At 57.9% G+C, this 115343-nt stretch carries 90 protein-coding genes and 1 other RNA gene (2 of these 91 running past the window's edge); 50 read left to right on the top strand and 41 right to left on the bottom strand.

The window, feature by feature from the left end; translation table 11 throughout:
• Positions 1 to 1771: the 5' portion of a transketolase-like TK C-terminal-containing protein gene (locus ASN_RS06860; RefSeq protein WP_006557569.1), read on the bottom strand. Its footprint begins 200 nt before the window's first position; the window shows 1771 of its 1971 coding nt (coding positions 1-1771); its start codon is at positions 1769 to 1771; the stop codon falls past the left edge of the window.
• 269 nt (positions 1772 to 2040) lie between these two features.
• Between ASN_RS06860 and ASN_RS06855 the strand changes: the two genes are divergently transcribed.
• Positions 2041 to 2517, top strand: a complete 477-nt coding sequence (locus ASN_RS06855; RefSeq protein ID WP_039903443.1) for a hypothetical protein — start codon at positions 2041 to 2043, stop codon at positions 2515 to 2517.
• 108 nt (positions 2518 to 2625) lie between these two features.
• A complete protein-coding gene (hemA, locus tag ASN_RS06850) occupies positions 2626 to 3903 on the top strand; it encodes a 5-aminolevulinate synthase (RefSeq protein ID WP_035378905.1) in 1278 nt (425 codons plus the stop codon).
• Between the two features lie 135 nt (positions 3904 to 4038).
• Here hemA and ASN_RS06845 read toward each other — a convergent pair whose 3' ends face one another.
• Positions 4039 to 4815, bottom strand: coding sequence for a DsbA family protein (locus ASN_RS06845; RefSeq protein ID WP_006557572.1), 777 nt, complete (start codon positions 4813 to 4815; stop codon positions 4039 to 4041).
• A 234-nt stretch (positions 4816 to 5049) separates the two neighbouring features.
• Here ASN_RS06845 and ASN_RS06840 point away from each other — a divergent pair, with 234 nt between their 5' ends.
• Positions 5050 to 6429 (top strand): gamma-glutamyltransferase, encoded by a 1380-nt coding sequence (locus tag ASN_RS06840; protein ID WP_407922303.1) that lies wholly within the window; start codon positions 5050 to 5052, stop codon positions 6427 to 6429.
• A 275-nt stretch (positions 6430 to 6704) separates the two neighbouring features.
• A complete protein-coding gene (gene recA, locus ASN_RS06835) occupies positions 6705 to 7727 on the top strand; it encodes a recombinase RecA (RefSeq protein ID WP_006557575.1) in 1023 nt (340 codons plus the stop codon).
• A gap of 63 nt (positions 7728 to 7790) precedes the next feature.
• Here recA and ASN_RS06830 read toward each other — a convergent pair whose 3' ends face one another.
• On the bottom strand, positions 7791 to 8309 hold the full coding sequence (locus ASN_RS06830) for a GNAT family N-acetyltransferase (protein WP_058987694.1): 519 nt from the start codon (positions 8307 to 8309) through the stop codon (positions 7791 to 7793).
• A 92-nt stretch (positions 8310 to 8401) separates the two neighbouring features.
• On the opposite strand from ASN_RS06830, the gene ASN_RS06825 reads away from it, so the two are divergent.
• The 4 genes from ASN_RS06825 (at position 8402) to ypfJ (ending at position 13613) form a co-directional block, all read left to right on the top strand.
• Positions 8402 to 8761, top strand: a complete 360-nt coding sequence (locus ASN_RS06825) for a winged helix-turn-helix domain-containing protein (protein WP_006557577.1) — start codon at positions 8402 to 8404, stop codon at positions 8759 to 8761.
• Positions 8762 to 8839: 78 nt separating this feature from the next.
• The gene (locus ASN_RS06820; RefSeq protein WP_039903444.1) at positions 8840 to 10384 is read left to right on the top strand and encodes a glucan biosynthesis protein; all 1545 of its coding nucleotides are present in this window, start codon (positions 8840 to 8842) and stop codon (positions 10382 to 10384) included.
• Positions 10360 to 12525: a glucans biosynthesis glucosyltransferase MdoH gene (mdoH, locus tag ASN_RS06815; RefSeq protein WP_058987693.1), complete on the top strand. Its 2166-nt coding sequence runs from the start codon at positions 10360 to 10362 to the stop codon at positions 12523 to 12525. The genes ASN_RS06820 and mdoH overlap by 25 nt, the downstream gene beginning before the upstream one ends.
• Before the next feature lie 218 nt (positions 12526 to 12743).
• Complete coding sequence (gene ypfJ, locus ASN_RS06810; RefSeq protein WP_058987692.1) at positions 12744 to 13613, top strand: KPN_02809 family neutral zinc metallopeptidase; 870 nt, start codon at positions 12744 to 12746, stop codon at positions 13611 to 13613.
• An 88-nt stretch (positions 13614 to 13701) separates the two neighbouring features.
• Here ypfJ and ASN_RS06805 read toward each other — a convergent pair whose 3' ends face one another.
• From ASN_RS06805 to ASN_RS06780, 5 genes are all read right to left on the bottom strand, one after another.
• Complete coding sequence (locus ASN_RS06805; protein WP_058987690.1) at positions 13702 to 14655, bottom strand: aldo/keto reductase; 954 nt, start codon at positions 14653 to 14655, stop codon at positions 13702 to 13704.
• 320 nt (positions 14656 to 14975) lie between these two features.
• Positions 14976 to 16079 carry an N-acetylglucosamine-6-phosphate deacetylase gene (gene nagA / locus ASN_RS06800; protein ID WP_058987688.1) on the bottom strand — a complete coding sequence of 368 codons (1104 nt, stop codon included), beginning with the start codon at positions 16077 to 16079 and terminating at the stop codon, positions 14976 to 14978.
• Positions 16080 to 16116: 37 nt separating this feature from the next.
• On the bottom strand, positions 16117 to 17421 hold the full coding sequence (gluP, locus tag ASN_RS06795) for a glucose/galactose MFS transporter (RefSeq protein WP_058987687.1): 1305 nt from the start codon (positions 17419 to 17421) through the stop codon (positions 16117 to 16119).
• Positions 17421 to 18482 (bottom strand): N-acetylglucosamine kinase, encoded by a 1062-nt coding sequence (locus tag ASN_RS06790; RefSeq protein ID WP_082666607.1) that lies wholly within the window; start codon positions 18480 to 18482, stop codon positions 17421 to 17423. The genes gluP and ASN_RS06790 overlap by 1 nt, the downstream gene beginning before the upstream one ends.
• A gap of 535 nt (positions 18483 to 19017) precedes the next feature.
• Positions 19018 to 19509, bottom strand: coding sequence for a hypothetical protein (locus ASN_RS06780; protein ID WP_006557588.1), 492 nt, complete (start codon positions 19507 to 19509; stop codon positions 19018 to 19020).
• 112 nt (positions 19510 to 19621) lie between these two features.
• Here ASN_RS06780 and ffs point away from each other — a divergent pair.
• The 7 genes from ffs to ASN_RS06740 all read left to right on the top strand — a co-directional run bounded on the left by ffs (position 19622) and on the right by ASN_RS06740 (position 26105).
• An RNA gene (gene ffs, locus ASN_RS18635) (signal recognition particle sRNA small type) lies at positions 19622 to 19719 on the top strand.
• A gap of 57 nt (positions 19720 to 19776) precedes the next feature.
• A complete protein-coding gene (locus tag ASN_RS06770) occupies positions 19777 to 21945 on the top strand; it encodes a DNA polymerase III subunit gamma/tau (protein WP_058987680.1) in 2169 nt (722 codons plus the stop codon).
• A gap of 95 nt (positions 21946 to 22040) precedes the next feature.
• Complete coding sequence (locus ASN_RS06765; RefSeq protein ID WP_006557590.1) at positions 22041 to 22364, top strand: YbaB/EbfC family nucleoid-associated protein; 324 nt, start codon at positions 22041 to 22043, stop codon at positions 22362 to 22364.
• Between the two features lie 76 nt (positions 22365 to 22440).
• On the top strand, positions 22441 to 23037 hold the full coding sequence (gene recR, locus ASN_RS06760) for a recombination mediator RecR (RefSeq protein WP_006557591.1): 597 nt from the start codon (positions 22441 to 22443) through the stop codon (positions 23035 to 23037).
• Between the two features lie 36 nt (positions 23038 to 23073).
• Positions 23074 to 23874, top strand: a complete 801-nt coding sequence (locus tag ASN_RS06755; RefSeq protein WP_006557592.1) for an SDR family oxidoreductase — start codon at positions 23074 to 23076, stop codon at positions 23872 to 23874.
• Positions 23875 to 23881: 7 nt separating this feature from the next.
• A complete protein-coding gene (folB, locus tag ASN_RS06750; RefSeq protein ID WP_035378878.1) occupies positions 23882 to 24286 on the top strand; it encodes a dihydroneopterin aldolase in 405 nt (134 codons plus the stop codon).
• 484 nt (positions 24287 to 24770) lie between these two features.
• Entirely contained in the window at positions 24771 to 26105 is a 1335-nt protein-coding gene (locus ASN_RS06740) for a radical SAM protein (RefSeq protein WP_157765131.1), read from the top strand.
• A gap of 108 nt (positions 26106 to 26213) precedes the next feature.
• Here ASN_RS06740 and ASN_RS06735 read toward each other — a convergent pair whose 3' ends face one another.
• Positions 26214 to 26546 (bottom strand): TIGR02300 family protein, encoded by a 333-nt coding sequence (locus ASN_RS06735; RefSeq protein ID WP_058987674.1) that lies wholly within the window; start codon positions 26544 to 26546, stop codon positions 26214 to 26216.
• 236 nt (positions 26547 to 26782) lie between these two features.
• Here ASN_RS06735 and aroA point away from each other — a divergent pair, with 236 nt between their 5' ends.
• The 4 genes from aroA (at position 26783) to ASN_RS06715 (ending at position 32469) form a co-directional block, all read left to right on the top strand.
• A complete protein-coding gene (gene aroA, locus ASN_RS06730; protein WP_058987672.1) occupies positions 26783 to 28135 on the top strand; it encodes a 3-phosphoshikimate 1-carboxyvinyltransferase in 1353 nt (450 codons plus the stop codon).
• Positions 28132 to 28776, top strand: a complete 645-nt coding sequence (locus tag ASN_RS06725; protein ID WP_058987671.1) for a (d)CMP kinase — start codon at positions 28132 to 28134, stop codon at positions 28774 to 28776. The genes aroA and ASN_RS06725 overlap by 4 nt, the downstream gene beginning before the upstream one ends.
• Positions 28777 to 29055: 279 nt before the next feature.
• Positions 29056 to 30768 (top strand): 30S ribosomal protein S1, encoded by a 1713-nt coding sequence (gene rpsA, locus ASN_RS06720; RefSeq protein ID WP_035378973.1) that lies wholly within the window; start codon positions 29056 to 29058, stop codon positions 30766 to 30768.
• A 492-nt stretch (positions 30769 to 31260) separates the two neighbouring features.
• Positions 31261 to 32469 carry an L-dopachrome tautomerase-related protein gene (locus ASN_RS06715; protein WP_058987669.1) on the top strand — a complete coding sequence of 403 codons (1209 nt, stop codon included), beginning with the start codon at positions 31261 to 31263 and terminating at the stop codon, positions 32467 to 32469.
• 132 nt (positions 32470 to 32601) lie between these two features.
• Here the strand turns inward: ASN_RS06715 and acs are convergent, their stop codons facing one another.
• From acs to rph, 4 genes are all read right to left on the bottom strand, one after another.
• Positions 32602 to 34563, bottom strand: coding sequence for an acetate--CoA ligase (gene acs, locus ASN_RS06710; protein ID WP_058987667.1), 1962 nt, complete (start codon positions 34561 to 34563; stop codon positions 32602 to 32604).
• A 631-nt stretch (positions 34564 to 35194) separates the two neighbouring features.
• Positions 35195 to 36424, bottom strand: a complete 1230-nt coding sequence (mtnK, locus tag ASN_RS06705) for an S-methyl-5-thioribose kinase (protein WP_058987666.1) — start codon at positions 36422 to 36424, stop codon at positions 35195 to 35197.
• 96 nt (positions 36425 to 36520) lie between these two features.
• On the bottom strand, positions 36521 to 37120 hold the full coding sequence (rdgB, locus tag ASN_RS06700) for an RdgB/HAM1 family non-canonical purine NTP pyrophosphatase (protein ID WP_058987663.1): 600 nt from the start codon (positions 37118 to 37120) through the stop codon (positions 36521 to 36523).
• A 4-nt stretch (positions 37121 to 37124) separates the two neighbouring features.
• Positions 37125 to 37853 carry a ribonuclease PH gene (rph, locus tag ASN_RS06695; protein ID WP_058987662.1) on the bottom strand — a complete coding sequence of 243 codons (729 nt, stop codon included), beginning with the start codon at positions 37851 to 37853 and terminating at the stop codon, positions 37125 to 37127.
• Positions 37854 to 38123: 270 nt separating this feature from the next.
• Here rph and hrcA point away from each other — a divergent pair, with 270 nt between their 5' ends.
• The 9 genes from hrcA to ASN_RS06650 all read left to right on the top strand — a co-directional run bounded on the left by hrcA (position 38124) and on the right by ASN_RS06650 (position 48499).
• Positions 38124 to 39197: a heat-inducible transcriptional repressor HrcA gene (gene hrcA / locus ASN_RS06690; RefSeq protein ID WP_006559767.1), complete on the top strand. Its 1074-nt coding sequence runs from the start codon at positions 38124 to 38126 to the stop codon at positions 39195 to 39197.
• Positions 39198 to 39351: 154 nt separating this feature from the next.
• Positions 39352 to 42126, top strand: a complete 2775-nt coding sequence (locus tag ASN_RS06685) for a penicillin-binding protein 1A (protein WP_058987660.1) — start codon at positions 39352 to 39354, stop codon at positions 42124 to 42126.
• Between the two features lie 76 nt (positions 42127 to 42202).
• A protein-coding gene (gene prfB, locus ASN_RS06680; protein ID WP_097802352.1) for a peptide chain release factor 2 occupies positions 42203 to 43334 on the top strand; the annotation gives its coding sequence in 2 pieces (ribosomal slippage) (positions 42203 to 42271 and positions 42273 to 43334; 1131 coding nt in all).
• A gap of 475 nt (positions 43335 to 43809) precedes the next feature.
• Complete coding sequence (locus tag ASN_RS06675) at positions 43810 to 44517, top strand: energy transducer TonB (protein WP_099048295.1); 708 nt, start codon at positions 43810 to 43812, stop codon at positions 44515 to 44517.
• Positions 44518 to 44607: 90 nt separating this feature from the next.
• A complete protein-coding gene (locus tag ASN_RS06670; RefSeq protein ID WP_081473658.1) occupies positions 44608 to 45660 on the top strand; it encodes a MotA/TolQ/ExbB proton channel family protein in 1053 nt (350 codons plus the stop codon).
• Positions 45661 to 45662: 2 nt separating this feature from the next.
• Complete coding sequence (locus tag ASN_RS06665) at positions 45663 to 46088, top strand: ExbD/TolR family protein (protein WP_039905872.1); 426 nt, start codon at positions 45663 to 45665, stop codon at positions 46086 to 46088.
• A 122-nt stretch (positions 46089 to 46210) separates the two neighbouring features.
• Positions 46211 to 46651 carry an ExbD/TolR family protein gene (locus ASN_RS06660; protein WP_006560220.1) on the top strand — a complete coding sequence of 147 codons (441 nt, stop codon included), beginning with the start codon at positions 46211 to 46213 and terminating at the stop codon, positions 46649 to 46651.
• 4 nt (positions 46652 to 46655) lie between these two features.
• Positions 46656 to 47891, top strand: a complete 1236-nt coding sequence (locus ASN_RS06655; RefSeq protein ID WP_058987655.1) for a tetratricopeptide repeat protein — start codon at positions 46656 to 46658, stop codon at positions 47889 to 47891.
• Between the two features lie 83 nt (positions 47892 to 47974).
• Entirely contained in the window at positions 47975 to 48499 is a 525-nt protein-coding gene (locus ASN_RS06650) for a GNAT family N-acetyltransferase (protein WP_058987653.1), read from the top strand.
• Between the two features lie 276 nt (positions 48500 to 48775).
• Here the strand turns inward: ASN_RS06650 and ASN_RS06645 are convergent, their stop codons facing one another.
• The 12 genes from ASN_RS06645 to ASN_RS06585 form a co-directional block, all read right to left on the bottom strand.
• Complete coding sequence (locus tag ASN_RS06645) at positions 48776 to 50320, bottom strand: efflux transporter outer membrane subunit (RefSeq protein WP_045543623.1); 1545 nt, start codon at positions 50318 to 50320, stop codon at positions 48776 to 48778.
• Positions 50321 to 50324: 4 nt separating this feature from the next.
• Complete coding sequence (locus tag ASN_RS06640; RefSeq protein WP_058987651.1) at positions 50325 to 53480, bottom strand: efflux RND transporter permease subunit; 3156 nt, start codon at positions 53478 to 53480, stop codon at positions 50325 to 50327.
• Between the two features lie 5 nt (positions 53481 to 53485).
• Entirely contained in the window at positions 53486 to 54667 is a 1182-nt protein-coding gene (locus ASN_RS06635; RefSeq protein ID WP_058989201.1) for an efflux RND transporter periplasmic adaptor subunit, read from the bottom strand.
• 263 nt (positions 54668 to 54930) lie between these two features.
• Complete coding sequence (locus tag ASN_RS06630; RefSeq protein ID WP_058987649.1) at positions 54931 to 56328, bottom strand: sugar porter family MFS transporter; 1398 nt, start codon at positions 56326 to 56328, stop codon at positions 54931 to 54933.
• Positions 56329 to 56620: 292 nt separating this feature from the next.
• A complete protein-coding gene (gene rodA / locus ASN_RS06620; RefSeq protein ID WP_006558697.1) occupies positions 56621 to 57778 on the bottom strand; it encodes a rod shape-determining protein RodA in 1158 nt (385 codons plus the stop codon).
• Positions 57779 to 57781: 3 nt separating this feature from the next.
• Positions 57782 to 59701, bottom strand: a complete 1920-nt coding sequence (gene mrdA, locus ASN_RS06615; RefSeq protein ID WP_058987645.1) for a penicillin-binding protein 2 — start codon at positions 59699 to 59701, stop codon at positions 57782 to 57784.
• 19 nt (positions 59702 to 59720) lie between these two features.
• Positions 59721 to 60287 carry a rod shape-determining protein MreD gene (locus tag ASN_RS06610; protein ID WP_006558699.1) on the bottom strand — a complete coding sequence of 189 codons (567 nt, stop codon included), beginning with the start codon at positions 60285 to 60287 and terminating at the stop codon, positions 59721 to 59723.
• Between the two features lie 14 nt (positions 60288 to 60301).
• Entirely contained in the window at positions 60302 to 61207 is a 906-nt protein-coding gene (mreC, locus tag ASN_RS06605) for a rod shape-determining protein MreC (protein WP_058987643.1), read from the bottom strand.
• Positions 61208 to 61379: 172 nt separating this feature from the next.
• A complete protein-coding gene (locus ASN_RS06600; RefSeq protein ID WP_006558701.1) occupies positions 61380 to 62426 on the bottom strand; it encodes a rod shape-determining protein in 1047 nt (348 codons plus the stop codon).
• 140 nt (positions 62427 to 62566) lie between these two features.
• Positions 62567 to 62797 carry a hypothetical protein gene (locus ASN_RS06595; RefSeq protein WP_058987641.1) on the bottom strand — a complete coding sequence of 77 codons (231 nt, stop codon included), beginning with the start codon at positions 62795 to 62797 and terminating at the stop codon, positions 62567 to 62569.
• A 51-nt stretch (positions 62798 to 62848) separates the two neighbouring features.
• Positions 62849 to 64435, bottom strand: coding sequence for a 2-isopropylmalate synthase (locus ASN_RS06590; RefSeq protein WP_039904420.1), 1587 nt, complete (start codon positions 64433 to 64435; stop codon positions 62849 to 62851).
• Between the two features lie 320 nt (positions 64436 to 64755).
• Positions 64756 to 65802: a COX15/CtaA family protein gene (locus ASN_RS06585; RefSeq protein ID WP_086641884.1), complete on the bottom strand. Its 1047-nt coding sequence runs from the start codon at positions 65800 to 65802 to the stop codon at positions 64756 to 64758.
• 39 nt (positions 65803 to 65841) lie between these two features.
• On the opposite strand from ASN_RS06585, the gene ASN_RS06580 reads away from it, so the two are divergent.
• The 8 genes from ASN_RS06580 to ASN_RS06545 all read left to right on the top strand — a co-directional run bounded on the left by ASN_RS06580 (position 65842) and on the right by ASN_RS06545 (position 77152).
• Entirely contained in the window at positions 65842 to 66636 is a 795-nt protein-coding gene (locus ASN_RS06580) for a TVP38/TMEM64 family protein (protein ID WP_231948415.1), read from the top strand.
• Between the two features lie 133 nt (positions 66637 to 66769).
• The gene (locus tag ASN_RS06575) at positions 66770 to 68059 is read left to right on the top strand and encodes a multidrug effflux MFS transporter (RefSeq protein ID WP_006558707.1); all 1290 of its coding nucleotides are present in this window, start codon (positions 66770 to 66772) and stop codon (positions 68057 to 68059) included.
• A 112-nt stretch (positions 68060 to 68171) separates the two neighbouring features.
• Complete coding sequence (locus ASN_RS06570) at positions 68172 to 70421, top strand: ATP-binding protein (RefSeq protein ID WP_006558708.1); 2250 nt, start codon at positions 68172 to 68174, stop codon at positions 70419 to 70421.
• Positions 70422 to 70588: 167 nt separating this feature from the next.
• Positions 70589 to 71122, top strand: a complete 534-nt coding sequence (locus ASN_RS06565) for an adenine phosphoribosyltransferase (RefSeq protein WP_035380661.1) — start codon at positions 70589 to 70591, stop codon at positions 71120 to 71122.
• A 138-nt stretch (positions 71123 to 71260) separates the two neighbouring features.
• The gene (locus ASN_RS06560; protein ID WP_006558710.1) at positions 71261 to 73516 is read left to right on the top strand and encodes an FUSC family protein; all 2256 of its coding nucleotides are present in this window, start codon (positions 71261 to 71263) and stop codon (positions 73514 to 73516) included.
• A gap of 206 nt (positions 73517 to 73722) precedes the next feature.
• Positions 73723 to 74715, top strand: a complete 993-nt coding sequence (nadA, locus tag ASN_RS06555; protein WP_006558712.1) for a quinolinate synthase NadA — start codon at positions 73723 to 73725, stop codon at positions 74713 to 74715.
• A gap of 32 nt (positions 74716 to 74747) precedes the next feature.
• Positions 74748 to 75605, top strand: coding sequence for a carboxylating nicotinate-nucleotide diphosphorylase (gene nadC, locus ASN_RS06550; RefSeq protein WP_058987639.1), 858 nt, complete (start codon positions 74748 to 74750; stop codon positions 75603 to 75605).
• A gap of 296 nt (positions 75606 to 75901) precedes the next feature.
• Positions 75902 to 77152 carry a glycerate kinase type-2 family protein gene (locus ASN_RS06545; protein WP_099048361.1) on the top strand — a complete coding sequence of 417 codons (1251 nt, stop codon included), beginning with the start codon at positions 75902 to 75904 and terminating at the stop codon, positions 77150 to 77152.
• Between the two features lie 9 nt (positions 77153 to 77161).
• On the opposite strand, the gene ASN_RS06540 is transcribed toward ASN_RS06545, so the two are convergent.
• From ASN_RS06540 to ASN_RS06520, 5 genes are all read right to left on the bottom strand, one after another.
• Positions 77162 to 77728, bottom strand: coding sequence for a uracil-DNA glycosylase family protein (locus ASN_RS06540; RefSeq protein ID WP_227004933.1), 567 nt, complete (start codon positions 77726 to 77728; stop codon positions 77162 to 77164).
• Positions 77729 to 77784: 56 nt separating this feature from the next.
• A complete protein-coding gene (locus ASN_RS06535) occupies positions 77785 to 78528 on the bottom strand; it encodes an NAD-dependent deacylase (RefSeq protein WP_058987636.1) in 744 nt (247 codons plus the stop codon).
• Between the two features lie 198 nt (positions 78529 to 78726).
• Positions 78727 to 80142 (bottom strand): c-type cytochrome, encoded by a 1416-nt coding sequence (locus ASN_RS06530; protein ID WP_006559610.1) that lies wholly within the window; start codon positions 80140 to 80142, stop codon positions 78727 to 78729.
• A 56-nt stretch (positions 80143 to 80198) separates the two neighbouring features.
• Positions 80199 to 82427 (bottom strand): PQQ-dependent dehydrogenase, methanol/ethanol family, encoded by a 2229-nt coding sequence (locus tag ASN_RS06525; RefSeq protein WP_006559609.1) that lies wholly within the window; start codon positions 82425 to 82427, stop codon positions 80199 to 80201.
• Positions 82428 to 82653: 226 nt separating this feature from the next.
• Positions 82654 to 83205 (bottom strand): 2'-5' RNA ligase family protein, encoded by a 552-nt coding sequence (locus ASN_RS06520; protein ID WP_006559608.1) that lies wholly within the window; start codon positions 83203 to 83205, stop codon positions 82654 to 82656.
• Between the two features lie 185 nt (positions 83206 to 83390).
• On the opposite strand from ASN_RS06520, the gene ASN_RS06515 reads away from it, so the two are divergent.
• From ASN_RS06515 to cyoD, 5 genes are all read left to right on the top strand, one after another.
• Complete coding sequence (locus ASN_RS06515; protein WP_006559607.1) at positions 83391 to 84167, top strand: Bax inhibitor-1/YccA family protein; 777 nt, start codon at positions 83391 to 83393, stop codon at positions 84165 to 84167.
• 618 nt (positions 84168 to 84785) lie between these two features.
• Positions 84786 to 85709, top strand: coding sequence for a ubiquinol oxidase subunit II (gene cyoA, locus ASN_RS06510; RefSeq protein ID WP_006559606.1), 924 nt, complete (start codon positions 84786 to 84788; stop codon positions 85707 to 85709).
• Between the two features lie 5 nt (positions 85710 to 85714).
• Positions 85715 to 87706: a cytochrome o ubiquinol oxidase subunit I gene (gene cyoB / locus ASN_RS06505; RefSeq protein ID WP_035380648.1), complete on the top strand. Its 1992-nt coding sequence runs from the start codon at positions 85715 to 85717 to the stop codon at positions 87704 to 87706.
• Complete coding sequence (gene cyoC / locus ASN_RS06500) at positions 87706 to 88311, top strand: cytochrome o ubiquinol oxidase subunit III (RefSeq protein WP_035380646.1); 606 nt, start codon at positions 87706 to 87708, stop codon at positions 88309 to 88311. Before cyoB ends, cyoC begins: the two co-directional genes overlap by 1 nt.
• Positions 88311 to 88643, top strand: a complete 333-nt coding sequence (gene cyoD / locus ASN_RS06495) for a cytochrome o ubiquinol oxidase subunit IV (RefSeq protein ID WP_006557382.1) — start codon at positions 88311 to 88313, stop codon at positions 88641 to 88643. The genes cyoC and cyoD overlap by 1 nt, the downstream gene beginning before the upstream one ends.
• A gap of 649 nt (positions 88644 to 89292) precedes the next feature.
• Here cyoD and fdxA read toward each other — a convergent pair.
• Positions 89293 to 89625: a ferredoxin FdxA gene (gene fdxA / locus ASN_RS06490; protein ID WP_039903344.1), complete on the bottom strand. Its 333-nt coding sequence runs from the start codon at positions 89623 to 89625 to the stop codon at positions 89293 to 89295.
• A gap of 168 nt (positions 89626 to 89793) precedes the next feature.
• Entirely contained in the window at positions 89794 to 92382 is a 2589-nt protein-coding gene (locus ASN_RS06485) for a helicase-related protein (RefSeq protein WP_058989197.1), read from the bottom strand.
• 107 nt (positions 92383 to 92489) lie between these two features.
• Here ASN_RS06485 and ASN_RS06480 point away from each other — a divergent pair, with 107 nt between their 5' ends.
• The 3 genes from ASN_RS06480 (at position 92490) to ASN_RS06470 (ending at position 95128) form a co-directional block, all read left to right on the top strand.
• Positions 92490 to 93929: a leucyl aminopeptidase family protein gene (locus ASN_RS06480; RefSeq protein ID WP_058987635.1), complete on the top strand. Its 1440-nt coding sequence runs from the start codon at positions 92490 to 92492 to the stop codon at positions 93927 to 93929.
• 159 nt (positions 93930 to 94088) lie between these two features.
• Positions 94089 to 94508, top strand: a complete 420-nt coding sequence (locus tag ASN_RS06475; RefSeq protein WP_006557388.1) for a MarR family transcriptional regulator — start codon at positions 94089 to 94091, stop codon at positions 94506 to 94508.
• Between the two features lie 170 nt (positions 94509 to 94678).
• A complete protein-coding gene (locus tag ASN_RS06470) occupies positions 94679 to 95128 on the top strand; it encodes a hypothetical protein (protein ID WP_006557389.1) in 450 nt (149 codons plus the stop codon).
• 32 nt (positions 95129 to 95160) lie between these two features.
• Here ASN_RS06470 and ASN_RS06465 read toward each other — a convergent pair whose 3' ends face one another.
• Positions 95161 to 96258, bottom strand: coding sequence for an MraY family glycosyltransferase (locus ASN_RS06465; RefSeq protein WP_050942253.1), 1098 nt, complete (start codon positions 96256 to 96258; stop codon positions 95161 to 95163).
• Between ASN_RS06465 and ASN_RS06460 the strand changes: the two genes are divergently transcribed.
• The 4 genes from ASN_RS06460 (at position 96252) to ASN_RS06445 (ending at position 102326) form a co-directional block, all read left to right on the top strand.
• Positions 96252 to 98261 carry a polysaccharide biosynthesis protein gene (locus ASN_RS06460; RefSeq protein WP_058987633.1) on the top strand — a complete coding sequence of 670 codons (2010 nt, stop codon included), beginning with the start codon at positions 96252 to 96254 and terminating at the stop codon, positions 98259 to 98261. The genes ASN_RS06465 and ASN_RS06460 overlap by 7 nt on opposite strands.
• A complete protein-coding gene (locus ASN_RS06455) occupies positions 98261 to 99397 on the top strand; it encodes a DegT/DnrJ/EryC1/StrS family aminotransferase (RefSeq protein WP_039903348.1) in 1137 nt (378 codons plus the stop codon). Before ASN_RS06460 ends, ASN_RS06455 begins: the two co-directional genes overlap by 1 nt.
• Positions 99398 to 99410: 13 nt before the next feature.
• Positions 99411 to 99875, top strand: coding sequence for a hypothetical protein (locus ASN_RS06450; protein ID WP_035380638.1), 465 nt, complete (start codon positions 99411 to 99413; stop codon positions 99873 to 99875).
• A 294-nt stretch (positions 99876 to 100169) separates the two neighbouring features.
• Entirely contained in the window at positions 100170 to 102326 is a 2157-nt protein-coding gene (locus ASN_RS06445; protein WP_231948502.1) for a TonB-dependent siderophore receptor, read from the top strand.
• A 158-nt stretch (positions 102327 to 102484) separates the two neighbouring features.
• Here ASN_RS06445 and ASN_RS06440 read toward each other — a convergent pair whose 3' ends face one another.
• The 5 genes from ASN_RS06440 to ASN_RS06420 form a co-directional block, all read right to left on the bottom strand.
• On the bottom strand, positions 102485 to 103639 hold the full coding sequence (locus ASN_RS06440; protein ID WP_058987629.1) for an alpha-hydroxy acid oxidase: 1155 nt from the start codon (positions 103637 to 103639) through the stop codon (positions 102485 to 102487).
• A 244-nt stretch (positions 103640 to 103883) separates the two neighbouring features.
• Positions 103884 to 105248, bottom strand: coding sequence for an Hsp70 family protein (locus tag ASN_RS06435; RefSeq protein ID WP_231948414.1), 1365 nt, complete (start codon positions 105246 to 105248; stop codon positions 103884 to 103886).
• A 20-nt stretch (positions 105249 to 105268) separates the two neighbouring features.
• Complete coding sequence (locus tag ASN_RS06430) at positions 105269 to 106645, bottom strand: dihydroorotase (RefSeq protein ID WP_045541266.1); 1377 nt, start codon at positions 106643 to 106645, stop codon at positions 105269 to 105271.
• Between the two features lie 165 nt (positions 106646 to 106810).
• Positions 106811 to 108208, bottom strand: a complete 1398-nt coding sequence (gorA, locus tag ASN_RS06425; protein ID WP_006557400.1) for a glutathione-disulfide reductase — start codon at positions 108206 to 108208, stop codon at positions 106811 to 106813.
• 50 nt (positions 108209 to 108258) lie between these two features.
• Positions 108259 to 109116, bottom strand: a complete 858-nt coding sequence (locus ASN_RS06420) for a ferredoxin--NADP reductase (RefSeq protein WP_373317145.1) — start codon at positions 109114 to 109116, stop codon at positions 108259 to 108261.
• Positions 109117 to 109612: 496 nt separating this feature from the next.
• On the opposite strand from ASN_RS06420, the gene ASN_RS06415 reads away from it, so the two are divergent.
• On the top strand, positions 109613 to 111973 hold the full coding sequence (locus ASN_RS06415) for a helicase-related protein (protein ID WP_058987627.1): 2361 nt from the start codon (positions 109613 to 109615) through the stop codon (positions 111971 to 111973).
• A gap of 48 nt (positions 111974 to 112021) precedes the next feature.
• Here the strand turns inward: ASN_RS06415 and ASN_RS06410 are convergent, their stop codons facing one another.
• From ASN_RS06410 to ASN_RS19575, 3 genes are read right to left on the bottom strand one after another with little or no spacing between them, the layout of a single operon-like run.
• Positions 112022 to 112972 (bottom strand): SDR family oxidoreductase, encoded by a 951-nt coding sequence (locus ASN_RS06410; RefSeq protein WP_006557405.1) that lies wholly within the window; start codon positions 112970 to 112972, stop codon positions 112022 to 112024.
• A complete protein-coding gene (locus tag ASN_RS06405; protein ID WP_082666796.1) occupies positions 112972 to 113553 on the bottom strand; it encodes a DedA family protein in 582 nt (193 codons plus the stop codon). The genes ASN_RS06410 and ASN_RS06405 overlap by 1 nt, the downstream gene beginning before the upstream one ends.
• Complete coding sequence (locus ASN_RS19575; protein ID WP_140385776.1) at positions 113553 to 113741, bottom strand: hypothetical protein; 189 nt, start codon at positions 113739 to 113741, stop codon at positions 113553 to 113555. Before ASN_RS19575 ends, ASN_RS06405 begins: the two co-directional genes overlap by 1 nt.
• Positions 113742 to 113858: 117 nt before the next feature.
• Here ASN_RS19575 and ASN_RS06400 point away from each other — a divergent pair, with 117 nt between their 5' ends.
• On the top strand, positions 113859 to 115343 hold the 5' portion of the coding sequence (locus ASN_RS06400) for a S9 family peptidase (protein WP_231948413.1). It continues 537 nt past the right edge of the window; 1485 of the gene's 2022 nt are visible here — the first part of the coding sequence; the start codon lies at positions 113859 to 113861; its stop codon lies beyond the right edge, outside the window.

The following is a 115343-nucleotide window of genomic DNA, read 5'->3' as shown; positions in this document are numbered from 1 at the left end:
CTTCCGGGCCAAGCCAGCGTTCCCAGCCAAAGCCGGATGCGGCCTCAATCCCTATCCGTAATCCCGCTCCTCCCAGAACTGCGCGGCGGTACGTGCCGGGCTGGGCGGCAAACAGTTCCCAACATGGGATGGATACCACCGCAGCGCGGATGTTCCGCTGCGCCAGATGGTGCGATGCTTCAAGCGCAATGGCAACCTCTGGGCCGGAGGCAATCAGCGTGACCTGCCGTTTTTCCGGACTGCGGATAACGTATCCGCCACGGGTTGCGCCCCCCAAGACTGCGGCCGGAAAACGGAGGGGCGTGTTCTGGTGGGGACACAGTACCAGAACAGCCGGGCCACCCTGCCAGTGGAGAGCGGCCTCCCAGCATTTGAAGGTTTCCTCTGCGCTGCCGGGGCGGAAAACGGCCAGATTAGGGGTGGCGCGCAGGCTGGCCAACTGTTCAACCGGCTGCCACGCGCCGCCGCCATCCCCAAGGGCCAGACCGTCTCCGGTAAGAAGATACAGCACTTTCTGGCGCATGAAGGCGGCCATGCGTAGCGCGGAACGCATGCGGTCCACGGTCATCATGCTGGCGGCGGCGCAGGCCAGCACACCACCATGCAAGGCAAGACCGTTGAGCATACCAGCCATGCCGTGTTCCTGAATACCGCATTCCCGACCTTTGGCCAGTGCCACGGGCCTTTGCCATCCGGCAGTATTCTGGTCAGAGGGAGGCGCGTTCTTGGCGGAGGCTGCGGTAAGGCAGGTCAGTTCCGGCAGGATATCCGATAGAGCATCCAGCCCAGCCAGCCCGGATTCCTGAGTGGAGGTTTCCAAGGCGGTGCGCATCCGCCATTCCCACGCGCGCTGCCAGTCTTCATGGAACAGTGTGGGCGGGCGTGCCGTCTGTTCGCGTTCAAAGGCGGTGCGCTGGCGGTGCCGGGCAAAGCGGCGCAACCAGGAGCGACGGGTGGAAGCGCCACGCCTTGCCGTGGGGCTCCACGGGCCGGTCAGTTCTTCTTCTGGCGGAAGGTCTGGGCCAAGGGGAGAGAGTGGAGCGGCGGAGGGCAGGCAGGCAATCAACGTTGGTTTGCGGGCCCGTAATGTTGCGGCCAGAGCGGAGGTGATGGCGGGAAGATTATCGGCCTCCACCTTGCGCACCGTCCAGCCAGAGGCACTGAACCGTGTGAGCGAATCGACAAAATCAGCAGTATCGGGTTCTGAAGGGGGTGCGACCAGCACGGCCAGACGGTCCAGCCCGAAGCGGCCCGCCAGTTGGGCGGCTTCCATCGCAACACCTGTGGCAAGGTCCGTATCCTGCGCCAGAACCCAAGTTCGGTGATTGACCAGAGAGCGGCCAAACCGGCGGCAAAGAGCCTGTTCAGCCAGAGCCATACCGGCAGCAGCGGCCACCCCCTGCCCTGCCGGGCCGGGGGCCACTTCCACCGCAGGATGACGACCATATTCAAGAGGAACAGCAGCGTGTTTTTTCTCGCCTGTCAGGCGCAACATGGCGCGGAGCAAGGGCTGCATGGTGGTGGAGGGCACCACAAAACGGTCCCGGTCCGGCCAGTCTGGTGCTGCAGGATCAAACCGGAGCACCCGGCACCACAGGGCTGTTACGGGCAGGCACATCAGTTCCAGCACTGCGCGGATATGGGCTGGCAGGGTTTCCGTGCGGAGTAACTGGCGCGCAGCGTGGCTCATCCGCACAACGCTGATCTGTTGAGCGGAGAGGCCTCCTTCCTCATTGGAAAGGAGATGGTCTGTCGAAAGGGCTGTTGCCATTCGCCTGCCTCAGGTGACGGGCCTGTCATGACGACCGGTCTTCTCATCACTGCGTTTTGGTCAATAAAGGGGTGTGGAGATTTGAGCAAGGGCTCATCCACATAACCGAATGTACACAAGCAAAGGCCAGAAAAACGACAACAAAACGGCAGACGGGCGTGATTTTGGCCTGTCTTTATGAGGGTGTTGCCTTGCGTTGGGCGCAAAGGAGCGCGAAAGAGAGAGAAAGACCACTCTACTTTTTCAGCCTGCTCGGAGATCTGCCCCTCATGCCCTCTGTTTCCTGTTTTGCAGAAAGGCGGCCTGTTGTGCGGATCATGCTGCTGGCAGGCGTTGCGCTGTGCCTGAACGGGTGCAAACTGGTGGACCAGAAAACCTTTAATCCGCAGGCAGGCACACCGCCCAAACCCTATATTCCGCCGCCGCCGCCCGGCCCGCCCCCTGTGCCGCCGCTGGTGGAACTGGTGGGGGGCACACCTTCTGAAGAATGGGCAGCCCCAGTTGACCGGATGGTGCATGAGGCATTGGCACGGAAGCCAAACATTCTGTTTGTGGTAAAATGTCTGGTGCCGGCGTCTGGAAAAAGCGAACTTGATCAACTGACACTGGTGCAACTGGTGCAGGGAGATGGGCAGGCCGTGACAAAAGAAATTGTCAAGGCAGGAGCGGCTCCTGAACAAGTGGAAATAACCGCTATGCCAGATTCGACCGTGACGAAGCCGGTCATCAGGGTGTATGTGCAGTAAAGCTTACACCATTATGTGAAGTCATACTGTAAAAAGACACCGGCCAGACGGCCGACGGGCCATGCGCCGTGCCCCGACCGTTTCTGACGACGCGAGGAGAGTAGTAGCGTGGGATTGATCAAGAACGCCCGGCATCCGTTTTATGAACATTGCCATTCGGCGTTGAACGAGATCAGGCAGCAAGGACGGTACCGCACATTTACACCGCTGGCGCGATTGGCTGAGCGTTTTCCCCTGTATGAGGAAGAAGTTGCCGCCGTGCCGGAAGGGCGTGAAGTGGTGGTGTGGTCAACCAATGACTATCTGGGCATGGGCGTGGTGCCGGAAGTGCAGGAAGCAGCCATTGCGGCTATCCGTGAGCACGGCGCTGGCGCAGGTGGCACCCGCAATATTGCCGGAACCAGCCCGCTGCATACGCAGCTTGAGGCGGAACTGGCATCGCTGCATGGCAAGGAAGCGGGCCTGCTGTTTGTTTCCGGTTATGTGTCCAACCAGGCCAGCCTGCAAACCATCCTGACCTCCATGCCGGGCTGGATCTGCTTTTCAGACCGCATGAACCATGCGTCCATGATCGCCGGTATCAAAGGGGCCCGCGGCTCTCAGACCGTTATTTTTGAACATAATGATCTGGCTGATCTGGAAGCCAAGCTGGCGGAAGCCCCAGCGGAAGCCCCCAAGTTGATCGCGTTTGAAAGCGTGTATTCAATGGATGGGGATATGGCGGATATTGCCGGTATCTGTGCGCTGGCGCGCAAATACAATGCTATCACCTATCTGGATGAAGTACACGCCGTTGGCCTGTATGGTGAAGAAGGCGGTGGTGTTTCCCAGCGTGATGGCGTGGCGGATCAGGTTGATATTATTGAAGGCACGCTGGCCAAGGGATTTGGCGTGCATGGCGGGTACATCACGGCTTCAGCCGAGATTGTCGATTTCCTGCGCTCCACGGCATCTGGCTTCATTTTCACAACAGCACTCCCTCCGGCTGTTGTGGGTGCGGCACTGACCAGTGTGCGCAAGGTGCGTGCTGAAGGCTGGCGGCGTGAGAAGATGTTTGAGCGGGTGAATACCTTCCGCCAGCGTCTGCGTGCGGCGGGTATTCCCTTCACCATGACGCCCAGCCACATTGTGCCGGTGCCGATCGGGGATGCAGAAACCTGCAAGCGCATCAGCCGCCGCTTGCTGACGGAATATGGTCAGTATGCTACCCCCATCAATTATCCCACGGTTGCCAAAGGCACGGAACGTCTGCGGCTTACGCCGGGGCCATTCCACACTGATGAGATGATGGACGAGATGGTGCGGGCGCTTTCTGTCCTGCTGCGGGAAGAAGGGGTTATTCCCGGCCGTTCAGCAGCGGAACGTCAGACAGAAAAAGCAGCCTGAGTTTTACGTAAGAAAAAGCCGGAAAGCAGGCGGCAAAAGCCGGGTGGAGGAAACACCCCCGGCCCGCTGGAACGGACTTTTCAATCAGCTCATAAAAAAGGCCTCATCCCACACGGGGCGAGGCCTTTTTTGCTATCAGCCGGCTTTGCGCAGGCGGCCAAGAGCTGCTCTCAGTTCATCATAGGAGACAGCGCCGGGAATGATTTCCTTGTCTCCGATAATGAAGGTGGGGGTGCCTTCAAGATCTATGGAGCGGGCGAGTTCCAGATTGTGGCTGGCTGCGGCAATGACCTTGGGGTTTTTCATGTCAGAAAGCAGGCGATCCGGGTCTAGCCCGACATGGAGCGCAATGCGGCGAATCCGGTCTGTGGAGGCGCTGGCGGGGTCTGCCATCAGAGCTTTCTGGAACGGCACATAGGCGTTCTGTAATCCGGCAGCCAGAATGGCCTGCGTATCCATCACGCTGTTGGGGCCCAGCACAGGGATGACCTTTTCAACCAGCTTCAGGTCAGGCTCGGCGGCCACCAGCTTGTCCAGATCGGCCAGAACCTTGCGGCAGTAAGGGCAGCGGGGGTCATAAAATTCCACCACCTTCAGCTTGCCGTGTGGGTTGCCCAGCACAACGTCTGTCGTGCTGTCTCCAAACTGGGCAGGATTCTTGTGCACGGCTTCAAGGGCTGACGTGGCTTTCTGCGCAGAAGCCTTGGCTTGTAAGGCCGTGATGGCGTCTGACAGGATGGAAGGGTCCGTCTTCAACGCATTGCGCATGATCTCAACAATTTCAGCGCGTTGCGTGGGAGTGAAGCCACTGTCAGCCGCGCGCGCTGGGGCTGCGGTGCTGCCAAGCAGAAGAAAACAGGCGGCCCCGGCAAGGGCGAGTGGCCTGAAAGAGGAGGAGATCAGCTTTTTCATGGTTTTTCACCTGTAAAGCAGAACTGGTGGGATGGGAATGCAGCGTTCGCATGCTAACAGAGAGCAGGAAATGACACGGATGTGTTGCTGCCTGTGCGGAACAGGGTTATCGGAAGAGAACCATGCGCCCCTTTGCGGGCAGACCAGATGAAGTGGAGACATCAAGGCGTGCCCGAGCGTTTCAGAAAGACCCGTTCAGCCCGGCTTGCGCCGTTATTTTCAGGTCAGGCCCGCATGGCGGCGCTTATGATGACCTGTTCCCTATCGGCTTGTGGCCTTATTGGGGGGCACAAGGATTCAGGCGCCCCTGTGGTCACAGGCTTTGTGGGCGAAGTGGCGGCGGACGAACCCCAGGCCGCCCTTGTTGCCCGTGATGTGTTAGCCAAAGGGGGCAATGCGGCAGATGCTGCGGCTGCCCTTGGCATGGCGTTGTCTGTCACCCTGCCCTCCCGTGCGTCTCTGGGTGCTGGCGGGGCATGTCTGGCCTGGAAGCCGGGGCAGGAACAGGGGCAGGCTTTTGTATTCCTGCCAAAAGCCGGACAGGCTGATGCCAAGGCTGATCGGCCTGCCGCAGTGCCCATGCTGGCGCGTGGCCTGTATCTGATGCAACTGCGGTACGGCAGTGCGGATTTTGCCGATATTCTGGTGCCGGCGCGCAATCTGGCCACGGATGGTGTGCCTGTCAGTGGGCTTCTGGCGTCTGATCTTGCGGCTGTGCAGTCTCCCTTGCTGGCGGATGAAAAGGCCCGCGCCATTTTCAGTAATGGCAACGGCAGTGTGCTGAAGGTGAGTGACCTGATGGTGCAGCCGCGCCTTGCCGGGGCGCTTGAGCGGATGCGGATTGCCGGTGTGGGCGATCTGTATGGAGGCTCACTGGGGCAGACATTTGTGCAGGCCTCTCAGGCTTCGGGGGGCGGTTTGACCTCGTCTGATCTGCGCGACAGTCTGGCAACGGCTGAACAGCCGCTCATGCTGAGCGCCGATGGCGTTCAGATCAGCTTCCTGCCGCCTCCGGCAGATGGTGGGTTAGGAACTGCCGCGGCTTTTGCCGGTGGTCAGGGTCATGCCACGGTACGGGGCGAAACTGTTGTATCCGGCTGGCGTGCACGGCAGGCCGGTAAGGGCGGCAGCGCGAGTGTTGCGGATGCGCAGGCTCTGCTTACTTCCGGCAGCTTGCCCAGCGGGTCCGCTCTGCCTCCTCTGCCTGCCTCAACCTCCTTTGTGGTGACGGACCGACAGGGAGAAACGGTAAGCTGTGCGCTGACCATGAATAACCTGTTCGGCACCGGGCGTGTGGCTGGTTCCACCGGGATTGTGCTGGGGGCTTCTCCACTCCGGCGGCCCCAGCCATTGCTGACGGCTGCCATTGCGCATCAGGGTGCGGCACAATTCCGCGCTGCTGCAACGGCATCCGGGCAGAATGTGGCCGCTGATACCGCTGCGGTTGCCTTGCAGGCCGCATTGGCCGGAGGGCGGCCGGAAGTGACATCAGGGCCTGGGCGGGCCAATTTTGTATCCTGCCCTGCTGGTTTGCCGGGGGATTCCGGCAAATGCTTTGGCTGGACAGACCCGCGCGGTTCTGGTCTGGCCATATCGTCTGACCGGCAGAAATAATATTTTCTGGCTATGGTGAGACAGGCGGCTTCGGCCGCCTGTTTTTGGCTTGAATTGTTCTTATTTTGTTCTAAATAAAATGGAACAGAACCAGAGGTCTGACACTGTGGAGTCTTTCTCGCGTGATGCTCGTCATTGCGGGGGGCGGCGTTTTTATGGCAGGTCTTGAGAAAAGCGCGTTGGAATAAAAGCTTCAGTCTGAGGCTTCTTGTCCCCAGCGTGAGATGCGCCTTTGGCCGGAGCCGGAGCCGGAGGCAACAGGGAAAAGGTGAAGCATGGATAAGGCAAAAGCCCTTGAAGGTGCACTGGGGCAGATTGAACGCGCTTTTGGCAAGGGCTCCGTTATGCGTTTGGGCCAGCGCCCGCGTGAACAGGCGGATGTAATTCCTACCGGTTCTCTGGGGCTGGATATTGCTCTGGGTATTGGTGGCCTGCCGCGTGGCCGCGTGATTGAAATCTATGGGCCGGAAAGTTCCGGTAAAACCACGTTGGCGCTGCATGCCATTGCAGAAGCGCAGAAGCGCGGCGGCACCTGCGCCTTCATTGACGCCGAACACGCGCTGGACCCCGGCTATGCCAAGAAGCTGGGCGTGGATGTTGATAACCTGCTGATCAGCCAGCCCGACGCCGGAGAACAGGCGCTGGAGATTGCTGATACGCTGGTGCGTTCCGGCGCCATTGATGTTCTGGTGGTGGATAGTGTGGCTGCTCTGGTTCCGCGTGCGGAACTGGAAGGCGATATGGGTGACAGCCACGTGGGGTTGCATGCCCGGCTGATGAGCCAGGCGCTGCGTAAGCTGACCGGTTCCGTTTCGCGCTCCAACACCATGATGATCTTTCTGAATCAGATTCGTCTGAAAATTGGTGTCATGTTCGGCAACCCGGAAACCACAACCGGCGGCAATGCCTTGAAGTTCTATGCGTCCGTTCGGCTTGATATCCGCCGTGTGGGTTCCATCAAGGATAAGGACGAGGTCGTGGGTAACCAGACCCGCGTGAAGGTGGTCAAGAACAAGATGGCCCCGCCGTTCCGGCAGGTGGAATTTGACATCATGTACGGTGAAGGCATCAGCAAGGTCGGGGAACTGATCGATCTTGGGGTCAAGGCCGGTGTGGTGGAAAAATCCGGCGCTTGGTTCTCTTATGATAGCCAGCGCATCGGACAGGGGCGTGAGAACTCCAAGCAGTTCCTGCGTGATCACCCTGAAATGGCGGCGGATATTGAACGCAAGGTGCGTGAGCACGCTGGCGTTGTGGCAGAAGCCATGATGACCGCGCCGGAACAGGAAGAAGAGTAAAACCTGCCTGAAACCTCAACACGAAACGTGTGAGAGGTTTTTGGAGGCTGGTAAGCCAGCCTCTCAGGGGGAAACCGGGCGGCTGAGAAGGCTGGCTTCTGCATCATAAGAGGCCAGTACTGTCCGTTCTGCTTCTGAAACTGCTTCTGGCGCAAAACCCTGTTTGCGCCAGAATGTCTGGGCATGCCGAGTAGATGTCAGGCTTAGCAGCGGTACACCGAGCCTGCGGGCCGCGTCTTCTGCCAGCGCAATGGCCTTTTGGGCGGCTCCCTGCCCTCTGGCGCTTTCTGCCAGAACCAGATCGTGAATATACCAGCGGTCTGCCGGAACAGGCAGGCTTCCCAGCAGCGTGTTGAGCGGTGGGCTTATGCTGCCCCGCCACGGATGGCTGAGCATATAGCCCATTACTCCCTCAGAACCGGAAAGCACCCAACATCCCTGGGGTGCAAGTGCCAGTCGCTCTGTGAAAATTTCGTTATCTTCCGGGTAATCCGTATGCACGGTAGCCGCCAGGGCGACTGTAGCCGCAAGATCGGCTGGCATCATGGGGCACCAGATGGTATTTGCGGAAAACAGTGTCATGACAGGTTTGCCACAGCTCCGGCCTGAGTAAGAGAGAACATGAGTCCTCACATTATCATGCAAAATACCATCCAGCCAAAGCAGGTCGCCTGATGCCTGATCGGGTAAGACTGACCTTGCGGGTAGACGCGGATGGCAAGGCCGCTTTGGGGCACGGAAAAATTCGTTTGCTGGAAATGTTGGCGGAAACCGGGTCCATTTCTGCGGCAGGCCGGGCCATGGGGATGTCTTATCGGCGGACCTGGTTGCTGGTGGACAGTCTCAATCAGTTATTCAAAGCGCCTCTTGTCGCCACCCGGCCAGGTGGTGGGGGTGGTGCTTTTCTGACAGAAGAGGGCGAGACCGTTGTCCGGCTTTATCGGGAAATAGAGCAGGAAGCGGCGCAGGCTTCAGCCCAGAATCTGGCCAGAATCGAGCAGCTTCTTGCGCCGGGGCAGGCCGAATGCCCTTAAAAAGCCGTAACGAAGCAACAAACCTGTCAAAAAAGTAAAACGGTTATGCCGTCCATTAACGCAATGCGGGAGATTGGTGTGTCATCATCCATTCAGCGACGTGACTTGATAAAGGTTGGGGCCGGGGCCACCCTGGCCTCTCTGGCCAGCGGTGTTGTGAGCAAGGCCAGAGCCGAAGGGCTGAATGGTGCAGTCGGCGCGTTTGATGATGGTACGGTACGTCAGATTGCCAAGCAGCTTGCCAGTGCGCCTTATAAGGCGCCGGATCAGTCTTTGCCCAAGGCCATTGATAATCTGAATTTTGATCAGTTCCGCAGCATTGCCTACCGTGAGGAAAAGGCACTGTGGCACGGCGAGAATCTGGCCTTTGATGCTGAATTTTTCCCGCGTGGCTTTCTCTACCGTCCCCGGATTGAAATTTATGAAGTGAAGGATGGCCAGTCCGCCGTTGTTCCTTACACGCCGGACCTGTTCTCCTACGGTGATCCTTCCCTTGAGGTCACGGATGATCTCGGGTTTGCGGGGCTGCGTCTGCGCACGGCTATCAATACGCCGGGTGTGATGGAAGAATTCTGCGTATTTCTGGGGGCCTCCTACTTCCGGGCTGTCGGCAAAGGGCAGAATTACGGTCTTTCCGCTCGCGGCTTTGCTGATGGCACGGGTGACCCAAAAGGCGAGGAGTTCGCGCTGTTCCGTGCCTTCTGGCTGGAAAAGCCGCAGCCCAATGTGCAGTCCATTGTGATCCATGCGTTGCTGGACAGTCCTTCTCTGGCCGGAGCGTTCCGTTTCACCATCCGTCCGGGTGACACCACGGTGTTTGATGTGCAGTCCGCCATTTTCCCGCGCACCAAAATCAGCCAGTCCGGCATCGCCCCTCTGACGGGCATGTTCTATTTTGACGCCAATGACCACAACCACGTGGATGACTGGCGCCCCGCCGCGCATGACAGTGAAGCCCTGCAAATGTGGACCGGCAGCGGTCAGCAGTTGTTCCGTCCCCTGCGCAACCCGCTGGATTTGCAGTTTTCTGCGTTTAATGATGTCTCCCCTCGCGGGTTCGGGCTGATGCAGCGGCGCAGGAACTTCCATGATTTTGAAGATCTGGCACTGAATTATGAAAAGCGCCCCTCCCTGTGGATTGAGCCCATTGGAGATTGGGGTGAAGGCTGGGTGGATCTGGTGGAAATCCCGACGCCCAACGAAGTGAATGACAATATTGTTTCCTTCTGGCGGCCCAAGGTGCCGTTGGCAGCGGGCAAGGAATACAGTTTCACGTACCGCATGTACTGGGGGTGGGATAACCCCTTCCCCACGTCTCTGGCGCGGATCGGGGCCACGCGGGTCGGCTCCGTAACAGATGACAAGAACGCCCGTTTCTTCGCCATTGATTTCATGGGCTCTCCGTTCGATCATCTACCCAAGGATGCGCACTTCCATTTGGTGCCGCAGGCATCGGTTGGCACCATCCGCAATGTGGTGGTGGAACCCAATCCCAACATCAATGGCTGGCGCACTACGTTCGAATTTGTGCCGGGGGATGAAAAACTGGCGGAGCTCCGCTGTGTTCTGGCCTCTGATACCGGACCCATTTCAGAAGAATGGTTGTACCGGTGGACGCCCTGAGCATGCAGGCAACGCAGGGAACCACACCGTTTCAGGCTTTGCCGCCAGAATCGCCGCTCAACATGCCCGTGCAGGATCTGCACGCGGCCCCTGATTTTGAGGGGCGGCCACGGATACCCGTTACATCACCCCGCACCGTCGCCTTGCGGCGGCTGGCCGTTCTGGGCTCAGCCATAGCCCTGACGGCCTACGGTGCATGGCGCACGCACAAGGTTCTGGACGCCAATGGCGTTTCCATCCTTGGGATGATCATGCTGGTGCTGTTTGTGGCACTGTTCATGTGGATTGCACTGGCGTTTACCTCTGCTCTGGCGGGTTTTGTCTCCCTTGTGACACGCGGCGGGCTTGGGCTTGGCATTACGCGGTCAGGACCATTGCCGGAGCTCCGCAGCCGCACGGCCTTGTTGCTGCCGACCTATAATGAGCCACCCCACCGCGTTATGGCCGGCCTGAAAGCGATTTATCAGAGCCTGCGGGAAACCGGGCAGATGGGAGCGTTTGATCTCTTCATCCTGTCCGACACCACAAACCCGGATGTATGGGTTGAAGAGGAAGCCGCCTTTCTGGCCCTGCGGGAGCAGACAGGCGGGCATGAGAACATTTTCTACCGTCGCCGCCATAACAATGTGGAACGCAAGGCTGGGAATGTGGGCGAATGGGTGCGCCGCTTTGGCGGAGCCTATGAGCAGATGGTCACGCTTGATGCGGATTCCGTCATGTCCGGGGACACACTGGTGCGGATGGCGGGAGCCATGGAGCGGCACCCCACCGTTGGCCTGATCCAGACCCTGCCGGTTATTGTGGGGGGCACCACGCTGTTTGCCCGGATGCAGCAGTTTGCCGGGCGTGTTTATGGTCCGATTATTGCGCATGGTATTGCGTGGTGGCATGGCTCTGAAGGCAATTACTGGGGCCATAACGCCATTATCCGCACCCGTGCTTTTGCCGGGCAGGCTGGGCTCCCGCATGTTCCGGGGCGGCCACCTTTTGGCGGGCATATCCTCAGCCATGACTTTGTTGAGGCCGCATTGATGCGGCGTGGGGGCTGGGCCATTCATATGGTGCCTGCTCTCGATGGATCGTATGAGGAAAGCCCGCCTTCTCTGACAGATGTGGCCATTCGTGACCGCCGCTGGTGCCAGGGGAACTTGCAGCATGTGAAGGTTCTGCCCACCAAGGGCCTGCACTGGATCAGCCGCATGCACATGATTGTGGGGATCGGGGCTTATGTTACCTCCCCGCTGTGGCTGGTGTTTTTGCTGACAGGTATCCTGATTTCCTTGCAGGCTCACTTTGAGCGGCCCGAATATTTTGGCGATACAAAAACCCTTTACCCTCACTGGCCGCATGTTGACCCGGTACAGGCGAAATATGTGTTTATCGGCACCATGGCCATTCTGCTGGCCCCTAAACTGCTGGCGTATGTTGCCCTGCTGTTTGACAGGGTGACCTGCAAAGGGTGTGGCGGCGCTATCAGAGCCGCTGGGTCAGTTCTGGTGGAAACGCTGATTGGCGGTCTGATCGCACCGATCGCCATGCTGATCCAGACATCCGGGGTGATGTCCATTCTTTCCGGGCATGATTCCGGCTGGAATACGCAGCGCCGCGATGATGGCGGTTTTCCGCTGATGGTGGTGGTGCAGCAATATGCCAAATTCACCCTGTTCGGGCTGGTTCTGGGTATTGGCGCGTGGGTGGTTTCTCCCTCCCTGTTTTTCTGGATGACGCCTGTTCTGTTGGGACTGGTATTTTCCATTCCCTTGGTGGCGCTGACCAGTAGCCGCGCGGTGGGGCAGAATTTCCGCAAGGCCGGGCTGCTGCTGGTGCCGGAAGAAACATATCCGCCGGATGTGCTGAAAAAACTGGAACATGCGCAGGAAAGCGATGAAGCGCCCCAACTGCCGGATGATGCCCTGCGTGCCCTGCGTGCAGATACGAGTCTGCTGGCCGCGCACCGTGCCATGTTGCCCCCGGCCCGCAAGGCGGGTGATCCCATCAATGCGGAAAGGCTGGTGGGACTGGTGAAGGTGGAAGAGGCTCCCACGCTGGCTGCGGCAGAGCGCGCTCTGTCTCCCAAGGAAAAGGCGGCTGTTCTTGGGTGTAGTGAAGGCGTGGACGCTATTTTGCGTTTGCCAGAGTAAAAGCCAGAGCAGCGTAACAAAACAGGTTACGTGACGTTGAAAAGGCGGGATGAGCGGATCAAGGCGGAAGCATTGTCATAACAGTCAATGCCGAGAGCCGCTTATCCCGCCTGGCATATTGGCTTGGTAAATTTTTTATACCGCACACACATTGCAGACACAGTAGACTGAAAAGCAGACCGCGCAGGTCAGGCTGCGACAGAACAGGACAGAAAATCATGCGTCTGGATGATGAACGCCAAAGCAGCAATATCGAGGACAGGCGCGGTTCAGGCGGCGGAGGGCGTGCGCCCATCCGTATCGGCAGCATAGGCGGGCTTGTTCTGGTTCTGGGCGCGCTCTATTTTGGAGTCGATCCCCGATTGGTGCTTAATCTGCTGGAGGACGGTGCGCCGTCTGCAGGGTCTGGGTCAATGGTGGCACAGCAGGGGCCTGCTCCCGGGAATGACGCACAAAAGCGGTTCATCTCCAGCGTTCTGGCCTCCACGGAAGATGTATGGACCACCTATTTTCAGCAGATGGGCCGCACATATCACGAACCGCATCTGGTGCTGTTTAGCGGCGGAGAGCCGTCAGGGTGTGGATATGCGCAGACCTCAGTCGGGCCGTTTTATTGCCCGGCGGATCATAAAGTATATCTCGACCTCGCCTTTTTTCAGGAATTGCAGGGCCGGCTTGGGGCTGGCGGAGATTTTGCCAAAGCCTATGTCGTTGCTCATGAAATCGGGCATCATGTTCAAAACGAACTTGGCATCATGCAGCAGGCACAGACCCAGAGAAGCAGTTTGTCTGAAACGGGTGAAGGCGGTGTGTCTGTCAGGATAGAATTGCAGGCGGATTGCTTTGCTGGCGTGTGGGCCAAGCGCGCGAATGACGCGAAACAGATATTGCAGACGGGCGATGTTGAACAGGGCATGAACGCCGCCGCCGCCGTGGGTGATGATCGGTTGCAGAAAATGGCGCGGGGTTACGCCGTGCCGGATAGCTTTACCCACGGAACGTCCGCGCAGCGGGTGCAGTGGTTCCGCCGGGGGCTTAATTCGGGTGATATCCGCCAGTGTAATACTTTTGGCAGCCCCTCTCTATAACGGGGCTGCCTTTTAAAAGTCCTTTCGGGCCTGGCCCTTTTGCTGCTGGTGTCTTTTCAAACAGCTTTCAAAGGCTGAAAAGCCGTTTTCAGGCGCTGGCGGTATCAAGCTCCTTGATGTCGTCCGCACTGAGTTCCAGTTGCGCTGCTTTTGCAAAACTGGCCACGTGTTCGCGGCGGGTGGCGCTGGCAATGGGGGCAGTCACCCCCTTACGGGCAATCAGCCATGCCAGCGCAATTTCTGCCTGCTTGGCATTATGGCGGGCTGCCACGGTATCAAGCGCCTGTAGAATGGCGGTGCCGCGCGGCGTGAGATATTTCTCAATGCCTTCTCCCCGTGTGCTTTGGGCAAGGTCAGCCTTGCTGCGGTATTTGCCACTTAGAAAGCCGGAAGCAAGGCTGTAGTACGTCACCACGCCAAGCTCTTCCTTGATGCACAGATCACGCAATGAGCCATCGTAGGAGGAGCGCTCATACAGATTGTATTCCGGTTGCAGCACATCGTAGCGCGGCAGTGCATGGGTTCTGGCGGCATCCACAGAGGCCTGTAATTGCTCGGCGTTCAGGTTGGAGGCACCTATGGCGCGGATTTTTCCGGCCTTGAGCAGTTTTTCATAGGCGCCAAGTGTTTCTTCGTAAGGTGTTTCGGGATCTGGCCAATGGGAGAAATAAAGGTCAATTCTCTCAATTCCCAGCCGCTTGAGGGAGCCTTCAACAGCCTGCATGATCCAGCGTTCGGAAAGGCCTTTTTCGTCGGGTTTGCCCAGGTCTGATCCAACCTTGGTGAATATCAGCACCTGATCCCGCTTGCCGGGGTTGGCCTTCAGCCAGTTCCCGATAATGGTTTCAGATTCTCCACCCTCATTGCCGGGGCTCCAGCGGGAATAGACATCTGCCGTATCAATGGCGTTGAACCCGTAATCCAGAAAGGCGTCCAGAATGGAAAAACTGGTTTTTTCATCAATGGTCCAGCCAAATACATTTCCACCAAATACGATGGGGGCAATATTCAGGTCTGTTTTGCCAAGAGGGCGAAATTCCATGATATTTTCCTTCATTTAGCAGGCTTTGTTAGCTCAAGTGCAGGGGCGGGACCGTGTAGCGCGCTGGTTGGTGTCCGTCTGCACACGGCGGGAAAACCATCTTACGGACCAGTGCTCCACAAGAGGACGTTCTTCTGGGAAAACTGGCCACAAACAGGCATCAAAACGCATGAAGCGCGCGCCTGTTCCCCAGAAGAGGCAGGCATGCGCTCCCGTGATCCGAAATGTGACAGCAAATGAAGCTCTGTCAGGTCAGTTTTCCTGTTGCCTGACAGGGAGGTTTTCGATGCTGCGACCAAACACAGCGCCTGCAAAGCGGTTTAGTGGATGCGCTGGCCGCCCACCCAGACCTCCTGCACCATAAAGCTGCTATCCATCACCACGTAATCTGCGCGCTTGTCTGCTTCCAATGTGCCGCGATCGGTCAGGCCAAGATAGCGTGCAGGATTACTGCTGAGTAGCGCAGATGCTTTTACAAGAGGGGTTCCGGTTTTCAGGGCGTTACGCAAGGCGACATCCAGTGTCAGCACACTGCCTGCCAGGCTGCCGTCGGGCAAACGCACGGCGCCGTCTTTTACAATGACATCCTGCCCGCCTAACTGGCTGGGGCCCTCGGGCAGACCCGTGGCCCGCATGGCGTCTGTTACAAACAGCAGTCTATCTTCCATCACCTTATGTGCCAGCCGGAAGGTGGCCGGGTGAACATGATGGGCGTCAAAAATCATTTCCGCATAAGCATCGCTACACATCAGGGCTGTTACCGGGCCGGGTTTGCGGCTGGTAATGGGTGCCATGGCGTTGAACAGATGCGTGGCCCCCACAACGCCTCCGGCGGAGCAGACGTGGCAGATGGCTTTTTCCGTTTGCTCGTAAGTTGCAACCGTATGCCCCATGCTGACGCGCACGCCCGCAGCGACAAACTGCTCCATGGCTTGCTCGGCATGCGGAAGTTCTGGAGCCAACGTCACCACTTTTACGCAGTCGGTTGCCAGGGCTTCCGTTACGCGGTCTTCCGTAGGAGCAATGGCGTACGGGGGTTGCGCCCCCAGTTTATGAGGGCTGACAAACGGGCCCTCCAGATGCGCGCCATGGATTACGGGGCCACCTGCACACTGGGTACGCACACTTTCCGCCACAGCGCGTAGAGCGTCCATCACATCCGCCCATGGCCGGGTGATGGTGGTGGGCAGAATGGTGGTGGTGCCATGCGTGGCATGAAAGCGGGCAAGCGTATGAATGGCCTCTACACCATCCATGGTGTCCGCGCCGTTGCCACCATGAACGTGTCCATCAATAAAGCCCGGCAGAATGTAGCGGTCTGGAACGGACGTATTTTCAGAAACAGTCAGAATTTTTTCTGAAAACGTGACTGTTCCGGGAAGAATCTGGTCAGGAAGAACAAGGTGTCCGCTTAAGGTCTGCATGGTAGAACTCTTTGAATGGCAAAAGGGCTGTAAGATATCAGGTGGCTGAGCGGCGCATGTAAAGGGCGATCAGTGCATAGCCGCAGAGTGTCAGACTGGTAAAAACGCCCTGAAATCCAAACAGGGTTTTCAGCCAGACAAAAAGCTGGGGCAGAATGCCGCCGCCACAATAAGCCATGACCAGAAAAGCTGAAACAAGGGGTGCTGCTTTGCCGGTATTCTTCAGAACTGTTGGAAAAAGGCCCGGAAAAATCATGGCATTTGCGACACCAAGCAGGGCGATGCACAGAACGGAACCATAACCATGCCCCACGAAAGCCAACAGGCTGAGAATGCTTCCGGCGAGACAGGAATACAGGGTGTAGCGTTCCTGTGAACAGAACCGGGGCGTGCAGACCATGCCCAGACAATATCCCACCAACATGCCAGTAAGTGTCAATGCCGTGAAAAACCGTGTCTGGCTAAGGGGAAGGCCAAACCCTTGTGCGTAGGTGCCAATGGCGTCTCCCGCCATGACTTCCACACCCACATAAAGAAACATGGCGGCTATCCCGCACAGAACATGTGAGGAAAGCAGTGTGCAGCGTGTGTCTGAGGCGTGGGAAAGTTCGCTTGAAGAAATGGCTTTTTCTGGCGGCTGAAGATCAGGCAGGCTTGAAAGTGCAACCCCGCCTGCAGCCAGAAGCATCAGCAGGGCCATGCCCAGATAAGGCCAGTAAATAGCCTGAACAAACTGGCTCAGCAGGGCAGACCGGGCGACGGCATCCGTCATACCTGCGGCACGGCGCGCCACGTTTTCAATATCGCCCATGACCAATGTTGCCAGCACGATGGGAGCCAAAATTCCGGCAAATTTGTTGCATATTCCCATAATGGCAATACGCTGCGCTGCTTTTTGAGGCGGCCCCAGAAAACTGACATACGGGTTCACGGCCACTTGCAACAGCGCCAGCCCTCCGCCCAGAATCAGCAGCCCTACCAGAGCGGCTTCATAGACCCCGGCAGCAATAAACTGGCCCGTGCAGGCCATGCCCATGGCCATGACTGTCAGCGCAAGGGAAAGACCACGTTTCAGGCCTGTGCGGGCGATAACCCAGGAGGCCGGGATGGCAAAAAAGAAATAGGAAAAATAGAAAACAAGCGGGATGAGAAATGCACTGATATCATCAAGGGAAAAAGAAACCCTGACAAAAGAGATCAGCGGCCCGTTAAGCCATGTGACAAACCCGATCAGGAAAAACAGCATTGCGGTCAGGCAGAGCGGTGTCCAGCCATAAGACCCTGCCGGACAAAAATTGTTCTCAGTGGGGGATGGGGCCGGGGCTGAGGTGGCTTCGGGCATCAGGAGCCGGCCTTTTCTGAAAGGGGAGCCAGAAGAGAGTGAAGGGGCGTTGTCAGGGACTGGGCGGCGGGAAGAGCCTCAAGATTTCTTGCCAGTACAGAAATCCAGTCTGCATCAATGCTCCACCCGGCTTGTCGGGCTGCGCGTAAAATACCGCCCCCCAATGGCGGTAGCCGGGGTGGTTGGGGCGCACCGCAGAGTGCTGTCAGTTCCGCACGGATCAGGCGGCTGTTGAACACGCTGCCTGCGTAGCTCCATGGCAGAGGATCGGCACCAACGCTGTCTGCACCAAAATGGGCACGCGCGGTCTGCACGCAGCGGGCCAGTTCAGCTGCGGCTGCTTTCAGGAGGGTAAGAGCCTGCGGGCAGCCTTCTTCTGCAAGTGTGTCCACAAGGCGCGCGCATTGCGCCACTGCCGAACGCGGACGGTCCTGACCGGCGTGCCAGCCCAGCAGGGCGTCCATGGCAGCAGGGTTTGTGTCCGGCCAACCCATGCCAGCGCACAGCTTGCGGGTAAAAGGAACGGCGTCCGGTTCGCGGCCATCAAGCGCCTGACAGAGCAGTTGAAGCGCCGTGCGGCCAATCCAGTAGGCGCTTCCCTCGTCTCCAAAGGTACTGCCCCAGCCGCCAACGCGGGTGGTCTGGCCCTGTGCATTGCGCGCCCATGCAATGGACCCCGTGCCGGAGAGCAACAGGACACCCGCTCCTTCCGCGAAAGCTCCGTTGCAGGCCATATCCACATCATTGCTCAGGCTAAATGCGCCATTGGGGCACAGGCTATGCAGATGGGTGCGGATGGTTTCACCAAAAGCACGATTTTCTCCATACCCGGCTAGACCAAAGGCAGATGCCTGCACACCTGTGCTTATGGGCGTGACCAGATCAGTCAGCACGTCGCGCCATGCAGGTTGGTCAAACGGGTTGCTGCCAGACGTGGTCTGATAAGCCTGCACGCCAGCATCCTGCCCGATACGCACTGCGGCTGTTTTGGTGCCTCCGCCATCAACGGCCAGAATGGCGGGAACAGAGGAAGCAGGAGCAGAAAAGGCGGAATCATGCATGGGCCGGAACTTCGGTTGCCTTGGGAAAAACCGTGCCATGTGGCGTTGGTTTGTTTCGCAAAGCCTATAACCTTTTCAGGTCTCTCACCAGTTGCCGTGTGAATAAGAGCTCTTAACCCAAGGGTAAGAGGCAGGATGAAGCGCGCGGTGAGTGAATAGGGATGAGGGAGCACACCTGCAAGGCAGGCCCGGCGGATTTCTATCTTGGTACGCTTCGGCCTTTCCGTGCCAGCGTCTTAAACGCATTGCCGGTTTTTTGGCCCTTTGTTCTCGCTGGATGCCAGTTTTCGCATGTCAGCAAGAAGAATCCACGCCTTCCGGCACAACCATGGGGCTGCGTGCTGGCGGGGCACGTGGTCCAATGTGTTGGTGAGGGAACAGAAGCCCATTTTCCTCTGTGGGGCCGCTGTTTCAAAAATCTTTTCGGAGTGTTCTTATGGGCCTTGCCGGTCGCTTTTCAGCCCAACACAGCCCTGTCCGCCCTCACCTCAATCTTGTTGAAGCGACCTTAAAAGGGGCCTGATATGGGCCGGGGTCAGTCTTCCTGCCCGGCGCCGTCTCCATCGGGAAGGCTGCCCAACTGTTCACAGGCCCGCGCCAGCCGTACTTCGGGGTTCTGTGTTTCACAGAGTTTGCGCACATCCGGAGAGCAGAGTTCTATGGAGTTTTCAAAATCTGACTCAAGCACGTCCTGCGCAATGGCCACATCCTGATCGTGGGTGCGGGTCTGTTCTTCCGCAAGTTGCGCCTGCGTTTTGTGCAGCTCCTTCAGGGAGTCGATGCAGGCTTCACTGGCAGCTTCCGGTTTGAACTGGAGTACGGCCAGTTCCTTCTGCAACTGCATGTTGGGCACTTTGCTGCGAACTTCGCTGTTCTCACCGTTGCTATTGCTATCGTCTTCTTCTGCGTGGCCCATCACCGGGACAGAAAAACAAGCAAGTATCAGGGCTGCAACAAGAAAGGGCTGGCTGAATCTGGGCACGCTCACACTCTCTGCACTTGAGGAACCGGGGCTGGATGCTCCCATGATTTCTGTCCTAGCGTGCTCATTGCCTCAAGGCCAAGAGGGAAACGCCCCAAAGTGGTTCCGCGATGTGCAGGGTTGGCATGTGCCAGCGTTTGGTGCTATCTACCGAAGTGGAAAGTCGGCGGTGGACGGGCACCTTGTTGACCAGGTCAGGTCCGGAAGGAAGCAGCCACAGTAAGTTTCGTCCGGGTCATTGTCCGGCTTTCCACCGTTTTCCGCCCTGTTGACCAGTTCTTGCGGGCGTGACTCTTACTCTTCGGAACTGTCATGACCGATAAGACCGATGCGCAGCTTTCTCAGGATGAGGGGCTTCCCGATCCTGTTATGGAAGGCCCCGGTCTGTTTGGAGATGCTCCTTCTCCAGCCCCCGTTCCTGCCCCGGTCGCGCCTTCTGGCTCACCCTATCGTGTTCTGGCCCGCAAATATCGCCCCACTACGTTTGATGACCTGATTGGTCAGGAAGCCATGGTGCGCACGCTGCGTAATGCGTTTGCGCTGGGGCGTGTGGCTCATGCTTTCATGCTGACTGGTGTGCGCGGTGTGGGTAAAACCACCACGGCCCGCATTATCGCCCGTGCGCTCAACTGTATCGGGCCGGATGGCAAGGGTGGCCCCACGCCAGATCCGTGTGGTGTGTGCGCCAATTGCGTCGCCATTCTGAATGACCGCCACCCCGATGTGCTGGAAATGGATGCTGCCTCCCGCACGGGGGTGGATGATGTGCGTGAGATTATAGAAGCCACGCGCTTCCGGCCCATGCAGGGGCGGATGAAGGTCTTCATTATTGACGAAGTGCACATGCTCTCCCGCAACGCGTTCAATGCGTTGCTGAAAACGCTGGAAGAGCCGCCTGCACAGGTCACGTTCATTTTTGCCACGACGGAATTGCGCAAGGTGCCGGTAACGGTGCTGTCCCGCTGCCAGCGGTTTGATCTGCGCCGTGTGCCGCAGGCAGATCTGGCCGCCCTGTTTGCCCGCATTGCGGAAAAGGAACAGGTGCACCTCTCCCCCGAGGCTCTGTCACTGATTGCCCGCGCGGCGGATGGCTCGGTGCGTGATGGTCTTTCCCTGCTTGATCAGGCCATTGCCCAGGGCACGGGGCCGGATGGGGCATCAGAAGAAATTGGGGCCGCTCTTGTCAGTGACATGCTGGGGCTGGCGGATCGGCAGGTGGTTTTTGATCTGCTGGAAGCCACGTTTACCGGCAAACCGGACAAGGCGCTGGCTCTGGCTGATGCTGCCCATGCGCGGGGTGCTGATCCCGGCCTGATGCTGGGGGACATGCTGGAACTGGTGCACACCATTTCCCGCCTGCGGGCTGTTCCTTCCCTGCGGGATTCGGCCGATCTGCCAGAGGCTGAGCGGGTACGCGGCACGGAAATGGCAGAAAAACTGCCCGTGCCCGTGCTGATGCGTGCCTGGCAGATGCTGGTGAAAGGCGTGCAGGAAGTTGAGTCCGCACCGGATAGACGCGCCGCCGCAGATATGGTGCTGATCCGCCTCTGTTACGTGGCGGACCTTCCCTTCCCGGCTGATCTGATCAAACGTCTGTCCGGGCAAGAAAACACTCCAGCCCCACCTTCGGCTGGCGGTGCACAGACTTCTTCTTCTTCTGGGATGAGTGGGCAGAATGGGTCACTTCCTTCTGCGCGCACCCAGACGTCAGACGTTCATCCCCCATGGGAGGATGCGCCTGCCCAGCGTCCTGCGCCACAGACAGGAACCGGGTGGGATGGGGATGGCAGTCCTTCCGCCTCATCAGCGTCTTCAGCGCGGCCAGACACCTCCGCTCATCAACCGGAAGAACCTCCGCCCGCTTTGAGAATGGTCGGTGGCACCTCTGTCATGGCTGTGCAGCCCGATATTGCCCGAGAGCCTGCTCAGGGTGAAGAGTTGGCGCCTCAGGTTGCGGCTGAGCCAGCGGTAGAACCTTCCGAACCTGCACAGCCAAGCATTGCCCCCATGCCCCGCACGTGGCGTGAGGCCGTGGCCTTGGTCAAGGACCGGAGGGAAGCCCTGCTGCATGGGCATTTGCGGAATGCAGTTCATCTGGTTTCCTTCGCGCCGGGTGACATTGTGGTGCGGCCGGAGGTTGGTGTTCCGTCTGATCTGGGGCGGCAGCTTCAGCGTGTGCTTGAGCACGCCACTCATCAGCAATGGCGGGTCAAGATCTCGGATGAGGCCGGGGAGCCCACTTTGGATGAACAGGGTGCGGAGATCATCCAGTTCCAACGCCGCACTGCCAAGGCACATCCGCTGGTTAAAGCCATTCTGGCCACTTTTCCGGATGCCGAGCTGGGTGAAGTGCGTGACCACGGGCTGGATGATTACGGCCTGCCCCCTGAGGAGGTGCCAGACCTTGTATTTGCACCGCTTGACGCCGAACTGCTGGACGAGGATGAACGACCATTCGATCCCGGTTCATCCATGGATTGAGCCGGATATCGGCCGGAACCTCCGGCTTTAACGACAGGGTGGAAGACCACCCCAGACCAGACCGCTGCACTGCGGTCAGACAGGGAGAGTAAACCATGAAAAATCTTGCCGGACTGATGAAGCAGGCGACCCAGATGCAGGCGAAGATGGAAGCCATGCAGGCCACGCTGGAAGCGATGAACATTGAAGGCGCTGCTGGTGCTGGCATGGTCAAGGTCGTGCTGAGCGGCAAGGGTGACATGCGTTCCATCACCATCGACCCCAAACTGGCAGACCCAGCAGAAATGGAAATGTTGCAGGATCTGATCGTGGCGGCCTGTGCCGATGCCCGCACCAAGCTGGATGCCAAGGCAGCGGAAGAAATGCAGAAAGTCACCGGTGGGCTGAACCTGCCCGCAGGTATGAAGCTGCCGTTCTGATCCATCACGCAATGCGTGCCCGCATGACATGGCGGGCGCGATGCAGAGCGGATGGAGAAGGCAGGCGGAGTGCAGGATGCGCGGGCAGGAAATAGAGCAGCTTATCAAGCTTCTGGGGCGGTTGCCGGGCTTTGGCCCGCGTTCGGCCCGGCGCATTGCCCTGTTTCTGCTGCGTGATCCTCAGGCGCGCCTGGTGCCGCTGGCCCGCGCGCTGGAACATGCCGGCAATGCTGTCAAAACCTGTTCCACCTGCGGCAATCTGGACACGGTTGATCCCTGCCACATTTGCACGGACCCGGTAAGAGACCGCAGCGTGGTGTGTGTGGTGGAAACGGTGGGTGATCTGTGGGCGCTGGAGCGTGCTGGCGTGCATAGAGGGGTCTATCTGGTGCTGGGCGGAACGCTTTCTCCGCTGGCGGGGATAGGGCCGGAAGACCTGAATATAGCCCCCCTGCTGGACAGACTGGAATGTGGCAGTGTGCGTGAAGTCATTCTGGCACTGGGGGCCACTGTTGAAGGGGCCACCACCATGCACTGGCTGATGGACAGGTTGGCGATTTATGAGGGCGTAGCCGTCAGCCGGGTTGCGCAGGGCGTGCCTGTGGGCGGCGCACTGGATGTGCTGGATGATGGCACACTGGCGGCGGCTCTGGGCGCCCGACGGCCTGCCTGAAGAGCAGCGTATACTAACCCGGAGACGGAGAATAACGTGGCGATAAATGCTTTTCCAATTTCTTCACGCATTCCGCGTCGGGCATTGGTAACGGGGGGCAAGGCGCGGCTGGGCAAGGCTATTGTTCTTGCGTTGGCTGAAGCCGGGTTTGATGTGGCCATTCATTACCGTGGAGACACGGAAGCAGCGGAAGAAACGCGGAAAGAAGTTGTGGCGCTGGGCCGTAAGGCGTGTCTGCTCAAGGCGGATCTTGCACGGGAAGAATTTGTTTCGCCACTGGTGGAACAGGCAAGTGCCGCGCTGGGCGGTCCGCTTGGGGTGCTGGTCAACAATGCCTCAACCTTTGAGCGCGATGAATGGGATGACGCGACAAAGGAAAGTTGGGTCGGGCATATGAAGCCCAACCTGCGTGCGCCATTTGTGCTGATGCAGGCTTTTGCCAAGGCGCTCCCCAAGGATGCGGAGGGGATGGTGCTGAACATGCTGGATCAGCGCGTGTGGTCCCTTACCCCTCATTTTATCAGTTACACGGTGTCCAAAAGTGCTTTGTGGACCCTGACACAGACCATGGCGCTTGCGCTTGCACCTCATGGCATTCGGGTGAACGCCATAGGCCCCGGCCCTGCTCTGGCCAGTGTGCGGCAGAGTGAGGAACAATTTGCCCGGCAATGCGCTTCCGTACCGTTGGGGCATGGTACATCGCCAGAGGAAGTGGCGCGGGCTGCCCTGGCTCTTCTGGCGTTACCCTCAGTTACGGGGCAGATGCTGGCGCTGGATGGCGGGCAACATTTGCAGTGGTCTCCGGCTGCGGCAGCCGGTTCTGTTTTGGAAGAATAACCCTCGTATGACAGTTTTTGCTCCGTGGGCGGATGAACCGCCTTTGCGTTGCCTGTTCCTCAACAACATGGTGCTGGATGCGCATATTGGCGTTTTCCCGCATGAGCAGGGTGTCACCCAGCGTATCCGTGTTTCCGTGGCGTTTGGTGTGCTGGATCGGGATGATCTGGAAGTGGGCGCAGATGATCTGAGCCGCACGGTCTCTTACGAGCATGTGGTGCTTCTGGTGCGCCGTATTGTAAGTGAAGGGCATGTAAGGCTGGTGGAAACATTGGCGGAACGCATTGCCGCCGGTGTTCTGGCAGATGCCCGCGTGCGTGTCGTGCGCATAAAAATTGAAAAACTGGATGTTTTTGAAGAAATTGAATCCGTAGGCGTAGAAATAGAACGCCGTGCTATCCCGCAGGACTGAGGACAAAAGAGCGTTTATTTTCCAGCATCGGCATGTTGAAAATAAACGCAACACTTCAGAAAAATAAGGTGTCTCTATGCTGTGTTATACGGACACATTGATTTTATGGAGACGCATGTATCGGGCGTCAGAGAACGCGACAGCTTTTCAAATCTACAAAATATGATTTGATTTTTCGAGATAAGGCTTGAGAGATGTCTGGCCGTGGTAGATCGAAGCCTTCCGCTTTGAAAGTCCTATCCGGAGGGCTGGTCTATGTCCGGCTTTGCAGCGTGTTCTCACGGTCCGCTAATGGTTGCCGTGCTTCTGAAAGACAGAATTATCATATGCACGAAATGAGAGTTCAGTAGGCATTTTTTTTCGTCATATGGACAGATAATCAGTCAATCAGCATCTGATTATTCCTGAAAATGTTGCGCTCTTTTCTCAGATATAATCTTATGGTGCGGGCAGAAAATAATGTGATGAACAGCATGGTGCGCATGTGAGCAGGGTTAAAAGAGCGGGCAGAAAAATACTGGGGTTCTTCACGCGTCCGTCTCCCCCGGAAGGGGGTGCGGAGCATGTGCAGACTACCGCAGGGAAACCTCTGCTCGGTTTTGTAGATCAGATCGGCCTACGTCACATTCACGGGTGGATCATGGATCCGGATGATCCAGTTCAGCGCCTGCTGGTAGAAGCCTTTCTTCCAGACACAGGCGAGAGTCTTGGCACCGTTTTAGCAGACCAGTTTCATCATGGTATTGCCGGTGTAGGAGACAATAGTCGCGCGTATGGGTTTTGGTTTCACCTGAAGCGGGAGCTTTCTCCTGCTGAACGAGAGCGCTTGCGGGTGCGGGTCCCGGGCCGAGATGAGATTACGCATTCCCCGCAGCTTGCTTCATGGCAGCCCCTTCTGCATGTGGCTATGGATATCGTAAATAACTGCAATTTACGGTGTCCCTTCTGCCTTTATGACTATAGCGGCGTGCGCCGGACAAACGTCATGACACGGGAGACACTGGAGGCTGCACTCCGGTTGATGCCTTATACGAAAGATGGTGAATTCTGGTTTTCCTGCCTGCATGAACCATCGCTTCATCCAGATTTTCTTTCTTTTTTGGATTTAATACCGAACGAGATGCGCAATAAGGTGTTTTTCACATCCAATATTGCGCGGCGTATGCCAGCCTCTTACTTTCAGGGTTTGGCCCGGAGTGGAATTGACCATATTAATATTTCAATAGAATCTCGCACGCCAGAGATATACGAGCGGATGCGCAAGGGGGCCCGTTTTCCAATCTTCATGGAAAACTGGGACAAACTTCTAAATGCTTTCAACGAGGTAAATTCCTCAGTTGCACTGCGCTATATCATTATGGCCTATAAATCCAATCTCCACGAACTGCCAGATCTGGCGCGTTATCTGATAGAAGAACGGCGAGCCGCACAGGTCGAGATTCGTTATACTTATGATGTTCCCTTTATTGATCCAGCCTTTCGTGAGCAGGAGTTTCTGACGCAAACGGATTGGGACTGGCTCCAAGCCAATCTCCCGACACTTGAGCCAGGTCAGATCCTTCTCGACAGGCCTCCGGTTCCATCAGGAGATGAGCCATCGCCTGCTCCCGTTCCCGCTCCCACGCCGGAGACGGGCTTTTTGCCCGGTCGTTATCTCGCGCGCCTTTCTTGGGATGGAACGCTGGAACTGCGGGGCATCAGCGTGGCCAGTACAGGGAATACGATGATCGAAGTGCCTATCCTGACAAAAAATGTGCGTGATATTGGCGACCCGGAAACGTTTTTTAACACGCTTGATCGGTCGGAAATTCCAGCCTGATAGACAAAGCGTATTTTCTGGCTGTGCGGGAAACATAAAAAAGCCCGCTGCGAGAGCGGGCTTTAATGTGATCAGCACACCGGGAAAAACCCGGTGCAGTGTGCCAGATCAGGAATCGTGTTCATCCGAATCTGTGCTGACATCAATGTCGGAGCTGATGTCATCGTCGTCGTCATCCAGATCGGATGTATCTTCCATCACATCATCGGCATCGGTGTCGGAGTCGGTGTCGAGATCCAGATCATCATCGTCTTTGGGCTTGGCCGCCGGGGTATCAGCCGGGGTGGGGGTCAGGCTGTCCGTGCTGCGGCGCAGACGGGGAACCAGTTCAGGCTGTTCTGTCCCGCATTTGGGGCATACGGCCGGGTTACGGTTCAAATCATAGAAGCGGGCACCACAGGACACGCAGACGCGTTTGGTGCCGAGATCGGGCTGGGACATCTTGCTACCTGTCGATCCTGAGCAGACATGGGACGAGGGATCGCCCCGGAAACGGGCGATTCCCTGCTCAGATAGCCTGAGGTGGGAATCGACCACACTATTAAGGCGAGGCCAAATGCCATTGCACAGCACGCCTGTCAAACCCTGCGTGGAAAAAGAGGTAATAATTTTCCATGCAGAAGAGACAGATTCCAGCCTCTGGCGGATTGACTTACGGCGGGACAAGCCGGAATGAAATGGGCATGACACAGGCACCCTCTTCTTCCCGTCCTTTGCGCGTTACCCGCGCGCCTGCCCCTCTTGCCGGTACGGTGGCCGTGCCGGGAGATAAATCCATCAGCCACAGGGCGCTGATGTTTTCTGCGCTTGCTGAAGGCGAGACCCGCATTATCGGTCTGCTGGAAGGGGAGGACGTGCTGCGCACGGCAGACGCCATGCGGGCGCTGGGTGCGCATATCACCCGTGATGAAAATGGCCGCTGGCATGTGCGGGGCCGTGGCCTTGGGGCGCTGACAGAGCCCTCTGATGTGCTGGATATGGGCAATTCCGGCACGGCGGCCCGTCTGCTTTCCGGCATTCTGGCCAGCCACGGCATGATGTCCGTCATGACCGGTGATGCCAGCCTGCGCCGCCGCCCCATGAAACGGGTGACAGACCCGCTGGCGGGCACGGGGGCTACCTTCCTTGCGCGGGAAGGCGGGCGTCTGCCACTGGCCATTCAGGGCAATGCAACGCCTGCTCCGCTTGATTACCGCCTGCCTGTGGCGTCTGCTCAGGTTAAATCCGCCGTTCTGCTGGCGGGCCTGAATGCCGCTGGCGAAACACGGGTGGAAGAACCTGTGCCCACGCGGGATCATACGGAAAACATGCTGCGTCACTTTGGGGCGCAGGTGGCTGTGGAAGAAACGCCGGAAGGCGGTCGGATTATCCGCCTGCAAGGCAAACCGCACCTGATAGCGCGGGATGTGACTGTGCCGGGGGACCCGTCATCTGCAGCCTTTGTGCTGGTGGCGGCTTTGCTGGTGGCGGGGTCTGATGTTGTGATTTCCAATGTGGGCCTTAACCCGCTGCGCACGGGATTGTTCACCACCCTGCGTGAAATGGGTGCCCGGCTGGATATTACCAACGAGCGGACGGAAGGTGGCGAACCGGTAGGGGATCTGCACGTGCAGGCTTCCTCACTTCAGGCCGTGGATGTGCCTGCCGAGCGTGCGCCGTCCATGATTGATGAATACCCCATTCTGGCTGTGGCGGCGGGGTTTGCTACGGGCATTTCGCGTTTTCGCGGGGTGGAGGAATTGCGCGTTAAGGAAAGTGATCGTCTGGCGTCTACCGTAGCGTTGCTGGAAAAGAACGGCGTGCGCACCAAAGTGGATGGTGATGATCTGATTATTTATGGCACCCAGGGCGCTATTCCGGGCGGTGGCACCGTGGAAACCCATATGGATCATCGTCTGGCCATGAGCGCTTCCATTCTGGGGCTGGTGGCAGAGAACCCGGTGGAAATTGATGATACCGCGTTTATTGACACAAGTTTCCCGGGTTACTTCCCGCTTCTGAACAGCCTTGGCGCAGGGTTTGCGGCATGAAGCGTGGCGGTCCGGTTATAGCGGTTGATGGTCCTGCTGCGGCGGGAAAAGGGACTCTGGCCAAACGGTTGGCGCAGGCGCTCTCGCTTCCTTATCTGGATACGGGGTTGCTCTATCGGGCCGTAGGGCGGCTGGCGCTGGATGCCGGGCAGGACCCTGCTGCTCCGGCAGAGGCGTTTGCCCAGAAATTAAGCCCGGAAGATCTGGCCCGCACGGACCTGCGTGCGCCAGAGGTGGCGCAGGCCGCCAGCAAGGTGGCTGCCCAGCCAGCCGTGCGGCAGGCCCTTGTCGAAACCCAGCGCCGTTTTGCGGGTGAGTGCGGTGCTGTGCTGGACGGGCGTGATATCGGCACCGTGATTTTTCCCGATGCGGACGTCAAACTGTTCATCACAGCCTCTCCCGCCACGCGAGCCTTGCGGCGTTTCCTGCAACTGGGAGGGGACCAGAGCGCCCCCAACGCGCAGGCGCAGGTGGCTGAAATGGAAGAGGCGCTGAAGGTGAGGGATGCGGCGGATTCTGGCCGGAAAACAGCCCCCTTGCAGGTAGCGGCAGATGCTCAGGTTATTGAAACGGATACCCTGAGCGCGGAAGACGTTCTGGCGCAGGCTCTCGCGTTCGCGCGCAGGCGACTCGGCCAGTAAAGGCAGGTTTGCGTGTCATGGATGGCACGCAACTGCTTATTTTCATTATATCTCACGTTATTTTCCACTCCTTTGTGTTGACAAAGCGCGGGTGGAAGGTGTCTCTGCGATACAGATGCCTGTTGTTTGCAGCGGGTTTTCAATTTTCTTTTCTCTGGGCTGCCGGAACATAGATCAGGTTTTCCTGATATCTCCGCCAGCAAGTCGTGCCGCACAATGTGGTGCGCAGGAATGGCCGGCTTCTTCATTGGCAAGTCGGCGCAGGATTTACAGTTACACATGGCTTCAGCCGCAACCCCGACCGCGGATCACTTCCGTGGTGAAGATTTTGCTACCCTTCTCGACGAGACCCTTGGCCGTGATACCGGCTTTGACGGGTCCGTTGTGCGCGGGCGTATTGTTCGCCTGACTGACGAATTTGCCATTGTTGATGTTGGCCTGAAGAGCGAAGGTCGCGTGTCCCTGCGTGAATTTGCTCCTCCGGGCGTGACGCCGGATATCAAGCCGGGCGACGTGGTGGAACTGTATGTTGAACGGTACGAAGACCGTGACGGCAGCATTGTTCTCTCCCGCGAAAAAGCACGCCGTGAAGAAGCCTGGACGAACCTTGAAAAGGCGTTCGAAGCAAACCAGCGCGTCAATGGCACCATCTATGGCCGCGTCAAGGGTGGCTTCACGGTTGATCTGGGTGGCGCCATGGCGTTCCTGCCCGGCAGCCAGGTTGATATCCGCCCCGTGCGTGACGTCAGCCCGCTGATGGGTGTTCCTCAGCCGTTCCAGATTCTGAAGATGGACCGTGCGCGTGGCAACATTGTTGTCTCTCGTCGTGCCGTTCTGGAAGAAACCCGTGCAGAACAGCGCAGCGAACTGATCCAGGGCCTGACCGAAGGCATGATCCTGGACGGCGTTGTGAAGAACATCACCGATTACGGTGCGTTCGTTGATCTGGGCGGCGTTGACGGCCTGCTGCACGTGACCGACATTGCGTGGAAGCGTATCAACCACCCGTCTGAAGCTCTGCAGATCGGCCAGCCGGTGCGCGTGCAGGTTATCCGCTTCAACTCCGATACGCAGCGTATCTCCCTGGGTATGAAGCAGCTTGAAGCTGATCCGTGGGAAAATGTTGCCCTGAAGTACCCGCCGGGTGCGCGTTACACGGGCCGCGTGACCAACATCACCGATTACGGCGCATTTGTTGAGCTGGAACCGGGCGTTGAAGGTCTGGTGCACGTTTCTGAAATGTCCTGGACGAAGAAGAACGTCCATCCGGGCAAGATCGTCGCTACTTCTCAGGAAGTCGATGTGATGGTTCTGGATGTGGACAGCGCGAAGCGCCGCATCTCCCTGGGCCTGAAGCAGGTTCAGCGCAATCCTTGGGAACAGTTCGCGGAAGAGCACAAGATCGGCTCCACCGTGGAAGGCGAAATCCGCAACATCACCGAATTCGGTCTGTTTGTTGGTCTCTCCGCAGACATCGACGGCATGGTTCACATGTCCGACCTGTCTTGGGACGAAACTGGCGAAGAAGCCATGAAGCACTACGAAAAGGGCCAGGTTGTCAAAGCCAAGGTTCTGGACGTGGATGTGGAAAAAGAACGCATCTCTCTGGGCATCAAACAGCTTCAGGAAGATCCGGCAGCTGATGTGCTGACCAGCGTTCAGAAGGGCGCCATTGTAACCTGCACCGTGACCGCAGTTCAGTCCAACGGGATTGAAGTGAAGGTTGACGATGTTCTGACCGGCTTCATCCGTCGTGCGGAACTGGCTCGTGACAAGGCGGAACAGCGTCCGGAACGCTTCGCTGTTGGCGAACGTGTGGATGCGAAAGTGGTCTCCGTTGACCGCGCAGCCCGCAAGCTGGCTCTGACCATCAAGGGCCGTGAAGTGGAAGAAGACAAGCAGGCTATCAACGAATACGGCTCATCCGACAGCGGTGCGTCTCTCGGTGATATTCTGGGTGCTGCCATCCGTCGTCGTAACACCGACGCCTGATCAGTCACTGGAATACCGGATGTGTGGGGTTCGCCTCACACCCCCGGAACGCCTCGGCAGTGATGCCGGAAAAAGCGGTGCTGGAAACAGCGCCGCTTTTTTTATGTCTCATATCCCGCTCATACTGGCTTGTGTGTGGGCATAAAAGGGCATTGCTCCCGCTTCCCGCGGTCTGTGGCGGATGGAATGTCTGTAGGGGAGGGGGCATGCGCACCCTACCAACGTGTGATGGCCGTATAGACGGTTCAGGGGTTGTGAGATCACGGCCCGCGTGAAACCCTTGGGACGATAACCAACAGGAATGACAGGGCGTGGTCCGGGCAATACCCGGCCAGAACGGCCTGCAAGTCAGACTGGCACCGCGCTTTGAGGCATCGGGGTTTCTTCCCTGATGTCTAAAGTGGGGCAGGGAAGAGGGAGATGAGGATGACGGATCGCCATTTACCAGATTTGCCTAAGGGGTCTTCTTCCTGGCGACATGTTCAGGCGTGCATGTCACGTAGGCGGCTTGTTGCCGGGGCGGCTGTGGCCCCTCTGGTGGGGGGCATGGTGTCTCTCGGCGGGGCGTTGCCCGCACGGGCGCAGGGCACGCCCACAACCGGCGTAAATGGCGATCAGGGTTATGAACCTGCCGGGTCATTCGATATTGTTGCTGAGTTTTACGGGCCCGGTCCTTCCGGTATTGTTGTGGCGGAGAATGGACGGATTTTTGTCGGTTTTCCCCGGCACGCCATCAACCATAAAGGCGCAACATTAGGGGAACTGGTGAACGGGCGTGTGGTGCCTTGGCCCAGTGCAGCGCTTAGTCTGCCGTCTTCTGCCGCACCTGCGGACAGGTTGATGTCTATCCATGGCATGACGATGGATACCCAGGGCAGGCTGTGGGCTATTGATGACGGCAAGCTGGCGGGGCAGTCGCTTCAACCCGGTGCCGCTAAAATTGTGTGTTTTGATATTGCGGCCAACAGATTGCTGCACAGCATTATCCTCAAAAGCCCGACGCTGCTGCCTGACAGCCATATGAATGATCTGCGCGTGGATCTGACACACGGGCAGGCAGGCACTGTGTATGTTAGCGATAGTTCGTTTGGGCACAGTCCGGGGCTGGTCGTTGTGGACGTTGCCAGCGGGAAGCAGCGCCGCGTTCTGGCAACCCATCCTTCCACGCAGGCGGAGGCAGGCTTCATGGCCGTGGTGGAGGGGGTGCCACTGGTGTATGACCCCGCCCAGAAGCCCCGTTTTGTGGTGGGCGGCGTAGATGGTGTTACCCTGAGTGCATCAAGTGATCGGCTCTATTACGCGCCTCTGACCAGCCGCAGGTTGTACAGTCTGCCAACGGCGCTGCTGTCCGATTTTTCTGTTTCCGATGCGGATCTTGCAAAAGCGGTGCGGGATGAAGGAGAAAAAGGAACAGCAGACGGGCTGGCGACAGATGCTCAAGGCCGTATCTATACAACCAATTTCGAGCACGATTGTATTTTGCGGCGCAATACGGATGGATCATTTGATCTGATGGTGCATGATCCGCGCATTCTTTCGCCTGATGGCATTTTCTGCACGCGCACGCATGTCTATTGCACACTGGGGCAGTGGAACCGGCTGGCCAGCTTCAATAATGGACAGGATAAGCGGCGTCCGCCTTATCATCTTATCCGTTTTCCCATTGAGCCTGTGCCGACATACAGCGCGGAGCCCACATAGGGAGCTAAAGAAACCCTTTTGAAAACAGGAAGCCCTGCCAGGAGCATCTGGCAGGGCTGAGAGACCAAAAAAGCGGAACGACATTTAAATTTGAACGGCAAAATATGATTCTAAAATGTTTTTTGCGAAAACTCAGGCAACATTCAAGGTTTGTTCCTCCTTCCACACGGTGTTGATCAACATGTCCACGCTGTCTGCATCGCTCAGCATGGACAGATCCCCCAGCGTATCCAGCTCTCCTGAAGCAATCTTGCGCAGCAGACGCCGCACAATCTTGCCAGAGCGCGTACGGGGCAGATCTGGCACAATGAAAACCTCATCCGGCGCAGCGTAGCGCCCGATGGCCAGACTGACCTGCCGGGTGATATCTTCGGGCGTTATGCTGGTCTGTTCATCCCGCGCAATGGCGAACACAACCAACGCATGTCCCTTGACGGAATGTGGCACACCAACGGCAGCACATTCTGTAATACGCCTGTCTGTACCAACAGCTTCCTCAATTTCGGCGGTGCCGATCCGATGGCCGGAAATGTTGATGACATCATCCATACGGCCCGTAATCCAGTAATACCCGTCTGCATCGCGGCGTGCGCCATCCCCCGTGAAATACAGACCAGGGCTGAAAGAGAAGTAGGTCTGCTGGAAACGGGCATGGTCTTTCCAGAGGGTGCGTGCCTGTCCGGGCCAGGAGCGGGTGACACACAGGCATCCTTCGCCTGCGCCTTCAATCACGTCTCCCTTGGTGTCGGTCAGCACCATGGAAACACCCGGAAGCGGCATGGTGGCTGATCCTGGCTTCAGTTTTTGTGCGCCGGGAATTGGGCCAAGCATGATGCCTGCGGTTTCCGTCTGCCACCATGTATCCACAACCGGGCAACTGCCTTTGCCGACAACATCATGGTACCACATCCACGCATCCGGGCTGATGGGTTCTCCGGCAGTGCCCAGAAGCCGCAGGCTGCTCAGGTCATACCGGTTTACCAGATCATCGCCTTCGCGCATCAGGGAGCGGATGGCGGTGGGGGCGGTAAACAGCATGGTTACCTTGTGGCGTTCTATCAGCTCCCACCAGCGGCCCGGTTGCGGGTAGGAAGGCAGGCCATCAAACATCATGGTGGTGCTGCCGTTGGCCAGCGGCCCATAGACAACCGAGGTATGGCCGGTAATCCATGCCACATCCGCTGTGCACCACAGAACATCATTCGGGCGGTGGGTGTAGACCATGCCCATGGTGTAGGCCGCCCATACCATGTAGCCGCCCGTGGTGTGCACCACGGCCTTGGGCTTGCCGGTACTGCCAGAGGTGTAGAGCAGGAAAAGGGGATCTTCCGCATTCATGATCTCCGGAATGCAGTCTGGTTCAAACCAGTCCACAAAATCGTGAAAATCAAGGTCACGTTCGGGAAGCATGGCAACGGGCGCATCTGTTGTGCGGAGCACCAGAACGGTTTCAACCGCACTCTCTGCCCCCGCTTTTTTCAACGCCTCATCCATAATATGCTTGAGCGGGATACGCTTTGCACCGCGTGCAATCTCGTTGGCGGTAATCACAACGCGTGCGCCACTATCTACCAGCCGCTCGGCAATGGCTTCTGCTGAAAGACCGCCAAACAGCACCACATGCACAGCCCCAATACGGGCACATGCCAGCATGGCAATAGGGGCTTCGGATACCATGGGCAAGGAGATGGCAACACGATCCCCCCGCGAAACACCCAGATGCTGCAACGCATTTGCCAGACGGCAGACGCGCTCGTGCAGCATACGGTATGTCAGTTTTTCTGCTTCATCCGTGCCGTCGCGGTGGCTGATCAGGGCAACCTGGTCTGCCCTGTCTCCCAGATGGCTGTCTATGCAGGAGACGGAGGCGTTCAGCGTGCCATCATGATACCAGTTGATTTCAACATCATCCTGAAAGGAGCCACAAAAGGCGCGGGTCGGGTTGCTGTGCCAGTGGATACGCTCCGCCTGATCCAGCCAGAACCCATCCGGATCACGCTCGGCACGGCGTGTCATCGCCTGCAGTTGTGACGGTGTCAGCAAGGAGTATTCTGCTGACTGAGGATGCACGGGAATAATGGTATGTTCAGACATCTTCTTTGTCCCCCGGTCTTTTTGTTTTTGTCGGTGTCTCAGAAGAAATACGGTGTCATGTTCTGCAAGGCATCTGCTGCAAGTTCAGTAATCAGATGCCGTGGGCCAAAAGCCCTATAGAAACGCTTCTGGTGGGAAGCGCTTCTGACAGAACAGGCAAGCGGTTCAGTGCGTTGCCCTGATTAAGGGCTGCACTATTTAAGATCGTGAGACGACATGGCTTTGGCCTCTGTGTATGTCCATAAGCCGAAGTGTGCCTGAGGAGGTCTGCCGAGCGCTACCCGAATAAAAGTGAAAAGAAGCGAAGATTTTTTCGGGTTTTGCAATGTTTGCAAAGCTGGGGCAGGGAAAGGGAAAATTGCGGCATCGCAGCAACGCACTTTCCTGCGGTGACGCTAGCAGACAGAAAAATGACGCTAAAAGCAAGAGGCGTCTTGCATCTTCAGGTAAAAGAGCTGTTACAACACGATGCAGGTGCCACTTGGGATCGTGGGGGGGCACGCAGAGGGAACAGTGTCATCCTAAGAGGTGGGAAGAGAGGGCATTAGGGGAAAGGTCCACATTCAGCCCGGAGCAGGAGGCTAAAGGCTGCCCAGCCTATCAAAGTGCTGGGCAGTTCAGAGCACAGAGATCAGTCTGCGGAAAGCGAAGTAAGAAAATCAGAAACGTTTTTAAAAAGATGTTTCTGATCAAGACATTTTTTTGCGAACAGAAGAGCCTGTTTTTTGCGGGCTTCCCGGCTTTCCGTATTGGGCAGAACAGAGAAATCGGCAACGTGTGCATAGCCGATAATGCGGCGGATGATTTCCGCACCACAGTATCCAACCATGTCCTGAAAAATACTTTCCAGGAAAAGAGTTTTTTCTCGTTCTGAAATGCCGCCTTGGGTGGGGGCGTAATACAGGGCCGCCGGGTCGGAAGGGGTAGGCTGTGTGTTCCACAAATGAAGGAAGTGCTCTGTAAAGCTGCCCCAGAACAAGGTGATCATCTGTTTATGAAGGTGTGTGGCCGCAGTGTCCGGCGTGGCAAATAAACTGAGCACGAGATTTGCGACAAACAGTCCGGCATCAAAGCCAATAGGACCGTAGATCGCAAATTCGCCGTCTATGACACGTGTATCGTCTTCCGTGGTCATGATGGAGCCCGTGTGGAGGTCTCCATGCAGAAGGGCCTGTGGGCAGGAAAGAAAGCGCAGACGCAGTGAATCGATCCGGGCCAGCACATTCTCGTCAGCACGAATGGCGTCCACCACAGGTGTCAGGCCCGGTTCTGCCCAGTGGTTACGGGGGTGATTATGGTACGGGTCTGTCAGCACCAGATCAACCGTAATACGGGTGAGTGTCTGGTTGCGGGCAAAACAGATGCGGCGGTCCATAACGGGTTCAAAAGGGGCTGCCAGCAGGGACGTGGCAAATGTGCTGTGGGCCACAAAGCGCCCAATCCGAGCAGCTATTTCCGGGATAACCGGCCCGTTCATAAGGGCTGTGCGTAAAACGGTATGGCCAGAAAGGCTTTTGACAATCAGGATAAACTGTTCCGGGTCAAAATGCAGGCATTCTGTTGTAAGGTCTGGCACGTGGGGAAACACGTTGCGCAGATAGGCGGCTTCAAAAAAAGTGCGATCCAGCGGCATTTTCCAGGATGGATCAACCCGAACGTGCGGAAGCGCCTGTTTCAGGCAAACCCCTCCGTTCGAGCCTTCAGCCAGAAACACCATATTCAGGTTGCCATCACTCACTTCCCGGATGGTCCATGTTTCCGGCGCGCTGCCAAGGCGCGCGGCAATGGTGGGAAGAGAGGCCACATAGGATCTTACACCCTCAGCATCCAGTGTGCGGTAAGCGGTGTTCTGTGTGGTCATGGAGTCCTTGTCCTGAACAGCTGATAGAAAAACAGCCGGGGAATTCCCCGGCTGGCGCACCGTATCAGACAAAAACTCTGTTTTCCAATAGTGGTATCAATCAAGGCACGATTCACGGAAGGATTTAAAGGCGCGAGCACGGTGGCTGATGGCATTTTTCTCGGCGTCCGCCATTTCCGCAAAGGTGCGGGTTTCCCCTTCCGGCGTGAAAATGGGGTCATATCCGTGGCCTTTATCTCCCCGTGGGGGCCACGTGATCTGCCCATTGATACGCCCTTCAAAACTGCGGGTGGTGCCGTCCGGAAAAGCAAGGCACAGCACGCAGATAAACCACGCATCGCGTTCGTCTTCGCCAATTCCCTCGTGAATGCGGGCCATGGCAGCGGGAAAGTCTTTATCCGGCCCGGCCCAGCGTGCGGAATAAATGCCGGGTGCTCCCCCAAGGGCGGAAACACACAGGCCGGAATCATCGGCCAGCGCGGGCAGGCCCGTGGCTTTGGATGCGGCGACAGCCTTGAGGGCGGCGTTGCCTGCAAACGTGGTTTCCGTCTCGTCCGGTTCAGGAAGGTCAAGATCCCCGGCAGAGAGCACGGTAATGCCGAAATCAGCAAGGAGAGAGGAAAATTCAGCAAGTTTGCCTTTGTTGTGGCTGGCCAGAACCAGTTTGTCGCCAGATTTCAAAATGGGGTTTGTCATGGGGTCAGTGGCCTTCTGCTGCGTTCACTGCGGCTGTCTGGGCATCAAACAGCACGGAAACACCCTGCCGGGCGAGGCCGAACATGGCGGTGAAAGAGTCTTCCATAAAGGGAGCGTCTTCGGCTGTGGCCTGAATTTCCACAATGCGCCGGTCTGCGGTCAGTACAAAATTGGTGTCGGCTGCTGCGGCGCTGTCTTCCGCATAGTCCAGATCCAGCACAGGGCCGGCTTCCGTCAACCCGCAGGAGACAGCCGCAACCTGTCCGCGCAGGGGCAACTGGCGCAGCACATGCGCGGCCACCAATTTACCCAGAGCCAACCGTAGCGCCACCCATGCACCGGTAATGGCGGCGCAACGGGTGCCACCATCTGCATTCAGAACGTCGCAATCCAGCGTGATGCTGATTTCACCTAGCGCGGGCAGGTCCACCACAGAACGCAGGGAGCGACCAATCAACCGCTGGATTTCCTGTGTCCGACCGGATTGTTTGCCCTTGGCGGCCTCTCGCAGGCCGCGCGAATGGGTGGCACGGGGCAGCATGCCATATTCGGCTGTTACCCATCCTGAACCCTTTCCGCGCAGAAAGGCTGGAACACGGTTTTCCACACTGGCCGTACAGAGCACTTCCGTGCCGCCCACGCGGATAAGGGCGGAGCCTTCCGCATGGTGGGCAAAACCGGTTTCAATTGTAACGGGGCGCATCTGGTCTGGCTGACGGCCGGAAGGGCGCATGAGGAAGGGCTCCTGACAAAAAAACGAGGGGTCCCTGCACATAAAGGGATTTGCGCCAGAGCGGAACCGCGTGACGGTCTCCGGTTACACAGGTGCGTCGGTGCCGCGAGACGTGCGTTATGTCTGCCTGAAAGGGTCAGGGACTGCTCACTCTTGCGTTGAAGGGACTTGCTCTCTTGTCAGACGCACGCCAGATGCGCAGAAGATCAGGATATGTCTGTTTGGCCTGATTTACCGGCTGGATCATTTTGAAGGAGGAGGCCTGTCATCATGAAGCGTGGTCTGCTGCCCGTAAAATCGCCCCTGCCGCCGGAACTGGATGGCAGATCCGCCGCGATTTTGCGCGAAATTGTGGAAGAATACGTGGCAAGCGGTGAACCCGTAGGTTCCCGTACGCTCTCACGCCGGTTGGGGTTGCCACTTTCTCCGGCGACCATTCGGAATGTCATGGCCTCATTGACGGAAGCGGGGTTGCTGTTTTCTCCCCACACCTCCGCCGGGCGTCTGCCTACGGAAAAAGGGCTGCGGCTGTTTGTGGATGGCCTGCTGCAATTTGGCAGCCTTTCAGAAGAGGAGCAGGCCGGTATTGGTCGGTCTCTGGAAGCGCGTGGGCGCTCCTTGCAGGAGACGTTGACGGAGGCTTCGGCTCTGCTCTCTGGCATGTCCGATGCAGCCGGGTTGGTGGTGGCTCCCAAGGGGGAGGGCGGCATCAAGCATATTGAGTTTGTCGCACTTGGCGGCAATCGGGCGCTGGTTGTCCTTGTCGGCACTGATGGCCATGTGGAGAATCGGGTGATGGAAACCCCGGTGGGCATGCCTCCCTCGGCTCTGGTGGAAGCAGCCAATTACCTGAATGCCCGTGTTTTAGGCACAACCCTGCATGATCTGCGTGACAGGGTTGGTGCTGAAATGACGGAGAATCAGAACGCGCTGGACCAGTTGACGGCCGAGGTGGTGGAAAGTGGTCTGGCTGTGTGGGGCGGTGGTGCGGATGAACGCGGCGGCACCCTGATTATTCGCGGTCAAGGCAAGCTGCTGGCGGATGTGGATGGGCAGGAACGCCTGTTAGCTATTCAGACCCTGTTTGACCGGCTGGAAACGCAGGAAACCATGATGCGCCTGCTGGAACTGGCGGAAAATTCGGCAGGGGTGAGGATTTTCATCGGGGCGGAAAGTGGATTGTTCGGGGCCTCCGGCATGTCCATGGTCGTGGCCCCAGCCCGGAACGAGGCCAACCGGATTGTAGGGGCCATTGGCGTGATTGGCCCCACGCGCATCAATTACGGTCGCATTATTCCGGTGGTGGATTATACGGCCCGTTTTCTGGGTGAAATGCTGGGCTAGATGGGGTGTTCCGGTAAAACGGAACAGTGACATTAAAGGCAAACTCCGTTGGAAAAGGCTGGTCCGGCGGGGAGAGGTGTCTTTTTGCCATCATGTGGTCAATATGGCGCATGAGAAGGAAGACGGCAGCGCATGGGAATGATAAAGGACCTGCATGACACGAACTCCGTCTTCTGGTGACTCTGGGTCTTCTTCTGACAAGAAAGAAGAAAACGCTTCTTCCCGGCAGGGTGTAACGCTGCGCAGGCCACGTTTCCGCCAATGGCGGGGGCTTCTGGGCACAGTGGCTGCCGTGGGGCTTGTTGGCGTAACGGGGGCGTCCCTGCTGGTCTGGCACCAGTATGAAGGTATTGTGGCGGATCTGCCGACGGTGGAAGGGCTACGGACCTACCAGCCGCCTGTAATGAGCCGCCTTTATGCATCAGATGACAAGGTGATTGCCGAACTGGCAGATGAACGCCGGGTGTTTGTGCCGTACAGCGCTATTCCGGACCGGGTGAAAAACGCCTTTATTGCAGCGGAAGACCAGAAATTCTGGACCCATAAAGGGGTGGACCCGGTCGCCATTATACGCGCAGGTCTGACCGATCTTACTCGCGGCAAGGGGCGCAGGCCTATTGGTGCGTCCACCATCACGCAGCAGGTGGCGCGCGTCATGCTGCTGGGCAGTAATGCTGTCTCCATGAAGCGCAAGGCCAAGGAAGCGTTTCTGGCCATGCGCATTGAGCAGGTGCTGCCCAAGGAGAAGATTCTCGAAATCTATCTGAACGAAATTTACATGGGCAGCGGCGCCTATGGCATTGCCGCCGCCGCGCAGACATATTTCAACAAGCCGCTTGATCAGCTTGATGATGCCGAGGCAGCTTTCCTTGGCGCGTTGCCCAAATCTCCGACCAATTACAACCCGATCCGGTTTCCGGATGCCGCGCGTGGGCGACGGAACTGGGTGCTGGAGCGGATGGCCGAAACAGGCGCCATTACGCATGAGGCTGCCCGGTCAGCAGAAGCCGAGCCTCTGATCCCGCACGCCTTTGTGCGCCCCGGTCCGGCTCCCGGGTCTGAATGGTTTGCTGAGGAAGTGCGGCGCGAACTGTTGGAACGGTACGGGCAGGACACGACGCTACAGGGCGGGCTGGAAGTGCACACCAGTCTGGACCCCGCATTGCAGCTTACGGCGCAGACCACCCTGCGACAGGGCCTGATGGCGTATGACCGGGCACATGGCGGCTGGCGTGGCCCTATCAAACATCTGGCAGAGGTCACGTCCTCTTCTTCTCAGGAGGACTGGGTGGCGGCCCTGCAGGCCGTGCCGGTGCCGCTGGGAATGCTGGATCAATGGCGGTTGGCTGTGGTGCTTGACCCTTCTCGCGGCCGGGTGGGCTGGCTTGAAGGGGGCATCATGCGGCGGGGCGCTGCCACGCAGGGCGGAACACCACAAACCGCGCAGGTGCTGGAACGTGATCTGGCATGGACGCGCCGGTTCCGCCTGTTGAGAGCGGGCGATGTGGTGATGATTGAACCTCAGGCCCAAGGGGAGCGTGTGGCGCTGATGCAAGTGCCGCATGTTGAAGGCGCTGTGGTGACCCTCAATGTGCATACTGGGCGCGTGATGGCGTTGGTGGGGGGCTGGTCTTTCCAGACATCACAGTTTGACCGCGCAACGCAGGCGCTGCGTCAGCCCGGCTCATCCTTCAAGCCGTTTGTGTATCTACAGGCCATGGAGCAGGGCATTTCTCCCTCTCAGGCCTTTGACGATTCTCCAGTTTCTTACGGGGCGTGGCACCCCAACAACTATGAAAAGGATTTCTGGGGGCCAACGTCCCTGCATGATGCGTTGCGGGAATCCCGCAACCTCGTGACCATCCGGTTGGCTGCGCATATCGGCATCAAGAATGTGGCTGATCTGGCAACGCGAATCGGGCTTGTGGACTCCATGCCGCACGTGCTGCCTGCGGCTCTGGGGGCCGTGGAAACCACGGTGCTGAAAGAAGCGGGAGCCTACGCCACGTTGGCTGCCGGGGGCCGGAAAGTAACCCCGACCCTGATAGATGATGTGCAGGACCGGCAGGGTAAGGTGATCTGGCGGCCGGAAGGGCTTTCTCTGGTTTCTGTCGCTGCTCAGACTGCCGCAGAGCAACAGGCTGCGGGTCATGAGAATGAACCAGACGCCATCTTCCCTGATGGCAAGCCGGATGCCGCGCAGCCGCAGCCGCCAGCACCCGCGCCAGTAACCACCCCGGCACCGTCTGCCTCCGTGCAGAACAGCGCAGATCTTCCCGGTGTGGATGATCAGCCTGCCGTCAAGGATGATCGGCCGAGAGTGGCGTCAGAACAAAGCACGTTCCAGATCACCACCATGTTGCAGGATGTCATCCGTCGCGGCACCGGGGTGCAGGCTGGCAAAGGGATTGATCGCCCTGTAGCGGGCAAAACCGGCACCAGCCAGAATTTCAATGATGCGTGGTTTGCCGGTTACTCACCCGATCTGGTGACGGTCGTGTGGATCGGGTTCGATTCGCCTCAATCTCTGGGCAAGAATGAGACCGGGGGGGCCATTGCTGGTCCTATCTGGAACAAGATCATGAAGACTGCCTTTGAGGGGTACCCCAAGCTTGATTTCCCCGTGCCGGAGGGTGTTACGCTGGTGCGGTATGATACGGGCCGTGGCGTTGCGATTGATGCGTTCAAGCCTGATCAGATTCCGGGTGTAAGCGTCAGTCTGGCTGATAATGGCGCGTCTCAGGAACTGACGGCAGCCGATACTGGCGCTGAAAACATGCCCGATTCGGAAAGTGATATGGCCGCCGGTGGCGGGCAGCCCGGCGCGGGTGGGACTGCTGCGGGCAATAGCGCTACGCCAGCACCCGGTACACCACACCCTGCGCAGGAGCCTTCCGGGGGTGACATTGGCATGGGCGGCCTTTATTGAGGCCGCTTACAAGAGGCTGTCTGAACAGTCTCTCTGCAATTCAAGCAAGTCTTAGAAGTGATGGAGAAACGGCCTGATGTCTGCCGAGACGGAAGCCCTTAACGACCAGATCAAGCAGTCAGTGGCGCTGCTGAGGAGGCATCTTTAACTGGGATGTCGCACAGGCCAGACTGGCCGAACTGAACAACCAGGCAGAAGATCCTGATTTATGGAATGACCCGGAAGCCGCCCAGAAGCTGATGCGTGAACGCACGCTGCTGGCTGGACAGGTAGAAGGGGTTCTGGCGCTTGAAAACAGCGTGCAGGATACTTGTGAGCTTGTTGAGCTGGCCGAGGCTGAAGGGGACGCCGAAGTGGTTCAGGAAGCCATTTCAACCCTGAAGCAACTGGCGGAAGAAGCCAAGCGGCGTGAGACGGAAAGCCTGCTTTCTGGCGAGGCCGACAGCAATGACTGCTATCTGGAAGTCAATGCTGGCGCTGGCGGCACCGAGGCGCAGGACTGGGCGGAAATGATGCTGCGCATGTACACCCGCTGGGCAGAAGCGCATGGCTACAAGGTCACGCTGATGGAAAGCTCGGAAGGGGAACAGGCGGGGCTGAAATCGGCCACCATTCTGGTCTCTGGCCCCAATGCCTATGGTTGGCTGAAAACCGAAGCTGGCGTGCATCGGCTTGTGCGGATTTCTCCGTTTGATGCGGCAGCCCGACGGCAGACGTCCTTTGCCTCTGTCTGGGTCTATCCGGTTATTGATGATTCGATCGAGATTGAAGTCAATGATTCTGACCTGAAGGTGGATACGTTCCGGGCATCCGGTGCGGGCGGGCAGCACGTTAACAAAACGGATTCTGCCATCCGTATCACCCATATTCCCACCGGGATTGTGGTGGCCTGTCAGACAGACCGTTCACAGCATCGGAACCGTGCCACTGCCATGCAGATGCTGCGTGCGCGCCTGTATGAAGCCGAACTTCAGAAGCGTGAAGCCGCAGCGGCTGCCACGGAAGCTGCCAAGACCGATATTGGTTGGGGGCATCAGATTCGGTCCTACGTTCTGGCGCCGTATCAGATGGTCAAGGATCTGCGTACAGGCGTGGAAACCGGGAATCCGGATGCGGTGCTGGATGGCGCGCTGGATGACTTCATGGCGGCGGCCTTGGCCGCGCGTGTGGGGGCTACACGTTCTGAGGCCAGTGCCTCCGCCCAGTAAGGCTGCGTTCAAAATAAGAAGGTTTTGTTACAAAGCGGGCTGCCTCTGGCAGGCCCGCTTTTTTATAATCCGTTTTATATTTCGTGGCAGACCGAAACTCTTTCTTCATGCTGCGCGTTTAGACGCTATTTTTTTTCAAAATGACAATGAAATGAAAAGAAGCATAACCAGACAGCATTTAGTGATTTTTGGCTGAAATATGGCGTTTTTCTGCGGGGTGCAGTTGCGTGCTCAAATTTTAGGCAGAACGCTTTGTGTGGGGCAGCATTATTTTCGATCAAGAACATTCTTGACAGAACTGTTCTCAAATTGCCCAATCAGGATCAGGAAGATGGCAGCTATGCAGCTCTGTCAGTCTATCCAGTGCTGAGGCACGAAATGTTGGTTTGTAACCGCCACTTTCAGCGCCCGAGTATCGGGGGTGGATGCAGACCGGCGTTTTATGGCTGGCGTGGAAGAAGGAGGATGTAGAAATATGAAGGACCGCACGCAACAGCAACGGAGACCGATGCATTACGTCGTCGGGACAGGAGCTGTTGTCGGTGTTGTTGCTCTGCTGGTAGTCATTCTGCTGCATGTATTGGCGGTTATGGGCCTAGTGCTGGGTATGGGAACGTCCACCAGCGTCCCGGTGCCCAAACCACCGATCAAGACCAGAATTCTACCACCACCACCACCACCGCCCCCCCCACCACCACCGCCGCCGCCGCCGCCGACATGGCGGTTCCGCCGCCGCCCGTATATTCCGCCGCCGAAGATTCAGCTGCCGCCGCCGCCGAACCCGCCGATCAAGCATGTTTCGCGTACGCCGCCCAAGCATCCTTCGCCGCCGCAGACCACTACGTCGCCGGCTCCGCCTGTAACCGAACCTGCATCTAAGGCGGCACCGTCTGATTCACCGGATACGACGGCAGGTACGTCGCCGTTGAACAATGCCCGGCCGGTTTATCCGCCGGATATGGAAGAAGAGAACATTGAAGGCCGTGTGACCGTTGCGTGTGATGTGGAAACTACGGGTATGACAAGCAACTGTTCCGTTCAGTCCGTGCAGGGAGGCCAGTCTTTTGCTCAGGCCGCTCTCGATTACGTGCACAAGGCGCGTTATCGCCCGGCAACAAAGAACGGCCAGCCCGTCAAGGAGCTTCACAAGGTGTATGTGATCAGGTTCAGACTGGATGACTGATCCCGGCATTTAGCCGAATTACTGGAGATAACTGCCTGGCGCCGGAAGGGTGCCGACGCCAGGCCGCATAAGATAAGGATTTTAAGGTACATGATCAGACTGTCTCGTCTTCCAGTGTCGGGTCTCGCAGTTCCGGCTCTTGCGATCATGCTGGGCACGGCGACACCGGTTCTGGCGCTGGCTCAGGATGCTTCTGCTCCTTCCGCAACAGATTCCACGACAACCCCTGCTGCACCTGCTCCGGAAGCGGCTTCTCCTGCCGCCCCGACCGACAGTGCGGCTCCTGCTGCTCCTACGCCTGATGCCTCTGCGCCTGCAGAAGGTCCTGCTGCGCCGTCAGCTGAGGCACCGGCTCCGGCCCCAGCAACAGATACGCCTGCTGCGCCGCCGGCGGCTGACACCAAAGAAGAAGCCAACCCCTACGGGCTGGGTGCTCTTTGGTCCAACGGTGACATCATTGCCCGTGGCGTTCTGCTGATCATGCTGTTCATGTCCCTGGGCACCTGGTTCATCATGATCACCAAGTTCATCGAACAGGCTCGTCTGTTTGGCGCTGCCAAGGAAGCTACCAAAAACTTCTGGACCAAAAGCTCCATTCAGGAAGGTGCTGCCGCCCTGAGTGCAACGTCTCCGTTCCGCTACATTGCTGACACCGGCATTGTTGCTGCTGAACACCATGAAGGGACGATGCAGGAATCCATCGATCTGAACAGCTGGACCTCCATGTCCATCCAGCGTTCCGTGAACAACATCCAGAACAGCCTGCAGAAAGGCCTTGCCTTCCTGGGGACGGTTGGTTCCACCTCTCCGTTCATTGGTCTGTTTGGTACGGTTTGGGGTATCTATCACGCTCTGACAGCCATCGGTATTGCCGGTCAGGCTTCCATCGACAAGGTTGCTGGTCCGGTTGGTGAATCCCTGATCATGACGGCTATCGGTCTGGCTACCGCTGTTCCGGCCGTGCTGGGTTACAACCTTCTGGTGCGTCGTAACAAAGGGGCCATGGACAGCGTGCGTGACTTCGCGGCTGATCTTCAGTCCATCCTCATCGGCGGTGTGCGTCATGGCTCCGCAGTAGAACCGATTGCTGTGCGTCCTGATAATTCCCCCACGACTTCCACCGTCTCTAACCGGGTAGGCTAATCATGGGTATGTCTGTCGGAGACAGCGGGGGCGAAGACGACGTCGTATCTGCGATCAACACGACGCCCCTCGTTGATGTCATGCTGGTGTTGCTGATCATCTTTCTGATCACAATTCCGGTTGCAACCCACACGGTAAAAGTCAATTTGCCGAAGGATCTTAACCAGCCGACACAGACCAAAAACGGGAATGTCGTGCTTGCAGTGACGGATAACGGACAGGCATACTGGGACGAAACGCCACTTAAAGGACGGGCCGATCTTATGGCCCGTCTGGAAAAGATTGCCGTCATGCAGCCCCAGCCGCAGATCCAGATCCGTGGGGATATGAAGTCCCGTTACGAATCTGTGGGCAAGCTGATAGCTGCCTGTCAGGAAGCCGGTATTGCGCATATCGACTTTATTACCGAGAAGCCGAAAGACGGCTGATCACACCAGAAAATTCCGTTACCTCTTTATTGGGAGGTAACGGAGCATCTGCCCTTTTATTCTGCGTCCGTCTGGGTTCGGACCGTGTCGCGGAACCAGAGTTTGTAAGAGAGTGACAGCCCATGGGCATGAATGTCGGATCGGAAAGCACGACGGAAGACGAAGGCATTGTCGATATCAACACCACGCCGTTGATCGACGTGATGCTGGTTCTGCTGATCATGCTTATCATTACAATCCCGTTGCAGACCCAGGCCGTTTCCATCGATCTGCCGCAAGGTAACCCGCCGCCTTCAACGCAGGAAACGCCGGTGGTGACGCTTGCCGTTGATTTCGACAACACGATTACATGGAATGGCCAGCCCCTTTCCGGGGAAGATGATCTTCAGGCCCATCTGCGTGAAGCCGCAAGTGGTCCAGCTGATCAGCAGCCAGAAGTCCATCTGCAGCCAAACCGTCTGGCGGATTACAAAACGGTGGTGCATGTTATGGCTGATGCCCAGCGGCTTGGCGTAACCAAGCTTGGTATTGTCGGGCAAGAGCAGTTTGCAGAAGGACAGTAATTTAATGTCTTCCCATCTTTTACGCATCTCGCTGTTTGCCAGCGTGGCATTCGCGTTTGCCCAGCCCTTGGCTCATGCAGCCGACACACTGGGACCGGATGTAGGCAAGGCACTCATGCAGGCGCAAAGCGCGCTTGCGGCCCATAACTACCCCAAGGCCATGGCGGCGGTAGATGCGGCGGATGCTGTAAAAAGCAAGAGTGACTATGACTCCTACACCATTAACCAGATGCGGGCCGCAGTGGCCACGCAGGCTGGGAATGTGGATGCCGCAACGGCAGCGTATGACAAGCTGATTGCCTCCCCCCGCACGCCCAAGGACACCAAGCATCAGATGCTGATGTCTGAGGCCACCATGGCGTATAATGCCAAGGATTACCCGCGTGCGGTAAAGGCCATTGAACGCTACCAGAAGGAAGCTGGCCCCAACGCCACCATGGGCACGCTTCTGGCACAGTCCTATTACCTTCAGAAAGATTACCCGAACACGGTACGGGTGCTGAAGGAACAGATTGATGCGGAAGTCAAAGCCAAGAAGGCCCCGGCTGAATCCCAGTTGCAGATGCTGGCTGCCAGTGCCTCTGTCATGAAGGATTCCACCACCAGCACGCATGCTTATGTTTTGCTGGCTACGTATTACCCCAAAAAGGAATACTGGGATCTTCTGCTGCACGAACTGATCGTGAATGCAAAAATTCCGCCCACTCTTCAGCTTGATGTGTATCGCATCCGTCTGGCCGCAGGGAATGTTACCCAGTCCCGTGATTTCATGGAAATGACGGAAATTGCCATGCAGAATGGCATGCCGCAGTTGGCGCTGGACCTGATGAATGATGGTTACAAAGCCAATGTTCTGGGGCAGGGTGCAGAAGCACCGCGTCAGGCTCGCCTGAAAGCTCTGGTTGAAAAGACGGTAGCGGACAAGAAAGCCTCCATCGCTACGGATGAAGCCGCGGCCCTCAAGGCCAAGACCGGTGATGATCTGCTGAACGTTGGATACAACTACGTCACCTTCGGGCAGGCCGATAAAGGCTTGGATCTGATGCAGCAGGCTATTACCAAAGGTGTTTCGGATGTGAATATTGCACGTCTGCACCTTGGTCTGGCTCAGATGCAGGCTGGCAAGAAAGACGCTGCGATTGCCACATTGAAAACCGTGGAGGGTGAAACCGGTGCCCATGATATTGCGCAGCTTTGGGTGCTGAAACTTTCTCCGGCTCCGGTTGCCGCTAAAAAGTAAAAGCGCAGGTGCATAAGTTGCAGGAAAAGGTCGTCTCAGACGGCCTTTTTTTGTGCCTGCATTTTCTCGGGACTTAGAAAAATATGGGGGTTACTGTTTTTACGGTTAGGCTGGCTCGGCAGGATGATGCGCCGAAATTACCCGCTATTGAACGGTCCGCAGCGCAGGTTTTTCGGCGTATCCCGGCCCTCGCTTTTCTGGCGGAAGATGAGCCGAGCCTGTCAGAAGCTGACCATCGGGCCTGTATTGAACAAGAGCTTTGTTGGGTTGCGGTAGATAGCGCAGATACACCCTGTGGCTTTTTAAGCGCAGAACTGAATGGGCGGGACCTTCATATTGTTGAGGTGTCGGTAGAAGCGCGGGCACAGGGGGCCGGGCTTGGGCGCTCCTTACTTCGGCAAGCGTGTGATTACGCACGGGCGCATGGCATGGCTCGCGTTACGCTCACCACATTTCGCTCTGTTCCGTGGAACGCACCATTTTATGAGAGGCTTGGGTTTAGAGAAGTGCTGCCCGAGCATGAAAGCCATCTGGCCGGAAAAATGCGGCAGGAAGAAGCCTCTGGCCTCCCTCCCGGTTCACGGTGCGCAATGGTCATGGTGCTGTAAAAATAGCCGAAAAAGGTTTCGCCGCCCGTTGTTTCGGCTGTTTCCGGGTTGTTTTGGCAGACAGGCACGAGCACTTTATCCACGGCTCCACGGCTCCACGGCTCCACGGCTCCACGGCTCCACGGCTCCACGGCTCCACGGCTCCACGGCTCCACAGGACCTGCAGAACTGACATTTTAACAGGGCTTCACGATGCCGCCTGATTTTCCGTTCCTCCCATGATCCTTGAACGGGATCACTGATGAGAGGAACGGGTTACGTCCTCAGTGTAGATACTCAGCCTGTCTGAGAGACAGGCTGGCGCGCAACGGGAACGGGGGATTTTGGAGGAAGGGTGTGCTCCTTCCATCCTCCACCCAACGCCCGGTAGATGGTAATCAGATTCTGGTAGTTGGAGACGGCAACCATGATCTGGACCTGCTGGGCCTGCAGGTAGGAACGCTGAGAGTCCAGTGTGGTGAGGTAGGAGTCCGTTCCCGCATCATAGCGCATCTTGGCCAGCCGGAAGGCATCAGCGGAGGATGTGACCAGATCATCCACCTGTTTTTTCTCATCCAGATAGGCTTCTCGGGCAGCGAGCGCATCTGCCACTTCCCTGAAGGCAGACTGTACGGTTTTCTCATAGGAGGCGATTTTCCCATCCCGCCGTGCCTTGGACGCTTTCAGGTTTCCGCTGTTCATGCCCCATGTCCAGAGCGGGATCTGAAGTTGCGGATTAAGGCCCCATGTTGTGGCGGCGGATGTGAAAAGCTGATGGAACTGAAGGCTGGAAATGCCATCATTGGCGGTAAGCGTCAGGCGCGGGAAGAAGGCAGCCCGTGCTGCGCCAATATCCGCCTGCGCCGCCAGCAGATCGTGCTCTGCTCCTACAATGTCCGGCCGACGAGTCAGCAGATCAGACGGCACACCTGCGGGCAGATCGGCCAGAATGGTTTGCTGGCCCAAAGGTTGTGGAGGTGGCAGGTTGGCAGGAATAGGGGCGCCAATCAGTAGCGTGATCAGGTTTTCATCCTGCGCCACCTTGCGGCGGGAATCAGCGCGCAGCGCAGCGCTCTGCTGCACCTGTGTTTCCGCTTGCCGCACGGTCAGCAGGTTGGCTTCCCCATGGTTGTATTTTTCGCGCGTCAGGTTGAGCGTTTCCTGCTGCGTGGTCAGCGTATTGTCCGCCACGGCCAGCGTTTCCTTGTCCCCCAGCCAGGTGACATAGGCTGTTGCCACCTGCGAGACGATACTGATCAACATGCCCCGCAGGTTGGCCTGTTCGGACAATGCTTTTTCAGCAGATTCCCGCGTCAGGCTGCGGATACGGCCAAACAGGTCAATCTCGTAGGAAGAAAACCCGATTCCGCCCTGATAATAACGGAACGGATCACGCGCCAGACTCATGCCGGATTTTTCAGAACTTTCTGACCCCAGCCCCGGCGCAAAGCTCAGCCCTGCGGCATCGGATGGAGCCTGATACATCGGCCCGCCGGATGCGCTGATGGTGGGGAACAGGCCAGCGTGCTGAACATCGTACTGGCCCTGTGCTTCGGCGATATTAGCGGCAGCTACACGCAGATCGCGGTTTTCACGAATGGCGATTGCAATGAGCGCCTTCAGGCGTGGGTCGGTGAAGAAATCATTCCAACCGATATCGTAAGCCGCCTGTTGCAGCTTGGGGTTGCCCGTATTCTGGTAGGCAGGCCAGGTGGTGGCCAGCGGGGGAGCTGGCCGTTTGTATTTGGGGATCATGGTGCACCCCGAAAGCACGCCTGTCGCCAAAGCGAGGGACAGGGCGCGGAAGCGGAGCGGACGCGGAGAGGAAGAAAATGCGGACATGCGTTTATTCGCTTCCGATAGCGTTGGAGGCGGGTGAGGGCTGTTCCTGTCGTTCGCTGATGCGTCTGACACGGAAGAGGCGCAGAACCCCGACAAAAAAGACCGGCACAAAATAGACGGCCAGCAGGGTTGCCGTGCCCATACCGCCCACCACGGCCGTGCCGATGGCAATACGGGAGGCCGAGCCAGCGCCAGAGGCAATGGCCAGCGGGAACACACCCACCACAAAGGCGATGGAGGTCATCAGAATGGGACGCAGGCGTTCCCGTGCGGCGGTCAGAACAGCTTCTTCAAGGGTATGACCCTGTTCAAAGCCAGCCTTTGCAAATTCCACAATCAGGATGGCGTTTTTCACGGCCAGCCCCACAGTGGTCAGCAGCCCGACCTGGAAGTAGACGTCGTTATCCATACCGCGCAGCAGGGTGGCGGCAATGGCCCCCAGCACGCCCAGAGGCACCACCAGAATAACCGCCAGCGGAATGGCCCAGCTTTCATACAGGGCCGCAAGGCACAGCAGAATGACCACGGCCGCCAGAGCATAGAGCGGGCCGGTGGAGGAACCGGACGCAATCTGTTCAAAAGAAAGGCCGGTCCATTCATACCCGATGCCGGTGGGCAGCTTTTTCAGGATGTCCTGAATGGCTGCGATGGAATCCCCTGAACTGTAACCGGCAGCGGGCTGGCCGAGAATTTCAAAGGCGTTCAGCCCGTTGTAGTTCTCAACCTTCTGAGGCCCCACAATCCAGTGGCCGCTGATAAAGGCGTTCAGCGGGGTAAGCGTGTTCAGCGCGTTACGAATGTACCATTTATTCAGGTCATCAGGCAGCATGCGGGCTTCGGGCACGCCCTGAATATAGACCTGCTTTACACGGTCATTCCGCGTGAACTGGTTGACGTAGATGGACCCCAGAGCCCCTTCAATGGTGCTGTTGATATCATCAATGGTAATGCCCAGCGCATTGGCTTTTTCACGGTCAATGTCCAGATGATACTGGGAGGCATCTTCCATGCCGTTCGGGCGCACGGCCATCAGGCGCTTGTCCTGAGCCGCCAGACCCAACACCATGTTCCGGGCGTCCAGTAGTTTCTGGTGGCCCAGATGTCCACGGTCTTCCAGTTCAAGGTCAAAGCCGGTGGCGTTGCCCAGTTCCAGCACCGCAGGCGGGTTGATGGCAAAGATCTGCGCTTTCGGGTTGAACCAGAAATGCATCATGATGCGGTTGGCAATGGCGGCAGACGTCTGCCCGGCGCCCGTGCGCAGCTTCCAGTCTTTCAGGCGGATGAAGAACGCCCCTGAGTTCTGGCCCTGCCCGGCAAAGTTGAAGCCGTTCATGGAATAGACGGATTCAACCAGATTGCCTTCAGTCTTGAGGATGTAATCCGCAATTTCATGGTTCATGGCCGCCGTCTGTTCCATGGGCGTATTGGGCGGCATGGTGACCTGACCAAAAATAAGTCCCTGATCTTCATCCGGCAGGAACCCAGATGGCAGCTTCATGAACAGGAAGACCGCCAGACCGGTGATCAGCGCAAACCCGATGAGGGAAAGCGCCATCCGGCTGATCAGGAACTGCACTCCGCGCAGATAGCCATTGGTCAGCTTATGGAAATAGCGATTGAACCATCCCGCCGGGCCTTTGGTTTTTTCATGCGTGCCGGGTTTGAGCATGGTGGCGCACAGGGCTGGCGTGAGCACCATGGCCACCAGAACAGAAAGCCACATGGCTGCAACAATGGTGACAGAGAACTGCCGGTAGATCACACCCACGGAGCCGGAGAAGGCCGCCATGGGCAGGAAGACGGCGCTGAGCACCAGAACGATGCCCACCAGAGCGCCCGAGATTTCATCCATGGAGACACGGGAGGCTTCAACCGGAGAAAGGTTTTTCTCCGTCATCACACGTTCCACGTTTTCCACCACCACAATGGCGTCATCCACCAGCAGGCCAACGGCCAGCACCATGGCCAGCATGGTCAGGGTGTTGATGGAATAACCAAACAGTTCCAGCAGACCGAACGTACCCAGCAGCACAACAGGCACCGCAATGGTGGGAATAAGCGTGGCCCGGAAATTCTGCAGGAAGATCAGCATCACCAGGAACACAAGCCCAATGGCTTCCAGCAGTGTGATGACCACTTCTTCAATGGAAAGCGTAATAAAGGGCTGCGTATCCAGCGGGTAAACGGTTTTCAGACCCGGCGGGAAAAACTTTTCCAACTGGGTGATCTGCGCGCGCACAGCGGCTTCGGTTGAAATCTGGTTTGCGCCGGGGGCGAGCTTCAGCGCCATACCGGAGGCCGGCATGTTGTTGTAGAAGGAGTTGGTGTTGTAGGTCTGTGGGCCCAGTTCAACCTTCGCAATATCACTGATACGCACCTGAGAGCCGTCTGGCTGAACTTTCAGGATGATCTTGCGAAACTCTTCTGGTGAGGTCAGTCGCGTCGGGCCGATAATGGTGGCATCCAGCCGGATACCCTTGCTGGCCGGAAGACCGCCCAGTTCACCAGAAGAAATCTGGATGTTCTGGTTCTGAATGGCTGCCTGAACATCCCTCACCGTCAGCCCGTAGCTGAACAGTTTGCCGGGGTCCATCCAGATGCGCATGGCGTATTCGGACCCGAACAGCGTGTGATCACCCACGCCCGTTACACGGCTGAGGGGGTCAGAGATGTTGGAGGCCACATAATCGGCAATATCCGCGCCGCTCATGCTGCCATCAGTGGAAATGAAGGCCAGAACCATCATGAAGTTCTTGACGGCTTTGGTGATGCTGAGGCCCTGAGCCGTGACTTCCGTTGGCAGTTTGGGCTGAGCAAGCTGGAGCTTGTTCTGTACCTGCACCTGCGCAATGTCCGGGTTGGTACCCTGTGCGAAGGTGAGGTCAATTTCCATCTGGCCAGAGGCGTAAGACTGCGCGGAAATATATTCCAGATGGTCCAACCCGAACATCTGCTGAAGGATGGGGCGCACAACCGTATCGTTCACCGTATCCGCTGAGGCACCCGGGTAGGTGACGGAAATGGCGATCTGGGGTGGCGCGATGCTGGGATACTGGGCAATGGGCAGCCGGAAGATGGACAGCCCGCCAACCAGCATGATGATGAGACTGATGACCCACGCAAAAATGGGTCTATCAATGAAAAAGCGCGACAGGGACATGAGTCTTACTGGCCCTTGTTCTGGCTGGCGGCGTCTGGTGAGGACGCTGCCGGAGGCGTGGTGGCTTCTTCAGGCTTGACCTTGGCGCCCGGCTTCACTTTCTGTACGCCAACGGTCACCACACGCTCACCATCTTTCAGGCCACCGGTTACAAGCCAGTTGTCTCCAACTGCCTGACCAATCTGGATCTGTCGCAGTTCAGCGGTGTCATCGGGCTTGATGACCCATACCTGCGCATCGCCATGGGTGTTGTGGCTTACGGCCTGCTGGGGCACCAGAAGGCTGTTGGGGTCAGAACCTTCTTCCAGTTGCGCATGAACATACATGCCCGGCAGCAGCATTTTATCCGGGTTGGGCATGATGGCACGGACCACAACGGAGGCCGTGGAGGTGTCCACGTTTACTTCAGAAAGAGCCATGCGGCCCACGTGTTCGTAGGTGGAGCCATCTTCCAGCGTGAGGGTCACGGGCACTTCACCATTCGGCTGGCGCTCGATACGGCCCTGTGCCATCTCCCGCTTCAACCGCAAAAGGGTGATGGCAGGCAGGTTAACGTCCACATAAATGGGGTCCAGACGCGTAACAATGGCAGTGTTGTCTGTCTGATTGGCGGTAACAAGCGCACCAACCGTGATGAGCGTACGGCTGATCCGGCCGGAAATGGGTGCGTACATCTTGGTATAACCAAGATTGACCTCGGCACTTTCCACCTGCCCTTTGGCGCTGAGAATCTGGCCCTGCGCCTGCTTTTCTGCTGCAAGAGCATCATCATATTCCTGGCTGCTGACCGCATGGGCCTTCACCAGAGAGCGGTAGCGTTCAAGTTTGGCGCGTGCTGTGACTTCAGCCGCCTCGGCTTCAGCCAACTGGCCGCGTGCCGTGTCATACGCTGCCTGATAACGGGAGGGGTCAATCTGATAGAGCTGCTGCCCTGCTTTTACATCAGCCCCTTCCGTGAACAGGCGTTTCTGGATAACGCCTGTTACCTGTGGGCGCACCTGAGCAATTTCAAATGCATCCGTGCGGCCCGGCAGGCTGGTATGGATGGTCACAGCCTGTGGGTGAAGGGTTATAACACTGACCGTCTGGGGAGGGAGCTTTGGCGCGGGGGCTTTGCGGTTACAGCCTGCCAGGGCCAGCAGAGCGACAGCCGATACCAGAAAACGGCGTAAGGGAATGGAGTGCATTGTCACGCTGGCGTATCCTGCCTTTGAAAAAACCAACAAGAAAGAAGCACGCCGACACCCTTCTTTAAGCAGAAGCACAGGCGGAAGGGATGACCGCCTGTGGGGAAGATACGGGAGAGTGTCAGCGTGCGAACCGGGTAATGGGAGAGAAGATGGGAAAACAGTACTGTTTGTTACCTTTTCCCGCGTAGGCTAAAAGCCACCCCATATCTAGTCAAGAGAGCAAGTGTGTCTCGCGGTGTGCAGGGGCAGGCAAAATCCGCTTACCGCCCGATTTCTCTCAGTTTTTTTCCGGCCATGAGATTCTGTTCAATCACTTCCAGAGAAATGCCTTTGGTTTCGGGCACGAACACTTTTGTCAGAACAAGGAACAGGCCGTTCAGCAAGGCAATCAGGCCAAAGGTTTTTGCGCCGCCCAGCCACCCAAGAAGGCTGAGGAAGGATGCCCCCACAATCATGTTGGAAATCCAGTTGGTCAGGGTGGAAAGGGTAATCCCCAGATCACGCCCTTTGATCGGCTGAATTTCAGAACACAGAACCCACATGAGCGGCCCGGCGGACATGGCGTGTGCCACGATAAAGATCATGATGAGGAAAACACACAGAATTTTTGCGCCATCGCTTTCCATGCCCACATGGTTGAGCACGGCCAGCGCTGCCATGGAGACAGTCATGATGGAAAACCCGCAATACAGAATCGGTTTACGTCCCCAGCGGTCCACCAGCCCGATAGCGGCGAGAGTGGCCAGCACGTTTACAAAGCCGATCATGGCTGTGCACCACATCTGGGCGGTGCCCACAAACCCTGCCATGGCAAAGATTTTAGGGGCGTAATACATCACCACGTTAATACCGGCGAACTGCTGCATGGCCTGAAGCATGACGCCAAGCAGAATGGAGCGCCGAAAATTGGCGTTCTCCCATAAGAGGCCAAACCCGCCCTGCCGCTGTTTGAGTTGTTCATCAATGGCGCGGATTTCGGCATGGGCTTCATGCGCAGTGGGGCGCAGGTCTTTCAGAACAGCCAGCGCTTCTTCCCGGCGGCCCTGCATCATCAGCCAGCGGGGGCTGTAGGGCAGGAACAGCACACCCACCACAAACAACACACCGGGGATGGCAATCATCCCGAACATCCAGCGCCACTGGGCGTGGTAGCTGAGAAGCGTATCGCTGATGAACGCCATGAAAATGCCAACGGTAATCATGAGCTGGTAGGTGGAGATCATGGCTCCACGGGTGTTCTCACTGGCAATTTCAGACAGGTAGAGAGGGGAGGTAAAGGCCGCAATGCCAATAGCCAGTCCCATCATGGCGCGCCCCCAGATCATGCTGGCCACAGACCATGCCAAAGCGCAGCCCAGCGAGCCGATAATGAAAATCACGCCCCCCATTACCAAAGCCCATTTGCGGCCCGTAATCTTGGCCAGCCATCCGGCAAGCACAGCCCCAACAGCAGCCCCAGCCATCATGGCGCTGACAATCCATTCCTGCGCAAAGGTGGAGGCATGGAAGGCGTCAGACACAAAATCCAGCGCACCGGAGATCACACCGATATCAAGCCCGGACATAAGACCGCCCGTAGCAGCAAGTATTCCTATGATAATGGTGCGGAATTGAGAGGATGTATCAGTATTTTCTGAAGGGTTACTGATCTGTGGCATGATATATGAAAAAGCCCTTTGATATTTTTGTTTTTTATTTGAAGAGGCTATGGACCGTAAAATCCGGGGGGAAACTGGAAATGGCGGTTTTCTGCTTCATTTTCGTTTTCATGCCACATCATGTAGCGGAAATATATTACTTCCTGACCCAGCGTGAGGAGAAAATGGCAAACTGGATACAAATCAGAGGGGCTGCGTAAAAAGCCGTGAGAATGCGCTGGCGGGTTTGCTGTGTCTGAAGGTTGGGCGTCAGGCTTTTCGCTCTTCACATCAGGCTTTTAACGCCGCTGTTTCAGGTCGTTTCCTCGTCTTCGCTTTCGCCAAAGCGGGAATCGCGGTGCACCCAGGTGGAAAGCAGCAGGCCAAACCCCAGCATCACGTTCAGCATGGCAGACCCACCATAAGATACCAGTGGCAGAGGCACGCCCCCAACCGGAATGGCCCCCATGACCATGGAAAGGTTTACAAGGCAGTAGAGGAAGAAGTTCATGCTGATACCCAGCGCAACCAGTCGCCCGAAACGGTTGCGGCTGCGGATGGCCATCAGCATGCCCCCCAGAATGAGCACCAGCAGTAGACCAATGACCGTAATGGCCCCCACATACCCCCATTCTTCGGCAATCATGGTGAAAATGAAGTCGGTCTGTTTTTCGGGCAGGAAGTTGAGCTGCCCCTGTGATCCATGCAGATAGCCCTGGCCCCACATACCGCCTGAACCAAGCGCAATCTTGGACTGGATGATGTTGTATCCGGCACCCAGCGGGTCGCTCTCCGGGTTCAGGAAGGTGGTTATGCGGGCGCGCTGATAATCATGCAGGTGTGCGTAGGCAAATTTGGCCATGTAGGGCACGGGCAGCAGCAGCAGCACAATCAGCCACAGGCGCATTCCGGCGGCAAAGAACATGGCCGCGCCAATGCCGCCAATAATGGTGGCTGTGCCCAGATTGGGCTCTTTCAGAACCAGCACAACTGGCAACAACACCATGAAGGCAGGCGGTAACAGCCACAGGGGGTTGCCCATGCGGGCGTAACTGATGCGGTAAAACCACGAGGCCAAAGCCAGCACCAACGCCACTTTGGCGTATTCAGAAGGCTGCACCTGCAAACCGCCGATCATCAGCCAGCGCTCGGCCCCTTTGCCCACATGGCCCATATGCAACACGGCCACCAGCAGCGTGATGGAGAGCAGGTAGAGCGGCCATGATATGCGCACCAGTATTTTGGGGGGGAGCATGGCGACCGTAATCATGAGCACAAGCCCAACGGCAAAGCGGGCCGCCTGCGGGGCGGCGAAGGGGTAAGGGGTACCACCGCCTGCCGAATACAGAGTAATATAACCCACACCGGCCAGAGTGCAGATCAGCAGCACATATAGCCAACTGATGCGCCATAGCTTGGAGAGGAGCCGAAAACTCGGTTCTGCCCGCAAAAGGCGTTTGTGGAACTTCATGGCTTATTCGATATCGCCCGCATCTGCCACGCTTTCGGGCGGAGGGGTGACATGGTTGACCGGGTCACGCATCAGGGTGTCGGTCATGATGTCACGCGCCAGAGGTGCTGCTGCATCAGCCCCGGCGTTTCCGTGTTCGATCACCACAGAAACCGCATATTGAGGGTTATCGTACGGCGCAAAGCAGATGAACAGCGCGTGCGGCCGATATTCCCACGGCAGGTTGGCGGAATTGAAGTGGCCGCTTTCGCGCAGGGCGCGAGACACCCGCCGAACCTGCGCGGAACCCGTCTTGCCCGCCATGGTCACGCCGGGCAGGGAAAGCCGCGCCTTGGGGGCTGTGCCGTGCTGTTCGTTCACAACAGCAAACATGCCACTGCGCAGGGCCGTAAGGTATTTCTCCGGCATGTTCAGCGCTGGCCAGTGGTCTGCCATGGCTTGCGGCCCGACTTCACTGTTCAGGGCGCGCACCAGATGGGGCTGCACACTGCGGCCCGTTGCCAGTCGGGAGGTGTAGGTGGCCAGTTGCAGCGGTGTAACCTGCACAAACCCCTGCCCGATGCCACTGACAATGGTATCCCCGCCATTCCAGTGGTGGTGGTGCGCCTGCCGCCATGTGGGGGTGGGAATAAGGCCGGTGCGGGTGTGGGGCAGTTCAATGTCCAGCGTTGTGCCAAGCCCGAACTGGTGGGCTGTATCAGCAATCCGGTCCATGCCTATGCGGCGGGCCATCTCATAGAAATAGACGTCACAGGAATATTTCAGGGCCTGATGCAGGTCTATGGACCCATGCCCCCAGCGCGACCAGCAGTGAAAGCGGGTTCCGCCAACATCCAGATGACCGGGGCAGAATATCCGGTCGGATGGAGAAAACAGGCCGGACTGCAAACCGGCCATGGCGACGGCGGGCTTGAAGGTGGAGCCGGGAGGATACACGCCCGCCACGGTCTTGTTGATCAGGGGCGTGCGTTCGTTATTGGTCCATTCAATCCACTGCGCATGGCTGACACCGCTATCAAACAGGGAAGGATCAAAGGAGGGTGTGCTGACCATGGCCAGAACCTCGCCATTGCGGCAGTCCATCACCACGGCAGAGGCCGTCTGTTCTCCAATGCGCCCCAGCACTTTCTGTTGCAGGCCACGGTCAATGGTCAGCCCGATCTCCGTGCCGGGTGCGCCTTCTATCCGGTTGAGTTCGGACATGACGCGGCCAACTGAGTTGACCTCCATTTCCACGGACCCTGCCGTGCCCCGCAGCTTTTCGTCCTGACTTTGCTCAATGCCAGAGCGCCCAACCCGCATACCGGGAAGGGCCAGCAGGGCAGAGTGAGCCACATCGCGCTCATTGGGGGGCGCCACATAACCGATGATGTGGGCCAGCAGTTCCCCTTCCGGATAAACGCGGCGGGTGCCCACATCAATCAGAACGCCGGGCAGAGAGGGCGCATTCAGCTCAATCCGCGCCATTTCATCCCAGGAGAGGAAGTCCCGCAGCATGACGGGCACAAACCGCCGCTGATGGCGCATTTCGCGGGCTATGCGGGCACGGTCCCGTTCATCCAGCGGAATGATGGTGGAAAACCGTTCTATGGTGCCTGCCACATCCGTGGTTTCTTCCGGCAGGATCAGGGCACGCCAGTTTTCCTTGTTGTTGGCCAGCGCAATGCCATAGCGGTCCACAATACGGCCACGCGGTGGTGCCAGATACCGCTTGCTGACCCGGTTGCTGGCGGCCATGCGGGCGTAGCGGTCTCCATCCTTGACCTGAAGCTGGTAGAGTTTGTGAGCCAGAACCCCTAGCGTACCCGTCTGCACAGCCATGAACAGCAGCGCACGGCGTGTAAAAACGCCGCGTGCCGGGTCCTTCTGGTTCTTGATGGGCATCAGGCGCTGGTTTTCCCGCCTGCGACGCCTCAACCGCATGATGGTTCTCCTGCTGGCATCAGGCGTCTTCCTCATCATCAAGCATACGGAAAACCCAGGAGAACAGGGCGGAAAGTGGGGGATAAACCCCTATGCACAGGAAAGATTCAAACAAAGCGGGGGCCATGTCCAGCATATGAAGCCTGAACAGGCAGGCCAGCCCCCATTGCAGCATGCAGGCGGCCGTGGCCAGAAGGCTGAACACAGCCCACACCAGCAGAAAATGCAGCCGCATGAGACCAAAGCGCGCATAGAACGCGACTCCGTGCACAAGCAGCAGAATAAAGGCACTGACCCCTAACGGCGCAAACCCCACCAGATCCATGAACAGGCCCAGCACAAACACCGCCAGACTCGGCATGCCGGAGGGCCGCCAGAAGGACCAGAAAAATACGGTGGCGATCACGATGGCGGGCAGCAGTTCAGCCGATCCCGGCAAGGGGATGGGGGCCGAGAAGACAATAATGGCCAGCGCAATGAACAGGGAGGGCAGCAGGTGTCGCAAGCCGCTATCAAGCCGCTGCCACAGGGTCTGCCGGGGCTGGATTTCCGGTTCCCATGAAGACATGGAAGGATCAGGCATCATGGCGTGCGCTGTCCTTAACCCTGACCCAGCAGGCTTTTGAGCGGCAGTTCCAGTGATTTTTTCTGTGGGGTCAGGGGAACGTGGCCCGGTGCTTCCGGGGATTCAATCTGCGCACGCCCGAAGTTGAAGACCCGCAGCAGCGTGAGATGATCCAGTTGGGCAAAGGGAGCAACAACAGGCCTGCCGGGGCTGACGTAATGTACCGTGCCAATGGGCAACCCCGCAGGAAAGGCCCCGGCCTGATCGCTGGTGACAACACGTTCGCCTTCAATGGGTCGGGTGTCCTGCGCGTAATACATCAATCTCGGCATAGGTGAGTTATCACCTACCATTATAGCAGGAGCATGGCTGGCTTCCAGCATAACCGGCAGGCGGCTGGCAATATCTGTAATCAACAGGATTCGGGCGGAATGCGCCCCTGTTTCCGTTACGCGGCCCGCAAGCCCGTTGGCGGCCAGCGCCACATTGCCAACCTGCACGCCACTTTCGGTGCCCGCCACCAGCAGCACGGCACGGGCATAAATTCCTCCGCTATCAGCCACCACCCGTCCGGTCACAAAAGCGGGAGCAGGTTCGGGAATCCAATGCAGGGCGGTCTTGAGGGAGTCATTTTCCCGCGTGAGGGAGACGGCCACATCATACCACCGGCGCAGATTTTCATTTTCTGTTTTCAGGCGGGCATTTTCTCTGGCAAGGCGTCCGGCTTCGCGCAGGTTTTCCGTCATGGTCAGCACATGCTCTTGTGTGCCGCTCATCAGGGACCACAGGGGGGCCAGCGCATCAGCCACATACATGCGTGCCCTGTCCGCCAGGGGTTTGTCTGCCTGTGCGCCAATAATCACGCCAATGGACAGCAGCAGCAGCAGCGGCAGCACCAGCTTGCCAAGAGCCTGCCGAACCTGAATGGAAACCGGAATCATGCGTGTACGGCCTCACGCAGGGGTTTCGCCCCGCCTTGTCCGTTCAGGGCGTGTGTGAACTGACCCCACATGAACCGTGATGCATCCTCTTCTGTCAGTCAGGCTGACGGGTGATCGCCATTCCTTTTCCGCGAGGATGGCGTGGTGGTCTGCGTGATGAAACCGGATACCATCAATACATGGTGGTCAGCACATTGCGCAGGCGTTTCATTTCCTCCAGCGCCCGGCCCGTGCCCAGCGCCACGCAGGAAAGAGGATCTTCCCCAACCGTGACCGGCAGGCCGGTGGAAAGACGCAGCACATCGCTCAGGCGGTAAAGCAGCGCTCCGCCGCCTGTCAGCACAATGCCTTTGTCCACAATATCAGCCGCCAGTTCGGGCGGTGTGTTTTCCAGCGCTGTGGTGACGGCGTCCACAATCTGGCTGACAGGTTCAATCAGGCTTTCGGCAATCTGGGCCTGGGAAACCTGCACTTCACGCGGCACCCCATTGATCAGATCCCGGCCTTTCACATCCAGCCACGGGCCGGGGTCTTCCGGATCATCCGGCATCATGGCGGAGCCCAGCTTGATCTTGATACGTTCTGCCGAGCTTTCCCCAATCAGCAGATTATGGGCGCGGCGAATGTAGGAGATGATGGCTTCATCCATCTTGTCCCCGCCAACGCGCACGGAGCGGGCATAGACAATGCCGCCCAGAGAGATCACGGCCACCTCGGTCGTGCCACCGCCAATATCCACAATCATGCTGCCAGAAGGCTCGGTTACCGGCAGACCCGCGCCAATGGCGGCGGCCATGGGTTCCTCAATCAGGAAGACCCGGCGGGCACCGGCACTTTCAGCACTTTCCTGAATGGCGCGGCGTTCAACGGCGGTGGAGCCGGAGGGTACGCACACAATAATCTGCGGGCTGGTAAAGGCGCGGCGGTTATGAACCTTGCGAATGAAATGCTTGATCATTTCTTCCGCAACATCAAAATCTGCAATGACCCCGTCCCGCATGGGGCGGATGGCCGTAATGTTGCCGGGGGTTCGGCCAACCATCAGTTTGGCTTCCTCCCCTACCGCCAGAAGCTGTTTTTTGCCTCGTACCTCGGCAATGGCCACAACAGATGGCTCATTGAGAACAATCCCGCGTCCTTTGACATAGACAAGGGTGTTGGCAGTACCCAGGTCAATTGCCATGTCAGCAGACATGAGACCGAGCAGACGAGAAAACATCCAGGACTCCTGGCTTGAAGGCGGCGCCGAGCGATCTCTCTGAGTGTGAGCCGTTACAAATTACCCGGAAAGATCGCGTTGATATGTGGGGCAGGGATTACCCATGCGCAACCAGCCAGACAAGACCTTTGCGCGAGAAACTATGAGGAAAGAGTCTTCTGCTGGTCTGAGATGCCGTTTGAAAACTCTTTCACGTCAGGCTGATAGACCTCTTGGTCGCTGAATACGTTTGTTTCTGGTTCCGATTGACAGCACCAGATCTCCGTATCAATCGTTTCAGCTCCAAGAAAAACGGCCAGTCCATTCCAGTTGATCCCTTCTGGCTGGCCTTGCAAAGCTTCTCTCCGCGAAAAGCAATGCGGATAAAGCATCCCCTCTTTTCCGTTTCCTGAATCCGGGCGCGGAAAAGAGGGAGGCGAATATCAGGCCGTCAGCGCTTCGGGTTCAGCGCGGGTGCGCTTGACCAGCAGCTTGTTCAGCGCATGCACATAGGCGCGCACGGCAGAAACAACGGTATCGGCATCCGCGCCCTGACCATCCACCATCTTGCCATCTTCTTCCAGCCGTACTGTGGTGCGGGCCTGTGCGTCCGTACCTTCCGTTACCGCGCCGACGGAGAACAGGGCCAGTCGGGCTTCATGCGGGAAAGCGGTGCGCAGGGCGTTGAAGGCGGCATCCACCGGCCCGTTGCCAGAAGCCTGCGCGGCCACTGTCTTGCCATCCACATGCAGGGTCAGTTCCGCTTCAGAAGGCTTGCCGGACTGGGAAGCCAGGCTCAGCGCGCCAAAGCGGATGTGGTCGTGATCGCGCACTTCATCATCCACCAGCGCAACGATGTCTTCGTCGTACACAACCTTCTTGCGGTCAGCCAGATCCTTGAAGCGGGAGAAAGCATCGTTCAGCTTGCTGTCTTCCAGATCACCATAACCCAGCGCTTTCAGCTTGTCGCGGAACGCAGCGCGGCCGGAATGTTTGCCCATGACCAGAGAAGACCGACTCCAGCCCACGCTTTCGGGGGTCATGATTTCATAGGTGGCGGCGTTTTTCAGCACGCCATCCTGATGGATACCGCTTTCATGCGCAAAGGCGTTGCGGCCGACAATGGCCTTGTTGGGCTGCACGTCAAAGCTGGTGATGGTGGCCAGCATGCGAGAGACCTTCAGCAGACCGGGCGTGTTAATGCCGGTGGTGAAGGGGTACTGGTCATGCCGGGTGCGCATGGCCATGACAATTTCTTCCAGCGCAGCGTTACCGGCACGTTCGCCAATACCGTTGATGGTGCATTCAATCTGGCGTGCTCCACCCCGGACAGAAGCCAGCGTGTTGGCGACGGCCAGCCCCAGATCATTATGGTTATGGGCGGAGAAAATCACCCGCTCAGCACCCGGCACCCGCTCCCGCAGCATGGAGAAGATGCGTTCCATGTCTTCCGGCGTGGCATAGCCTACGGTGTCTGGAATGTTGATGGTGGTGGCACCCGCCTTAATGGCGGCTTCCACGCAGCGGCACAGGAAGTCTGGTTCGGTGCGGGAGCCATCTTCGGCTGACCATTCCACATCATCCGTCAGGTTGCGGGCAGCCGTGTTACCGGTGGTGATCAGGTCCAGAACTGTTTCAGGTTCCATCCGCAGCTTGTATTTCATGTGCAGCGGAGAAGTGGAAATGAAGTTATGGATACGCTTGCGTTTCGCAGGGGCCAGCGCCTCACCTGCCGCGGCAATGTCCTTGGCGCCGCCTGTGCGGGCCAGAGCACAGATTACCGGGCCGTTGGTGTTTTTTGCGATCTGGTGAACGGATTCAAAATCCCCTTTGGACGCAACGGGAAAGCCCGCTTCAATCACGTCCACGCCCAGAGTGGCCAGAGCCTCGGCCATCCGCAGTTTTTCCGTCAGGTTCATGGAAAAACCTGGGGACTGCTCGCCATCGCGCAGGGTGGTATCAAAAATGATAACCCGGTCGGCGCTCATCTGGCCAAAGGAGGGATGGGTAATGGTGTGGCTGGCTGACATGGAGAATGTCCTTAAGATATCAGTCTGGTCTGGTTTCTGGCGCGGGTCAGCGCCGCTTGTGCCGCACTTATGCGGAAACTCGTTCACTCGCCCCCTAAGCGTGACGGCACGAAGCCGCCGGGATCGCTCAGGGGCTGATTAGTCGAAGGAGAAGGTCCAGACGCAGGGCCACGCCGCCCGCTCGCGCCATTTCGGCGCGCCGCAGAGACTCGGACGTGAACCAGACGGAATTCATGGCGCGCACCATACAGTTTCAGAGCCTAAAAGCAACCATTCTGTGCCGGGAAAATGGGAGAGAGCATACGGTTTTCCCTCCGGCCTCAGCGGGTGCTGACACCCCGAAGGTTGTGCAGCACATACAGCATCACACCCAGCAGCACGGCGGCAAAGGTCTGGTGCACCGCCCCGGCCCAGACCGGCACAACCAGCAGCAGGGTGGTAACCCCCAGCGCGTACTGAATAAGCACGGCCCAGCCCAGCAGCATCAGCGCATTGTGGGCCTTGGCGCCAAGACCGCGGGTGCGCAGGCCAACCAGCAGCACACATCCAATGGTCAGGGCTGTCAGGGTTGCCAGCAGGCGGTGGTCAAACTGAATGGCGGCCTTGTTGTCCACCCAGTTCAGCCAGAAGGGAGTCAGACGCGCATAATCCTGTGGAATAAGGTGGCCGTCCATCAGGGGGAAGGTGTTGAACACGAACCCCGCATGGGTGCCTGCCGTAAAGCCCCCCGCTATAATGGTGATGCAGATCAGGCACAGAGCCGCCCAGACCAGCCTTTTGGTGCGGTGTGCAGCCGGTGTGGCGGGAACGGTCTGCGGCTGGGGCCAGCGGATGGAAAACGCGGTCCATAGAACAGCCAGATAAAGGGCCAAAGCTGCGCTTAGATGGAGCACTAGCCGCACAGGTTCCACGGCTGTGCTGTCTGGCCGGAAGCCAGAAGCGACCATGAACCAGCCAATGGCCCCCTGTAGCGCACCGAGAATAAAGAAAAGGAACAGCCGCAGCGCCAGTTTGCGGGTAATCATGCCGCGAATGGTGAACCATACCAGCGGCACAAATAGCACCAGGCCCATCAGGCGGCCCCAGAAGCGGTGAATCCACTCAGCCCAGAAAATTTTCTGGAACCCTTCCAGCCCGAATCCTTCATGTTGAAGATGATATTGCGGAATGGTTTTATACAGCGCGAACAGCCGCTCCCATTCAGCGTGGGAGAGAGGGGGGATAATGCCGCTGACAGGCTGCCAGTCCATGATGGACAGACCAGAGCCTGTCAGGCGCGTGACACCGCCAATGGCGATCATGCCCAGCAGCATGAAGCACAGGACAAACAGCCAGTTGGAAATCAGACGACGGTGATGGGGCGCCATGTCGGCATGACGCGGAAGGGAAGAGGACATGGCGGCCTTTTGCGCGCTGTTGCATCAGATGCCAAGGATTTAGACTGTGCTTGCGGCCATGGGCAAGAAGATGGTACCGCCGCACGGATGGACCAGCCTGATCGCTCCACTTCCTCTTCGGCTCCCAGCTCTGCCGCGCGGTTTCTGCGACCCTTGCTGATGTTGGGGCTGTTGGTGGCGGGAGCGTTGCTTCTTCGCAACATACCTGCCCTGCGGCATATGCTGGATAGCACTGCCTTACTGCAGGACGGCGTGTGGGGGCGTATGGTGTTTGTGGGCGGAGCGTCCCTGTGGTGTGCCTTTGGCCTGCCCCGGCAGGTTGCGGGCTTTGCGGCCGGGCTTGCCTACGGCGTGGGAGAAGGCACGGTGATGATAACACTTGCTTCCACCCTTGGATGTGTGGCCGGATTCCTCTGGGCGCGCTGGGGCGGTCAGGCCTGGGCGCGCGCCAGACTGGGGGCGCGGTTTGCGCGGATGGACGCCATGCTCAGCCAGCAGCCATTTTTGAGCATTCTTACCTTACGGCTGCTTCCGGTTGGGTCTGCGTTACTGCTGAACCTTCTGGGGGGTGTTTCGGGCATGAAGCTTCTGCCTTTTGTGGCCGCTACGGTGCTGGGGGGGCTGCCGCAGAACCTTGTGGCAGTGCTGCTGGGGTCTGGCATCCGGGTTGACGCTGTGTGGCAAGGTGTGCTTGGCGGGGGGCTGTTTGGCGTTTCCGCCCTGTTTGGCATGTGGTTATGGTGCAAGGCCCGTATTGCACGGCTGATGCCTGATAAGCAGGACCCTTCGGAAGGGAACGCCTGAAGGCGTTTTTCCTGTCCGGTAAGGCGTCATCCAGCGTGACGCAGTTCTGTGTTTCGTTTTTCTGCCTGTTTCTTTTGGGCTGGTTCCTTTTCTTTCTTTCCATCCTTTTTGTTTGTTTTCTGGAGCGCCGCAGATGGCTTCTGCCTCCGTCTCGCGAGAATCTGTTTCCCAATCGGCTGTCTTTCCGCAGGGGGTGCCTGGCTGGGTGCCATTGCTGCTGGGGTTTCTGACAGCCGTCGGCCCGATCTCCACAGATATCTATCTGCCCGCTTTCCCGGCGATGGAGGACACCTTCCATACCGATGCCGGCAATGTGCAGATGACATTGTCCATCTGGTTTGTGGGGCTGGCCATCGGGCAGTTGAGTGTTGGACCTTTGTCTGACCGCTACGGCCGCCGCATGCCCATGCTGATTGGCAATCTGATCTATACGGTCGCATCTGCTGTATGTGCCTTCGCGCCGGATATCCTGACATTCTCCATCGCGCGGTTTGTGGCCTCTCTCGGTGCGTCTGCCAGTCTGGTTATCCCCACGGCGTGCGTGCGGGATATGGTGCCAGACCGGAATGCAGGTGCCAAAATGCTCTCCCGGCTGGTGATGGTGATGGGTGTGGTGCCCATTCTTGCCCCCATGCTTGGGGGGCTGGTGGTTGCCGTGGCGTCCTGGCGGGTGATTTTCTGGGCGTCTGCTGCCTATGGGGCCATCTGCGTTCTGTGCGTTCTGTTCCTGCTGCCCGAAACGCTGCCGTTCCAGAAACGGGTTGCGCTCTCTCCCGTCACGCTGGTCACACGGTACCTCACGCTGTTGCGGGATCGGGGATTTACCTCCCATGCCATGGTGACGGGTTTTTCCACGTTCATGCAGTTCAGCTACCTGACGGCGGCGTCTTTCGTGTTCATCAAGATTTTTGGGTTCTCGCCGCTGCATTTTTCCATGCTGTTTGGGGTGTTCTCCGTGTTCATGATCGGCGCGTCCCAGGTGAACGGTATTTTGGTGGGGCGGATCGATTCGGCACGTTTGCTGCAAGGGGCCGTTATTGTTTCCCTGCTGGGGGGAGCCTTGCTGGTGGCGGTTGTGGCGTGGGGGAAATGGTATGCAGGCCCTGCATGGCGGCATGATCAGGTGTGGCTGATGATCGGGGCCATGCTGCTGACACTGGCCCCCACGGGCATTATTTTCCCTAACGCCATGATGGGCGCACTGGCGGACCATCCCAGCCTTGCTGGTGCGGCTGCGGCACTGGCGGGCACCATGCAATATGTTATGGGCGCGTTGGCCGGGGCGCTGCTGGGCATGTTTCCAACCACATCCGCTCTCCCCATGGCGGGGTGCATGTTCTTTGGCACGGTCATGATGTTGTTTGTCTGTGCGCTGCGGCCCAAGGCATTAGAGCCACAATCACAGGAGAGCGGGGCAGGCTGACGCACTTTTTTCGCCTTGTGGACAGGCGTTATGCGGCTTAGGCGCTTGACGGATGGCGTCAGGCTTGCACAGTCCTGATTTTCCGCAGCGGAAGAGGGAGCTTGTCGGTTCCATGGCACGGCATCCAGCAAGACGGGCCCATGTTCTGGCACTTATTGGTGCCGGCCTATTGATTGTAACGTTTGGTACAATGGGCATTGAACTGGGTAATGAAATGGCCCGCCATGGGGATCTGGATCGGCAGAGTACTGCCGCCGGCAGCTATCTGCGCAATCTCCATCACGCCACCAGTGAAGCGCGTATCTGTTATTATAGCTGGCTGGCACGCAAGCAGGAGCAGGATGCAGCCTGCTACACTCGTGCCCTCAGCCAGCTTGCTGCCGCCCGCAGCGGGTATGATGGGTTCAAGGCCGTGCAACTGCGCGAAGGCGCGGGAAGAGCCGAACCCCTGACAGCCGTGGCGCACGAACTGGACGAAGTGGCAGGCTGGAAGCCAGAGGCAGCCGCCATGCCAGCGGGCGGTGAACAGGCTCTGACGGCGCTGGACAATAATCTCTCTGTTCTCAGCCATGTCAGCACCATGGATCAGGCTGACCGCGTGGCGAATATGCTGCGTAATACAAGCTGGCAGCGCAGGCTGGGGCTGTTGGGTATTCTGACAGGTGTGCTCAGTCTGATTTCCGCAGGCTGGGTGTTGGATCGTTCCTCTCTTGCCGCTGCACGGGCGGAAGCCTCATCGCGTGATCTGGCGCTGCGGCTGCGCGCCACGCTGGATAGCCTGAGCCTTGGCGTGGCGGTATTCGGTGCCGATGGCCGCCTCTGGCACTGGAATGAACAGCTTGGCACCGTGCTGGGGTTGGAGAGGGATTTCCTGAAATTCGGTCTGCCGTACGACACGTTGAGTGCTGCGCTGGTGGTCGGTGGTGTCCCGCTGCTGGAACCTTTTGAACATATTGAGGCCAGTCTTTCCCTCGGCCAGTCTGTTCCGCCCGTGATGGTGGAATGTAAGGGGATAAACGGGGCGGATCTGGAATTGTGCCGCACCCTGTTTTTTGCGCCGGATGGTGCGGCAGCCCGCCGTGGGTTTGTGCTGACAGCGGCGGATATCAGCATGCGCCTGCGTAGTGAGCGCGCCTTGGGGGAAGCCCAGAAATTGCGCGCGCTGGGGCAGCTTACGGCAGGCATCGCACATGACTTCAAAAATCTGCTGACCGTTATTCTGGGCAATCTGGAACTTGCCGCAGATCATGACCAGCCAGACCATGTGGAGCAAAGGCAGGAATATCTTTCCGCCGCAACACATGCCGGAAGACGATCAGAGGCACTGACTGGCCAGTTGCTGTCTTTCATGCGGCGGCAGAGCAGCACGCCCGATTCGCTCTCTCTGTCTGATCTCTTCTCCTTTCTTGGTGGGTTGCTTGGCCGCATCATCGGGCCGCGTATTGTGGTGGAATGCGGCAATGGGTCTGATATCTGGCCTGTCAGGGCGGACCCCGCCCAGCTTGAGAGCGCAGTGCTCAATCTGGCCATCAATGCGCGGGATGCCATGCCTACGGGGGGGCGGCTGCGGATTGTGGCCCGTAACGTGACGTTCTCTGTCAATGCCGATCTGATGAGCCTGCCCGTGGAAGACGGACGGAATCGTCGTGTTGTGTCAGACCCCACACCTCTGCCTGCCGGAGATTGGGTGCGGCTGGACGTGATTGATAGTGGATGCGGCATGACGGACGAAGTGCTGCACCATCTGTTTGAGCCGTTCTTCACCACCAAGGAGGAAGGTGCTGGCACCGGGCTGGGGATGGCCATGGTTCTGGCCTTTTCCCAGCAGGTTAAAGGTCGGGTGGTTGTGGCAACAGGTGAGCGACGCGGCACGGAGGTGTCTCTGTGGTTGCCGCGTGCCGTAGCGGTTGATGAGGTGACCGGGGTGCAGCAAACGCTTCTGCCGCGTGCCACGCCACCTGCGGTCAAACCACAGGTGCGGCCCATTCAGGTGCTGGTGGTGGAAGATGATGCTGCGATTCGGGATATTGTTGTCACCATTCTGGGCATGGCGGGCCACCGCGTGCTGGAGGCGGCGGATGGAGAACAGGCATTCGATGTTGCCGCCTCGGCCGAAGGTAAGCTGGACCTGCTGGTGACAGACCTGCAACTGCCCGGCCCACTGGATGGATTGACGCTCTCCCGCGTGCTGGCTGGCCGGTATGAGGATCTGGCCGTGGTGTATATGTCGGGCGACCTGACGCCAGACAGCCCAAGCCCCGCTGGGGCCGTGGAGGGCGCGCACCTTCTGGCCAAACCCTTCCGGCGGGACGGGCTGATGCGGGCGGTGACCTCCGCCCTGAGTGCGCGGGCCGGGGTCTGATTCGTCACGGTTCTCTCTTGCGGAAGGCGGGGGTGCGGGCTAGAGCGTGTGCCGGTTGCCATACAAGCCTTGATCAAAGGTGTGAGAGGCAGGATGAAACGGGCCGTCTGGCGGGCTGAGCAAGTAGCCCCGGCGTGCTGTACAAGCAGGAAGGAAGAGTACGGAACATGACGAAGCGCGAGGAGATTGATCTTAAGCGTTATATTCGGAATATTCCGGATTTTCCCAAACCCGGTATCCTGTTTTACGATATTTCCACCCTGATGCGGGAACCGGATGCATGGCAGATCGCCATGGGTCGTCTGGCGCGTCAGGTTGCTCCGTGGGAGCCGGATATGCTGGCTGCTGTGGAATCGCGCGGGTTTCTGACCGCCGCTCCGCTGGCGGATCGGCTTGGTTGCGGGCTTCTGATGCTGCGCAAACCAGGCAAGCTGCCGGGTGGCACCATTTCTCATACCTATGATCTGGAATATGGCAGCGATACGCTCCAGATTCAGGATGATGCCATCAAACCCGGCCAGCGTGTTGTGGTGATGGATGATCTGCTGGCAACCGGCGGCACACTGGCAGCCTCCATCACGCTGCTGCGTAAGGCTGGTGCGAATGTGGTCGGGGCTTCCCTGCTGGTGGAGCTGACAGGTCTTGGCGGCCGCGACAAGCTGGACGTGCCGGTTAAAAGTCTGGTTACGTACGAAGAGTAATACTGCCAGATTCGGTTTGTTCTTTCTGATCATACAAGCAGAAAGAACATACGAGGTTTGAGTACTGTTTTTCCTTGCCATGATGTATGTGAAACTCATGGCAGGATTACAGACCTCTGATGGCTGGCGACTGGCTGCATGAGAAGTGCGGCGTTTTCACTCAGCCAGTTTTATCAGGCTCTTGCGGCAATGGTCCGGCAGACGCTTCTGGGCGGAGGGCCGCCCCGTAAGCTGGATCATCTGCGCTGGTTGATTGCGCCTGATCTTCTCTCCTTTGGATACGCACTGCGTACCACCATTTCCGCACTTATAGCGTTGGGCATTGCCCTGTGGTGGGAACTGGGCAGCCCCCAATGGGCGGCGCTGACAGTCTGGATGGTGGCCCAGGGCACACGGGGCAAATCCATTGCCAAGGCCCGCTGGCACATGTTCGGCATGGTGGTGGGCACCATCTGCGCCGTGGTGCTGGTGGCCTGTATGCCGCAGGCGCCCCTGCTGTATATTCTGTGTCTGGCCGGTGGAATCGGCATTTTCTGTTTTATCGGAACCCTGCTGCCTGGCCCCGCCGCCATGACCAATTACCGTATTCATGGCATGCGGGCATCCGGTTTTACCTATGCCATTATCGCGTTGGATGGGGTTCTGGCACCGGACCATATTTTTGAAATTGCCATGGCGCGCGCCACGTACATCACGCTTGGCATTGTGGTGGAAACCACCATCTCCTCCCTGTTCCAGTATCAGTTGGGCACGCGCGCCCGTAACCGGCTGGCGACCAATTTTGTGCAGGCCATGGGGGGCGCTACGCGTGCTCTGGTGAACATGCTGCGAGGGGACCATAACGCCATTACCCGGTCTCCGGATGTGCTGACCACCATTCTGACCCTGAGCGATCAGGTGGAGTTTGCCGAAATTGAAATGGGCAAACACGAGCATGAAGGGGACCACGCCCGCGCCGCACTGGCGGCCATTACGGTGCTGATGTCTCGCGGCATGGAGCTTTCCGCTCTGCTGGCCGTGCCGGATAGTCAGGGCGTGCATTACAAGCAGACAGCCGAGCAGGTCAGCCTCTTTCTGCAAGGTCTCCCCGGCAGGCTGGGGGACGATCAGCCCATAAAACCGGTGCTGGATGAACTGACCCTGCTGGATGCCACCTGCCGGGAACTGGCGGCCACCAGTCTGCAAGAAGAAATGGTGGCCGCCACGCATCCCCCGGTTGATCTGCCGCAGGAACGCCGCCTCTCGCGGGAAGGGCAGCTTTTACACAAGCTGGATGAACTGCTGGACGAACTGCGTCTCTCGCTGGAGCAGTTTGAAATGAGCCGCCACCCGCAGCCGCATGATCATTTCCGCTACGGTATGCGGACGTATCGTGACTGGCGTGTGGCGTTCACCAACAGCCTGCGGGCCTCAGTCACCATTTTCTGCTCGGGTTTGATCTGGATGACAACCGCGTGGCCGGATGGTCTGACCTTCATGATGTTTGTCTCCATTGTGTGCGCCCTGTTCTCCACGCTGGAGCAACCAGCCTTGGCCACGCAGGCGTTTCTGCACGGCACTGTGTGCGTGATTGGTATGTGCGGGCTGCTGGACCTTTGGGTCATGGCCCAACCCACCACATACGAGATGCTGGCCATGTGTCTGGCTATTCCCATGTTGGTGGGCGGGTTGGCGTTTGCCTATGCGCCACTGGTACTGGCGGCTGTGGCGTACAATCTGTTTCTGCCCATTCTGGTTGGTCCACTCAATCAGGGCCGCATGGACGAGGTCATGTATTTCAACACGGCTCTGCCGCTGTTGCTGGCCATGATGTTCGCCATGTGGATGTATCGTGTCTTCCTGCCGTTTGATCCCGATGGTCTGCGGTGGGATATGCGGCTGGATATTCTGCGCTGGCTGCGCAGGCTTGCCGCATGGCGGTATCCGCCTTTGCCGTCAGAGGTTGTGGGGCGCGGCGTGGATAATTTTGTGCGCCTGTCATCCATGACGGGCGGCAAACGCTCCTACGTGCTGGAAAGCTACCTCAGCGGTGTGCTGTCCAGCATGACCATCGGGCTGAATGTGCTGCGCCTGCGCAGTATTCTGGCGCGTGGTGTGCTTCCCCCCGGCCCGCAGCGGGCGACGCAGGCCATGATGAACCGCATGCAGCGTTTTACGGGCCGTTATGGTGGCCAGTATGGCCGCACTTCCCGCGCTACCCATCTGGCGGTGCTCTATCTGGTGCAGCGTGAACAGGTGGAAACCAATCTGTCAGTGCGGGTGGAAATGCTACGGGCACTCGCCAGCCTGCGCGTGATTGAAACGGAACTGGCCCAGAACCGGGCATTCTTCGATGCTTCCTCCCCTTATCTGGACCCTGCCTTCCCGGAAAAAACAGTGCCTGCTTCTGCCTGATGCTCTGGCGCAATGGGCTTGGGCTTCACACATATGTGTCGCCCCCATGTGGGCTTGCCCCCTACAGGTCTTGGTGTAGAGGGGGTAGGGTCCGGCCTTTCAGCCTGCGGCTGTTTTCCTTATGGAAGCTGGCAGGGCTGGCTCTGAATGATTTGTTCCCGTAAAGACGTGCTTCGGCCTTCATCCCTACGGTTGGAAAAGACCATATGATCAGGTTCCCTGACTCCACGCTTTGGCAAGAACGGGCGGATGCCCTGTATGACCGCGTGCGCCACGTGGTTCCGGCAATGGAATGGCCTGCGTTTGCAGATGATATTGCGGCCATTCTGGAACTCAAGCAGAAGCATAACGCCGTTATTCTGGCCCATAATTACCAGACCCCGGAAATCTTCCACTGTGTGGCGGATATCACGGGCGATTCCCTCGCTCTGGCGCGTAAGGCGCAGGAGGTTGAGGCGGATATCATGGTCATGGCCGGTGTGGCGTTCATGGCGGAAACCTCCAAACTGCTGAACCCGTCCAAGACCGTTCTTCTTCCCTCGGCAGAGGCAGGATGTTCACTGGCGGAATCCATCACGGCGGCAGATGTGCGCCTGATGCGGCAGCGTTACCCCGGCGTGCCGGTTGTGACCTATGTGAACACGTCCGCTGCCGTGAAGGCGGAGAGTGACATCTGCTGCACGTCCGGTAACGCCCGACAGGTGATTGAAAGCCTGGGCGTGGACGAAGTGATCATGATCCCGGATGAGTTTCTGGCCCAGAATGTGGCGAACGAAACCGGCGTGAAGGTAATCACCTGGAAAGGCCATTGTGAGGTGCATGAGCGCTTCACACCCCAGGAAATTCGGGACTGGCGCAAAGCCTATCCAGATCTGGTGGTGCTGGCCCACCCGGAATGTCCGCCAGAAGTGGTGGCGGAGGCTGATTTTGCGGGCTCCACGGCGGGCATGTCAGATTTTGTGGCGTCCGGCAAAGCCGCGCGCGTGCTGCTGGTGACCGAGTGCTCCATGAGCGACAATCTGGCCGCTCTGCATCCGGACGTGGAACTGATCCGCCCCTGTAATCTCTGCCCGCACATGAAGCGTATTACGCTTGGCTCCATTCGTAAGGCGCTTGAAAATATGGAAGTAAAGGTGGAAGTGGAGGCTGATGTGGCCGACCGCGCCCGACTGGCGATTGAACGGATGCTGGCGGTATAAGAGACCTTTTTCACACGATGGATGACTGCCGAATGCTGCCTTCCCTGCCCGATATCATGCTTGAACCGCTGGTGCGGGCGGGCCTTCTGGAAGATCTGGGGCGCGGGGGTGATCTGACCACCAATGCCGTAATTGGCCCGGAGGACAGGCTGCGCGTGGTGATGCGCAGCCGGGAAGACGGTGTGCTGGCCGGACTGGATCTGGCGCGGCTTTCCTTTCATCTCATTGATCCTTCGCTGAACTTCCAACGCCTGAAGAAGGAAGGGGAAACCTTGGCCGCCGGAGATGTTGTGGCGGTGGTGGAAGGCAGCGCCCGCGCCATCCTGACAGGCGAGCGCGTGGGGCTGAATTTTCTGTCTCATCTGAGCGGGATTGCTACAGCGACGGCCGCCATTGTGCGCAGTATGGCTGGCACCAAAGCGCGTCTATGCTGCACGCGTAAAACGATGCCCGGCCTGCGGGCCATTCAGAAATATGCTGTGCGGGCTGGCGGTGGTGTCAGCCACCGTATGGGGCTGGATGATGCCATTCTGATCAAGGACAACCACATTGCACTGGTGGGCAGTGTGCAGGAGGCAGTCGCCCGGGCACGTGCGGCGGCAGGCCATATGGTGAAAATTGAGGTTGAGGTGGATACGCCAGAGCAGTTGCGTGCCCTGCTGGCGGGCGAGAAGGTGGATGCCGTTCTGCTGGATAATATGTCTCTGGCCGATCTGCGCACCTGTGTTGACATGATAGATGGCCGTTTGCTGGTGGAAGCGTCTGGCGGAATCACGCCCCAGACAGCACCAGCCATTGCCCAAACGGGGGTGGATCTGCTGTCTGTCGGGTGGTTGACTCACTCCGTCAAAGCCCTTGATTTCGGTCTGGATTTTGAAAAAATTCTTTAAGAGTCTCAGCGCCCCCTCTGTTGCTGAAGAGTAAGCTCCTCTCTCCAGTGGTCACGCAGCGCCTCACCGGGATGTGATGAGGGCACTCTGTAGCGCCTAACGCAATCCTGTTGTTTCCTGCGTTCACAAGACACCATGAAAAACACGGCGTTCGGCTGACCTGGGTTGGTCAGAGAAGAAAAACAAGAAATGCCGGAAAAGGAGTGTTCCTGATGTGTGCTCAACCCACTTCATCTGTTTCGGCAAAGCCCGATTCATCATGGTCTGCGGCGCAGATCCGGGCTTTTCTGAGAGAGATGTTTGATGCGGCTGTCGCGAGCGCCAGTCCGTCTCGGGTATTGGCGCAGGCTCTGCCGGAAAAGCCAAAGGGGCGGTGCGTTGTGGTTGGGGCGGGCAAGGCTTCTGCCGCAATGGCAGCCGCGCTGGAAGAGGCATGGCCGGATGTTCCGCTGGGCGGCGTAGTGGTCACGCGTGATGAACATGCTGTGCCCACGCAGCATATTACCATTCTGGAAGCCTCTCATCCGGTGCCGGATGAGCGAAGTGAAGCGGCTGCCCGCGCCATCCTGAAAGCAGTGGAAGGGCTGAGCGCGGATGATCTGGTGATCGCCCTGATTTCAGGCGGAGGCTCTTCCCTGCTTGCTTTGCCAGCCGAAGGACTAAGTCTGGATGAAAAAAAGAAGATCGGGAAAGATCTGCTTCATTCAGGTGCGACCATTACGGAAATGAACACTGTGCGCCGCCACCTTTCCGGCATTAAGGGGGGCCGCTTGGCACAGGCGGCTTTTCCCGCACGGGTGGCGACTTTTGTGATCAGCGATGTGCCGGGTGATGATCCTGCCGTTATTGCCAGCGGCCCTACGGTGCCAGACAACACAACAGCGCTGGATGCCTTGCGGATTGTGCGCAAATACGATCTGGCCTTGCCGGAAGCAGCACTTGCGCATCTCAAACATGAGGCCGACCGCACACACGGGCACACGCCTGATGTGGCGGAAGGCAACAGCGTGACGATGATCGCAACACCTTTTCTGGCGCTTCAGGCCGCGGCGGAGCGTGCCCGTCAGGCAGGCGTCACCCCGCTTGTTCTGGGCGATGCGCTGGAAGGGGAAAGCAGTGCGGCCGGTGTGGTGTTGGCTGGCATTGCGCGCTCAGTCAAAATGCATGGTGTGCCTGTGGCGGCTCCTGCTGTTCTGTTGAGCGGGGGAGAGATGACGGTCACCATCAGAAAAGGCGAAAAACCGGGCCGTGGTGGGCGGAATACGGAGTTTCTACTGGCCTGCGCTCAGGCACTGGATGGCGAGCAGGGCATATGGGCTCTGGCCGGGGATAGTGACGGCATTGATGGCACAGAAGATGCCGCAGGTGCCATTGTGACACCCGATACGCTCTCACGCGGGAAAAAACGAGATCTGGATGCGCAGGATTTCCTTAAAAACCATGACAGCTACAGCTATTTCAAGGAAATAGGAGATCTCGTCATAACCGGGCCAACGCTGACAAACGTGAATGACATTCGTATTCTGCTGGTGCTGCCAACGGAATAAAACACGGCTTTATCGGCCCAGTATCTTATCAACGCGGCACCGGAGGGCAGGAATAACCCGATCCTGAAACTCCGGTGTTGCGCGTTCCCATGCCCCCGTGCGCCATGAGGGATGAGGAAGCGGAAAATAGTCAGGCAGATAATTCTCAAAATTCAGGGTGCGTTCGTAAACCTTTCCTTTTCCCAGTGTATAGTTTTGTGAATAGGAGCCTACCAGAAGGGTCATCTGGATATTGGGCAGGAAGGAAAGAATACGTTCTCGCCAGAGCGCCGCACATTCAGGCGGAGGCGGTCGGTCTCCTCCTTTGGGCAGAACGCCCGGATAGCATAATCCCATAGGGACAATGGCAATCTGGTCTTTATCGTAAAAAAGATCGCGGTCCATGTTCAGCCAGGATCGCAACCGCTCGCCTGAGGCATCATTGAACGGAATACCCGTTTCATGCACGCGGGTGCCGGGGGCTTGTCCGGCAATCAGCAAACGGGCTTTAGGAGAAAAATTGATAACAGGTCTGGGCGCAAAGGGGAGTTTGCCAGCACAGGCCGTACAACTCCGCACGGTTTTGAGAAAACCCATGAGGTCTTCATCACTGATGGCAGACGAGGAACAGGGGGGTGTAACAAAGAGGGTTTTCATGGTGTGAGCAATCCACTCACGTAGCGCGGAACAACCTTGGTGGCCGGACCGTACAAGACTTCATCAAACTGGCCAGATGCGGCAGATGGCGCCAGATTCAGTTCAACGGTATGGGCGTGCGCGCCAGCCGCCTGCACAAAACCAGCGGCGGGCCATACCGTTGCAGACGTGCCGATGGCGATAAAAAGGGTGCAGCGAGCAAGCGCTTTTTCAATACGTTCCATGTGGTAAGGCATCTCTCCAAACCAGACCACATCCGGCCGTAAGGCTGCTGCGCCACAATGGGGGCAAGGCGTGGTTGGAAAACAGTCTGTTATCCACTGAAAACTCCGGTGGCACGCTGTACAGCGCACCCGTTCCAGCTCACCATGCATATGCACAAGGCTGCGACTGCCTGCGCGCTCATGCAAAGGGTCAATATTTTGCGTGATCAGCAGAAAGCGGTCATCTGCCTCATGCTGCATTTGGTCCCGTAACGCAGTTTCCAACATTGCCAGAGCCTTATGGGCTGCGTTGGGTTCAACAGTCTGCGCCTCCTTGCGTCGATGATTATAAAAATCGTCCACAAGGGCTGGGTTTCTGGAAAATCCTTCAGGAGTGCAGACATCTTCAATGCTGTGTGACGCCCATAATCCGCCTTCATCCCGAAAGGTGGCAAGGCCGGATTCCTGACTGATGCCAGCGCCAGTCAGAATAACAATCCGTTCAGAAAGCAGGGAGGAGGGGAATGGAGCGGCCATATTTCAGCATATGTGATGCCGTGCGGCTTTGCACAAGGAGCGAAGAGTGTGTGCTTGCTCGTGGTGCCAGAAGGAGGTGTGAAGCAGCTTTGTGGCGTGCTGAGGGGTAAGCATAAAAAAACACCGTGCTGGTTGCCCAACGCGGTGTTTTTAGCAGGTCCTCGCTCTTTTAAAGGAGCGAGGAAGAAAAAGTCGCTCTTACTGAGCTTCGTCTTCACCCGTGTGGGTCTGCGGAGCAAAGGTCCAGCCTGCGCCATAAGGCTGCGGATGGAAGACACCCCATGTAGCCGTGTCATTTCCACCGAAGCCCCATGAGTAGGTGGAGATCGGTGCATGATCAACGCGCAGCTTCTGAATGTCTGCTGCCGTAACATTGGCCGGAGCCTTGTTACCCCAGGAGGTGCGGATGAAGTTGACCACGTCCGCAATCTGCTGGTCAGACAGAACATTCTTGTAGCCAGGCATGGCCACGGCAGAAGGTGCCCAGTTTGTGGGCGGCAGAACCGCACCGGCCACAATGATGTGGGCAACGGATGTCGGGTTTTCAGACACCACAACCGGGTTGCCAGCCAGCGGCGGGAACATACGGGCTACACCACCACCATCGTTACGGTGACAGATGGCGCACTGTTCAACATATTCCTTGGCACCCGGCATGCCGGAGGTGTTGTTGGAATCCAGAGCCTGAGCGGTGGAGGCATCATATTTGTAATCACCACGCGCCGGCGGTACCGGCGGCAGGGCTTTCAGATATTTTGCCATGGCGCGCAGATCACTGTCCGTGAAGTACTGCGTGCTCCAGCCCACCACGTCAGCCATGCCACCAAACACGGCAGAATGGTCAATACGGCCAGATTTCAGGAACTGGTAGATATCATCCTCAGACCAGCGGCCCAGACCCAGAACGGGGTCATTGCGCAGGCTTGGGGCGATCCAGTTATCAATCGGGGCACCACCGCTCAGGAAGTCAGCACCGCCGGACGCATCAAGCGCTTTTTCCTGCATGCCAAAGCCGCGCGGGGTATGGCAGGCGCCGCAGTGACCGGGGCCTGTCACCAGATATTCGCCGCGAGCGATATCCGCATCAGTGCCCGGAGCTGGTGTGAAGTCCTTGGGGGCCGGTGCAAACACGGACCGCCAGATGGACAGCGGCCAGCGCATGGACAGCGGCCAGGAAATGCCAGCCGGTTTGTTGGGCTGAGCCACCGGCTTCACGCCATGCATGAAGTAGGCATACAGCGCCTTCATGTCATCCTGCGTCATGCGGGCGAAGGACGGATACGGCATGGCCGGATACAGCGTGCTGCCGTCCTTGCGCACGCCATGGCGTACGGCTTCGTCAAATTCCTTGAACGTGTAGGTCCCGATCCCGTGGGTGGGGTCAGGGGTGATGTTGGTGGAGTAGATGGTGCCAATGGGGGTCTGGATGGACAGACCGCCAGCATACACCTGACCGTGCAGCGCCGTATGACAGGCTACACAGTCCCCCAGGCGCGCAACATACGCGCCTTTTTTCACCAGTTCATCGTCAGCGCTTTGTGCGTGCGCCAGAGAAGTGCCTGCCAGAAGCCCGACAGCGACCGCTCCCAGAGCGGCTTTTAGTCCTTTGATCATCGTTTTTACCACTGTGTCGCTTGTGTGCCGAATGACGTCATGACTGTGCCGGACCATTACGGCGTAATGCCGAGAGTCGGGTTTTCGGGAATGCCCTTGTCATTCTTGCGAGCATCCACTTCACGCTGATAGGTGTCGTTCGCACGCTTGATGATGAACTGACGAATGTCTTCAATTTCATCAGGCTTCATGCTGGTGTCGAACCGATCCATCCCGTAAGCCGTCAGGGCACCGCGACCCACTACGTTGTAGAACGCATCCTGGTGGCGGATGGAACCAGACCAGCGCAGATCCGGCAGCACACCGGCACCTTCTGCGTTATCGCCATGGCAGGCGGCGCAATAGGTCTGGAACTGGAAGTAACCGTTATCGGTCACCTTGGTGTCATACTGCGCAGGCGGTTTGACGGGCAGGAAGCCTTTGTCATTCTGCGGAGGCAGTTCAGCTTTTCCATCCAGGGAGAAAGCAACAACGCGGGAGTGGTTGACTGTCCAGCCAGACGTACGGGCCAGACCGCCGAGGAAGAACGGATAGATACCGCCCCAGCCCACTTCTACAGCCACATACTGCTTGCCCTGCGCCTTGTAGGTGATGGGCGGAGCAATAATGCCGCTCTGTGCATCAAAGTGGAACAGGTCTGCGCCGTTGGTGGCGTCATAAGCGTGGAATTCGCCGTTTGCCAGACCCTGGAACAGCAGATCACCACCGGTAGCAAGGATACCGCCGTTCCACGGACCTTTGTGGTCAACAACCCAGGCAGCTTCCTGCTTCTTGGGGTCCCAGGCTACAATCCAGCCTTTCAGATCCTTCATGAATGCGGTGCGGGCTTCCGGGGTATCCGGCAGACCGGCCTTGTTCATGTCCAGACCGAGGTTCCAGGAATCAGGATGCGCCTTGAAGCCGCCAACCTGGTTTTTATACAGGAAGGGAACCTGCTGGGCCGGGATATAAACCAGGCCTGTCTTGGGGCTGTAAGCCATGGCAGCAAAGTTATGGCCACCAAGGTCACCCGGAATGCCATACCATTCCTTGCCGTTGAGCGTGTACAGCGCATCCGGGTTGTAGATCGGACGGCCCGTCTTGGGGTCCAGACCCTGTGCCCAGTTAACGTAAACGTAGTTCTTGCCGGACAGGAATTCACCCGTCTTGGCGTCCAGAATGTAGAAGAAGCCGTTCTTGGGCGCATGCACGATCACGTGGCGGTTTTCACCGTTGATCGGCATATCAAGCGTCATGATCTGCTGGACAGAGGTGTAATCCCACTGGTCCATCGGCGTTTCCTGGAAGTGCCAGACATATTCGCCGGTTTCAGGCTTGACCGCCACAATGCTGCCCAGGAACAGGTTATCACCAATTCCATCCGTGCGGTATTTGTAGTTCCACGGAGAACCGTTACCAACAGCCAGGTAAACCAGATCAGCCACCGGATCATACACGATGGAGTCCCAAACCGTGCCGCCGCCGCCCTGCTTCGTCCAGGCGCCGGTGGGGCTCCAGGTCTTGTAGGCTTTGTTCATCAGCACGTTGTCTGATGCAGCGTGGTCAGCTTCGTTCTTGTTGTTGGGAACGGTATAGAAGCGCCATTTCAGCTTGCCGGTTTCTGCATCAAAGGCAGACACAAAGCCACGGGCACCGAATTCAGAGCCACCATTGCCGATCAGCACCAGGCCTTTGGCAACGCGCACGGCACCGTCAACGGTGTAGGAGCGCTGCTGCCCGAGGGAGGCTTCCTTGGGAATGGTGTTGACTTCCCAGACCTTCTTGCCGGTCTTGGCGTCCAGAGCGACCAGGCGACCATCGAACGTGCCGAAGAACACCTTGCCGTTCCAGTAGCCTGCACCACGGTTAACCGTGTCACAGCAGCCTTTGTCAGCAATGTTGCCGGGAACGCGCGGATCATACTGCCACAGCAGCTTGCCGGTGGCTGCGTCCAGCGCCTTCATTTTGGACCAGTTGGTGGTGGCGTACATGACCCCATCCACAACCAGAGGAGTACCTTCCTGGCCGCGGTTGGTATCAAGATCAAAATACCAGGCCAGTTTCAGGTTACCCACGTTGGACTTGTTAATTTCGTCCAGCGGGCTGTAGCGCTGCTCGGTATAGGTCCGACCATAGCTCAGCCAGTTTTCAGGATGATCATCCGCGTGGATGATCGCTTCCCCGGTGTTGCCCAGGCTGTCAGCATGGGCGGGGAGAGCTGCCAGAGGCAGCGGTGCGGCGCAGATCGTTCCGGCCGCGAGAATTCCTAGCAGCGAACGTCTCTTGGCGGAGGCGGGGCGGGTCATGCGTTAGTGTCCTCGACTGGTATTAAGGTGAGGAAAAAAGACAATTAAAAGCCGGAAGACCGGTTTCCTACACTCAGCCAATGAGGCTCCGCCCTGTCAATCACGTCAGAGGAATAGCTGATACCAGCCCGTGCAATAATTTGCTGGCGTTACAGAGGGGTAGAGGCGGTACATCTTCTCACGGAAGAAGGTAATCATCGTGATCCGCACAATGTTATAACAAACATTATACAAATGATCCTGGTGGCGCGAAGAGATAATTTGTCTCTGGCATAAACAGTGTTGTTTCTCTGTTTTTCCATGAGCGGAAAAGGGTAATTTCCGAAATGGAAGATGTGGTGAAAACTGTCTGATGATGGAGTTGTATCCACGCGCTGACATCCTCTGGCGGGACGGCAGTTATTGTGGCCAGCGGGATGCTGAGAGGGGCGCAAATGCGCGCATTCTTCACGCCCGCCCGCTTTGCTGCCGAGAGGGATTTCACGGAAAGGTGATCAAGCGCTGCTGAACGAATTTTGAGTTCAAGCGTGATTCGGTCTCGCCTCGTAAAGACATCGAAGCCGTCAGGTACGAAGGAGGCGGGTTCCTTCATGCGTAACCCATGCAGGGCGTGGTCCAGCTCTTCCAGCGTGAAGGGGTGTGTCACGTCTCCCAGGCTGCACAGGGGAAGAAAAAGGAAAGAGGCCGGTTCCCACGTCTTGTCCTGAAAGTGGTTTTGCAGAGCCAGTAGGCCGTCACGCAAATCATCGGGAAGAGTGATGCCAATTGTCAGATACATCGAAAAACCTTGAGGTCTGCCTGACAACGCAGGCGGAAAGGGAAGGTCGGGCGACAGACCCTGGGGCATCCGTTCTGATGGATGCAGCCTGACACCATAAGATAAGGGCCTGACCCTTGACGCAGTGGCAGGGCAGCCACAAGTATAAAGCAAAGCCGGCTTGTCCGGACAAGGAGAGGAAAACAATGTCGTTCGGTCACGACTTTCGTTCACCTGCCGCAGCATCTGGGTGGAATGCTCAGGCTGGCGCACTGGATGCAGGCCTGCGGGCTTATATGCTGCGGGTCTATAACTGGATGGCATCCGGGCTGCTGCTGACGGCAATCGTCGCTTATGCAGTTGCCTTTACGGGCCTGCGTGGGCTGTTTTTCCAGTTAACCCCAACCCCCGGCGGTATGGCGCTGCATCCCACTCTGCTGGGTGGCGCTGCAATGATCGCTCCGTTGGGCTTTGTGCTTGTGATGTCTTTTGGTGTGAACCGTCTGTCACGCCAGGGCGCGCAGGGACTGTTCTGGGCATTCTGCGCCACCATGGGGGCCAGTCTTTCCAGCATCTTCCTGGTTTACACCGGCGTTTCCGTTGTGCGCGTGTTTCTGGTGACAGCCTGCATGTTTGGCGCAACATCCCTGTGGGGCTACACCACCAAGGCAAATCTGGCCAAATTCGGCTCTTTCCTGATGATGGGGCTGTTTGGGCTGATTATCGCTGGTCTGGTGAATATCTTTCTTAAAAGCCCGGCAGTGTACTTTGTGTACAGTATTGTTGGCGTATTCATCTTCACCGCGTTCAGTGCGTTTGATGCGCAGCGTATCCGGGTGACCTATCCGCAGTATGCTGCTTACGAAGGGCCCGATGAAGCTGCCAAGCGCAGTGTCTATGATGCCCTGAGCCTTTACCTGAACTTCATCAACCTGTTTCAGTTTCTGTTGCAGTTCATGGGTGTCAGAAACACCAACGACTAAGAAGTCGCTACCTCTCACCTTTTCATCCTAGGAGAGAGGAGTCTGTGTCTTCCAGCAGAGCCCGGCCTAATAAGGCCGGGCTTTTTTGCTGAGTCAGCTATGCGATGAACGAAAAGGACCATAATAGTCCGAAATAAGTTCAAAATAAGACTTATACTAAGCACGATGAAGTGAGTAACGCGCGCGTGATAATTCAGAAGCGCAATTATCCCATTGAAAAACATAAATAAATTTAGAGCCCGCAAAAATATTGAAACAATTTGAAATAAATTGTGATATCTTGTGACTCTTTAAAATCAGCGAAATAACACGGTGAGGAAACATTCCTTGGGCAATGGCCTCAGTGTGATGAAGGGCTGATGGAACTTTTCAGACATTGAGAATCTGGCCTTTAGGAATAAAGTAGCGCTCAGGGCGTTTCTGCTGCCTGTGGGAGTTCTGCGCTGCCCGGCATGAAGGCTGTTTCAACCGGTTGGTGAAACTGCCTGCATGTCGGCCTTGTGGTGTGTGAGTTCTGCGGGGCCGGAACGTAGTTTCTTGCTGTTGTCCGGCTTCTATGGCAGCAGGAGCAGAGAGTCTTTGTGAGGCTAAGTTGATGTCAGAACCAAGAGGCGTGCGATGAAAAACAAGTTACTGGCGAGAATGGCGCGATTAGGCGGCCTATCGTCAGCGTTGCTGCTTGCCGGGTGTGAATTGGATGTTCTAGACCCGAAAGGCCCGGTTGGTGAGGGTGTGAAATCACTCATCCTTACCTCAACAGTCGCGATGCTGATTGTGGTGGTCCCGACCATCATTCTGTCTCTGGTTTTCGCCTGGCAGTATCGCCAGTCCAACACCAGCGCGGAATATCTTCCCAAATGGTGTCACTCCAACAAGATCGAACTGGTTATCTGGGGCGTTCCCACGCTGATCATTATCTTTCTTGCCGTGATCACCTACCAGACCTGTCATTCCCTTGATCCGTACAAGCCGCTGGAAGCTGAAGCGACCACCAAGCCGCTGCACGTTGAGGTTGTGGCTCTGGACTGGAAATGGCTGTTCATCTACCCCGAACAGGGTATTGCCACCGTTAACCAGCTGGCCATTCCGGTTAACACGCCCATCGATTTCGTGATTACCTCTGATTCCGTGATGAACTCTTTCTTCATCCCGCGTCTTGGTTCCATGATTTACGCCATGGCGGGCATGCAGACCCAGCTTCACCTGCTGGCCAGCGAACCGGGTGATTACCTGGGTGAATCCGCCAACTACAGTGGCCGTGGTTTTTCTGACATGAAATTCCGTACGCTGGCTGTAAGCGGTGATGAATTCAACGCATGGGTTGATAAAGTTAAATCTTCGTCCGAGCAGCTTGATAGCCAGACCTATCCGAAGCTGGCTGCGCCGAGCGAAGCTAATCCTGTCGAATATTTCGCGCACGTTGAACCCGGAATGTTCAACACGATCGTAGCCAAGTACAATAACGGCATGGTCATGGACAAAAACACCGGACAGATGATCCAGGTGCAGTCCGCGATGTCCGACATGAATATGAAGGAATAGGATCTATGCTAGGGAGACTATCGTTATCGGCCATCCCGTTGGATGTTCCGATCCTTGTAGGCACGTTCTTGGGCGTTGCCATTGTCGGTCTCGCGGTTCTGGGGCTGATCACCTATTACGGGAAGTGGGGCTATCTCTGGAAAGAGTGGTTTACTTCTGTTGATCACAAGCGTCTGGCGGTGATGTACATCATCCTGGCGCTCGTTGCTCTGTTCCGCGGTTTTGCGGACGCTATCATGATGCGTACCCAGCTGGCCCTGGCCTATGCTGGTAACCCAGGCTACCTGCCGCCACACCATTACGATCAGATCTTCTCCGCTCACGGAACGATCATGATCTTCTTCCTGGCGATGGCGTTCATGACCGGTCTGTTCAACTTCGTTGTGCCGCTTCAGATCGGCGCTCGCGACGTTGCCTTCCCGTTCCTGAACAACCTGAGCTTCTGGATGACGGCCATTGCGTTTATTCTGGTGAACGTTTCCCTGTTCATCGGTGAATTCTCGCAGTGTGGCTGGCTGGCCTACCCGCCGCTGTCTGAAACTCAGTTCAGCCCTGGCGTCGGTGTAGACTATTATATCTGGGCCATTCAGCTTTCGGGTGTTGGCACCCTGCTGACAGGTGTGAACTTCTTCGTGACGATCGTGAAGATGCGCGCTCCTGGCATGACCTGGATGAAAATGCCGGTTTTCACCTGGACCGCTTTCTGTGCTTCCATCCTGATCATGGTTTCCTTCCCTGTGCTGACGGTTGCCGTTGCGCTGCTGGGTCTGGACCGTTACTTCGGCATGCACTTCTTCACCAATGACGGTGGTGGTAATCAGATGATGTACCTCAACCTGATCTGGGCATGGGGTCATCCGGAAGTTTATATTCTTGTTATTCCCGCCTTCGGCGTGTTCTCTGAAGTTGTTCCTGCGTTCTCCCAGAAGCCGCTGTTCGGCTATGGCACCATGGTCTACGCAACCTGCGCGATCATGATCCTGTCCTTCCTGGTGTGGGTGCATCACTTCTTCACAATGGGCGCTGGTCCGGACGTGAACGCCTTCTTCGGCATTGCAACCATGGTGATCTCCATCCCCACGGGTGTGAAGCTGTTTAACTGGATGTTCACCATGTATAAGGGCCGCATCCAGTTCCATGCCTGCATGTACTGGGCCGTTGGCTTCATGGTGACCTTCACCATCGGTGGTATGACCGGTGTGATGATGGCCATTCCGGGCGCTGACTTCGTTCTGCATAACTCCCTGTTCCTGATTGCTCACTTCCATAACGTGATTATCGGTGGTGTGTATTTCGGTTACATCTGTGGCATGAACTTCTGGTTCCCGAAGGTTATGGGCTTCAAGCTGAACGAAAGCTGGGGCATCCGTGCTTTCTGGTTCTGGTTCGTTGGCTTCTACTTCGCGTTCGTTCCGCTGTATGTTGTTGGTTTCCAGGGCATGACCCGTCGTCTGAACCACTACGACAACCCGGCCTGGCACCCTTGGCTGCTGGTTGCTGAAGTGGGTGCGGTGCTGATCCTGTTCGGTATCGTCTGTCAGCTGACGCAGCTTTATGTTTCCATCCGTGACCGCAACCTGCCGCAGAACCGTGACGTAACGGGTGATCCGTGGAACGCACGTTCTCTCGAATGGTCCACGTCTTCTCCGCCGCCGGTGTACAACTTTGCTCTGGTTCCCCACGTGCATGAGCTCGACGCTTTCATGCATGACAAGGAAAACGGCATTGATACCCGTCGTGCAGGTGGCCCTTATGAAGCAATCCATATGCCGAAAAACACGGCAGCTGGTTTCCTCGTGGGTGCTTTCAGCCTGGTCCTTGGTTTTGCCGCTGTCTGGTACATCTGGTGGCTGGCTGCTATTGGTCTGATTGGTGTGATCGGGACGGTTATTGCCCGTAGTGCCAACAAGGATATCGATTTCTATATCCCTGCTGAAGAAGTTGCCCGGATCGAGAACGAGCATTCCCGTAAACTGATGGCACAGGCAGCTGAGTAATGGCGCACGATACAACTGTTCCGACCTCGGGCCACGACGAACATCACCACGAATCTCCGGTGGTGTTCGGGTTCTGGGTCTACCTGATGACGGACTGCATTATCTTCGGCTCTCTGTTTGCCGCGTTTGCAGTCCTGCGTAACCAGTTCAATGGCGGTCCTAGCGGCCATGAACTTTTCGAACTGAGCGGACTTGGGCTGGAAACAGCCCTTCTGCTGGTCTCTTCCATCACTTATGGGTTTGGCATGATTGCCGCCCATAAGAACGAGATCAGCAAAGTCATCATGTGGCTGGGTGTGACCTTCCTGCTGGGCCTTGGCTTTGTCGGGCTGGAAGTGAACGAATTCGCTCACATGATTCATGAAGGTGCAGGGCCGGATCGCAGTGCGTTCCTGTCTGCCTTCTTCACGCTGGTGTCGACCCACGGTCTGCATGTGACCTGTGGTCTGATCTGGATTGTTACCCTGATCGTTCAGCTGATGGGTACAACCGAGATCCCGGAACGCATGATGAACAAGCTCACCTGTCTGAGCCTGTTCTGGCACTTTCTGGATATCGTCTGGATCTGCGTCTTCACCTATGTCTATCTGGCGAGCATGATCTGATGAGCGATCTTCACACAACCTCCTCTGGTGAGAGCCACGGTAGCGTATCGTCTTACATTATCGGGTTTGTTCTCGCCGTTATCCTGACGGTTCTGGCTTTTGCAGTTGTTGCAACGCATAGCCTGTCCCCGTCTGGTACCGTGCTGGCAATTTCTGCTCTGGCTCTGGTTCAGGTGCTGGTTCACCTGCACTACTTCCTCCACATGGGTGGTGGGTCCGAGCAGCGCTGGAACAACATCTGCTTTGTGTTCACGGTTGGATTTGTTGCCATCTTCATCATTGGCACCCTGTTCATCATGAACAACACAGCTCTGCACATGATGTCCCGCTAATACGGGATAGCATCAGCCGGTATCCGGCAGATGCGCATGTGAAAAGGCCGCAGGATTTTTCCTGCGGCCTTTTTTGCGTCTGGCAGAAAAGGCGTGATGCCGGTGCGATCAGGGTGTGATGCGGTGGTCTCCTCATAGTTACGCATACGAGGGGCGGCGCAGTTGTGGAGCGGGGAAAGGCATGTTGTGGAAGGCTGTTAAGCCTAATCATCCCGATCCGAGAACCTGGGAGGTCTCCATACAGTGCAGGCAAACAATATGGCTCTGGTTTCCGTTAAAGGGGGGCACCACTCTGCAGGAAGCTGTTCAAAAGGCTGGAGTTGTGGGGTGCCAAGGGGCCGGCTGAAAGAGGGCGCTAAAAATGCAACTTTGCCCTCAGGATACAGTCGCTTCGGGCCTCAAAGGCAAGGCATGAAAGCATAGAAAGAAGCACCAGATCGACCTGAACGATCTTTGACTCAGCCTTCAGGCGTCTTCTGCTTCACAGGGCGGTCTATGGTTGCTGCGGCTTTTCGCATTCCATGGGTTTGGAGGGCTGATGCCTGTGTGTGATGAGCAACCAGGAAACGGGCATAAAAAAACGGCGTGGGCTGCTGGAAAGCAGCGCACCACGCCGTTGTGAAGCACAGGGTAATAAAAAGCCTGTGGATCAGTCTTTCTGCGGCTCCGGAGAAAGGAGTTCAGCCTTGCCGGGCTTGTCTTTCCATTCTTCCGCATCAGCCGGGGGTGTGCCCTTACGCGTGATGTTCGGCCATTGGGTTGCGTATTTTGCGTTGAGTTCCGCCCATGCTGTCGCACGATCATCGCTATCGGGGAAAATTGCTTCGGCGGGGCATTCAGGCTCGCACACGCCGCAGTCAATGCATTCGTCTGGATTGATTACCAGAAAGTTTTCACCGGCGTAGAAGCAGTCAACAGGGCAGACTTCCACACAGTCCATGAATTTGCAGCGGATGCAGTTTTCAGTGACCACGTAGGTCATTGCCATCTCCGAAATTATCTGGGGGCCGGATCAAGTCGGGCCAAAGTAAGATGGCACGCACCATACCGGCCCATACCACCAACGATGGCGCATGATATGAGGGGCTTTTTCCCCTATGGCAACCCGCTTGCGTGCGGTATCGCCATTTCCACCAAAGCGGACCTGAGTTTAACGACGTTTTTGCAACACTGCCAGTGCTGCAAAGGGACCAGAAGGCGGCGGCAGGGTGATGGAAGGCTTTTTTTTGTGGCGTGATCGCGCCCGACTGGAAACTGCCGAGCGCACAGGCTGAAGCATAACCGGGATTGGGGGGCCAAATTGCGCCTTTTCCAGCGGTAAAGCGGGCTTGAAACGGATGCCCAGCCCTTTCAGCACCGCTGGCAGATCAGCGGCGGACGCACCAAGCCGTGACGCGATACCCGCCGGTAAGGGATAAGGCGTGCTCCGCGCCAGAGTGCCAAGGCTTTTTCTGATATCTTCCGCAATGTCGAGTCGTACCCACAGAGGGCCAGCATCAACCCAGCCGATACGCGATAAGAGGAGCCGTTCCTGCCCTGAGCAAGCAGGCATTTGCTCTGTTTTGAAAGACACAGCTCCAGCCCGAGGGAGGAGAAGGGGAGGGCGGTCTTCCCTGAGGGTCAGCAGCAGGTTGCGCAGGCGCATGGCGGCAGGACGCAACAGGGATGCGCAGAACAGGGCTGTAGGACCTGTGGTGATGCCTGCTTTGCGGAGAACTGCCACATTCTGGGGGGAAAGGTAGTCTGCAGGTGGCAGCGGCATCAGCCCCCCCTGTTCCAGCAGGCCGTGCAATACGCCGCGTAGCACCGGCTTGTGGGCAACGGCCTCAGCAGCCCGAAAGAGGGGGGCAAGGGTGTGTTCAATGGTCTGCCGGACAAACGCGCTCAGCCGAAGGCGGATACGCTCCCTGTGTGCGGCATCCAGAAATTCGGCACTGGTGACATGCACGCCCGGCTGCAGAAGCTCCTCGCTTTTGACAAGGCGGCCAATGGGGTCTTCCTCCCAGAACAGGGTGCCCGTTTCCAGATCCAGCCTCAGGCTGCCGTCCGGGGCTTGCAGAAACTGAGAGACACGGCGCGGGATCTCACTTCGGGCTGCCCGGCGGGCCGCGCGTAACAGAAGGGGCTGGTCAGAACGGGCCGCTTCCTGATCAGGAATAAAGGCAAAGCCCCGCATATGGCCAACTGCGTGCCCTTCCACACTGACCTCGCCAGTGCGCGTAATGGCGGAAAGCAGGGGCTTGCTGTCTGCTTCTTCCAGCCTGCGGGCCAGGCTGGTGGCGCGTTTATCCACAAAGCGGGCAGCCAGTCTTTCATGCAGAATGTCGGAAAGCGTGTCTTCTATGGTGCGGGTCCGCACACGCCATAGGTCCGGGTCTTCAACCCAATCCGCCCGGTTGGCCACGTAGGCCCAGATCCGAATCCCCATAAGGCGGTGCATCAGGGACTCGATATCCCCTTCCGTGCGCTCAAGGTTCAGCAGCCGTGGCTCCAGCCAGGAGGACGGCAATCTGCCTTGCTGCGCCAGTGTGACAAAAATCTGGGCGCATTGGCGGATATGGCTGTCTTCTCCCAGTTTGCGGAAATCCGGAATCTGGCACACTTCCCATAACAGCCGGGTGCGGTCCGCCCCTTTGCTCAGGCTCTGAATGGTTGGGTCACGCATCAGCGCGTTCAGCACCAGAAGGTCAGAGGCTGGTTCGGCTCCCCACAGGCCCGGGGCCGGAACCCGTTGGCACAAGCTGGCATGCAGCGCGGTGGGGGAGGTGTAGTCCAGCGTGCTGTTGCGCCAGTATAAATGGTGCAGGGGTTCAAACTGGTGAGTTTCTACCGCTTCCACCACATTTTCTGGCAATGGCGGGCAATCGCCAGTGGTGCCAAAGGTTCCATCCTGTGTGCCACGTCCGGCGCGGCCTGCAATCTGCGCAATTTCTGCTGCGGCCAGCATGCGTCTGCGGGAGCCATCAAACTTTGAAAGCCCGGCAAAAGCCACATGATGGATATCCATGTTCAGGCCCATGCCTATGGCATCGGTCGCGACCAGATAATCTACTTCCCGGTTCTGATAGAGCGCCACCTGCGCGTTGCGGGTGCGCGGGGAAAGCTGGCCCATCACCACCGCGCATCCACCCCGGCGGCGACGAATCAGTTCGGCAATGGCGTAAACATCCCCGGCGGAAAACGCCACAATGGCGGTGCGGGGCGGCAGACGGCTGAGCCGCGTGAAGCCGGTATGCACCAGATTGGATAAACGGGGGCGCGTTTCAATCTCTATGCCGCGAATAAGGGTGCGCAGCACAGGGGCTATGGTTTCCGCGCCCAAAAACAGCGTTTCCGCTTCTCCTCTGGCGTTTAGCAGACGATCCGTGAAAACATGGCCGCGTTCCGGGTCAGCACAGAGCTGGATTTCATCAACCGCCACAAAATCCACACGCCGGTCCATGGGCATGGCTTCAACCGTGCAGGAGAACCAGCGTGCTCCCGGTGGAATAATTTTTTCTTCCCCGGTGATGAGCGCCACGGAGCGCACGCCTTTCAGCTTGACCATGCGCTCGTAATTTTCTCGCGCCAGAAGGCGGAGCGGAAACCCCATAACGCCAGAGGTGTGCGCCAGCATGCGTTCCAGCGCCAGATGGGTTTTGCCGGTATTGGTCGGCCCCAGTATGGCCCGCACGGGGGCATCCTCGGTAGTGGCGGATAAGTGCGCACGGGCAGCCGGACGGCGGCGGGGGATATCCATCATGCCGCCATGGTCCGTCGGTATGCACGGAAAAGCAACCCGTTCCTGTGTGGGAGCCATTGCATCGGGCCAATGGCAGGCGCAGTTTTGAAACAGGAGGAATGCCCATGTCTGTTCGAGAAGCTGATTGTCTCACTGTTTTGCGGCGTCGCCAGAAGGATGGGCCCACGGTGCATGGTGTGCGCGCCGCGGATGATGCGACGCTGGAAAGCACGCTGAAAACCCTGCTGGGGGCAGAAGCTGCCACCTTTGCGTTGGCCTGCGGTTTTACCGCCCGGCCCGGCCAGTTGGTATTGGTGCCCGATAGCCAGGGTCACCCCGTGGGGCTGTTTGGCGTGCCTGAAAAAGGCCGTAGAGACCCGTATGTGTTTGGTGCGCTGGCGCGAAACCTGCCGGAAGGAGACTGGCAGGTACGAGTGCCAGACGGAGTTTTGCGCGCGGATGTGCTGCTGGGGTTCTGCCTTGGGGCATATCAGTTTTCTCTCAAGGGAGAGGTTCCATCCGGCAAGAGTGTTCGGCTGGTTGTGACAGAGGCTGAGCGGAAAGGGCTGGCGGTTGAGATGGCGCGGTCCATCTGGCTTGCGCGTGATCTGATCAATACCCCCGCCAATCTGCTTGGGCCGTCTGATTTGGCACATGCAGCGCGTGAGGCCCTGAGCCCGTTTGGCGCAGATGTGGAGATCATCAAGGGCAAGACGCTGGACAAAGCCTATCCCCTGCTGGCGCATGTGGGCAATGGCTCGGAACGCGGCCCGCGCGTGGCGGTGGCACGCTGGCGCGGCAGCAAGGCAGGCAAGAACGCGCCGCTTCTGTCTCTGGTTGGGAAGGGCGTGTGTTTTGATTCCGGCGGCTACGATATCAAACCGTCTTCCGGCATGTTGCGCATGAAAAAGGATATGGGGGGCGCTGCATCCGTTCTGGCGCTGGCCCGCCTGATCATGACGCAGGATCTGCCCGTCCGTTTGGAAGTGCGGCTGGGATGTGTGGAAAACAGTGTTTCCGGCCATGCCATGCGTCCTCTGGATGTGGTGAAAAGCCGGGCTGGCCTGACAGTCGAAATTGGCAACACTGATGCTGAAGGACGGCTGGTGCTGTGTGATCTGCTGACCGAAGCCGGAGAGGTCAGCCCGGATCTGCTGCTGGATATGGCCACCCTGACCGGCGCGGCCCGTGTGGCGCTGGGGCCGGATCTGCCCGCGCTGTTCTGTAATGATGACAGTCTGGCAGAGATGCTTCTTGAAGTAAGTGAGCGTGAAGCAGACCCGCTATGGCGGTTACCACTATGGCAGGGCTATGCCGGATGGTTGCGGAGTCCTGTTGCGGACCTCAACAATATTTCCTCTAAACCTATGGCGGGCTCAATAACGGCCGGACTGTTTCTTGAACGTTTTGTAAAAGCAGGCCAGCGGTGGGCGCATATCGACACGTATGCCTGGAATGACAGCAGCCGTGCCGGACGGCCTGAAGGCGGGGATTCTCCTGGGGTTCGGGCTCTTTTTGCTGCCCTCAAACTTGTTTTTGACACAAAAGCCGGAGCGGGATCGTAAAGAAATAAAATCGTAATGGAACTATTTTGTCATTACATGATTTAAATATCTAGACCGGTTCCTATATAAGCCTCACGAGAAGACACCGGGTAACAAACGTTGAGTCCGATGCCGCGCCGCGAGGCTGACCATCGGTGTGATAAAAAGGATAAGAGTCTGATGGCACAGAATGCCGCAAAAGCAGAAGAACTGGTCAAAACGCTGCGGGACACCATTGTCTCTTTGGTGCGGAGTGACGGGCCGGACCTCTCTGCGCGCCAGCTTGCCGTTTTCCTGACCTGCTATCTGGATGAAAGCGGCCACACCGTGCGCGGTCTGGCTTCCAGCCTGAACGTATCCAAGCCCGCCATCACGCGTGCGCTTGACCGTCTGGGTGAACTGGATCTGGCACGCCGCAAGGTGGACCCGCTGGACCGTCGTTCCGTGCTGGTGCAGCGCACACCCAAAGGGGCTGCCTACCTGAAGGAAATCCGCTCCATCATGGGTGAAGCCGCCACGGAAGAAGCCCGCAAGGGCCGCAGTGAAGAGAAAAAGGAACAGCCTGCCCGCCGCACACTGCGTCGTGTTGCCGCAGCCTGAATGACGTAAAAACTCTTTCCGTCCCGCCTGCGCCGCCAAGGAGCAGCGGGGCGGAAAGAGAAACTTTTTCCCGCATAGAGCGTTCTTCTTAAAGACTTTCGAGAGCAGGACTGACCCCGTGAGGCAGTTCTTTGCCCCCGCAAAGACTCAAGAAAAAAAGGAATGTTTCCATGCGGTTTGCTTCTGTTGCCGCTGTAGCGGCACTGACTATTGCTTCAGCTTCTTTTGCTCCCGCAGCGCATGCGGCGGATGCAATGGGCACCCCCACCGGCAAAATCACGCTTTCCGCCAAATCAGCCGATGTCGGGCTGGGCTATACGTGGGGTGATGGCACTCTCTCTTTTGGCGGCAAAACCTATAGATTTTCCGTAACAGGCGGCACGATTGCCGCTGTTGGATACTCGAAGATCGAGGGCACGGGCACGGTTTATAACCTGCATCGCGTGCAGGATTTTGCCGGAACCTATGGCGCAGCACATGGTGAAGCCACGCTGGGTACTGGTCTGGGCGGGGCGGTGCTTGAGAACAAGAACGGTGTGCGCATCAAGATCGAGACCATTTCCAAAGGTGCTCGTCTTGCCAGTTCTGCGCAGGGTCTCACATTTGAGTTGAAGAAATAACGAACGGCCTAAGTTTATCAGAGCGCGCTGCCCTACCACGGCCCTACCGGGTGGCGGCGTGTTCTGAAAACAGCCAGGGCAACCCAGCCAATCTGGGGGGCCAGCAGAAGCGGTAGCGCAAGGCATGCACCGTTGAACGGTGGGAGGGCGGCGACCAGTAACGCCACAATGCCTCCCCAGCACACAAACACCCATTCACATACGGCAATCAGCACGGGGTTCATGCCGCTGCGGTGCAATACCTGATAAATATGCCCTCTGTGCGCTTGTACCAGAGAGTGCCCGGCCAGTTTGCGGCGCACCAACGTAAACAGCACATCAAAAATCAGGGGAAACAGCAGGGCGGGGCCTAACAGCCAGCCCGATGGTTTGATGGAATGCTGGGTCATATACAGCGCCGCTGTTCCGGCCAGAAGACCACAGCCCTGGCTTCCTACGTCGCCCAGAAAAATGCGCGCCTTGGGGAAGTTGAACGGCAGAAAGCCGCACAGGCATCCTGCCAGCAGGAGTGCGGGCCAGATCAGATCCGGCACACCAAAAAAGACACCGGTGGCCGCCACAATCAGGTTGCCGACAATCAGGCAGCCGGAAATCAGACCATTCAGGCCATCCATGAAATTGACGGCGTTGGTTATGAAAATCAGCCACAGCACGGCCAGAAAGGCGCCGGGCAGTGGGGTGGGCCACCCCAGAATGGTGCCCCCTGCCACTACCATGATGGCTGCGGCGCTCTGGGCACAGAATTTGATGGAGGGCCGCCACTGATACATGTCATCCAGCCAGGAGACACAGGCCAGCAGAAGCGTCGCCAGTGCGGTGAGAATAACATCAGCCCGCAGCACGCTCCGGCCTGTTATGTCCTGCACCAGCGGAAAAAAAAGAAAAAATGAGGCCATAACCCCCACGCCACCCCCTTTTGGGGTGGGGCGCTGGTGTGCACTGCGGTGGCCAGGATGGTCAAGAATGGCCAGATTGATCATGACTCGCACAAGCCCGGCTGCAAAAAAAGCCGCGCAAATCAGGCAGAAAACCGCCAGAACAGGGTCAGAAAGAAACATGGGCATCATATCGTGGGGTTGTGCTGCTTCTAGGATGGCAGGTGCTACGCTATAGGTGCAAGGTGATGGCACCGCAACGCTCTGAGTCTTTTCATCGCAGCCCCCGGCTGCGTCCGCTCAATAGAATCCTCGTCAATATCCTGCTGGACGGGATACTGGCGGCTGTTGCTGCGCCTATTGCCCGGTGGCTTGCCGCCCCGCAGGATGGCCTTCTGCACCCGCTATGGTTTCTGGCCGGGGGCGCCATTACGCTGGTTGTCAGTGGGTTGCCCTTCCGTATGCCCCAGCAATACTGGCGGTTTTCCGGCGTTTCAGATCTTCTGGGCATTGCCGGTGCTTCCGTTGCCAGTGCGCTGCTGTTTTCGGCTGGTCTGGTGCTTATGGGGTACCACCTGCCCAGTATCACGTTTCCCATCATTTATGCGCTTGTTCTGCTGATCATGCTGGGAGGGCTGCGAATTGGCTATCGGCTGGCGCATCGCATGGCCGTACGCAAGGCAGACCAGCGGCGGGTGGTTCTGGTGGGGGTAGATACGGTAGCAGACCTCTATCTGCGGGCTATTGAACGTAACCCTCAGGCCGGTATCCGGGTGGTGGGGCTGGTGGCCCTAGGCACCCATCAGGCAGGGCGCCGCATGCACAACGTGCCCATACTGGGGCATGTGGACCATATTGGCACCATTCTGGACAGATTAGCCCGCACGCAGACCCTTCCGGAGTCTCTGGTGGTGACGGAGCCGTCTTTTCGGGGCAAGGGCCTGACACAGGTGCTGGATGCCGCTGCCGCGCATGGCATTGCCGTGCTCCGCACCCCGGCTCTCACTGCGTTGACGCCGGCAGATCGGGTGGAACTGCGCCCTGTGCCGTTGGAAGATCTGCTTAATCGCCCCCAGGTGCCGCTGGATCGTGCCGGAATGGAGCGACTGATCGGGCAGCGCACCGTGCTTGTTACCGGCGCTGGGGGCAGCATCGGTTCAGAACTGGTGCGTCAGATTGCCATGCTGAAGCCGGACAAGCTGATTTTGCTGGATCACGGTGAATTTGAGCTGTGGCAGATTGATATGGAACTGGCGGACAGCGCGCCAAATGTTTCACGTGAAGCGATCGTTGCCGATGTGCGCGATGAAGCGCGGATAGAAGAGGTCATGGGCCGCTTCCGGCCTGATCTGGTGTTTCATGCCGCCGCCCTGAAGCATGTACCGATTGTGGAAGCCAACCCGGCCGAGGGGCTGCTGACCAATGTGCACGGCACCCGCGTTGTGGCAGATGCCGCAGCCCGGCACGGTGCACGCGCCATGATTGTGATTTCAACCGACAAGGCGGTTAACCCTTCCAGTCTGATGGGGGCCGCCAAACGGGCGGCTGAAATGTACTGTCAGGCGCTGGATATCAGGGCGCGGACATCCGGCAACCCGGAGGCTATGCGGTGCATCACCGTGCGGTTTGGCAATGTGCTGGGCTCAACTGGGTCCGTGGTGCCTCTGTTCCGGCGGCAGCTTGAACGCGGGGGGCCGCTGACAGTCACACACCCCGAAATGCGTCGCTATTTCATGACTGTCTCGGAAGCCGTGGGGTTGGTGTTGCAGGCCAGTGTGCGTGGCACCTGTGGGGGCGAAGGGTCCGGCACGGATGCGCTGCTGCGGGATGGCGGCATTTTTGTGCTGGATATGGGCGAACCCGTGAAAATTGTTGACCTCGCCCGGCAGATGATCCGCCTTGCGGGGCTGCGGCCTGATGAGGATGTCAGCATTCGCTTTACCGGCCTGCGGCCGGGGGAAAAGCTATATGAAGAACTCTTCCACGGGCGCGAAGCCCCGGTGCCAACAGACAACCCAGGCCTGCTGATGGCCACCCCGCGTGTGGTGGATATGGCTGACGTAACCGAAGCTGTGGACCAGATTACCCGCTATGCCCGTGCCGCAGATGTGAAGGCTGCCCTGCGCATTCTGGCGTTGCTGGTGCCGGAATTCAATCATAACCCCAAAGGAGAAGTGCGATCTTCCACGCCAGAAGGTGTGGAGAATGGCGCGCCTTTGCCTTCCCCCCATACGGACGGTACAGAACAGGTGGCATGATGAACGAAAAGACAGAACGCCCGATCGCTTTCCTTGATCTGGCGGCGCAGCAGAAGCGCCTTGGCCCAGCCCTGCGTGAGCGGGTGGATGCCGTGTTTGCCCATTGCCGCTTTGTGATGGGGCCGGAAGTCACGGAGCTTGAGCAGCGCCTGGCTGACTGGTGCGGTGCCAAGGACTGTGTAGGCGTCTCCTCCGGCACGGATGCGTTGCAGATTGTCATGATGGCGGAAAATATCGGCCGGGGTGATGCAGTGTTCCTGCCCGCGTTCACCTATACCGCAACGGCTGAAGTGCCTTTGGTGCTTGGGGCTACGCCGGTTTTTGTGGATGTGGACCCCAACACGTTCCAGATTGACCCCGATCATCTGCGCGCCCGCATCCGCGCGGTGCGGGAAGCCGGAAAGCTGACCCCCCGCGCCATTGTCGGGGTGGATCTGTTCGGTCAGCCTGCGCCGTGGGAGCAACTGCGCCAGATCGCGCAGGAGGAAGACCTGTTTCTGCTGGCCGATTGTGCGCAGGCATTTGGGGCCGACCTGAACGGCAAACCTCTGGGGCGGGAAGCGACAGCGACCACGCTTTCTTTTTTCCCGTCCAAACCTCTGGGGGGCTACGGTGATGGCGGGGCCATCCTGACGGATGACCCGGAACGCGCGGACCTTTACCGTTCCCTGCGGACGCATGGCGAGGGCAAAACCCGTTATGAAGTTCTGCGCACGGGCATGAACGGGCGGCTGGATACCATTCAGGCCGCCGTGCTGTTGGCCAAGCTGGATGGCTTCAAGCAGGAACTGGCCCGTCGGGACGAGATTGCCCGCGCCTATGATGCCGGATTGGCAGATGTGGTGCAGGTGCCAGCGCGGGTGCCCAACAGCGCGAGCGCTTGGGCCATCTATGCCATTCTGGTCAAAGATCCGGCGGAGCGTGAGCCCCTGCAGGCCCGCTTGAAGGAGCGTGGTGTTCCATCCGCCATTTATTACCCGTTGCCGCTGCACAAACAGCCCGCGTATCGGGATCATCATGATGGAAGCAGCCTGCCGGTATCAGAAGATCTGGCCACCCGGATTCTGGCATTGCCCATTCATCCGGAACTGACGGATGAAGAGGTTTCCCGTATTATCGCAGCGGTGCGCGGGTAAGGAGAAGAGGCGAATGAGGAAAGAAACGGCGTTTGTTATCGGGTTTCTGGTGCTGACTATTGGCACGGCGTCGTTGATCTGGATGTTCGCGCTGCCCAATTTCAAGCCGATCGTGATGCCGCAGGTGGCCAGCGGCAATATTGAGGTTGGCCCCATGCGGCACAAGCGGGAGCTATCATCAGAGGAAGCCAAGACCGTCAACGCCTGGTTGCAGGACCATAAAGGCGGCTGGGGGCCTTTGAGCCGCACGCCGCCTTCATCTGGTGATTCCCGTGTGATGCTGAAGGATGAAAACGGCAAGGAAGCGCTGGCCATGACACTCTGGACCGGGATCAGTGCTGCAGACTGGAATGACACCGTGTTTCTTGAAACCCCGGATGGTTCCAAAGTCTATATGGAAACCTTCTCGGACAAGGATTTCGCGCCTTTGCGTGCGCTGGTTGACCGGTTCCAGTTCAAACGCTCAGCTTTTCCGTAAAAGGTTGGACTGAGAAACGAACGAGGGAGTGCTGAAGGAGGCGCTTCTTGTTTGCAAAAAAGGCCATCGGGTTTTGCCCGGATGGCCTTTTTTATTGCCCTTTGATGGACCTTACGTGAGGGAAAAATCGTCTTTATCTGGCAGATTACATTACATTAAAGATATAACATCATGGTTTGCAAATGATTCGCAATTCCGTTAAGGCCCTGCTGAGCATATAGCCGCAAGAGATAAAAAACGGGGCCGGGCATGTACCGCAGCAGAGTGACGCACATCATTTTTCTTTCGCTTCTCATGACCGGGGAAGCCATGGCGGCTGATGTGGTGGAAAAACAGGCTCCGTCTCACCGGGCAGGGCGGACTATTGCCAAGCCGGCAAAGGCCAATCCTAAAAAACACACTGAAGACCCTGAAAAAGTGGAAGTTCATGGTCGCAGACTTTCCACAATAGCGTCATCCGCCACCAAGTCGGACACGCCGTTAGTGGAAACCGCTCAGTCCGTTACCGTTGTGACCCGGAACGAGATGGACGTACGCGGCGTGCTCAATCTGAATCAGGCTGTGCGGTATGCTGCTGGCATTACGTCTGATCTGCGCGGTGGGGGTGTGGGCACGCGCTATGATCAGTTTGCTCTGCGTGGGTTCACCGTGCCAACCTTTCTTGATGGCCTGAAACTACAGGACAGTGCTACCGGCTATGCTGTTGCCCAGACTGATACATCCCGTCTGGACCGGGTGGAAATTCTGAAAGGTCCGGCATCTGCCCTGTATGGTCAGTCCAGCCCTGGCGGGTTGGTTGCGCTTTCAAGCAAGCTCCCTACAGAGCAGCGTTTTTATGGGGGCGTGACAACAACAGGCGGGAGTTTTGATCTCTACCGTGTGGATGCCGATGTTGGTGGTTATGCCACGGATAACGGGTTTGTCCGGTACCGGCTGTACGGAACCGTCAATGGCCAGCATAGCCAGCTTGCCCGCACCGGCAGCCGTCGCTTTTCCATCAGTCCATCCTTCACGTTTGGCGGGGACGGCCCCACAACACTCACGCTGCTGGGCAACTATCAGTATGACCCTGAAAACGGCACTTATGGCGGCGCTCCGCTTGTCGGCTCGCTCAAACGGGCATCATTCGGGTATCTGCCGCGTGATTTCTATGACGGCGATGTGCCTTTTGAAAAATTCAATCGGCGGCAGGGCAGTATTACCTACATCCTGAATCATCGTTTCAATAAAGACTGGAGTTTCTCCACGCGTGGCCGTTACGATGATATCAAGACCATATATCGCAGCGTATATAATAGCGGCTATTATAATGAGGACGGCACACTGCCGCGTTCGGCATTTGGTACGAACGAGCATACGCACAATCTGGCGTTTGATAGCCAATTCAAAGGCCATGTGCAGACTGGTCCACTGAGCCACACAATGATGTTCGGCTTTGATTACATGCAGCAGAGTGCCGCAGAGCAGGGTTTCTACGGGAAAGCGCCTGACATGGACGTGCTGCATCCTGATTACCACATGACGATTCCGGCAATGTCGCCATACGTGAATTATCAGACGGATTCACACCAGATTGGCGTGTATGGTCAGGATGAAATCCGCTGGCGTGGACTGGTGCTGACGGGCAGCCTGCGGAATGACTGGTATCGTTCCCATCAGGTAGAACACATCTACAATACAGATACCCGTCAAAACCCAAGCCAGATTACATGGCGCGCTTCTGGCCTGTATCACTTTAACTTCGGCCTTTCGCCCTATATCAGCTATTCCACGTCTTTCCAGCCACAGTCAGGAAGTGTGTCAAGCGATGGCGGGCACACATTCCGTCAGGCAGATCCTTCCATGGGCAAACAGCTTGAAGGCGGCTTGAAGTATCAGATTCCGGGTACATCTGTTCTGTTAACAGCCGCTGGTTTCCACATTGAGCAGACAAACGTTCTGGTGGGCGTTGGCAATCTTGGTTACAGCGTGGAAAGTGGAAAAGTTCACTCCGATGGCTTTGAGTTTGAAGCCCACGCTGAACCCTATAAAAACCTCATGATCACGGCGGCTGTCAGCGTTCAGAAAGTGCGTGATGATTCCACGGGAAAACCGTTGATCCAGTCCGGAAAAGGCAATGCCTCCCTGTTTGCATTCTATACGCTGCCCTCCGGCCCCCTCAAAGGTTTCGGGTTTGGTGGCGGAATGCGGTATTCTGCAAAAGCCTATGGTGGTGAAGCCAGTTACGGGAGCGTATGGGTGCCGCAATATGCCGTTTTTGATGGTTCTTTGAAGTATGACCTTTCCAACCTCTCGCCGTCCTTGCGGGGATGGACTGCGGCGGCAAGTGTTCGCAACCTCTTTAACAAGAACTATATCGGTAACTGTCTGAGCTACGCCTCCTATGGTCAGGAATGGTGTTATTATGGTGAACGCCGGAACGCGCAGGGTAGCATTGGCTTCAGTTGGTAAATTCGTTTGTTACCAGAAGACTTTTTCAGTCTTCTGGTAACAATTGCATAACCTTGGCTGGAACATCTGATTCCAGCCCGTGCCCGGAACCACATGGTGACGGTGCGTGCACTGCTCTGTAAAAAGACCGTTCCGTTGGCAGGGCATAAAGCCCTTTTCTAACGTGTGTGGCGGAAGCGCACGGAAGCGCGGGTTATTTCCGCACATGTGTTGGCACCCAGCATGGCCATGTCGCGGTCTATCTCCGCCATCAGAAGTCCAATTGCGTGTGTCACTCCGTTTTCTTCCGCTATGGCAGCAGCGTAGTTGAATGGACGCCCGACAAAAACAAAAGCCGCGCCAAGCGCCAGTGCTTTGAGAATATGGCTTCCACGCCGGAAGCCACTATCAATCATGACCGGCAGCGTTGTAGCCGCCACAATTTCAGGCAGAATGCGCAAAGGGGCAATCGCGCCATCCAACTGACGCCCCCCATGGTTGGAGACAATAATACCATCCACACCATTGTCCGCAGCTAGGCGGGCGTCCTGGGGGTGGAGAATCCCCTTGATGATCAACGGACCTTTCCAGCGCTGGCGGATATGCCGGATATGATCCCAGTTGAAATGATCACGCGCTGTAAAGTCTCGCAGCACGTTTGCGGAAAGAATGGGTGCGCCCCGTTCTGCAAACGAATTTTCAAAATGCGGCATGCCGTGCCGTAACAGAGTGCGGCCAAAAGTGGTTGCAAGCCATCGCGGGTGGGTCAGTCCATCCATGGCCAGTCGCAGGGACGGGCGGAGCGGTGTAGAAAATCCTGTGCGGATGTTATTTTCCCTGTTGGCGCTTATGGGAATATCAACAGTAACAACAAGTTCCTGAAATCCGGCCCTGTGTGCCCGGTCAAGCAGGGCGTCAATCCGTGTTATCTCTCCCGGCAGATAGGCCTGAAACCACGTGCCGGGCGCTGCAGAGCTCACGTCTTCCATGGGAATGAGGGAGGAGCCACTCAGCACCATCGGAATGCCAGCCTTTCTGGCCGCAACCGCCTGCACAATATCGCCCCGATATGCAGAAAGCGCGGATAGCCCCATGGGGGCAATGCCAAACGGGGCGGCATAGGTGCGGCCAAAAAGGGTGGTTTCTTGTGTTCTGCGGGAAACATCCTTCAGAACCTGCGGGACCAGATCAAGGTCAGAAAACGCAGCCTCATTTGCGGTCAGGGAAAGATTGTCCTCTGCGGCTCCGCAAACATATCCAAAAACAGGGCGGGGCAGCTTTCTGCGTGCCGCGGCCTCAAAATCTTTCAGGGCGAGAAAGGAGGAGAGTTTCATGGCTTCCCTTCGGGAACAAGACCTGCGGAAAGCAGCAGCTTATCACTCTTCCTTTTTCAATCCATTGACGAGAGCGTGTAACGCCGTGATCAGAGGCGGGCTCTGCGTCTGATAATCAGCAAACACGCTACTGTTCATCCGCCCCATACGTCAGCGCCTTGCCAAGGCGATGTCTGCGAGGCGTTTCAGCACTCCCCGTTTTGTTGGGACCCTGATTTTTCGCGGCGGCCCGTGCTCCGTGCGGTCAAGCCGCGTGGGCGGCCTTGCTACTCATCAGGGCCAAGCCTTCTGCAACGGAAACAAACTCGCCGCCTGTGTCCACGCGCTCCGTGCCAAAGCGGTGAATGAAGAGGTTCCGCACGGCAGGAACAAAGGATGTGCCACCCGTTAGAAACACGCGGTCAACATCCGCAGCGGTAAGCCCCGCATGTGTCAAAGCCTGATCGACCGCGTTATCAAACTGGGCGAGGTCTGGCGCAATCCAGCTTTCAAATTCCGCACGGGTGATGGTCTGTTCCACCTTGAAGGAGCGGTGTTGAAACCGCAGGATTGTGCTGTCTGCTGAGGAAAGCGCGTTTTTGGCGGCCCCCACGGCACGGTAGAGAGCCTGCCCCTGCTGGTCCTGCACCAGATCAATCAGGGCCCGCAATTTTTGCGGTTCTGAGACTGTGCGGGCCACGTCCTCCATGGCGCGGAGGGTCTGGGGCGTACGCATCAGCGCCAGACGGTGCCACCGGCCAAGGCTTGCATACCATTCTATAGGAACCGGCAAAGGTTCTCCGCCCATCACACGGTATGTACAGTCCCGCCCAAGCAGTGGGGCGATAACCGTGTTCAGAATACGGTAGTCAAACTGATCTCCGGCAATACCAACGCCGGAATGGCCCAGCGGCTCGGCATGGCCGGGACGGGCTGGGTCAAAGCGCAGCACCGAGAAGTCACTGGTGCCGCCGCCAAAGTCGCCAACCAGAATGGTGGTCGGGTTCTCCAGCCGTTGGGCAAAACGCCAGCCAGCGGCTTCTGGCTCCCACGCCAGTTCAACCGAGGGGAAGCCGGCTGCGGTAAAACTGTCGCGCAGGCGTTGGGCACCTAGTGCGTCATCCGGAAAATCTCCGGCAAACTCTACGGGGCGGCCCACCGTTACATCCACGCTGGCAGGGTCAATGGCCACGGCCTGCATCAGGTTGGACAGGAAGCGCGCAATCAACATTTCCAGCGTCAGGCGGCGGCTGAACACTTGCGTCTCGCGGAAGGATTTTTGCGCCAGATAGGACTTCATGGACATGATCATGCGGGATTCCGCCGGATCTTCCAGATAGGCGTCAATCGCCGCTGCCCCTATGGCTTCCTGCTGAATGATGCGGGACCCGACTTCATCCTGCCAGAAACACAGCAGGGTGCGGCAGGTGTCAGACTCTGCATGTTCCGGAAAGCGAAAACGCAGGGTTTCAGTCTTTCCGTCAGGATGTGCCAGCACCACCACGCTGTTGGTGGTGCCAAAATCAATGCCCAGTTTCAACCTGTTGGTGGAGGCACTGGCAGGGCGGGCATCGTAAGGTGCATCCGGGATCGTGTTGCCCGGATGAGGAGGGGCGGAAGGAGCGGTCATGGTGTGGTGTGCGGCGTGTTTCAGGCTGAGGGGCGGTCGGTCATATCAAATTTCAGGGGGGCACCTATGGCTTTGTCGGCCAGTGTGCCTTCCCACATCACTTGGTTACCCCGAATGATGGTGCCCACGGGGCGGCCCATCAGGGTTTCTCCCGTAAAGGGAGACCAGCCACATTTTGAGGCCAGCCAGCTTTGTTCGATTGTCCAGCGGGCCTTGAGGTCCACAATCGAGAAATCAGCATCATACCCTACGGCAATGCGGCCTTTGCGCACCAGCCCGAACAGCCGCTGCGGCCCGGCAGAGGTAAGGTCCACCAGACGGCGCAGGGTGAGCCGGTTATTGGCCACATGGTTCAGCATCAGCGGCAACAGGGTCTGCACCCCCGGCATGCCGGAGGGAGACGCCGGATAGGGTTTGCCTTTGGCCTCCAGCGAGTGGGGGGCGTGGTCAGAGCCGATCACATCCGGCATCCCTTGGCTCATCCAGTGCCAAAGGCCGTCCCGGTGTGCGCCGGAGCGGATGGGCGGGTTCATCTGCGCCAGCGTGCCAAGGCGGGCATAGGCGTCTTCCCCGGCCAGTGTCAGGTGTTGGGGGGTGAGTTCACTGCTGGCAATGTCCCGATGCTGGGAAATCAGCGCCAGTTCCTGCGGTGTTGTAATGTGCAGGATATGCACGCGCCGCCCGGTCTTGCGGGCCAGCCGCAGGGCGCGGGTGGTGGCGCGCAAGGCGGTTTCATCATCCCGCCAGACAGGGTGAGAGGAAGGGTCTCCTTCCACACGTTCGTCCATACGTTCTTTCAGGCGGGCTTCATCTTCCGCATGAATGGCCACGCGGCGCAGGCCAGAGCGCAGCACCCGTTCCAGCATATCATCCTCGGACACCAGCAGATTGCCGGTGGAGGACCCCATGAACACCTTGATCCCTGCCGTGCCGGGCAGTTTTTCAAGTTCTCCGCACTGGTCAGCGTTATCGACTGTCGCGCCGACGTAAAAGGCGTGATCACACCACATACGGTTTCTGGCGCGGGCCAGCTTGTCCGCTACGGCTTCCGGCGTGGACGTGGTGGGCTTGGTGTTGGGCATTTCAAATACGCCTGTCACCCCCCCCAGCACAGCGGCGCGGCTGCCGGATTCCAGATCTTCGTTTTCCGTGGCGCCGGGTTCCCGGAAATGCACCTGTGTGTCGATCACGCCCGGCAGAATGGTCAGGCCCGTGCAGTCCAGTTCCCGTGCGGCTTTGCCTTGGCCACCAATGGCGGCAATCAGCCCATCGCGCACATAAACATCTGTCACCACGGTTGCGTCTGGCAGCACAACGGAGCCGCCTTTCAGAACCAGATCAAATGAACCGTGCGCCGTTGCGGCGGCGCTGCCGGGCGTGCTGCTGGAGAGGGGCATGAAGCTTTAATCCTGTATGCTGGACCTGAAAAAGCGGGGGAATTCGTCAAACCGGAGGCGTGATGGGCTCCGGGCTTCCGTTTTTTCTGGCGGTCGGAGCCCGGAGCGTCAACGCAAAATACGGCCGATGATGTGTGCTGCCACGAAATGCCGTGCTGGTGGAGATCAGCGGGTAGCTGGGGTTTCTCGCGTGCGGGTGCGCATGGTCACCAGTTCTTCGGCAGAGGTAGGATGGATGCCAACAGTGCGGTCAAAATCCACCTTCCGCAGTTCGGCGGTCACAGCCACGGCTACGCCCTGCATCATCTCGGCGGCATCATCGCCCAGAATGTGGGCGCCCACCACTTTCTGACTATCCTGATCCACCACCAGCTTCATGACTGTCTTGCGGTCCTTGCGGCCGCTGAGTGTGTGGCGCATGGGCGTAAAGCGGGTGAAATAGATATCCACGGTGCCATGCTGCGCGGCTTCAGCCTCGCTCAGCCCCACGGATGCCAGCGGTGGTGAAAAGAACACCGCCTTGGGTGTGGTGCGCAAGGACCAGGAACGGGGGCGCTCCTTGCCAAACAGCCGGTCGGCCAGATTGTGGCCTTCCGCAATGGCAACCGGGGTCAGGTTCAGGTGGTCTGTCACATCGCCAATGGCGTAAATGCCGGGCTGGCTGGTCTCACGCTTGCTATCGACTTTGATGCGTCCGTTTTCCGCCGTTTTCACGCCCGTTGTTTCCAGCCCCAGCGAATCGATCTTGGGGCGGCGGCCGGTGGCAAGAAACACGCAGTCTGTTTCAATGGTGTGGCCGTTATTCAGCGTGACAGTATAGGTGCTGCCATTTTTGCTGATCTGGGTAGGGCTGGCCGGAGCATGCTGGGTGATACCGCGAACATGAATGGCCTCCTTCATGGCGGCGCGCATGTCTTCGTCAAAGCCGCGCAGGGGCAGTTCATGGCGGTAAACCAGATCTACCTTTGAGCCCAGCCCCGCAAAAATACCCGCAAATTCGATCCCGATATAGCCGCTGCCCACAATCACCACCCGTTCCGGGCGGGCGGGCAGATGGAAGGCTTCATCAGACGTAATGGCGTGTTCGGCCCCCGGAATATCCGGCTTCATGGGCGTGGAGCCCGTGGCGATGACAATATGTTTGGCTGTAACCGTGCGTGGTGCTTCAGTCGGAGCGAGCGGTGAAGGCTCAATGCGCACGGTATGGGCGTTTTCAAAACGGGCATGGCCGGTCAGCAGCGTGATACCTGCCTTTTCCAGCATGGACACGTAAATGCCGTTCAGGCGCGTAATTTCCTGATCTTTGGCGGCAATCAGTTTTGCCCAGTCATGCGTGCCGCGGGTGCTGTTCCAGCCAAAGGCATGGCTGTCTTCCACCATGTCCCCATATTCGCTGGCTTGAACCATCAGCTTTTTGGGCACGCAGCCCAGATTGACGCAGGTACCGCCCCAGTGGCGGCTTTCCACCACCGCCACACGGGCGCCATGCCCAGCCGCGATTCGCGCACAGCGTACGCCGCCGGAGCCTGCGCCTATGACTAGAAGATCAAACTCATGCGTCATTGGCGCAGGCTCCTTGTGCCGGGAATGGAAAACGGGATTGCAGAGACCCCTTAGCGTCCTGCGAAGGCTTTTTCCACCACGTAGGAGCCAGGGTTGGACATATTGCCTTCATCAAACCCGCGGGCCTGCAGCAGGGCTTCCGTATCTGCCAGCATTTCCGGAGAACCGCAGATCATCACGCGGTCATGCTCGGGGTCCAGTTCCGGAATGTTCAGATCACTGAAGATCTTGCCGGTTTCAATCAGCTTGGTGATGCGGTCGGTCACGGCAAATTCTTCACGCGTCACGGCCGGGTAATACAGCAGCTTGCCAGAGATATCCTCGCCCAGGAATTCGTGTTCCGGCAGTTCATGGCGAATGTGGTTGGCATAGGCCAGCTCGCCGGAAATACGCACCGTGTGGCTGAGGATGACGTGATCATAGCGTTCATAGCAGGCCGGATCCTTGATCAGGCTCATGAACGGTGCCAGCCCCGTGCCGGTGGACAGGAAATACAGGTTCCGGCCCGGACGTAGGTTATCCAGAATCAGGGTGCCGGTCGGCTTGCGGCCAATCAGAACCGTATCGCCTACCTTCACATGGCGCAGGCGGGAGGTCAGCGGACCATCCGGCACGGCAATGGAGAGGAACTCCAGTTCATCTTCATAGTTAGGAGAGGCCAGGGAATAGGCGCGCAGCAGCGGTTTTTCGTTCAGTTCAATGCCGATCATGGCGAACTGGCCGTTTTCAAACCGCAGGCCGGGGTCACGGGTGGTCGTGAAGCTGAACAGACGGTCTGTCCAGTGATGGACTGTCAGCACCTTGGCGGGATACAGGTGCCCGTATTCCTTGGTGGGCGGCGCAAGATGCCACATACCGTCCTGTCCATCCACGGGCAGAAGGCCGGTGGGCACTTCCGAGGCGGACATTTTGGGCAGGATATCGGAAAAGGTTCCGGTCAGCTTTTCTGGCATGGTTTCAGACATGGGCCGCTTTATACTCCGCTTGCAGCAGATCGAGAGAATGCCCCTCATTGCCCCGTTGGTTCTGGTCTCACTCCTGAACGGCACAAAGGCGTATTTTCGGGGCGTGTTTTCTAGTCGTGGCGGCGTTTCTAAGGGCACAGAAGGCCAGATGCCAGCGTAAATTCATCATCCACCTTGTTCTTTTACGACAGGCTGAGAGCCTATTTTCTTTTGAAACAAAGAGTTAGCATGCAAACAATGCACTGAGACCATACGTGAGATGCCATGGGCGAGACTCCGGGTTTCGCCTGCATCATGACAAGGTGGGGCGTGAATCTTTCATTGTGCGCCTCGGGCGGGGTGTTTGGGCCGCCGCCGGATGTGACGCCACCATGAAATACGGCAGTCTTTGCCCTGTGGGGCATTGTTCCGGTGCGCAGGACGGGGCATGAGTAGAGGCATGACGTCAGAACCTTTTGCCTCCCCCGCGCGTGAGGCGTTTGTCCATGTTGCAGCCCGAACCGGGCTGGACGTTGAGCCCAAGGAAGAGCAGGAGGTTCTGCGCCGCGTTGCGCGTGCGCTTGAACCCGGTGCACGGGATATTCCGGATGAGACATTCCGCACCATTCTGTGCACGGTGCGGCGCAAGAAGCGTATTTCCCGGCTGGTAGACCTTACCCGCCGCAGCGGGCGTATCTGGGTCACGCGGGACGAGATCGAACAGGCTGTTGCTACCATAACCGAGCCCGAAGCCGGAGATACGGAGCTGGAGCGTGCTCTGGCTCCGGTAGCGGAAGAACGGCTGCGGTCCTACGCCAAAACACCCAAGGCTGTGTTTGAGGCCGTGCAGGCAGACCTGCTGGATACGGGGCGCGTGCTCTCTCCCGGCCAGACAGACCTTCTGCTTATGGCCATTGCCGTGGCCTTCGGCCTGCCGGAGGGCGATCCTTTTCTGGATACAGCCCGGCAGGAGGAAGCCCAGCGCCAGAAAGTGGCGCATACCATTGAACGCACGGCGCAGGAAAAACGACAAAAGGAAGAGCAACGCCTTCAGGCGTGGGAAGAAAGCCTTGTTCCCTTCAAGGACGTTCCGCGGATTCTCCGTTGCTCGCACAAGGAAGCACTTCGCTGGATTGCCGAGAACCGGCTGCCCGTGGCCCGAAAGGTGCGCGAATCGGGTGGGCGGGAACGGTGGGAGTTTGACCCGGCTGAACTTGTGGCCCTGCGGGACAAACTGGTCGAATGGCGTATTGGCAGCGGTACTCCCGCGCCTGGCAGCCCCCGTGTGCAGGCCGATATGGGGCGGAAGGTGGCCAACTCGGTCATTGCACGGGTGGCGGCCCTTGATCGGTATGCCGCGCATTTTCGTACGGCCCGCGCGCTCAACCGTCGCATTACGCTGGTCACCGGCCCAACCAACAGCGGCAAATCCTACACCGCGCTGAATGCACTGGCGCAGGCTGAAAGTGGTCTGGCGCTCGCGCCCCTCCGGTTGCTGGCGCATGAGTTCCGGGAGGCACTGGCCTCACGCGGCGTAGAAGCCTCTCTCGCCACTGGTGAGGAACGCATTATTGTGCCGGAAAGCCGTCATCTGGCGGCCACGGTGGAAATGTGCCCGTTCTACAATCCCGTTGATGTTGCGGTGATTGATGAAGCCCAGATGCTGTTTGATACAGATCGGGGTGCTGCATGGACTGCCGCCATCATGGGGGCTCCTGCCCGTCATCTTTACGTGCTGGGTGCGCCAGACTGTATCCCCATGGTGCGGCGCATTGCCGAACTATGTGGAGACCCGCTGGATGAAATCTCGCTGGAACGGAAAAGTCCGCTCCGGGCAGCGGCTCAGCCTGTCAAACTGACCGATCTTACAACAGGTGACGCGCTGATTGCGTTTTCTCGCCGGGAAGTGCTGGATCTGCGGGCCGCCCTGATGCAGCACGGGCGGCGTGTGGCAGTGGTGTATGGGGCACTCAGCCCGGAAGTACGCCGTGCAGAGGCTCAGCGGTTCAATTCTGGCGCGGCCGATATCCTGATAGCTACAGATGCCATTGGCATGGGGCTGAATCTGTCCATCAAGCGGGTGGTGTTTGCCGCCCTGAAAAAATTTGATGGCAAGCAGACGCGTGATCTTACGGTGCAGGAAGTCAAGCAGATTGGCGGGCGTGCGGGCCGGTATGGCAAGCATGAAGTCGGCACTGTGGCGGTCTTGGCTGGTGCGGGTAGCCCGTCCTTTATTCGCCGCCAACTGGAAGCGGATGCGGAACTGCCGGAAGATTTACGTCCCTTTGTGCAGCCGGACGCCGATATTGTGCGGGCGGTTGCGACCGAAATCGGGTCAGAAAGCCTGTATGGCGTACTGTCCCGTATTCATAGAGCCGTTCTGCGCAAGGATGATCCCAATTACCGGCTGGCGGATATGGAACAGGCCTTTGCTATCGCTTCGGCGCTGGAAGGGGTGGACGGGCTGGATCTGACAACCCGCTGGTCCTACGCCATGTGCCCGGTGGATGATCGGGACAACGGGATTCGCCGTCTGGTAGGCTGGGCAGCCGACCATGCGGCGGGTCGGCGTGTGCTGCCACCGGGCACGGGCCGCCTTCCTCCGAGTGAACGCGCCAGCCGCGAAGAACTGGAACGTGCGGAAAAGCGGCACAAGCGATTGGTGGCGTGGCGCTGGTTGGCGCTGCGCTTTCCGGAGTTTTATCCGGACCGGGAAGAAGCCGAAGACACGACTCGTAAACTGAATGACTGGATTGAAAGCGTCCTCCGCCAGCAGAGCCGCACCCGCACCACGGCGGGCTCTCGCCGTGGGCACGGATAACAGGGCTTTTTCTGACCGGGCCTGTTGAGCGCCTTCCGGGGGAGGGCTTTACCAGCCCAGCCCGGTCAGCCGTTCAGACACATCCCACAGCCGTTCCGCTGTGCTGGCTTTCAGGGCTTCAGGTGGCACATGGGCCGGACCGGGCAGTCCCCGGCGTTCTGCACGTCCCTGAGGGCCGTAATAGTCTCCATCCCGGGCGGCAGGGGAGAGCGCAGCGTAGAGCAGGGGTTCAGCCCCTCGCGCAGCGGACTGGCCCATTATCCGTAATACGACTCCGCCCAATGTTTCTTCTACCTTGCCAATGGGGCCCGGCAGGGCGGAGGCAGGACCATTGGCAACAATGGAAGTGGAAGACCATCCCGGATGTGCAGCGCGGGAGTGGAGTTTCCATCCAGCGTCTCCTGCACGTCGGGCCAGCTCACGCGCAAAAAGCAGATTAGCCAGTTTGCTCTGCTGATAGGCTCCAAACGGGCTGTAGCGGTGGCGGAACTGGAGATCATCAAAATGGATGGAGCCTTTGCAGGCTGCCAGACTGGCCACAGTCACCACAACACCACCGCCTGCCGCCGCTTCCAGCAAGGGGCGCAGATGATAGGTCAACGCAAAATGGCCAAGATGATTGGTGCCGAACTGGAGTTCAAACCCGTCCTGAGTCTCCTTCCGGCGGGCAGGCGCCATGACACCGGCATTATTGATAAGAAAATCCAGCCGGTTGGTATGATGCGCAACAACTGCCGCGCAGGCGGCAACAGACTCAAGGGACGTAAGATCCAGCGTCAGCAGGTCTACTTCTGCGGTCGGGCAACGGGTCTTCAGGTTTTCCACCGCCACAAGCCCGCGTGCATTGTTGCGCACCGGCAGCAGCAGGCGTGCCCCCCGCATGGCCAGCCCGCAGGCCGTTTCAAACCCCAGCCCGCTGTTGGCGCCCGTTACCAGTGCAACTTTTCCCTGCAAGCTGGGCTGCTTGGCCGTTACGGCCCACTCGTGTCGTCCAATCATTAAGGGATAATCCGTAACCGTTCGTCATTTTCCGCGGCTTTCAAGGCTTCCTCCGTCAGGCGTTTCTCGTTGCGTTTCAGGAAAAGGAATGACGCGGTAATAATGATGATGGCGCAAACGCCGAACCCGATGCCCACCGGGCCAGACAGTTTGAGCACCTCATTCCCCAGCATATAGGTGCAAAAGGCGTATCCTCCTGCCCAGCATATGCCACCTAACGCATTGTGCCATAAAAACGTGTGCCACGGCATATGGTTCGCCCCGGCCAGCAGCGCTACAAACATGCGCAGAACCGCAATAAACCGGCCAAAAAACACCACTGATCCGCCATGCTTCAAAAACACATAGCGGCCCAGCAACAAACGCTCAGGTGTAAGCCCGATCTTGGGGCCGTATTTCTGCAACAGTTTCAGCCCCAGCGCACGGCCCAGCAGATACCCGAAATTGTCACCCATGATGGCACCTGTCACGGCGGCGATAATAACGCCCGTAATGTGCAGCTTGTGGGTTGTGGCGCAGAATAAAGCAGCGGTGATGATCAGGCTTTCCGCAGGCAGGGGCAGGCCCATGCTTTCCAGCATCACCACCACGCCAACCACGGCATAACCGTATTGGGAGAACAGGCCATCCAAATGCTGGAGCGAAAAGTAGGATTCAAGAGTGTGTAGCAGGACGGGTTATCCATTTCTGGCAGATCGGGTGTCACAGGCAGGAACAGTGTTGGGTGCGGGGTGTCAAGTCTGTCTGCGGGCGGAGGGTGAGCAATCATGCTGGGCTGCACCGCTGGAGATATGAGGGAAAAACCCTATCATGGTGAAAAGAGCATCTGCATGCGCCGGGTTGCGTTGGGCGCGTGCGTTATTGTTTTCTGGTCAAGGAGCCCCTGATGCCTGATGCGCCTATCTCTGCCGAAGTCTCCAGCGTTGCCAAAAAGGAGAGCAGCAAGCAGCCATTGCCCTGTGGCACCTGGCCCTCCCGTGTCACGGTAGATCTGGTGGCAGGGAAAACACGCACACTTTCTGAAGTCAGTGTTGATGGGACCGTGGTGTACTGGCTGGAGCGGCGGCCCTCGGAAAAGGGGCGCACGGTTCTCATGCGGTGGTGTGAGGCTTCCGGAAGTCAGGAGGTTCTGCCGCCCGAGTGTGATGTCGCAACACGGGTGCATGAATATGGGGGCGGGGCATATGCTGTCCGGAACGGGCAGGTTGTCTTCTCTGACAAGCGAACAGGTGGCTTATGGGGGCAGCTTGCCGAAGATGCCACTCCTGTCTGTCTGGCACCGGGCGAGGGGCTACGTTATGCGGACCTCCGATTTGATCAGGCAGGTCATACGGTGCTGGCCGTGCGGGAAGATCATCGCACACAAGGGGAGCCAAAGGCGGCTCTTGTTGCTGTTTCCGTTGGCTCCGATCCTGTGGGGGAAGGGGCTGTGCTTTATACGGGGCCAGACTTTCTTTCTTCTCCGGCACTTTCTCCTGATGGCGCATTTCTGGCGTGGATTGAGTGGGATCACCCCAATATGCCGTGGGATGCCACGCGCCTCTGTCTTGCCCGTGTTGTGCGCGATACGGAGGGACAGATTCGGGCGCTTGAGGATCGGCGTGTTTTAGCCGGAGAAACACAGGCCGAATCGATTCTCGAACCTCGCTGGACAGACGACGGGCGGTTGCTGGTTATTTCTGATCGGTCAGGCAGTTGGACCGTCTGGCAGGTAGAGCCGTCGGCTCAGTCATTGCACAATTCGGCGCAACAGGCGGATATACCCCTTTCTGGATTGACGCTGCTTCCTATGCCGGAGGGCGAAATCGGTCAGTCGGCATGGGTGTTCGGCCAGCGCAGCTATCAGCCTCTGCCGCAGGGGAGCATTCTGGTTCTGGCTGTGCGGGAAGGGGTGACACACTGTTTGTGCGTGAGCCGCGAGGGCACAGTGACACCCTTTGCCGCGCATCCTGAACAATGCCCTGTGCCTTTGGCCAATGGCCACTTTGCATGGCTTGAAGCACCATCAGACGCCTTGCCAACGGTCGTTGTGGGCACGGTGCAGAACGGCGTGCAGCAGGTTCTTCAGCATTCTGCGGCTCTAACCCTTTCTTCGGATGATATTTCCCGGCCCGAGACAATTCGTTTCCCGGTTGAGGAAGGAGGCGAACCACTGGGCCACGCCTTTTTCTATCCGCCAGCCAACAGTGCTGCCCGTGTACCAGAAGGGGAGCGTCCCCCCATGATTGTGCTGGTGCATGGTGGTCCTACCGCCCGCGCGCAGGAAGGACTGTCTTTCAAGGTGCAGTGGTGGACATCGCGTGGCTTTGCTGTGCTGGATGTGAACTACGGTGGCTCCACAGGGTTCGGCAGGCAGTGGCGCGAGCGCCTG

The sequence above is a fragment of the Acetobacter senegalensis genome, from assembly GCF_001499615.1.
Classification (GTDB): Bacteria; Pseudomonadota; Alphaproteobacteria; order Acetobacterales; family Acetobacteraceae; genus Acetobacter; species Acetobacter senegalensis.
This window is presented reverse-complemented; position numbering and strand designations above follow the sequence as displayed.

Coding starts and splice junctions, on each gene's coding strand:
- ASN_RS06830 (WP_058987694.1), bottom strand. CDS start 8,309: ATGACACTGTTTTCCGCAAATACCATCTGGTGCCCCATGATGCCAGCC.
- ASN_RS06780 (WP_006557588.1), bottom strand. CDS start 19,509: ATGGGAGCATCCAGCCCCGGTTCCTCAAGTGCAGAGAGTGTGAGCGTG.
- rph (WP_058987662.1), bottom strand. CDS start 37,853: ATGCGCCCTTCCGGCCGTCAGCCAGACCAGATGCGCCCCGTTACAATT.
- recA (WP_006557575.1), top strand. CDS start 6,705: ATGGATAAGGCAAAAGCCCTTGAAGGTGCACTGGGGCAGATTGAACGC.
- mdoH (WP_058987693.1), top strand. CDS start 10,360: ATGGTTGTACCGGTGGACGCCCTGAGCATGCAGGCAACGCAGGGAACC.
- rpsA (WP_035378973.1), top strand. CDS start 29,056: ATGGCTTCAGCCGCAACCCCGACCGCGGATCACTTCCGTGGTGAAGAT.
- aroA (WP_058987672.1), top strand. CDS start 26,783: ATGGGCATGACACAGGCACCCTCTTCTTCCCGTCCTTTGCGCGTTACC.
- gluP (WP_058987687.1), bottom strand. CDS start 17,421: ATGCCCGAAGCCACCTCAGCCCCGGCCCCATCCCCCACTGAGAACAAT.
- cyoB (WP_035380648.1), top strand. CDS start 85,715: ATGCTAGGGAGACTATCGTTATCGGCCATCCCGTTGGATGTTCCGATC.
- ASN_RS06470 (WP_006557389.1), top strand. CDS start 94,679: ATGCGGTTTGCTTCTGTTGCCGCTGTAGCGGCACTGACTATTGCTTCA.
- ASN_RS06585 (WP_086641884.1), bottom strand. CDS start 65,802: ATGGCGCCCCATCACCGTCGTCTGATTTCCAACTGGCTGTTTGTCCTG.
- nagA (WP_058987688.1), bottom strand. CDS start 16,079: ATGCAGACCTTAAGCGGACACCTTGTTCTTCCTGACCAGATTCTTCCC.
- ASN_RS06415 (WP_058987627.1), top strand. CDS start 109,613: ATGACGTCAGAACCTTTTGCCTCCCCCGCGCGTGAGGCGTTTGTCCAT.
- ASN_RS19575 (WP_140385776.1), bottom strand. CDS start 113,741: ATGATTGCTCACCCTCCGCCCGCAGACAGACTTGACACCCCGCACCCA.
- rdgB (WP_058987663.1), bottom strand. CDS start 37,120: ATGACAAACCCCATTTTGAAATCTGGCGACAAACTGGTTCTGGCCAGC.
- ASN_RS06845 (WP_006557572.1), bottom strand. CDS start 4,815: ATGAAAAAGCTGATCTCCTCCTCTTTCAGGCCACTCGCCCTTGCCGGG.
- ASN_RS06440 (WP_058987629.1), bottom strand. CDS start 103,639: ATGAAACTCTCCTCCTTTCTCGCCCTGAAAGATTTTGAGGCCGCGGCA.
- cyoD (WP_006557382.1), top strand. CDS start 88,311: ATGAGCGATCTTCACACAACCTCCTCTGGTGAGAGCCACGGTAGCGTA.
- ASN_RS06715 (WP_058987669.1), top strand. CDS start 31,261: ATGTCACGTAGGCGGCTTGTTGCCGGGGCGGCTGTGGCCCCTCTGGTG.
- ASN_RS06660 (WP_006560220.1), top strand. CDS start 46,211: ATGGGCATGAATGTCGGATCGGAAAGCACGACGGAAGACGAAGGCATT.
- ASN_RS06790 (WP_082666607.1), bottom strand. CDS start 18,482: ATGCATGATTCCGCCTTTTCTGCTCCTGCTTCCTCTGTTCCCGCCATT.
- ASN_RS06515 (WP_006559607.1), top strand. CDS start 83,391: ATGTCGTTCGGTCACGACTTTCGTTCACCTGCCGCAGCATCTGGGTGG.
- gorA (WP_006557400.1), bottom strand. CDS start 108,208: ATGACGCATGAGTTTGATCTTCTAGTCATAGGCGCAGGCTCCGGCGGC.
- cyoA (WP_006559606.1), top strand. CDS start 84,786: ATGAAAAACAAGTTACTGGCGAGAATGGCGCGATTAGGCGGCCTATCG.
- ASN_RS06640 (WP_058987651.1), bottom strand. CDS start 53,480: ATGTCCCTGTCGCGCTTTTTCATTGATAGACCCATTTTTGCGTGGGTC.
- ASN_RS06765 (WP_006557590.1), top strand. CDS start 22,041: ATGAAAAATCTTGCCGGACTGATGAAGCAGGCGACCCAGATGCAGGCG.
- ASN_RS06460 (WP_058987633.1), top strand. CDS start 96,252: ATGGCACCGCAACGCTCTGAGTCTTTTCATCGCAGCCCCCGGCTGCGT.
- ASN_RS06665 (WP_039905872.1), top strand. CDS start 45,663: ATGGGTATGTCTGTCGGAGACAGCGGGGGCGAAGACGACGTCGTATCT.
- ASN_RS06840 (WP_407922303.1), top strand. CDS start 5,050: ATGGCGGCGCTTATGATGACCTGTTCCCTATCGGCTTGTGGCCTTATT.
- ASN_RS06410 (WP_006557405.1), bottom strand. CDS start 112,972: ATGATTGGACGACACGAGTGGGCCGTAACGGCCAAGCAGCCCAGCTTG.
- ASN_RS06645 (WP_045543623.1), bottom strand. CDS start 50,320: ATGTCCGCATTTTCTTCCTCTCCGCGTCCGCTCCGCTTCCGCGCCCTG.
- ASN_RS06565 (WP_035380661.1), top strand. CDS start 70,589: ATGACGAAGCGCGAGGAGATTGATCTTAAGCGTTATATTCGGAATATT.
- ASN_RS06570 (WP_006558708.1), top strand. CDS start 68,172: ATGGCACGGCATCCAGCAAGACGGGCCCATGTTCTGGCACTTATTGGT.
- ASN_RS06450 (WP_035380638.1), top strand. CDS start 99,411: ATGAGGAAAGAAACGGCGTTTGTTATCGGGTTTCTGGTGCTGACTATT.
- ASN_RS06595 (WP_058987641.1), bottom strand. CDS start 62,797: ATGCTTTATCCGCATTGCTTTTCGCGGAGAGAAGCTTTGCAAGGCCAG.
- hrcA (WP_006559767.1), top strand. CDS start 38,124: ATGAAGCGTGGTCTGCTGCCCGTAAAATCGCCCCTGCCGCCGGAACTG.
- ASN_RS06520 (WP_006559608.1), bottom strand. CDS start 83,205: ATGTATCTGACAATTGGCATCACTCTTCCCGATGATTTGCGTGACGGC.
- ASN_RS06545 (WP_099048361.1), top strand. CDS start 75,902: ATGTTTGATGCGGCTGTCGCGAGCGCCAGTCCGTCTCGGGTATTGGCG.
- ASN_RS06530 (WP_006559610.1), bottom strand. CDS start 80,142: ATGATCAAAGGACTAAAAGCCGCTCTGGGAGCGGTCGCTGTCGGGCTT.
- ASN_RS06435 (WP_231948414.1), bottom strand. CDS start 105,248: ATGACCGCTCCTTCCGCCCCTCCTCATCCGGGCAACACGATCCCGGAT.
- fdxA (WP_039903344.1), bottom strand. CDS start 89,625: ATGACCTACGTGGTCACTGAAAACTGCATCCGCTGCAAATTCATGGAC.
- ASN_RS06405 (WP_082666796.1), bottom strand. CDS start 113,553: ATGCTGGAAAGCATGGGCCTGCCCCTGCCTGCGGAAAGCCTGATCATC.
- ASN_RS06560 (WP_006558710.1), top strand. CDS start 71,261: ATGAGAAGTGCGGCGTTTTCACTCAGCCAGTTTTATCAGGCTCTTGCG.
- acs (WP_058987667.1), bottom strand. CDS start 34,563: ATGTCTGAACATACCATTATTCCCGTGCATCCTCAGTCAGCAGAATAC.
- cyoC (WP_035380646.1), top strand. CDS start 87,706: ATGGCGCACGATACAACTGTTCCGACCTCGGGCCACGACGAACATCAC.
- mreC (WP_058987643.1), bottom strand. CDS start 61,207: ATGATTCCGGTTTCCATTCAGGTTCGGCAGGCTCTTGGCAAGCTGGTG.
- ASN_RS06650 (WP_058987653.1), top strand. CDS start 47,975: ATGGGGGTTACTGTTTTTACGGTTAGGCTGGCTCGGCAGGATGATGCG.
- folB (WP_035378878.1), top strand. CDS start 23,882: ATGACAGTTTTTGCTCCGTGGGCGGATGAACCGCCTTTGCGTTGCCTG.
- mrdA (WP_058987645.1), bottom strand. CDS start 59,701: ATGCGGTTGAGGCGTCGCAGGCGGGAAAACCAGCGCCTGATGCCCATC.
- ASN_RS06675 (WP_099048295.1), top strand. CDS start 43,810: ATGAAGGACCGCACGCAACAGCAACGGAGACCGATGCATTACGTCGTC.
- ASN_RS06635 (WP_058989201.1), bottom strand. CDS start 54,667: ATGCACTCCATTCCCTTACGCCGTTTTCTGGTATCGGCTGTCGCTCTG.
- ASN_RS06475 (WP_006557388.1), top strand. CDS start 94,089: ATGGCACAGAATGCCGCAAAAGCAGAAGAACTGGTCAAAACGCTGCGG.
- ASN_RS06575 (WP_006558707.1), top strand. CDS start 66,770: ATGGCTTCTGCCTCCGTCTCGCGAGAATCTGTTTCCCAATCGGCTGTC.
- ASN_RS06600 (WP_006558701.1), bottom strand. CDS start 62,426: ATGTTTTCTCGTCTGCTCGGTCTCATGTCTGCTGACATGGCAATTGAC.
- ASN_RS06670 (WP_081473658.1), top strand. CDS start 44,608: ATGATCAGACTGTCTCGTCTTCCAGTGTCGGGTCTCGCAGTTCCGGCT.
- ASN_RS06420 (WP_373317145.1), bottom strand. CDS start 109,116: ATGTCCGCCTCGGAAGTGCCCACCGGCCTTCTGCCCGTGGATGGACAG.
- ASN_RS06630 (WP_058987649.1), bottom strand. CDS start 56,328: ATGCCACAGATCAGTAACCCTTCAGAAAATACTGATACATCCTCTCAA.
- ASN_RS06590 (WP_039904420.1), bottom strand. CDS start 64,435: ATGTCAGCCAGCCACACCATTACCCATCCCTCCTTTGGCCAGATGAGC.
- ASN_RS06535 (WP_058987636.1), bottom strand. CDS start 78,528: ATGGCCGCTCCATTCCCCTCCTCCCTGCTTTCTGAACGGATTGTTATT.
- recR (WP_006557591.1), top strand. CDS start 22,441: ATGCGCGGGCAGGAAATAGAGCAGCTTATCAAGCTTCTGGGGCGGTTG.
- nadC (WP_058987639.1), top strand. CDS start 74,748: ATGCTGCCTTCCCTGCCCGATATCATGCTTGAACCGCTGGTGCGGGCG.
- ASN_RS06735 (WP_058987674.1), bottom strand. CDS start 26,546: ATGTCCCAGCCCGATCTCGGCACCAAACGCGTCTGCGTGTCCTGTGGT.
- ASN_RS06445 (WP_231948502.1), top strand. CDS start 100,170: ATGACCGGGGAAGCCATGGCGGCTGATGTGGTGGAAAAACAGGCTCCG.
- ASN_RS06805 (WP_058987690.1), bottom strand. CDS start 14,655: ATGGAATTTCGCCCTCTTGGCAAAACAGACCTGAATATTGCCCCCATC.
- ASN_RS06685 (WP_058987660.1), top strand. CDS start 39,352: ATGACACGAACTCCGTCTTCTGGTGACTCTGGGTCTTCTTCTGACAAG.
- ASN_RS06770 (WP_058987680.1), top strand. CDS start 19,777: ATGACCGATAAGACCGATGCGCAGCTTTCTCAGGATGAGGGGCTTCCC.
- ASN_RS06825 (WP_006557577.1), top strand. CDS start 8,402: ATGCCTGATCGGGTAAGACTGACCTTGCGGGTAGACGCGGATGGCAAG.
- ASN_RS06485 (WP_058989197.1), bottom strand. CDS start 92,382: ATGGATATCCCCCGCCGCCGTCCGGCTGCCCGTGCGCACTTATCCGCC.
- ASN_RS06480 (WP_058987635.1), top strand. CDS start 92,490: ATGTCTGTTCGAGAAGCTGATTGTCTCACTGTTTTGCGGCGTCGCCAG.
- ASN_RS06655 (WP_058987655.1), top strand. CDS start 46,656: ATGTCTTCCCATCTTTTACGCATCTCGCTGTTTGCCAGCGTGGCATTC.
- ASN_RS06725 (WP_058987671.1), top strand. CDS start 28,132: ATGAAGCGTGGCGGTCCGGTTATAGCGGTTGATGGTCCTGCTGCGGCG.
- rodA (WP_006558697.1), bottom strand. CDS start 57,778: ATGAAGTTCCACAAACGCCTTTTGCGGGCAGAACCGAGTTTTCGGCTC.
- ASN_RS06430 (WP_045541266.1), bottom strand. CDS start 106,645: ATGCCCCTCTCCAGCAGCACGCCCGGCAGCGCCGCCGCAACGGCGCAC.
- nadA (WP_006558712.1), top strand. CDS start 73,723: ATGATCAGGTTCCCTGACTCCACGCTTTGGCAAGAACGGGCGGATGCC.
- mtnK (WP_058987666.1), bottom strand. CDS start 36,424: ATGACCACACAGAACACCGCTTACCGCACACTGGATGCTGAGGGTGTA.
- ASN_RS06540 (WP_227004933.1), bottom strand. CDS start 77,728: ATGGGTTTTCTCAAAACCGTGCGGAGTTGTACGGCCTGTGCTGGCAAA.
- ASN_RS06610 (WP_006558699.1), bottom strand. CDS start 60,287: ATGATGCCTGATCCTTCCATGTCTTCATGGGAACCGGAAATCCAGCCC.
- ASN_RS06455 (WP_039903348.1), top strand. CDS start 98,261: ATGAACGAAAAGACAGAACGCCCGATCGCTTTCCTTGATCTGGCGGCG.
- ASN_RS06855 (WP_039903443.1), top strand. CDS start 2,041: ATGCCCTCTGTTTCCTGTTTTGCAGAAAGGCGGCCTGTTGTGCGGATC.
- ypfJ (WP_058987692.1), top strand. CDS start 12,744: ATGCGTCTGGATGATGAACGCCAAAGCAGCAATATCGAGGACAGGCGC.
- ASN_RS06525 (WP_006559609.1), bottom strand. CDS start 82,427: ATGACCCGCCCCGCCTCCGCCAAGAGACGTTCGCTGCTAGGAATTCTC.